98 protein-coding genes, 2 tRNA genes, 3 rRNA genes and 1 riboswitch (1 of these 104 only partly in view) are annotated in these 114,826 nt (G+C 70.9%); of the genes, 43 read left to right on the forward strand and 60 right to left on the reverse strand.

The genetic code is table 11. The features are described 5' to 3' along the window. On the forward strand, nt 1–63 hold the 3' portion of the coding sequence (locus tag OHA17_RS18375) for a DUF461 domain-containing protein (protein WP_406507516.1). Its footprint begins 591 nt before the window's first position; 63 of the gene's 654 nt are visible here — the last part of the coding sequence; its start codon lies beyond the left edge, outside the window; the stop codon is at nt 61–63. 109 nt (nt 64–172) lie between these two features. On the opposite strand, the gene OHA17_RS18380 is transcribed toward OHA17_RS18375, so the two are convergent. Then, on the reverse strand, nt 173–853 hold the full coding sequence (locus OHA17_RS18380; RefSeq protein WP_017242433.1) for a response regulator transcription factor: 681 nt from the start codon (nt 851–853) through the stop codon (nt 173–175). Next, nucleotides 850–2,130: a cell wall metabolism sensor histidine kinase WalK gene (locus OHA17_RS18385; RefSeq protein WP_053728183.1), complete on the reverse strand. Its 1,281-nt coding sequence runs from the start codon at nt 2,128–2,130 to the stop codon at nt 850–852. The genes OHA17_RS18380 and OHA17_RS18385 overlap by 4 nt, the downstream gene beginning before the upstream one ends. Nucleotides 2,131–2,329: 199 nt before the next feature. Here OHA17_RS18385 and phoU point away from each other — a divergent pair, with 199 nt between their 5' ends. After that, nucleotides 2,330–3,007, forward strand: a complete 678-nt coding sequence (gene phoU / locus OHA17_RS18390) for a phosphate signaling complex protein PhoU (RefSeq protein WP_406507517.1) — start codon at nt 2,330–2,332, stop codon at nt 3,005–3,007. Nucleotides 3,008–3,424: 417 nt separating this feature from the next. On the opposite strand, the gene OHA17_RS18395 is transcribed toward phoU, so the two are convergent. Together OHA17_RS18395 and OHA17_RS18400 are read right to left on the reverse strand one after the other, a co-directional pair. Next, the gene (locus OHA17_RS18395) at nt 3,425–3,844 is read right to left on the reverse strand and encodes a hypothetical protein (protein WP_406507518.1); all 420 of its coding nucleotides are present in this window, start codon (nt 3,842–3,844) and stop codon (nt 3,425–3,427) included. A gap of 320 nt (nt 3,845–4,164) precedes the next feature. Next, nucleotides 4,165–4,923, reverse strand: a complete 759-nt coding sequence (locus OHA17_RS18400; RefSeq protein ID WP_406507519.1) for a phosphoglyceromutase — start codon at nt 4,921–4,923, stop codon at nt 4,165–4,167. Between the two features lie 174 nt (nt 4,924–5,097). On the opposite strand from OHA17_RS18400, the gene OHA17_RS18405 reads away from it, so the two are divergent. Next, nucleotides 5,098–6,378 (forward strand): MDR family MFS transporter, encoded by a 1,281-nt coding sequence (locus tag OHA17_RS18405; protein ID WP_406507520.1) that lies wholly within the window; start codon nt 5,098–5,100, stop codon nt 6,376–6,378. Between the two features lie 537 nt (nt 6,379–6,915). On the opposite strand, the gene OHA17_RS18410 is transcribed toward OHA17_RS18405, so the two are convergent. Both OHA17_RS18410 and mshA read right to left on the reverse strand, forming a co-directional pair. Continuing rightward, entirely contained in the window at nt 6,916–7,404 is a 489-nt protein-coding gene (locus OHA17_RS18410) for a YbjN domain-containing protein (protein ID WP_398880367.1), read from the reverse strand. 95 nt (nt 7,405–7,499) lie between these two features. Beyond that, nucleotides 7,500–8,843, reverse strand: coding sequence for a D-inositol-3-phosphate glycosyltransferase (gene mshA / locus OHA17_RS18415; RefSeq protein ID WP_406507521.1), 1,344 nt, complete (start codon nt 8,841–8,843; stop codon nt 7,500–7,502). A gap of 325 nt (nt 8,844–9,168) precedes the next feature. Here mshA and OHA17_RS18420 point away from each other — a divergent pair, with 325 nt between their 5' ends. The 3 genes from OHA17_RS18420 to OHA17_RS18430 all read left to right on the forward strand — a co-directional run bounded on the left by OHA17_RS18420 (nt 9,169) and on the right by OHA17_RS18430 (nt 12,932). Continuing rightward, the gene (locus OHA17_RS18420; protein WP_406507522.1) at nt 9,169–9,963 is read left to right on the forward strand and encodes a class I SAM-dependent methyltransferase; all 795 of its coding nucleotides are present in this window, start codon (nt 9,169–9,171) and stop codon (nt 9,961–9,963) included. Nucleotides 9,964–10,288: 325 nt separating this feature from the next. Next, on the forward strand, nt 10,289–11,347 hold the full coding sequence (locus tag OHA17_RS18425) for an NlpC/P60 family protein (RefSeq protein WP_406507523.1): 1,059 nt from the start codon (nt 10,289–10,291) through the stop codon (nt 11,345–11,347). Between the two features lie 343 nt (nt 11,348–11,690). Next, a complete protein-coding gene (locus OHA17_RS18430; RefSeq protein WP_406507524.1) occupies nt 11,691–12,932 on the forward strand; it encodes a PP2C family protein-serine/threonine phosphatase in 1,242 nt (413 codons plus the stop codon). A gap of 20 nt (nt 12,933–12,952) precedes the next feature. Here the strand turns inward: OHA17_RS18430 and OHA17_RS18435 are convergent, their stop codons facing one another. The 4 genes from OHA17_RS18435 to OHA17_RS18450 all read right to left on the reverse strand — a co-directional run bounded on the left by OHA17_RS18435 (nt 12,953) and on the right by OHA17_RS18450 (nt 15,429). Next, a complete protein-coding gene (locus tag OHA17_RS18435; RefSeq protein WP_406507525.1) occupies nt 12,953–13,297 on the reverse strand; it encodes a DUF2516 family protein in 345 nt (114 codons plus the stop codon). A 131-nt stretch (nt 13,298–13,428) separates the two neighbouring features. Next, the gene (locus OHA17_RS18440; protein ID WP_406507526.1) at nt 13,429–14,046 is read right to left on the reverse strand and encodes a hypothetical protein; all 618 of its coding nucleotides are present in this window, start codon (nt 14,044–14,046) and stop codon (nt 13,429–13,431) included. A gap of 22 nt (nt 14,047–14,068) precedes the next feature. Continuing rightward, nucleotides 14,069–14,485 carry a helix-turn-helix domain-containing protein gene (locus OHA17_RS18445; RefSeq protein ID WP_053728991.1) on the reverse strand — a complete coding sequence of 139 codons (417 nt, stop codon included), beginning with the start codon at nt 14,483–14,485 and terminating at the stop codon, nt 14,069–14,071. A 26-nt stretch (nt 14,486–14,511) separates the two neighbouring features. Further along, complete coding sequence (locus tag OHA17_RS18450; RefSeq protein ID WP_406507527.1) at nt 14,512–15,429, reverse strand: GNAT family N-acetyltransferase; 918 nt, start codon at nt 15,427–15,429, stop codon at nt 14,512–14,514. A gap of 132 nt (nt 15,430–15,561) precedes the next feature. On the opposite strand from OHA17_RS18450, the gene OHA17_RS18455 reads away from it, so the two are divergent. Further along, a complete protein-coding gene (locus OHA17_RS18455) occupies nt 15,562–16,170 on the forward strand; it encodes a dihydrofolate reductase family protein (protein WP_406507528.1) in 609 nt (202 codons plus the stop codon). Between the two features lie 25 nt (nt 16,171–16,195). Here OHA17_RS18455 and OHA17_RS18460 read toward each other — a convergent pair whose 3' ends face one another. The 3 genes from OHA17_RS18460 to OHA17_RS18470 all read right to left on the reverse strand — a co-directional run bounded on the left by OHA17_RS18460 (nt 16,196) and on the right by OHA17_RS18470 (nt 18,121). Then, complete coding sequence (locus tag OHA17_RS18460) at nt 16,196–16,582, reverse strand: hypothetical protein (protein WP_406507529.1); 387 nt, start codon at nt 16,580–16,582, stop codon at nt 16,196–16,198. A 99-nt stretch (nt 16,583–16,681) separates the two neighbouring features. Then, nucleotides 16,682–17,365: a class I SAM-dependent DNA methyltransferase gene (locus OHA17_RS18465; RefSeq protein WP_406510755.1), complete on the reverse strand. Its 684-nt coding sequence runs from the start codon at nt 17,363–17,365 to the stop codon at nt 16,682–16,684. Nucleotides 17,366–17,503: 138 nt separating this feature from the next. After that, on the reverse strand, nt 17,504–18,121 hold the full coding sequence (locus OHA17_RS18470; protein WP_406507530.1) for a TetR/AcrR family transcriptional regulator: 618 nt from the start codon (nt 18,119–18,121) through the stop codon (nt 17,504–17,506). 186 nt (nt 18,122–18,307) lie between these two features. On the opposite strand from OHA17_RS18470, the gene OHA17_RS18475 reads away from it, so the two are divergent. Beyond that, on the forward strand, nt 18,308–19,282 hold the full coding sequence (locus OHA17_RS18475) for a zinc-binding dehydrogenase (protein WP_406507531.1): 975 nt from the start codon (nt 18,308–18,310) through the stop codon (nt 19,280–19,282). Nucleotides 19,283–19,389: 107 nt separating this feature from the next. Here the strand turns inward: OHA17_RS18475 and OHA17_RS18480 are convergent, their stop codons facing one another. The 3 genes from OHA17_RS18480 to OHA17_RS18490 form a co-directional block, all read right to left on the reverse strand. After that, nucleotides 19,390–20,649 carry a GNAT family N-acetyltransferase gene (locus OHA17_RS18480; RefSeq protein ID WP_406507532.1) on the reverse strand — a complete coding sequence of 420 codons (1,260 nt, stop codon included), beginning with the start codon at nt 20,647–20,649 and terminating at the stop codon, nt 19,390–19,392. Between the two features lie 25 nt (nt 20,650–20,674). Then, nucleotides 20,675–21,634 (reverse strand): asparaginase, encoded by a 960-nt coding sequence (locus OHA17_RS18485; RefSeq protein ID WP_398880343.1) that lies wholly within the window; start codon nt 21,632–21,634, stop codon nt 20,675–20,677. A 61-nt stretch (nt 21,635–21,695) separates the two neighbouring features. Continuing rightward, entirely contained in the window at nt 21,696–22,289 is a 594-nt protein-coding gene (locus OHA17_RS18490) for an ABC transporter substrate-binding protein (RefSeq protein ID WP_398880341.1), read from the reverse strand. Between the two features lie 168 nt (nt 22,290–22,457). On the opposite strand from OHA17_RS18490, the gene dtd reads away from it, so the two are divergent. After that, on the forward strand, nt 22,458–22,883 hold the full coding sequence (dtd, locus tag OHA17_RS18495; RefSeq protein WP_053729000.1) for a D-aminoacyl-tRNA deacylase: 426 nt from the start codon (nt 22,458–22,460) through the stop codon (nt 22,881–22,883). A gap of 47 nt (nt 22,884–22,930) precedes the next feature. On the opposite strand, the gene OHA17_RS18500 is transcribed toward dtd, so the two are convergent. From OHA17_RS18500 to OHA17_RS18525, 6 genes are all read right to left on the reverse strand, one after another. After that, nucleotides 22,931–23,896: a YgfZ/GcvT domain-containing protein gene (locus tag OHA17_RS18500; RefSeq protein WP_406507533.1), complete on the reverse strand. Its 966-nt coding sequence runs from the start codon at nt 23,894–23,896 to the stop codon at nt 22,931–22,933. Between the two features lie 10 nt (nt 23,897–23,906). Then, the gene (locus tag OHA17_RS18505; protein WP_398880337.1) at nt 23,907–24,344 is read right to left on the reverse strand and encodes a Fur family transcriptional regulator; all 438 of its coding nucleotides are present in this window, start codon (nt 24,342–24,344) and stop codon (nt 23,907–23,909) included. A gap of 49 nt (nt 24,345–24,393) precedes the next feature. Next, nucleotides 24,394–24,966, reverse strand: coding sequence for an FABP family protein (locus OHA17_RS18510; RefSeq protein ID WP_053729003.1), 573 nt, complete (start codon nt 24,964–24,966; stop codon nt 24,394–24,396). Between the two features lie 439 nt (nt 24,967–25,405). Then, the gene (locus tag OHA17_RS18515) at nt 25,406–26,278 is read right to left on the reverse strand and encodes a hypothetical protein (protein WP_406507534.1); all 873 of its coding nucleotides are present in this window, start codon (nt 26,276–26,278) and stop codon (nt 25,406–25,408) included. Next, nucleotides 26,275–27,018 (reverse strand): hypothetical protein, encoded by a 744-nt coding sequence (locus OHA17_RS18520; protein WP_406507535.1) that lies wholly within the window; start codon nt 27,016–27,018, stop codon nt 26,275–26,277. The genes OHA17_RS18515 and OHA17_RS18520 overlap by 4 nt, the downstream gene beginning before the upstream one ends. 146 nt (nt 27,019–27,164) lie before the next feature. Beyond that, entirely contained in the window at nt 27,165–27,920 is a 756-nt protein-coding gene (locus tag OHA17_RS18525) for a hypothetical protein (protein WP_406507536.1), read from the reverse strand. A 227-nt stretch (nt 27,921–28,147) separates the two neighbouring features. Here OHA17_RS18525 and OHA17_RS18530 point away from each other — a divergent pair, with 227 nt between their 5' ends. Then, nucleotides 28,148–28,516, forward strand: coding sequence for a DsrE family protein (locus OHA17_RS18530; protein WP_053729005.1), 369 nt, complete (start codon nt 28,148–28,150; stop codon nt 28,514–28,516). 75 nt (nt 28,517–28,591) lie between these two features. Here the strand turns inward: OHA17_RS18530 and OHA17_RS18535 are convergent, their stop codons facing one another. From OHA17_RS18535 to OHA17_RS18570, 8 genes are all read right to left on the reverse strand, one after another. Then, nucleotides 28,592–28,849 carry a DUF3099 domain-containing protein gene (locus OHA17_RS18535; protein WP_344372291.1) on the reverse strand — a complete coding sequence of 86 codons (258 nt, stop codon included), beginning with the start codon at nt 28,847–28,849 and terminating at the stop codon, nt 28,592–28,594. A gap of 155 nt (nt 28,850–29,004) precedes the next feature. Beyond that, nucleotides 29,005–29,292: a DUF1416 domain-containing protein gene (locus tag OHA17_RS18540; protein ID WP_030362227.1), complete on the reverse strand. Its 288-nt coding sequence runs from the start codon at nt 29,290–29,292 to the stop codon at nt 29,005–29,007. A 45-nt stretch (nt 29,293–29,337) separates the two neighbouring features. Continuing rightward, the gene (locus tag OHA17_RS18545; protein WP_053729007.1) at nt 29,338–30,183 is read right to left on the reverse strand and encodes a sulfurtransferase; all 846 of its coding nucleotides are present in this window, start codon (nt 30,181–30,183) and stop codon (nt 29,338–29,340) included. 148 nt (nt 30,184–30,331) lie between these two features. Next, entirely contained in the window at nt 30,332–30,412 is an 81-nt protein-coding gene (locus tag OHA17_RS18550; protein WP_350751515.1) for an Ms5788A family Cys-rich leader peptide, read from the reverse strand. Nucleotides 30,413–31,184: 772 nt separating this feature from the next. Further along, on the reverse strand, nt 31,185–31,934 hold the full coding sequence (locus tag OHA17_RS18555) for a DUF2993 domain-containing protein (protein ID WP_406507537.1): 750 nt from the start codon (nt 31,932–31,934) through the stop codon (nt 31,185–31,187). 127 nt (nt 31,935–32,061) lie between these two features. Continuing rightward, nucleotides 32,062–33,339, reverse strand: coding sequence for a hypothetical protein (locus OHA17_RS18560; RefSeq protein WP_406507538.1), 1,278 nt, complete (start codon nt 33,337–33,339; stop codon nt 32,062–32,064). A 10-nt stretch (nt 33,340–33,349) separates the two neighbouring features. Continuing rightward, the gene (locus OHA17_RS18565; RefSeq protein ID WP_053729010.1) at nt 33,350–33,604 is read right to left on the reverse strand and encodes a MoaD/ThiS family protein; all 255 of its coding nucleotides are present in this window, start codon (nt 33,602–33,604) and stop codon (nt 33,350–33,352) included. A 33-nt stretch (nt 33,605–33,637) separates the two neighbouring features. Beyond that, on the reverse strand, nt 33,638–34,456 hold the full coding sequence (locus OHA17_RS18570) for an alpha/beta hydrolase (protein WP_398880319.1): 819 nt from the start codon (nt 34,454–34,456) through the stop codon (nt 33,638–33,640). Between the two features lie 292 nt (nt 34,457–34,748). Here OHA17_RS18570 and OHA17_RS18575 point away from each other — a divergent pair, with 292 nt between their 5' ends. The 13 genes from OHA17_RS18575 to pstB all read left to right on the forward strand — a co-directional run bounded on the left by OHA17_RS18575 (nt 34,749) and on the right by pstB (nt 49,980). Further along, nucleotides 34,749–35,516: a response regulator transcription factor gene (locus OHA17_RS18575; protein ID WP_053729011.1), complete on the forward strand. Its 768-nt coding sequence runs from the start codon at nt 34,749–34,751 to the stop codon at nt 35,514–35,516. Between the two features lie 103 nt (nt 35,517–35,619). Further along, a complete protein-coding gene (locus OHA17_RS18580; protein WP_053729012.1) occupies nt 35,620–36,642 on the forward strand; it encodes a LacI family DNA-binding transcriptional regulator in 1,023 nt (340 codons plus the stop codon). Between the two features lie 111 nt (nt 36,643–36,753). Further along, a complete protein-coding gene (locus tag OHA17_RS18585; RefSeq protein ID WP_406507539.1) occupies nt 36,754–38,016 on the forward strand; it encodes a S1C family serine protease in 1,263 nt (420 codons plus the stop codon). A gap of 350 nt (nt 38,017–38,366) precedes the next feature. Continuing rightward, nucleotides 38,367–39,098 carry a response regulator transcription factor gene (locus tag OHA17_RS18590; RefSeq protein WP_406507540.1) on the forward strand — a complete coding sequence of 244 codons (732 nt, stop codon included), beginning with the start codon at nt 38,367–38,369 and terminating at the stop codon, nt 39,096–39,098. Between the two features lie 5 nt (nt 39,099–39,103). Next, nucleotides 39,104–40,504, forward strand: a complete 1,401-nt coding sequence (locus tag OHA17_RS18595) for a sensor histidine kinase (RefSeq protein WP_398880500.1) — start codon at nt 39,104–39,106, stop codon at nt 40,502–40,504. A gap of 77 nt (nt 40,505–40,581) precedes the next feature. Further along, complete coding sequence (gene mshD, locus OHA17_RS18600; protein ID WP_398880315.1) at nt 40,582–41,505, forward strand: mycothiol synthase; 924 nt, start codon at nt 40,582–40,584, stop codon at nt 41,503–41,505. Between the two features lie 268 nt (nt 41,506–41,773). Further along, entirely contained in the window at nt 41,774–43,999 is a 2,226-nt protein-coding gene (locus tag OHA17_RS18605) for an RNA degradosome polyphosphate kinase (protein WP_053729015.1), read from the forward strand. Further along, nucleotides 43,986–45,008 carry a CHAD domain-containing protein gene (locus tag OHA17_RS18610; RefSeq protein WP_406507541.1) on the forward strand — a complete coding sequence of 341 codons (1,023 nt, stop codon included), beginning with the start codon at nt 43,986–43,988 and terminating at the stop codon, nt 45,006–45,008. The genes OHA17_RS18605 and OHA17_RS18610 overlap by 14 nt, the downstream gene beginning before the upstream one ends. Further along, complete coding sequence (locus tag OHA17_RS18615; RefSeq protein ID WP_406507542.1) at nt 45,005–45,433, forward strand: NUDIX hydrolase; 429 nt, start codon at nt 45,005–45,007, stop codon at nt 45,431–45,433. Before OHA17_RS18610 ends, OHA17_RS18615 begins: the two co-directional genes overlap by 4 nt. Nucleotides 45,434–45,703: 270 nt before the next feature. Then, nucleotides 45,704–46,846: a phosphate ABC transporter substrate-binding protein PstS gene (gene pstS / locus OHA17_RS18620; RefSeq protein ID WP_406507543.1), complete on the forward strand. Its 1,143-nt coding sequence runs from the start codon at nt 45,704–45,706 to the stop codon at nt 46,844–46,846. Nucleotides 46,847–46,983: 137 nt separating this feature from the next. Next, nucleotides 46,984–47,982 (forward strand): phosphate ABC transporter permease subunit PstC, encoded by a 999-nt coding sequence (gene pstC / locus OHA17_RS18625; RefSeq protein ID WP_406507544.1) that lies wholly within the window; start codon nt 46,984–46,986, stop codon nt 47,980–47,982. A 94-nt stretch (nt 47,983–48,076) separates the two neighbouring features. Further along, complete coding sequence (gene pstA, locus OHA17_RS18630) at nt 48,077–49,150, forward strand: phosphate ABC transporter permease PstA (RefSeq protein WP_398880309.1); 1,074 nt, start codon at nt 48,077–48,079, stop codon at nt 49,148–49,150. Nucleotides 49,151–49,203: 53 nt separating this feature from the next. Continuing rightward, nucleotides 49,204–49,980: a phosphate ABC transporter ATP-binding protein PstB gene (pstB, locus tag OHA17_RS18635; protein WP_399053030.1), complete on the forward strand. Its 777-nt coding sequence runs from the start codon at nt 49,204–49,206 to the stop codon at nt 49,978–49,980. 354 nt (nt 49,981–50,334) lie between these two features. Here pstB and OHA17_RS18640 read toward each other — a convergent pair whose 3' ends face one another. Beyond that, nucleotides 50,335–51,333: an inorganic phosphate transporter gene (locus tag OHA17_RS18640; RefSeq protein WP_053729021.1), complete on the reverse strand. Its 999-nt coding sequence runs from the start codon at nt 51,331–51,333 to the stop codon at nt 50,335–50,337. 5 nt (nt 51,334–51,338) lie between these two features. Continuing rightward, nucleotides 51,339–51,959 carry a DUF47 domain-containing protein gene (locus OHA17_RS18645; protein WP_053729022.1) on the reverse strand — a complete coding sequence of 207 codons (621 nt, stop codon included), beginning with the start codon at nt 51,957–51,959 and terminating at the stop codon, nt 51,339–51,341. A gap of 221 nt (nt 51,960–52,180) precedes the next feature. Here OHA17_RS18645 and OHA17_RS18650 point away from each other — a divergent pair, with 221 nt between their 5' ends. Beyond that, nucleotides 52,181–52,525 (forward strand): metal-sensitive transcriptional regulator, encoded by a 345-nt coding sequence (locus OHA17_RS18650; RefSeq protein ID WP_053729023.1) that lies wholly within the window; start codon nt 52,181–52,183, stop codon nt 52,523–52,525. 124 nt (nt 52,526–52,649) lie between these two features. On the opposite strand, the gene OHA17_RS18655 is transcribed toward OHA17_RS18650, so the two are convergent. After that, nucleotides 52,650–52,847 (reverse strand): hypothetical protein, encoded by a 198-nt coding sequence (locus tag OHA17_RS18655; RefSeq protein ID WP_053729024.1) that lies wholly within the window; start codon nt 52,845–52,847, stop codon nt 52,650–52,652. A gap of 138 nt (nt 52,848–52,985) precedes the next feature. Next, nucleotides 52,986–53,777, reverse strand: coding sequence for a hypothetical protein (locus OHA17_RS18660; protein WP_406507545.1), 792 nt, complete (start codon nt 53,775–53,777; stop codon nt 52,986–52,988). An 89-nt stretch (nt 53,778–53,866) separates the two neighbouring features. On the opposite strand from OHA17_RS18660, the gene OHA17_RS18665 reads away from it, so the two are divergent. Together OHA17_RS18665 and OHA17_RS18670 are read left to right on the forward strand one after the other, a co-directional pair. Further along, nucleotides 53,867–54,019, forward strand: coding sequence for a hypothetical protein (locus tag OHA17_RS18665; protein WP_406507546.1), 153 nt, complete (start codon nt 53,867–53,869; stop codon nt 54,017–54,019). A gap of 431 nt (nt 54,020–54,450) precedes the next feature. Beyond that, the gene (locus OHA17_RS18670) at nt 54,451–56,001 is read left to right on the forward strand and encodes an FAD-binding oxidoreductase (RefSeq protein WP_406507547.1); all 1,551 of its coding nucleotides are present in this window, start codon (nt 54,451–54,453) and stop codon (nt 55,999–56,001) included. A gap of 12 nt (nt 56,002–56,013) precedes the next feature. Here the strand turns inward: OHA17_RS18670 and OHA17_RS18675 are convergent, their stop codons facing one another. The 3 genes from OHA17_RS18675 to OHA17_RS18685 all read right to left on the reverse strand — a co-directional run bounded on the left by OHA17_RS18675 (nt 56,014) and on the right by OHA17_RS18685 (nt 58,912). After that, complete coding sequence (locus OHA17_RS18675; RefSeq protein ID WP_053729026.1) at nt 56,014–56,718, reverse strand: phosphatase PAP2 family protein; 705 nt, start codon at nt 56,716–56,718, stop codon at nt 56,014–56,016. Nucleotides 56,719–56,920: 202 nt separating this feature from the next. Then, nucleotides 56,921–57,928 carry a bifunctional lytic transglycosylase/C40 family peptidase gene (locus OHA17_RS18680; protein ID WP_324610205.1) on the reverse strand — a complete coding sequence of 336 codons (1,008 nt, stop codon included), beginning with the start codon at nt 57,926–57,928 and terminating at the stop codon, nt 56,921–56,923. A gap of 84 nt (nt 57,929–58,012) precedes the next feature. Then, entirely contained in the window at nt 58,013–58,912 is a 900-nt protein-coding gene (locus OHA17_RS18685) for a trypsin-like serine peptidase (protein WP_406507548.1), read from the reverse strand. A gap of 440 nt (nt 58,913–59,352) precedes the next feature. Between OHA17_RS18685 and OHA17_RS18690 the strand changes: the two genes are divergently transcribed. From OHA17_RS18690 to OHA17_RS18715, 6 genes are all read left to right on the forward strand, one after another. Beyond that, entirely contained in the window at nt 59,353–59,661 is a 309-nt protein-coding gene (locus OHA17_RS18690) for a hypothetical protein (protein WP_053729027.1), read from the forward strand. Nucleotides 59,662–59,836: 175 nt separating this feature from the next. Beyond that, on the forward strand, nt 59,837–60,700 hold the full coding sequence (locus tag OHA17_RS18695) for a hypothetical protein (RefSeq protein ID WP_406507549.1): 864 nt from the start codon (nt 59,837–59,839) through the stop codon (nt 60,698–60,700). Continuing rightward, nucleotides 60,690–62,051 carry a hypothetical protein gene (locus OHA17_RS18700; RefSeq protein WP_406507550.1) on the forward strand — a complete coding sequence of 454 codons (1,362 nt, stop codon included), beginning with the start codon at nt 60,690–60,692 and terminating at the stop codon, nt 62,049–62,051. The genes OHA17_RS18695 and OHA17_RS18700 overlap by 11 nt, the downstream gene beginning before the upstream one ends. Beyond that, the gene (locus OHA17_RS18705; RefSeq protein WP_406507551.1) at nt 62,048–63,595 is read left to right on the forward strand and encodes an SCO6880 family protein; all 1,548 of its coding nucleotides are present in this window, start codon (nt 62,048–62,050) and stop codon (nt 63,593–63,595) included. Before OHA17_RS18700 ends, OHA17_RS18705 begins: the two co-directional genes overlap by 4 nt. Nucleotides 63,596–63,614: 19 nt before the next feature. Next, a complete protein-coding gene (locus OHA17_RS18710; RefSeq protein ID WP_406507552.1) occupies nt 63,615–65,042 on the forward strand; it encodes an ATP-binding protein in 1,428 nt (475 codons plus the stop codon). Between the two features lie 175 nt (nt 65,043–65,217). Next, nucleotides 65,218–66,690 (forward strand): type VI secretion protein, encoded by a 1,473-nt coding sequence (locus tag OHA17_RS18715; protein ID WP_406510756.1) that lies wholly within the window; start codon nt 65,218–65,220, stop codon nt 66,688–66,690. A 37-nt stretch (nt 66,691–66,727) separates the two neighbouring features. Here OHA17_RS18715 and OHA17_RS18720 read toward each other — a convergent pair whose 3' ends face one another. From OHA17_RS18720 to OHA17_RS18740, 5 genes are all read right to left on the reverse strand, one after another. Next, complete coding sequence (locus OHA17_RS18720; RefSeq protein WP_406507553.1) at nt 66,728–67,312, reverse strand: GNAT family N-acetyltransferase; 585 nt, start codon at nt 67,310–67,312, stop codon at nt 66,728–66,730. Nucleotides 67,313–67,358: 46 nt separating this feature from the next. After that, nucleotides 67,359–67,475 (reverse strand): 5S ribosomal RNA (gene rrf, locus OHA17_RS18725). Between the two features lie 85 nt (nt 67,476–67,560). After that, nucleotides 67,561–70,685: ribosomal RNA gene (locus OHA17_RS18730) — 23S ribosomal RNA — on the reverse strand. 304 nt (nt 70,686–70,989) lie between these two features. Further along, nucleotides 70,990–72,515: ribosomal RNA gene (locus tag OHA17_RS18735) — 16S ribosomal RNA — on the reverse strand. The 16S, 23S and 5S rRNA genes sit together here, the layout of an rRNA operon. A gap of 679 nt (nt 72,516–73,194) precedes the next feature. Further along, complete coding sequence (locus tag OHA17_RS18740) at nt 73,195–73,761, reverse strand: MarR family winged helix-turn-helix transcriptional regulator (protein ID WP_398873985.1); 567 nt, start codon at nt 73,759–73,761, stop codon at nt 73,195–73,197. 154 nt (nt 73,762–73,915) lie between these two features. On the opposite strand from OHA17_RS18740, the gene OHA17_RS18745 reads away from it, so the two are divergent. Continuing rightward, nucleotides 73,916–75,196 (forward strand): MFS transporter, encoded by a 1,281-nt coding sequence (locus tag OHA17_RS18745; protein ID WP_406510757.1) that lies wholly within the window; start codon nt 73,916–73,918, stop codon nt 75,194–75,196. Here the strand turns inward: OHA17_RS18745 and OHA17_RS18750 are convergent. Next, a complete protein-coding gene (locus OHA17_RS18750) occupies nt 75,193–76,836 on the reverse strand; it encodes a SpoIIE family protein phosphatase (protein ID WP_406507554.1) in 1,644 nt (547 codons plus the stop codon). The two genes, OHA17_RS18745 and OHA17_RS18750, sit on opposite strands and share 4 nt — an antisense overlap. 137 nt (nt 76,837–76,973) lie before the next feature. Further along, nucleotides 76,974–78,296, reverse strand: a complete 1,323-nt coding sequence (locus OHA17_RS18755; protein ID WP_406510758.1) for an NAD(P)/FAD-dependent oxidoreductase — start codon at nt 78,294–78,296, stop codon at nt 76,974–76,976. Nucleotides 78,297–78,671: 375 nt separating this feature from the next. On the opposite strand from OHA17_RS18755, the gene OHA17_RS18760 reads away from it, so the two are divergent. Beyond that, a complete protein-coding gene (locus OHA17_RS18760) occupies nt 78,672–79,481 on the forward strand; it encodes a TetR/AcrR family transcriptional regulator (protein WP_406507555.1) in 810 nt (269 codons plus the stop codon). Between the two features lie 270 nt (nt 79,482–79,751). After that, the gene (locus OHA17_RS18765; protein WP_406507556.1) at nt 79,752–81,749 is read left to right on the forward strand and encodes a sigma-70 family RNA polymerase sigma factor; all 1,998 of its coding nucleotides are present in this window, start codon (nt 79,752–79,754) and stop codon (nt 81,747–81,749) included. A 22-nt stretch (nt 81,750–81,771) separates the two neighbouring features. Here the strand turns inward: OHA17_RS18765 and OHA17_RS18770 are convergent, their stop codons facing one another. Both OHA17_RS18770 and OHA17_RS18775 read right to left on the reverse strand, forming a co-directional pair. Further along, nucleotides 81,772–85,062, reverse strand: a complete 3,291-nt coding sequence (locus OHA17_RS18770; protein ID WP_406507557.1) for an AfsR/SARP family transcriptional regulator — start codon at nt 85,060–85,062, stop codon at nt 81,772–81,774. 429 nt (nt 85,063–85,491) lie between these two features. After that, nucleotides 85,492–87,642: an asparagine synthase-related protein gene (locus tag OHA17_RS18775; RefSeq protein WP_406507558.1), complete on the reverse strand. Its 2,151-nt coding sequence runs from the start codon at nt 87,640–87,642 to the stop codon at nt 85,492–85,494. Nucleotides 87,643–88,457: 815 nt separating this feature from the next. On the opposite strand from OHA17_RS18775, the gene OHA17_RS18780 reads away from it, so the two are divergent. From OHA17_RS18780 to OHA17_RS18795, 4 genes are all read left to right on the forward strand, one after another. Beyond that, the gene (locus OHA17_RS18780; protein ID WP_053725971.1) at nt 88,458–89,873 is read left to right on the forward strand and encodes a hypothetical protein; all 1,416 of its coding nucleotides are present in this window, start codon (nt 88,458–88,460) and stop codon (nt 89,871–89,873) included. A gap of 110 nt (nt 89,874–89,983) precedes the next feature. Beyond that, nucleotides 89,984–91,189 (forward strand): L-2-hydroxyglutarate oxidase, encoded by a 1,206-nt coding sequence (gene lhgO, locus OHA17_RS18785; protein ID WP_406507559.1) that lies wholly within the window; start codon nt 89,984–89,986, stop codon nt 91,187–91,189. A gap of 411 nt (nt 91,190–91,600) precedes the next feature. Then, the gene (gene trmB / locus OHA17_RS18790; protein WP_406510759.1) at nt 91,601–92,407 is read left to right on the forward strand and encodes a tRNA (guanosine(46)-N7)-methyltransferase TrmB; all 807 of its coding nucleotides are present in this window, start codon (nt 91,601–91,603) and stop codon (nt 92,405–92,407) included. Between the two features lie 47 nt (nt 92,408–92,454). Beyond that, on the forward strand, nt 92,455–93,921 hold the full coding sequence (locus OHA17_RS18795) for a PrsW family intramembrane metalloprotease (protein WP_406507560.1): 1,467 nt from the start codon (nt 92,455–92,457) through the stop codon (nt 93,919–93,921). On the opposite strand, the gene OHA17_RS18800 is transcribed toward OHA17_RS18795, so the two are convergent. The 8 genes from OHA17_RS18800 to trpD all read right to left on the reverse strand — a co-directional run bounded on the left by OHA17_RS18800 (nt 93,913) and on the right by trpD (nt 101,676). Beyond that, the gene (locus tag OHA17_RS18800; RefSeq protein ID WP_406507561.1) at nt 93,913–94,857 is read right to left on the reverse strand and encodes an aldo/keto reductase; all 945 of its coding nucleotides are present in this window, start codon (nt 94,855–94,857) and stop codon (nt 93,913–93,915) included. The genes OHA17_RS18795 and OHA17_RS18800 overlap by 9 nt on opposite strands. Before the next feature lie 119 nt (nt 94,858–94,976). Continuing rightward, on the reverse strand, nt 94,977–96,047 hold the full coding sequence (locus OHA17_RS18805; RefSeq protein ID WP_398874006.1) for a M23 family metallopeptidase: 1,071 nt from the start codon (nt 96,045–96,047) through the stop codon (nt 94,977–94,979). Between the two features lie 11 nt (nt 96,048–96,058). Beyond that, nucleotides 96,059–96,198: riboswitch (cyclic di-AMP (ydaO/yuaA leader) on the reverse strand. A 261-nt stretch (nt 96,199–96,459) separates the two neighbouring features. Beyond that, the gene (locus OHA17_RS18810) at nt 96,460–97,581 is read right to left on the reverse strand and encodes a PP2C family protein-serine/threonine phosphatase (RefSeq protein WP_406507562.1); all 1,122 of its coding nucleotides are present in this window, start codon (nt 97,579–97,581) and stop codon (nt 96,460–96,462) included. 72 nt (nt 97,582–97,653) lie between these two features. Then, nucleotides 97,654–97,917 (reverse strand): hypothetical protein, encoded by a 264-nt coding sequence (locus OHA17_RS18815; protein ID WP_406507563.1) that lies wholly within the window; start codon nt 97,915–97,917, stop codon nt 97,654–97,656. Nucleotides 97,918–97,960: 43 nt separating this feature from the next. Continuing rightward, nucleotides 97,961–98,746 (reverse strand): MerR family transcriptional regulator, encoded by a 786-nt coding sequence (locus OHA17_RS18820; protein WP_406507564.1) that lies wholly within the window; start codon nt 98,744–98,746, stop codon nt 97,961–97,963. 112 nt (nt 98,747–98,858) lie between these two features. Continuing rightward, a tRNA-Met gene (locus OHA17_RS18825) sits at nt 98,859–98,932 on the reverse strand. A gap of 93 nt (nt 98,933–99,025) precedes the next feature. Continuing rightward, nucleotides 99,026–100,300 (reverse strand): hypothetical protein, encoded by a 1,275-nt coding sequence (locus OHA17_RS18830; protein WP_406507565.1) that lies wholly within the window; start codon nt 100,298–100,300, stop codon nt 99,026–99,028. Nucleotides 100,301–100,614: 314 nt separating this feature from the next. Further along, nucleotides 100,615–101,676 (reverse strand): anthranilate phosphoribosyltransferase, encoded by a 1,062-nt coding sequence (gene trpD, locus OHA17_RS18835; RefSeq protein WP_406507566.1) that lies wholly within the window; start codon nt 101,674–101,676, stop codon nt 100,615–100,617. Between the two features lie 135 nt (nt 101,677–101,811). Between trpD and OHA17_RS18840 the strand changes: the two genes are divergently transcribed. From OHA17_RS18840 to OHA17_RS18850, 3 genes are all read left to right on the forward strand, one after another. Then, complete coding sequence (locus tag OHA17_RS18840; protein WP_406507567.1) at nt 101,812–102,333, forward strand: hypothetical protein; 522 nt, start codon at nt 101,812–101,814, stop codon at nt 102,331–102,333. Nucleotides 102,334–102,833: 500 nt separating this feature from the next. Beyond that, entirely contained in the window at nt 102,834–103,571 is a 738-nt protein-coding gene (locus OHA17_RS18845) for an ANTAR domain-containing protein (RefSeq protein ID WP_406507568.1), read from the forward strand. Nucleotides 103,572–103,576: 5 nt separating this feature from the next. Next, entirely contained in the window at nt 103,577–104,311 is a 735-nt protein-coding gene (locus OHA17_RS18850) for an ANTAR domain-containing protein (protein WP_398874022.1), read from the forward strand. Nucleotides 104,312–104,471: 160 nt separating this feature from the next. Here OHA17_RS18850 and OHA17_RS18855 read toward each other — a convergent pair. From OHA17_RS18855 to OHA17_RS18880, 6 genes are all read right to left on the reverse strand, one after another. Then, a tRNA-Lys gene (locus OHA17_RS18855) sits at nt 104,472–104,544 on the reverse strand. 173 nt (nt 104,545–104,717) lie between these two features. Beyond that, nucleotides 104,718–106,238, reverse strand: coding sequence for an amino acid permease (locus tag OHA17_RS18860; protein ID WP_406507569.1), 1,521 nt, complete (start codon nt 106,236–106,238; stop codon nt 104,718–104,720). A gap of 91 nt (nt 106,239–106,329) precedes the next feature. Continuing rightward, nucleotides 106,330–109,377, reverse strand: coding sequence for an FG-GAP-like repeat-containing protein (locus OHA17_RS18865; RefSeq protein WP_406507570.1), 3,048 nt, complete (start codon nt 109,375–109,377; stop codon nt 106,330–106,332). A 258-nt stretch (nt 109,378–109,635) separates the two neighbouring features. Then, a complete protein-coding gene (locus tag OHA17_RS18870; protein ID WP_406507571.1) occupies nt 109,636–111,900 on the reverse strand; it encodes a DEAD/DEAH box helicase in 2,265 nt (754 codons plus the stop codon). A gap of 198 nt (nt 111,901–112,098) precedes the next feature. After that, nucleotides 112,099–112,644 carry a hypothetical protein gene (locus OHA17_RS18875; protein WP_406507572.1) on the reverse strand — a complete coding sequence of 182 codons (546 nt, stop codon included), beginning with the start codon at nt 112,642–112,644 and terminating at the stop codon, nt 112,099–112,101. Nucleotides 112,645–112,804: 160 nt separating this feature from the next. Continuing rightward, complete coding sequence (locus tag OHA17_RS18880) at nt 112,805–113,155, reverse strand: metallopeptidase family protein (RefSeq protein WP_053725918.1); 351 nt, start codon at nt 113,153–113,155, stop codon at nt 112,805–112,807. Between the two features lie 68 nt (nt 113,156–113,223). On the opposite strand from OHA17_RS18880, the gene OHA17_RS18885 reads away from it, so the two are divergent. Then, entirely contained in the window at nt 113,224–114,639 is a 1,416-nt protein-coding gene (locus OHA17_RS18885) for a metallophosphoesterase (RefSeq protein WP_406507573.1), read from the forward strand. Nucleotides 114,640–114,826: the final 187 nt, after the last annotated feature.

Below are 114,826 nucleotides of genomic sequence, written 5' to 3' on the forward strand. Positions count from 1 at the left end.
CCGGGCGGCAGCGGCAAGCCCGCGGGCTCCGGCTCGCCGTCGCACACGGCGGCGGGTCACTGACGTACCCGTGTAGGCCATGAGAAGTGGGCGGGCCCGGATCTGATCCGGGCCCGCCCACTTCTCATGCACCGGGCAGCGGCCTACGGCTCGCGATGCACCGGATATCGGCTTACGGCTCGAACTTGTAGCCCAGGCCGCGGACCGTCACCAGGTAGCGCGGCGCGCCCGGGTCCGGCTCGATCTTGGCGCGCAGGCGCTTGACGTGGACGTCCAGGGTCTTGGTGTCGCCGACGTAGTCCGCGCCCCAGACCCGGTCGATGAGCTGCATGCGGGTCAGGACGCGGCCCGCGTTGCGAAGGAGCATCTCCAGGAGGTCGAACTCCTTCAACGGGAGGTCGACCTTGCCGCCGGAGACGGTGACCACGTGGCGGTCGACGTCCATGCGGACCGGGCCCGCCTCCAGGGCGGCCGGGGTGACCTCCTCCGGCTCGCCGCGGCGGCGCAGGACGGCCCGGATACGGGCCACCAGCTCGCGCGAGGAGAACGGCTTGGTGACGTAGTCGTCGGCTCCTATTTCCAGGCCCACGACCTTGTCGATCTCGCTGTCCTTGGCGGTCACCATGATGACCGGGACGTTGGAGCGGCCGCGGAGCTGACGGCAGACCTCGGTGCCCGGCAGGCCGGGCAGCATCAGGTCCAGCAGGACCAGGTCGGCGCCGTTGCGCTCGAACTCGTCCAGGCCGTCGGGCCCGGTGGCCGCCACCGCGACCTCGAAGCCCTCCTTGCGGAGCATGTAGGACAGGGCGTCGCTGAAGGATTCCTCATCCTCGACGACGAGCACTCGGGTCACGGAAGGACCTCCGGGGCAGGAACTATGGCTTGTGATTCAGGCACAGCGGAACTGAAGGTCTCGTACGGGACGTCCTCGTCCTCGTCGACCGTGACAGGCCCGCGCCCGGCGGAGGCGCGGTCCCGAACGGCGCCGGCTTCCGGCAGCCGCAGGGTGAAGGTGGAGCCCTGTCCCTCGGAGCTCCACACCGTGACCTCCCCGCCGTGCGAGGCGGCCACGTGCTTGACGATGGCCAGGCCCAGGCCCGTGCCGCCAGTGGCACGGGAGCGGGCCGGGTCCACCCGGTAGAAGCGCTCGAAGACGCGCTCGCGGTCCTTCTCGGAGATGCCGATGCCCTGGTCGGTCACGGCGATCTCGATCAGGTCCCCGCCGGGCGCGGCGATGCGGCGCCCGGCGATGCCGACCCGGGTCCTGGCCGGCGAGTAGTTCACGGCGTTCTCGACCAGGTTGCCCAGGGCCGCGGCGAGCTGGCCGCGGTTGCCCCAGACGTACAGGTCGGCGGTGCCGCCCGCGGCCATGGTGATCTGCTTGGTGGACGCGGGGTGCCGGGAGCGGTCTATGGCCTCGGCGACGAGTTCGTCGACGCGGACCGGCTCGGCGTCCTCCAGCGGGTCGTCGTTCTGGACGCGGGAGAGGTCGATGAGTTCCTGGACCAGGTTGGTGAGCCGGGTCGCCTCGATTTGCATCCGGCCGGCGAAGCGGGTGACCGCCTCGGGGTCGTCCGAGGCGTCCATGACGGCCTCGGAGAGCAGGGAGAGCGCCCCGGTCGGGGTCTTGAGCTCATGGCTGACGTTGGCCACGAAGTCCCGCCGTACGGCCTCGATGCGGCGGGCCTCGGTGAGGTCCTCCACCAGGAGCAGGACGAGCCGGGAGCCGAGCGGGGCGACCCGGGCCGAGACCGCGAGGGCCTCGCCCCGGCCCGTGCCGCGCCGGGGCAGGTCGAGCTCGACCTGGCGTATCTCGCCGTCGCGGCGGGTGTCGCGGGCCATGTGCAGCATGGGCTCGACGGCCAGCTTGCCGCCCCTGACCAGGCCGAGCGCGTACGCCGCGGAGCTGGCCTTGACCACCGAGTCGCTCTCGTCGAGGACGACCGCGGAGGAGCGCAGTACGGAAAGGACCGTGTCCACGCCCGGGGGCAGTACGGCGTCGGTGTGCAGGGATGTCCGGGTGGGCCGCGCCTGGTCGCGCTCGCTCCAGCGGAACGCCAGCATGGCGATCACGCCGGTGCACACCCCGGCGATCGCTGCCAATGCGGCGACCGCCGCGTTCACGTCCATGCACCCAGGTTATGCGGCCCCACCGACACTGACCCAGCCAAATGGGTGGCCGCTCGAACGTTCGTCGCCCAGAGTTCACCGAGGTGATAGGGACGGTTCACTTCCTATGGCCGAATCGGACGCGTAACGGACGGAACGTGGGAGCGTGGGGTTCACAGGCACCCCCGGCCCCCCGGAGACGTTGTAGAGAGGGACACCCATGCGGGACGCGTACCACGAGGAACTTGACTCGATCGGCGAGGGCCTGGTCGAAATGGCCCGCCTTGTCGGGTCGGCGATCGGGCGCGCCACCACGGCCATGCTCGACGCCGATCTGAAGCTCGCCGAGAGCGTGATCGCGGCCGACCAGAAGGTCGACGATCTCCAGCACGACCTGGAGGCCCGGGCGATAGCCCTGCTGGCCCGCCAGCAGCCGGTCGCCACCGATCTGCGGATCGTCGTGACCTCCCTGCGCATGAGCGCCGACCTGGAGCGCTCGGGCGACCTCGCCCAGCACGTGGCCAAGCTGACCCGGCTTCGCTACCCGGAGCGCGCCGTTCCGCACGACCTGCACGCCACCATCCTGGAGATGGGCCAGCTCGCCCAGCGCCTGATGGCGAAGGCCGCCGAGGTCATCATCACCAAGGACGTCGACCTGGCCCTCCAGCTGGAGCAGGACGACGACGAGATGGACCTGCTGCACCGCACGCTGTTCCAGCACCTGATGGACGACCGCTGGAAGCACGGCATCGAGACCGCGGTGGACGTGACCCTGCTCGGCCGCTACTACGAGCGCTTCGCGGACCACGCGGTGTCGGTCGCCAAGCGCGTCGTCTACCTGGTCACCGGCGAACACGCCGACGAACTCCAGGCGGCCACGCCGATCGAGGGGGCCTGACACCCGGCAGGCACCGGCCCGGCCCCAACAGGCTTGCGCGCGTGCGCCGTTGACGCGCCCGCCGAAGTGGGCATGCAATGAGCGAAGGCTCCTTGCGTCTGCCTACCCCGGGAGGGACCCATGGCCGATTCACCCACGTCCGAACCACGCCAGGAAGCACCTGTCACCCCTGTCGAAGTGGTCCGGCTCCCACTGATCGGCGCGTGCGGCTGCGGCTCGGGCTGCGGCTGCGGCTGCCAGTCGGGCGCGCCCTGCCAGTGCGGCGGCTGATCCCGCCGACGGTGTCGTTCCCAGCATGAGTCCCAGCACGAGGAGGGGCCCCGCCCGGCTCGGGCGGGGCCCCTCCTTCATCGCCGCGGCCGGCTCATCGCCGGGGCCGGCTCACTGCACGGTGACGACTCACTTCACAGTGAGGGCTCACTTCACCGTGACGGTGACCGACGGCGAGGTGACCTCGTCGTACTTGATCCGCAGTTCCTGCTTGCCCTTGTCGTTGAGCTTGGCTTCAAGGGAGTAGCTGCTGCCCTGCTTGACCTGGGTGCTGGCCTGCAGGGTCGTCCACTTACTGCCCTTCTTGTGCTGGAGCACCAGCTTGCTGCCTATGGGCATGCCCGCGGTGCGGCCCGTGAACGTCACCTTGTCACCGGCCTTCACCGAGGCCGACGACGCCTTCACGGTGATGGACGCGGCCGACTTGGACGCGGAAGTGGACGGCTTCGGCTTGGGGCTCGCGGCGGCATGGGCGAAGGTGCCGACCGCGCCGGCGGCCAGCAGGGCAGCGGACAGCGCACCGGCCGCGAACGTCCGGACGCAGCGGCTGCGCAGGGTGGCTTTCACATTGGACTCCTGTCTTGACGGACTCCCCCAGGTGATGCGCGGTTCGCCGTACGAGGCGTCGTACTCGGCTCACCGTTCGGGTACTCGGCTAACCGTTCGGGCGAAATGCGCATTTTGAGGCTATCCACAGGGTGCCGGGTCGGCGACCGGAGCGAGAGCGGCCGACTACGGGGCGTAACGCAAAACCCCCTGCGCGGCGGCAAATCCGCAGGCAGGGGGGGTGGTTGCCTTGGTGCGTGTGGAGCTACAGGGGTTACCTGTTGGGCACTACAGGGAACCCCTGGGGTCCCTCTTGGGAACCACCGGGGTTACCTCTTGGGTTACTTCTTGCCCTGGTTCTTCACGGCCTCGATCGCGGCGGCGGCCGCGTCCGGGTCGAGGTAGGTGCCGCCCGGCTTGACGGGCTTGAAGTCGGCGTCGAGCTCGTACACGAGCGGGATGCCGGTCGGGATGTTCAGGCCCGCGATGTCGGCGTCGGAGATGCCGTCGAGGTGCTTGACCAGCGCGCGCAGCGAGTTGCCGTGGGCCGCGATCAGGACGGTCTTGCCGTCGAGCAGGTCCGGAACGATGCCGTCGTACCAGTACGGCAGCATGCGCGTCACGACGTCCTTGAGGCACTCGGTCTGCGGGCGCAGCTCCGGCGGGATCGTCGCGTAGCGGGCGTCGTCGCTCTGCGAGAACTCCGTGCCGTCCGCGAGCGCCGGCGGCGGGGTGTCGTACGAGCGGCGCCACAGCATGAACTGCTCCTCGCCGAACTCGGCGAGCGTCTGCGCCTTGTCCTTGCCCTGGAGGGCGCCGTAGTGGCGCTCGTTCAGGCGCCAGCTGCGGTGCACCGGGATCCAGTGGCGGTCCGCGGACTCCAGCGCGAGCTGGGCGGTGCGGATGGCGCGCTTCTGGAGGGAGGTGTGCAGCACGTCGGGGAGCAGGCCGGCGTCCTTGAGCAGCTCACCGCCGCGCGCCGCCTCCTTCTCGCCCTTCGGCGTGAGGTTGACGTCCACCCACCCGGTGAACAGGTTCTTCTCGTTCCACTCGCTCTCGCCGTGGCGGAGGAGGATCAGCTTGTACGGTGCGTCGGCCATGCGTCCGAGCCTAATCGACGCCACGGGCCCCTCGCGCGCGCAGGGACTTAGGTCCCGGGGCCGTCTCGATTGACGGACGCCGTCAATTCACTGGCCCCCGGGAACCAGCCACTTGTAACTTGCGGACATCAGCCGCACCACTTACGCGAGTGGCACAGTTCCGGGGGAAGCCGCATGTCCGTCGCCAGTCTGAGACGCGCCGCACGAGAAACCGTCTCGGGGCTGCCCCGGGAGTTCTGGTGGCTGTGGACCAGCACCCTGATCAACCGGCTCGGGGCCTTCGTCGCCACTTTCATGGCGCTCTACCTCACCCTGGACCGGGGCTATTCGGCCTCGTACGCGGGCCTTGTGGCCTCCCTGCACGGGCTCGGCGGGGTCGTCTCGTCGATCGGCGCGGGCATCATGACCGACCGCCTCGGCCGCCGCCCCACCCTGGTCATCGCCCAGACGTCGACGGCTCTGTCGGTCGCGCTGCTCGGCTTCATGACGGATCCGGTGGCGATCGCGGGGGTCGCGTTCCTCGTCGGCATGGCGAGCAACGCGTCACGGCCGGCGGTGCAGGCGATGATGGCGGACATCGTGAAGCCTCAGGACCGCGTGCGCGCGTTCTCCCTCAACTACTGGGCGATCAACCTGGGCTTCGCCATCTCGTCGATGACGGCGGGCTTCATCGCGCAGTACAGCTACCTGGCGGGCTTCCTGGGCGAGGCGACGCTGACGCTGGTCTGCGCGATCGTGGTGTTCCTCAAGCTGCCGGAGTCGCGCCCCGAGCGCACGGCGGTGGAGAAGGCGGCCGAACCGCAGATCGGCATAGGTACGGTGCTGAGGGACGGCCGTTTCATGGGCGTGGTGGGCCTGTCCTTCCTCATCTCCCTGATCTTCCAACAGGGTTACGTGGGCCTGCCGGTCGCGATGGGCACGGACGGCTTCTCCAGCGCCGACTTCGGCCTGGCGATCGCGGTGAACGGCATCCTGATCGTGGCGGTGCAGATCCCCGTCACCCGCTACATCCAGCACCGCGACCCGCGCCGCCTCCTGATCATCTCGGCGCTGCTCGCGGGCTACGGCTTCGGCCTGACGGCGTTCGCGGGTTCGGTCGCGGTGTACGCCCTGACGATCTGCGTCTGGACCCTGGCGGAAATCGTCAACGCCCCCACGCAGACGGGCCTGGTGGTCCGCCTCTCCCCCGTCCACGGCCGGGGCCGCTACCAGGGCATCTACACGATGTCCTGGTCGGTGGCAGCACTGATCGCTCCCCTGATGTCGGGCTACGTGATCGACCACTTCGGGGCGAAGTGGCTGTGGGGAGCATGTGCGGTACTGGGGACAGGGGCGGCTGTGGGGTACTGGGCGCTGATGCGGGGGTTGCCGGTGGAGGGGGTGCCGGGGGCATCGGCGGGGGCTGGGGATATGGAGGGGGCGCAAGTTGAGGTTCGGGAGGGGTCGGGGGTGTAAGGGGGGGCGCCCCGCCCTGATGGGGGTCCGGGGGCGGAGCGCTGCGGCGAGGGCCTGGGGGCGAAGCCCCGAAAGGGGTGCAGGGGACGAAGTCCCCGCAGGGGTCTGGGGCGCAGCCCCAGAGCTCAACCCTCTCCACCCCCTGCACGGGCGGAGGGTGGGCGAACTCCCCGGGGTCCGGGGCGGAGCCCCGAAAGGGGTGCAGGGGACGAAGTCCCCGCAGGGGTCTGGGGCGCAGCCCCGGAGCTCAACCCTCTCCACCCCCTGCACGGGCGGAGGGTGGGCGAACTCCCCGGGGTCCGGGGCGGAGCCCCGAAAGGGGTGCAGGGGACGAAGTCCCCGCAGGGGTCTGGGGCGCAGCCCCAGAAGCCGAACTATCCAACCCCCGTCACGGGCGGGCGGGTGGGCAAACCTCCGGGGTCCGGGGCGGAGCCCCGGCGGGGCTGGGGTGCAGCCCCAGGGCTCAGGCATTCCGCGCTGAGCAACGGGCGGGCGGGTGGGCAAACCCCCGCGTTCAGCCTCGCCGCCCCCGGAGGCTCAACCCGCCCCACCCGTCAGATGCGTAAACGCGTCGAGGTTCCGCGTGGACTCCCCCCGCGACACCCGCCACGCGTACTCCCGCCGGATCGCCGACGCGAACCCCAGCTCCAGCAGGGTGTTGAAGGCCCCGTCCGCCTCCTCCAGGACGACCCCGAGCAGCCGGTCGAGTTCCTCCGGCGTGACGGAGGCCAGCGGGACCTTGCCGGCCAGGTACACGTCCCCGAGCCGGTCGACCGCGTAACTCACCCCGTACAGGCGGAGGTTGCGTTCGAGGAGCCAGCGATGGACGGCCGGCTCGTTCTCGTCGGGGTGCCGCACGACGAACGCGTTCACGGAGAGGGCGTGGCGGCCGACCCGCAGCGAGCAGGTGGTGGAGAGCTTGCGCGTGCCCGGCAGGGTCACGACATACGTACCGGGCTCCGGGGACTCCCACGAGAGCTCCGCGTCCTTGAGGGCCGTTTCGATGACCTGCCGCACGTCAGCCATGCCGCGAGCCTACGCGAAGGCCCCGGACGCACCCCGGGTCGCGCGCGAACCCCGCATGGATGCGAGCCCCCGCACAGCTCCCGCCGAGCCGGACCTCACCCGTGGTGCGACCGAACCCGACGCCGGTGTTCAGCCATCGCCGCCGTGTACACGTCCGCCGTCGCCGACGCCGCCGTTCCCCAGCCGAAGGACTGCGCGTGCCGGGCGGCCGCCTCGCCCATCCGCCGCACCAGCGTGGGGTCCTGGACGAAGCGGCGCAGGGCGGTCGCGTAGTCCTCGGGGTCGTGGCCCTGCACCAGGAATCCCGTCGAGCCGTCCCGCACCGCCACCGGGAGCCCGCCGACCGACGCCGCGACCACCGGCGTGCCGGCCGCCTGCGCCTCTATGGCGACCAGGCCGAACGATTCGCTGTACGAGGGCATGACCAGGACGGACGCCGCCCGGAACCAGTCCGCGAGCCGGTCCTGGCCGACCGGCGGTCTGAACCGTACGACGTCGCTGATGCCGAGCTTGGCCGCCAGCTTCTGCAGGCCCTCCGGCTTGGCCAGGCCGCTCCCGGAAGGACCGCCCACGATCGGCACGATCATCCGCGAGCGCAGGGAGGGGTCGCGCTCCAGGAGGTCGGCCGTCGCGCGCAGCAGGATGTCCGGCGCCTTCAGCGGCTGGATGCGGCCCGCGAAGAGCGGGATGAACGCGTCCCGGGGCAGCCCGAGCCGGTCCCGCGCCGCGGTCCTGCCGTCCGCCGGGCGGAACCGGTCGAGGTTCACACCGGGGTGGACGACGGCGACCTTGCCAGGGTCGGCGTCGTAGAAGCGGACGAGTTCGTCGGCCTCCTCGGCGGTGTTGGCGATCAGCCGGTCCGCCGCGTTCACGATCTGGGTCTCGCCGATGACGCGTGCGGCGGGCTCGGGGGTGTCGCCCTCGGCGAGCGCCGCGTTCTTGACCTTGGCCATGGTGTGCATGGCGTGGACGAGGGGCACCCCCCAGCGTTCGGCGGCGAGCCAGCCGACGTGCCCGGAGAGCCAGTAATGGGAGTGGACCAGGTCGTAGTAGCCGGGCCGGTGGTGCGCCCAGGCCTGCATCACCCCGTGCGTGAAGGCACAGAGCTGGGCCGGCAGCTCCTCCTTGGCGAGACCCTCGTACGGTCCCGCGTCTATGTGCCGCACCAGCACCCCGGGCGCCATCTCGACGGTCGGCGCGAGCCCGCCCGTGGTGGCCCGGGTGAAGATCTCGACCTCGATGTTGATCGCGGCGAGGCGCTTGGCGAGCTCGACGATGTACACGTTCATGCCGCCCGCGTCGCCCGTCCCCGGCTGGTGCAGCGGGGAGGTGTGGACGCTGAGCACGGCGACCCGGCGCGGCTTGCGGTGGCCGCCGGGCAGCCGGAGCCGGGGCGGCCCCGCCAGGGTGCCGGCGAACCGGGACACGTACTGGCTCACGTCGAGGCCCTCCTCGGCTTCGGGGCACTGCCTTCGGACGCGGAGCGGGCATGCGGGCACGCCCCTCCAAAGCCCCGAACACCGGAATCCGCGCTTTCATTTCCACTTTGCCAAAATGTTGCCGGACCCGTCGGGGCGGAGCCCGGCGCAGGCCGGGAACCGTCGGCCGGGGCTTGCGAAACATCGGGGCGACCTGCGGAAACGTCCGGCCGGAACCGCCGAACCGCCCCGCCCGAACCCGCCGAGCCGTCCCGCCCGGAACCACCGAACCGTCCCACCCGAACCGCCGAACCTTCCGGGTCGAACCGCCGCCTACCCTCGTCCTATGGCTCCACCCCCGTCCGCGAAGCGCCCCGTCGGCACCGTCACCCGCGGCACCACCAACCCGAACCGGCTGCGTCGCATGGACCGCTGGATCGCCGACGCGCACGGGACCGCGCTGCGCCGCGCGTCCGCGCCGGTCGCCGTCGACCTCGGGTACGGGGCCGCCCCCTGGACCGCGGTGGAACTGCTCCAGCGGCTGCGCACCGCGGCCCCCGCCGTCTCGGTGGTCGGCATCGAGATCGAGCCGGCCCGGGTCGCCGCGGCCAAGCCGTACGAGCGCGAGGGCCTCACCTTCCGGCACGGCGGCTTCGAGGTGCCGCTGGCCGAGCCGCCGATGCTGATCCGGGCGGCGAACGTGCTGCGCCAGTACGACGAGGGCGAGGTGGCCGCCGTCTGGGCCCGGCTGTGCGCGCGGCTCGCGCCGGGCGGGCTGCTCGTCGAGGGCACCTGCGACGAGATCGGCCGCCGCCATGTGTGGGTCGCGCTCGACCGTTCCGGCCCGCGCACGGTGACCCTCGCGACCCGGCTCGGCTCCCTGGAGCGCCCTTCCGACCTGGCCGAACGGCTGCCGAAGGCGCTGATCCACCGCAATGTGCCGGGCGAGCCGGTGCACGCCTTCCTGCGTGACTTCGACCGGGCGTGGGCGGCGGCCGCCCCGTACGCCTCGCTGGGCGCGCGGCAGCGGTGGATCAAGTCCGTACGGGATCTGTCGGCCGACTGGCCGGTCGTGGACGGTGTGCGGCGCTGGCGGCAGGGCGAGGTGACGGTCAACTGGTCGGCGCTGGCGCCCAGTTGAGCCCTGGCGCCCTCTGATCCGACCCGGGTGCCAGCCGGGTACGACCCGGGTGTCGCCCAGACCAATTCGCGGCGTTGTTCGCGTCGTCGTACGAGTGAACTCCCGTGGCCGGTGGAACGCGTGGAGCTCGGTGTTCGTCACACGAGGGGGAACGCGCGGAAGAACGCGCAGGGGGATGTGCCCCGTTCGGTGCCCTTGTGCCTCTGTCGTTTTGGCGGAGGCCGTGGCAGCATCGCGGGCAGTGTGATGTTACTGACGGTAAATCACATATGAAGTATCCGGTGTTCCGGTGTGGGGCCGGGGCCGGCTGGAGGGGGAGTTCATAGTGCCGAAGCAGCGCCGTTTGGCGGCCGCGATCGCCTTGGTGTGCGCCTTGACCGCGTTGGCGGCGCCGGGCACGGCGTTCGCCGACCCGGCGCCGACGCCGTCGACCACGGCGCCGGCCCAGCCCAGGACGCTCGAAGAAGTGGGCAAGCAGATCGACGACCTGTACCGGCAGGCGGCCGTGGCCACCGACGCGTACAACCTCGCCGAGGAGCAGACCAAGCAGCAGTCCGCGCAGATCGTGCAGCTGGCCCAGGAGATCGTGAAGGGCCAGGACAAGATCAAGCGCCTGAAGGACCAGGCGGGCGCCACCGCGCGGATGCAGTATCGCAACGGCGGCCTTCCGCCCGGCGCCCAGCTGATGCTGAGCGGCGACCCGGAGACGTTCCTCGACGGCGCCGACGCGCTGCGCCAGGGCCAGCAGGCCGCCCAGGGCGTGCTCGGCGAACTGAACCGCACGCAGGCCGACTTGGCGGCGTACAGCAAGGACGCCACCGCGCAGTGGAAGAACCTGGAGGCCAACCGGGTCAAGAAGGAAGCCGCGAAGAAGGACATCACCGAGAAGATCGCGGCGGCCGAGAAGCTCCAGGACCAGCTCAAGGAGCAGGAGAAGCAGCGCCTGGCCGAGCTGGAGCGGAAGAAGGAGTTCGACTCCCAGACGGCCTGGCTGAGCACGGGCATACTGAAGGAGATCAACGGCAGCGCGAGCGAGCAGGGCAAGAAGGCCGTGAAGTTCGCCACCGACCAGATCGGCAAGCGGTACGTCTGGGGCGCCGCAGGGCCCGACACCTTCGACTGCTCGGGCCTGACCTCGCAGGCCTGGATCTCGGCCGGGCGCCCCATACCGCGCACCTCGCAGGAGCAGTGGGCCCAGCTGCCGCACGTCGCGATCAAGGACATGCGCCCCGGAGACCTCGTCATCTACTTCGCCGACGCCACCCATGTCGGGATGTACATCGGCGACGGCGCGATCGTGCACTCCCCCCGGCCCGGCAGGACCGTGACGATCACGGGGGCGGGCACCATGCCGATCCTGGGTGTCGTACGCCCCGACAAGTAGCGGGCCGCATAGCGGGACAAGCAGGGCGCGTACGGGCGAGGGCGGACGGGAGTACGGACCGCTCGCGGCGGGTCGATCGCCTCCGGCCGGACACCCCGCCACGTCCGGCCGGGCAGTTCCGGGGCGTCCGGGCGGGCAATCGCTTACCGGCGGTACGGGCAGTCCGCAACTTCCTGAGGCCCGGACAAATAAGGCATGCGGCATATGCCAACCGCTCCTTCGGCGATCAACCGCCGAACGCCATTCCGCCGCGCCCGTGGATGACGCTAGGGTCCCGGCTGGTGGGGCGCCGACCGGCGCACCCCCGCGCCCTCGGGGGGAGGGAAGGATTCCGGAACCGACGATGCCCGCATCCCAGCACGTACCCGTACCGCACCAGCGAGCCGCCCCGGAGCCCCAGACGGGCAGCGCCGCCGACGGCCCGCTCAACCTGCTGGTCATCGAGGACGACCCGGCGGGCACCTTCACCGTGCACGAGCTCCTCGACGCGGCGGGCACCCGGGTCCGGATCCGTACCGCCCGCAACCTCACCGAGGCCGAGCGGCTGCTCACCGACGACGTCCACTGCATACTCCTGGACCTGGCGCTGCCGGGCCGCGACCCGGACGACGAGCTCGCGGCCCTGCGCCATCTGCTCCGCCTGGCCCCGCGCCACGCCGTACTGGCCCTGACCCCGTCCACGCACGCGGAGCGGGCGGCGGAAGCGGTCCGGGTCGGCGCGCAGGACTACCTGTTCCGCGACGAGCTGGACGGCAGGCTGCTCAGCCGCGCCATCCGGTACGCGGTGGAGCGCAAGCGCGCGGACACCGCCCAGCACAAGCTGGCCAAGTCGCGGCTGCACGCCCAGGAGAACGCCCGCCTGGAGCGCGGGCTGCTCCCGACCCCGCTGCTCGACGGCTCCGACCTGCGCTTCGCGGCCCGCTACCGCCCCGGCCGCTCCCGGGCGCTGCTCGGCGGCGACTTCTACGACACGGTGCGTACGCCGGACGGAACCGTCCACGCGATGATCGGCGATGTCTGCGGCCACGGCCCCGACGAGGCGGCCCTCGGGGTCGAACTCCGCATCGCCTGGCGGGCGTTGACGCTGGCGGGCCTGTGCGGCGACGAGCTGCTCTCGACCCTTCAGGAAGTTCTGGAGCACGAGCGCGACAGCGAGGAGATCTTCGCGACGCTGTGCACCGTCGACATCGCGCCGGACGGCCGCAGCGCGGGCCTCTGCCTGGCCGGCCACCCCTCGCCGCTGATCGCGCTCGGCGGCCGGGCCCAGCTGCTCCCATACGAGAACGGCGGCCCGGCCCTCGGCCTGCTGCCGCGCGCCCGCTGGCCGCGCCGGCAGGTCGAACTCGGCCGGGAATGGGGCCTGTTGATGTACACCGACGGCCTCATCGAGGGCCGCACCGGCGAGGGCAGCCAGCGGCTCGGTCAGGACGGCATGCTGGAAATGATCAACAGCCAGCTGGCCTCCGGGCTGCGCGGCGAGGCACTGCTCGAAGCGGCGGTGACCCGGGCCCGCGAGCTCAACGGGGGCGAGCTGACGGACGACGTGGCGGTGGTCCTCCTGGAACGCAAGCGCGCGGAGGACTGACGCCGGGGGTTCCTTCGGGGCTACCGGCCGCCGTTGTAGGGCCCGTAAGGACCGTCGCTGCTGGAGCCGCCGCCGCGCCGGCCGCCCCGGCCACCGCCGGAGACCTGCCGGATCGCGGGCCGCACGTCCACCATGAACACGATCGAGGCGACGAGCCCCGCGAGCTGCAGGAACAGCACCGGCACGACCAGGTTCACCACGACCGTGATGCCCAGGACGATCAGCCAGAACGGCTTGGTCTGTTTGTCCGCCGCGCGGTACGCGTCCTCCCGCGCCACGACGGCGAAGCCCAGCGCCACCACGGCGATGACGAGCATCGCGAGAGAGAGCAGCGATGTGAGAAGGCTGAATCCCGTGAGCAACATGCCGTGCACCGCCTAGTGAGTCCTGATGAGTACTGCGTCCTGGTGAGCCTGGAGAGCGCCTCGCGGCCAAGGTACTAGTACAACGGGGCGGGCCCCTCGAAGGTGCCCGCCCCGCGAACCGCGTAAGCCGACTACTCGGCGGACTTGGCGGCGGTCTTCTTGGCCGTGGTCTTGCGCGGCGCGGCCTTCTTGGCGGCGGGCTTGTCGGCGGCGTCGGAGTCGGCCGCGGCGGAGTCGGACTCGGAGGCCTCGCCCTGAGCCGGAACCTCCGCCTTGTCCTCCCCCTTGTCCTCGCTCTTGGGCTCGACGGCCGTGGCGATCTCGACGATCTCGTCGGCGGCCTCGCCGCGCCACTGCTTGACGACGTCCTGGCCGTGCTCGGCGACCGAGTCGTAGCCCTCGCGAGCCTTGACGGCGTACTCGGCGATGACGCCGACGCCACGCAGCGCAAGGTCCTGGGCGTTCTCACCGAGCTTCTTGAGGTCGCCGTCGAGGGCGCCGAGGAAGTCATTGGCGCGGGTGGTGACCGCGGCCTGGACCTCCTTGACACGGGCGGCGGCCTTCTCCTGAACGGCCTTGGGATCGGTGCGGCGGACGGCCTCGATGCGCTCGGGGGCCTCGGCCTGGATCTTCTCGATCAGCGCCGGAACCTTCTTGGCCTGCTGCCCTGCGATGTCCGCCGTGCCGGCGAGGAAGTAGAGGGGGGTGGGGTCGGTGAGGGTCTTGCGCAGGTCATCGGTGATGGCCATGACTGTCCTCCCGGATCAGTGCTCAGTTGCTCGCTTGAGGGTTTTGGGGGTCTTGAGGGTGGTCGGCGGCGCTGTCGGTGTCCGTGTCGGCGTCGAGCCCGTTCTCCTTGCGGAAGGACTCGTAGATCTGGAGCAGAACCTGCTTCTGACGCTCGCTGAGCGAGGGGTCGGCGAGAATGACGCTCCGCGTCCCGGCGGCCTCGGGAGACCGCTCGTCGAGAATCCCGGCTTGCACGTACAGCGTCTCGGCGGAGATCCGCAGCGCCTTCGCGAGCTGCTGCAGAATGTCCGCGCTCGGCTTGCGCAGCCCGCGCTCGATCTGGCTCAGATACGGATTGGACACCCCGGCGGCATCAGCGAGCTGCCGCAGCGAGAGCTGCGCATTGCGCCGCTGCTCGCGCAGGTACTCCCCGAGATTGCCGACGTTGAGCGATGCCATACCCCGATGGTGCACCGCCCTGCTAACTATTGCAAGCAGACGCTTGCAAAAGTGTGCTGCGCCACGCCGGGCGCACCAGAAGTCGCGGAGAAGTCGTACGCGCCGAATTCGGCGACCGGCAGGTACCCGAGCCGCTGGTAGAGGCGGTTGCTGGTGGGGTTGGCCACGTCCGCGAACAGCACGACCTCCCGCGCGCCCGCGGCCAGCGCGGCCCGGGTCACCTCGGTCGACACGGCTCCGGCGTAGCCGCGGCCGCGCAGGTGGGCCGGGGTGTAGACGGGGTCCACCCGGACCTGGCCGGCGACCATCGAGGTGACGCCCGCCATGGAGACGGGCGTGCCGTCCGGGGTCTCCCAGAACGTATAGCCCTTGTCGGCGAAGCGGGTGCCGGCCCAGGAGGCGGCGCCCACCGGGACGGCTTCTCCGACAGCCGCGCAGAACTCGCCGCACCAGCGCACGACTTGCTCACGGTCCCGCCCGCCCGCGACCCGGCCCCGGCCCGCCGGAGACGGCTTCGGCGGGGTGAGCGTGCCGAGGCGGTACAGCCGGACCCGATGCTCGTAGGGCGTCGGGATCGCGCCTGTACGCCGCTGCCAGGCCTCCGCGAAAGCCGTGGCCGTGCGCTGCTCCGCGCCGACGCCGGGGAGCTGGTACCCGCGGTCGGCAAGACGGGCAGCGAGGGTGTCGGCGTGTTCGGGGTCGAGTGGGGTGAGGCTCAAGCGGCCGGGCGGCCTGCGGTAGAAGGCGGCCCGGACCCTGCCCGACCGCTCCAGCCAGCCGAAGAACGGGACTTCGCCACCGACCGCCTCCGCCCCGCGCGTGCGCAGCGATTCCGTCACCGTCAGCGGCATGGTGTGCAGGGCCGGGCGCGAGCGCAGAAAGCCTCCGGCCCGGGCGAGGAAGCCGTCCAGATCTCGGGTGAGGTGCCAGCCGTCCGAAGTCATGCTTCATCGTTCCCCGCGCCCCCGCTCCGAGGAACCCTCCCGTCACCGATGAGTCCCGAGCCCACGCGGGGTCTACGCCTTACGGCACCTGCCCGCAGCCCGGACAGAGACCGGGCAGAGAGGGGACCGATCATGTCCACCGCAAAGACCCCGCACGGTGTTCCGCAGGGTGTTCCACTGGGCGGCATGGAGCCCCAGGTTGCCGAAGGCAAGGTGCTCTGGCACTTCACGATGTCGCTCGACGGGTTCGTCGCGGGGCCGGGGCATTCCATGGACTGGATGGCGGGGGCCTCGTTCCGGCCCGGGCTCGTCGAGGAGTACGCCGCGACCACCGGCGCGGTCCTGGGAGGTCGCGACGGCTGGGACGCCCGCCCCGATCCCGGCGGCATCTACGGCGGCGCCTGGCAGGGGCCGTTGTTCGTGCTCACGCACCATCCCGAGGACGCGAAACCCGCCCGCGGCGTGACGTTCCTGAGCTGCGATGCGGCCGAGGCCGTCCGGATCGGGCTCGCGGCCGCCGCGGGCAAGAACCTGGAGGTCTTCTCCCCCACCATCGGCCGGCAGCTCCTCGGCATCGGGCTGATCGACGAGATCGATCTGCACATCGCGCCCGTACTCCTCGGCGACGGCATCCGGCTGTTCGCCGACCCCGGCGGCTCCCCCGTACGACTCGCGCTGGTCAACGGCGACGACCCCGGGGCCACTGTGAACGTGCGGTACCGGCCGCTCGCGACCGGGTGAGCGCGAGCGGCCGGAACGTTCCCGGTCAGTTCGTGATCGTCACGCAGGCCAGCCCCACGCTCTCCCCGTCGCGGAAGCCCTCCGCGCACAGGCGGGTGCCTCCGGGGAAGTGGCGCTGCGGGTAGGCCTGGTCGCGGTAGGTCCGGAACTTGGCCACGTCCTCCGCCTTCGTACGGGCGCTCCAGCCGTTCGTCGTCCACACCCGGGCGCTGATGCGGTGCGGCTGGTTCGTGTTGACCACCGACACCTCCACCCGGCCCAGGTAGTCGCCGCTGTCGTACGTCTCGATGCAGACCGAGTTGTTGCACCACTTGCCGTCCGCCGCCGCCGGCGGCCCCGCCACGATCACACAGCCCAGCGCCGCGGCCGCCACCCCGATCCCCGAGGCGAGTTCCTTGATGATTGCGTGCATGTGGCCTCATCCGTTTCATCCCGGCCCGCGGACAGAGGGCCTGATCCACGGGGGCCGGTCAGCAGCCCCCGTGGACCAACGCCGGGGATGATCAGCCAGTTACGCCGCCTCGCGCTCCTTGCGCGCGAAGAGGTAGGCCTGCGGCACGGCCTCCGCGGCCTCCGGCTCCCGGCGCGCCCGCGTCGTCACCGTGAAGCCCGCCTCCTTCAGGAGGGTCGCGATGTGGTCCGGACACAGGCGGTTGAAGTCCAGGGACACGTCCGTGCCGAACGGGTTCGCCACGCGCAGTGGTTCCTCGCCCACCTGGAAGCCGAGCAGCAGGTGGCCTCCGGGGGCCAGCACGCGGTGGAACTCCGCCATCACCTCCGGCAGCCGCTCCCTCGGGGTGTGGATGATCGAGTACCAGGCCACCACCGCCGCCAGCGTCCCGTCCGCCGCGTCCACGTCCGTCAGCGAGCCCACCTCGAAACGCACCCCGGCGTGGTCCGCACGGGCCATCTCCACCATCCGGGGCGACAGGTCGATCCCGGACACCGCGAGGCCGAGGCCGTGCAGATGCGCCGTCACCCGGCCCGGGCCGCTGCCCAGGTCGGCGACCGGTCCGCCACCCGCCGCGAGGACGAGCTCCGCGAACGCACCCAGGATCGCCCGGTCCAGCGGCCTGTCATCGAGCACGGTGCGGAAGCGCTCCGCGTACTCCGTCGCGATGGTGTCGTAGAAGGTGCGTGTCGTGTGCAGGTGGGGTGCCAACTCGCCCCCGGCGGCTGCCTCTTGCGTGGTCATGGGCGTCGGCGTGTGCGTGGTCATGGGCGTCGGCGTGGTCATGGGCGTCGAGCCTAGACCTCGTCACTGACACCGGGCCCGGCACCCGGCCGTCCTCAGAGCCCGCACCTGAACCCGGCCCGGATCCGGCGCAGGCCCTCAACTCCCGTACTCCCCCGCCCTAGCCGCCGCCCCCGCCGCCCCCGCCGCGCGGTCCGCCGCGCCCTCGTCCAGCTCGTCCCCGCTCACCAGGAAGCGGTAGTACAGCGGCGCCGAGACCGCTCGGATCACTTCCGCCGGGTCCGTGCCGGGCGGGACCTCGCCGCGTTCGGCGGCCCGCGTCACGCAGGGAGCCCACTCCTCGATGCGGGTCGCGTAGAAGCGGTGCAGGGCGCGGGCCGCGCGGGGGTCGCAGGTGGCCGCCGCGATCACCGCCTTGAACAGGGCGCCCTGCCGCGGATCGGTCAGCGTCCTGACGACCAGGCGCGCGTTCGCCAACAGGTCGCCGTCCAGCGAGCCGGTGTCCGCATGGGGTGAGGACTGCTCGGCCATGTCGTCCAGGAGGTCGGCGACCAGGCCCGTCGTCGTGGACCAGCGCCGGTAGACCGTGGTCTTGCCGACCTCCGCCCGGCGCGCGACATCGGCCAGGTCGAGTCCGTCGAAGCCGTGCTCCGCCAGCGCGTCCCCGGCCGCCTGGAGTACGGCCGCCCGCACCCGCGCCGTCCGCCCGCCCGGCCGCACCGTCCCCGGCTCCGACTCCGACTCCACGCCCTCCATCGCGACTCCCGTTCCTGGTCCAATGAAGACAACGAAGACAACGAAGACGGGCCCCACTTTAAGGGAATCCCAGCACCGTTAACACTCACCCGCCGGAACCTCCTTGACCTCAAGCCCTGTTGAGGTTGAAGACTCGCCGTACGAACCGCGCACCGGCGCGGACAACGGGCGGGAGCAGTGATCGTCATGCGTGTCGCACAGGTCAGGGAGTTCGGCGGGCCCGAGGTGCTGGTTCCCGCAGAGGCGCCGGATCCGGTCGCCGGGGCGGGCGAGGTGCTCGTGGCCGTCGACCACATCGACACCCTCTTCGTGCAGGCCCAGATTCGCGCCGGAGCCTTCGGGGAGTTCTTCGACGTCAAGCCCCCTTACGTGCCCGCCGGCGGCGCCTCCGGCACCGTCACCGCCACCGGCCCCGGCGTGGACCCGGCCTGGGTGGGCCGCCGGGTGGCCGTGGCCGGCCAGGCCGACAGCTACGCCGAGCTCATGGCGGTCCCCGCCGCCCACCTCTCCCCCGTCCCGGACGGCATCGGCCTGCGCGAGGCGGCCTCCCTCGTCCACGACGGGGTGACCGCCCTCGCCCTCCTCGACAACACCGCGCTCAAGCCGGACGAGACCGTGCTGATCACCGGCGCGTCCGGCGGCATGGGCACCCTGCTCGTCCAGTTCGCCCGCGCGCTCGGCGCCCGGGTGGTGGGCGTAGCCCGTGGACCCGAAAAGACCGCGCTGGTACGGGAGTTGGGGGCCGACCACGTCGTCGACGCGGCCGACTCCGGCTGGCCGGAAGGCGCCCGCGCCGCGCTGGGCGAGGGCGGCGCCGATCTCGTCCTGGACGGCGTCGGCGGCCAACTCGGCCTCGCCGCCTTCCCGTTGACCGCCGACGGCGGGCGCTTCTCCGCGCACGGCGCCCCCGCCGGCACCGGCTTCGCCGCCGTCGACCCGGACGAGGCCCGGGGGCGCGGCATCACCCTGCTCGGCATCGGCGACGTACAGCTGACGCCCGAGCGCCGCACCGCGCTCCTCGACCGGGTCCTCGAAGAGGCGGCGGCCGGACGGCTGCGGTCCGTGATCGGCGCGGTGTTCCCGCTGGAGCGCGCCGCCGACGCGCACAGGGCGATCGAGGAGCGGGGCCTGGTGGGGAAGGTGCTGCTCAGCGCCCGATAGGCCCCGCAGCCCACCCGGCACGGCACCCCGCATGCCACCGATCCCCCACGGGGGTGGAGGTCGGAGCATTCCGGGGCCGGAGCATTCCGGGCCGGCGCATACCGGGGTCAGAACATGTCGGGGCACCAGGGGCGGCGCGCCGTGCGGAACAGCTCGTCCGTGCGCGCCGCCGCCCCCGCCCGCTCCTCCACGACCCGGCCGAGCGCGAGCAGCCGCGTCGCCGACTCGTCACCCAGGTACAGGGACGCCAACTCCCTTACGTCCAGCGCCAGTTCGGCGGTGCGCGTGGTGGGCGTGCAGCGTGCGCCCGTCTCGCTCGCCTCAAGCAGGAAGCGGCCAGCCGCCAGGCCCGCGCTGTCCTCGACCTCCAGGACGAGGGCGCCCTCGGTGGCGTACGTGCGCGCCTCCAGAACCCGTACGACGTCGAGCAGCCGCAGCCACAGGTAGTCGGCGTGGGTCACGACCCCGGCCGCGCGCGGGTTCGGGAAGAGCAGGGGCAGCAGGTCGTCGGGGGCGCGGAAGCCGGTGCGCACCTTGCGGATCCAGTCGATCGAGCACAGGTAGTACCACAGGGCGCGGTCCGCGGCGGGGGTCAGGCCGATCAGGCTCTTCACCGTCGCCGTGTTCTCGGGCAGCTTGGCGTCGCTCCACTGCTCGTCGGCCGTGTACGCGGCGATGCCGGCCGGTTCGCCCCCGGCCGTGCGGTACACCGCGAAGAACGGCTCGGTCCAGGGGCCGTCGAGGCGGGCCGCGCCGGTGGTCAGGTCCCACCAGCGCCGGTCGCGGCTGACCGCGCCGGGCTGCGCCGCCCGGAACCGTTCGAAGATCTCGGGGCCGGCCTTGGCCGCCTCGGCCGGGTCCACCAGGTCGACGCGGCCGCCGTCGGCCGGGCCCGACCGGTTCGGGTCGAGGCCGGTGCGCGCCGTGTCGATCTCCCACGCGGTGAGCGAGGTGGCCGGGCCGAACCCGTACCGGCCGTAGATCGGGTACTCGGCGGCGATCAGCGTGGCGGCCACCTCGCCGCGCTCCCCGGCCGCCGACAGCTCGGCCGCCATCATCCGGGTGAGCAGCCCGCGCCTGCGGTGCGTGGGCGAGACGGTGACGCCGCTGACCGCGGTCACGGGCAGCGCGGCGCCGCCCACCGAGGTCAGCTCCTGCGCGAAGGACCGGAACGTCGCCACGCACCGGCCCGCTTCGAAGGCCCCCTGCACCCGGCTGAGATCGGTGTGGGCGAGCCGGTCCCGCGCCTCCTCGTCGCTCACGACGGGCGGGCGCAGGAAGCCCCGGCTGACCGCCTTGAGCCAGTCGGTGTACTCGGCTTCGGCGACGGTACGGACCTCGATGTCGGGCTTGGCCGGGGTGCTCATACCGGCCACGCTAGGCGGCTCCCGGTCAGAATGTCGCCCGAATTTCGCCGACCTCGGCTGCTCCGCCGAACAGCGGCGCGCGGCCGATCCGGTCCACCACCGGGCCGTCCACGCCCAGGAGTTGGAGCGCGCGGGCCAGGATCGGGCCGAGCGAGCGGATCGCGCCGTCGTCGACCTTGAAGGCGAGGGCGCGGCCGTCGGCCAGGGCCACCGCCTGCACCGCCTCGGCGCCCATCTTCGACAGCGTCCCCGGCACCTCGCGCATCAGCCAGGTGTCGGGCCGCCGCGTGCCGGCGACGTACTCGGGGTGGGCGCGCATGGCCTCGGCGACCCGGCCCTCGACCGTGTCCGCGTCCGCCGTCGCGAAGGTGCGGAAGGCCCGTGCGAGGCCGGTCAGGCTGATCGCCATCAGGGGTGCCCCGCAGCCGTCGGTGCCGACCGAGGCGACCCGCTCGCCCGCGGCCGCCTCGACGGAGTCGTGGACCAGCTGCTGGAGCGGATGCGCCGGGTCGAGATAGCTGCCCAGGTCCCAGCCGTTCTGCTTGCAGGCCGCGAGCATCGCCGCGTGCTTGCCCGAGCAGTTCATGGTGAGCCGCTCACGGACGCGGCCCGCCGCCAGGTACGTCTCGGCCTCGGCGGGGTCGAGCGGCAGGTCGGGCGGCGTCTGGAGGTCGTCCGGGGTCAGCCCGTGCTCGGCCAGCATCTTGCGCACGAGATCGAGGTGGAAGCCCTCGCCCGAGTGGCTGGCGGCGGCGATGGCCAGGCGCTCGCCCGAGAGCTCAAGGCCCGCCCGCAGCACGGCGGCGGCCTGCATCGGCTTGTTGGACGAGCGGGGGAAGACGGGCGCGGCCGGGTCGCCGAGCGCGAACTCGACACTGCCGTCGGCCGCCAGCACTACCAGCGAGCCCCGATGATGGCCCTCGACGAATCCGGAACGTACGACTTCGGCGAGGACCGGGGGTATCGGGGACGTCAGGGCGGTCATGGCGGTGCGGCCTTCCGGGCGGGTGACCTGCCCCGGAGGGGTCGCTTCCGGTACGGGCGGGTCAGGTGAGCAGATCGTCTACTTGTGCTTCACCATCACGGTACCTGCGGGCGATCTCCGCACTGCAATCGTCGGCGGTCCGCTGGAGCTGTTGGCGGCGCCGCGAGACCTGCTGCTCGTAGCGGATCAGGCGCCCGGTGGCGGTGTGCAGCTCCTCGTCCGTACGGGCGGCGAGGTCCGACAGCTCGACCTCGGCGTCCATCTCGGCGGCGAGGAGGCGGTACTCCTCGCTGCGCGGCGCGGACAGCGTGACGTGGCGGGCCGAGGCGCGGTGCGAGGACGGCGCGTCCGTGAGGATCTCGGCGAGCCGCTCCACCACCGGCGCCTGCGGCCCGGTGCGCCGGGCCAGCTCGGCCCGCAGGATGTCGATCCGGCCGTGCAGCAGCCGCCGTACGTAGCTGAGGTCGGCCTCGTCGCGCTGCGACTGGCGGCGCAGGGTGCGCAGCTCGGCGAGCCGGAGCGCGGCCAGGTCGTGGTCGCGCTGGGGCGGCAGCGTGCCGCCGGCCCGCTGCACGGGCGGTCGCACGGCGGTACGCGGGTTGGTCCGGGTCAGCGATACGGGACCGGGCGACTGCCCGGCGCCTGGTGTGCTCATGCGTCTTTCCGTCCCCTCGACCGGTGCATGGGGTCTCCCCGGGCCCGAAGGACCAAGGGGAAGCACCGCCTGTACGCATCGTGCCACTCCGGGTACGGCACGTGCAGGTGCACTGCACCCGTTCAGCCGCTCGGAAATCGGAGCGACCCGTGGCATAGGTTGGGGCGCATGCGAGCGGTGGTGCAGAGAGTCGACGGCGCGAAGGTCGTCGTGGCCGGTGAGACGGTCGGCGAGATCGCGGGCGAGGGCCTGTGTGTCCTGGTCGGAGTCACCCACGGAGACAATCCGGACAAGGCGGCGCAGCTCGCCCGCAAGCTGTGGTCGGTTCGCATCCTTGAGGGCGAGAAGTCCTGCTCGGACGTGAATGCGCCCTTGCTGGTGATTTCGCAGTTCACTCTCTACGGGGACGCGCGCAAGGGCCGCCGCCCCACGTGGAACGCGGCCGCCCCCGGCGACGTGGCCGAGCCTCTGGTCGACGAGGTGGTGGCGCAACTGCGGGCGTTGGGCGCGCACGTGGAGACGGGCCGCTTCGGCGCGGACATGCGGGTGTCCCTCACCAACCACGGCCCGTTCACGGTCCTGGTCGAGGTCTGAGACCTCCGGGTTCTCGAAGGCCCTGGCGAAGGGCCCGGGCGAAGGCCCTACGGCTCGACCACGACCTCCTGGGCCGCCGCCGTGTTCCCCGCGAGCAGCTCCGCGTCCACCGGGACGTTGCGCTTGATCAGGGCCAGCGCGATCGGGCCCAGCTCGTGGTGGCGGGCCGAGGTCGTGATGAAGCCGAGCTGGCGGCCCTCCGCGCCGTCGGCCGCGAGCCGCACCGGCGTGCCGGACCCGGGAAGCAGCACCTCGCTGCCGTCCAGGTGCAGGAAGACCAGGCGGCGCGGCGGCTTCCCCAGGTTGTGGACGCGGGCGACCGTCTCCTGCCCCCGGTAGCAGCCCTTCTGGAGGTGGACGGCCGAGCCGATCCAGCCCACCTCGTGCGGGATCGTCCGGTGGTCGGTCTCGAAGCCGAGCCGGGGCCGGTGCGCCTCCACGCGGAGCGCCTCGTACGCCAGGATCCCGACGAGCGGGCCCGCCTCGTCGGCGTACTTCTCCAGGTCGGCGCGCGGCAGGAACACATCGCGGCCGTACGCCGTCTCGCGTACGACCACGCCGTCCGGCACCTCGGCGATGGACCCGGCCGGCAGGTGGACGACCGCGAACTCCTCGGTGCGGTCGGCGACTTCGACCCGGTAGAAGAACTTCATCGACTCCAGGTACGCGATCAGCTCGCCCACGGTGCCGGGCTCTACGTGGATCCACACCGTCGTGCCGTCGTCGACGAGGTACAGGGCGTGCTCGACGTGCCCGTTCGCGGAGAGGATGAGCGCCTCGGTGGCCTGCCCGACGGGCAGCTCGCTGACGTGCTGGGTGAGCAGCAGGTGCAGCCAGTTCAGCCGGTCGTCGCCGGTGACGGTGACGACGCCGCGGTGCGAGAGATCGACGAGACCGGTGCCGCCGGCGAGCGCGCGCTGCTCGCGGAACAGGTCACCGTAGTGCGCCGCGACTCCTTCGTCGCGCCCTTCGGCGGGGACGGCGCCGGCCTTGGACAGCAGGGGGCTCTTCATACGGGCAAGCCTACGACCCGTCGCTTGAAGCCTTCTTTGCACAGTCCGTACAGCGCCCGAAGATGGCGAAATGCTTCATGTCCGTCTCGAAGCCGAAGGTGTCCCTGAGCTTCGCGGTGAAGTCCGCGGCCACGTCCACATCGGCCTCGATCACCTTGGTGCAGTCGCGGCACACCAGGTGGATGTGGTGGTGGCGGTCGGCCAGGTGGTACGTCGGGGCGCCGTGGCCGAGGTGGGCGTGCGAGACCAGACCCAGCTCCTCCAGGAGCTCAAGGGTCCGGTACACGGTGGAGATGTTCACGCCGCCCGCCGTCTTCCGCACCTGGGTGAGGATGTCGTCGGGCGTCGCGTGTTCGAGTACGTCGACGGCCTCCAGGACGAGCTGTCGCTGGGGGGTCAGCCGGTACCCGCGCCTGCGGAGGTCGCTCTGCCAGTCGGTGGTCACCACGCTCCCAGTGTAGGAGCGAACCCGGTGACACCCACTGGCTGCGGGCGGCCTACTTGAAGAAGGCGATGCCGTCGTCCGGGAGGTCTCCCAGGCCCCGGGCCATCTCCGCGACCTGCTCCGGCGTGACGACCTTCTTCAGGTGCGCCGACATGTAGGGGCGGAGCTCGACCTCGGGGGTCGCCTTCTCGCCGACCCACATCAGGTCGCTCTTGACGTAGCCGTACAGGCGCTTGCCGCCGGTGTGCGCGGTGGCGCCCGGGGTGCGGGCGACGGCGTCGGTGACCAGGTCGATCTGCGGCTTCTGGTGGGCGAGCTCGCCGTACCAGATCTCGGCGATGCCCTGGTCGCGGACCATGACGACCTCGACCTTGCGGTCCTTGTCGATGCGCCAGTAGCCCGACTCGGACTCCAGCGGCTTCACCTTGTTGCCCTCGGCGTCCAGGATCCAGGAGTGCGAGACGTACTCCAGGAAGTCACGGCCGTCGTGGGAGAAGGTCACGGACTGCCCGAAGTTCGCCTTCTCGGCGCCGGGGAAGTCGGTGACGCCGACGCCCTCCCACGTGCCGAGGAGGAAGACCAGGGGGACCAGGTCGGGGTGGAGGTCGGACGGAATCTCGATCATGAGGCTGCGATCTCTTCGTTGCGGTCGGGGTGGGGTGCCCGGCGGATCTGGTCGGGTCCCGGTGCGGACCACTGATCAGTGCGGCCGAGCGGGGTCTGGTGCGTGCAGCTGCAAGGCGGAGGATTGAGGCGACGCGGAGCGTCGGTGATTGACGACAACGCGGCAGATGTGCGTGCCAGGGCCCGCGTGCCCCGACAAGATCCGCCGGGTACTCCCTAGCGCTGACCCTGGTACAGCTTCTTCACGGTCAGCCCGGCGAAGGCGAGGACGCCGACGCAGACCAGGACAAGGAGGGTGGAGAAAACAGCCTCAAGCACGGGGGGCTCCTCGCATGAGCGGGTGTAGGGGCGGTCAGGGCCGGCCCCCAGCCTAATGGGTGGGGGAGCCGGCCCTCTCTGTGAGGTAGGCCGCCGGTGGCGCGCCCGCGCGATCCGGGGGATCAGCCCAGGAGCTGCTCCTGGAGGACGGTCGTCTGGTGGAAGGGGACCGCGGCGGCCGTGCCCTTCCACGACTGGACGACCAGGGCGACGATGTCACCGGCCGCGATGTAGGCGTGCCGGACCTGGACGGGCCCGGTCGGCGCCGACTCCACGTACACGTCGTGCCGCACGTGCGGGATGCCGTTGCCGGAGAGGTAGCCGTCGTCGAGCGCGGACTCTCCCTCGATGTCCTTCAGGACCCTCGGGGCGCTGCCCGTGTTGGAGAAGTACAGCGTGGTGAACGCGTTCTGGTACCCCGAGGTGTGGAAGCGCACCAGGTAGATACGGGTGGCGGTGCCGTCCGGCATGGTCCAGCCGCGGGCCGCGATCTGGCGCAGCCCGCCCTGGACCAGGTCCTGGCGCATGTTCGGTACGCGGTTGTCGCCGGCGAACTCCTGGAGGAACCGGTCGGTGGTGATCCGGCTCTTGTCGCCCTTGAGCGTCGGGTCGGGGGTCGATCCCGCCGGGGCGGGCAGCAGGAGCTGCTCCAGGTCGGCGTAGTGGATCATCCCGGGGTTGTCGGCGGCGTACGGCAGCGCGGCCCCGGCGGGCAGCGCCGGCTTCACGAGCTTCGGGTAGGCCCAGCGCCCGTCGCTCTTGGTGGAGAGCCCGGGCACGTCGGTGCGCTCCTGCGCGGTGATCCCGTACGCGATGCCGGTGCCGAGCACGCCGAAGACGGCGACGGCGGCGGTCCAGCGCAGCGCGGCACGCAGGACGCGGCGGCCCTTGGGCGCAGCGGGCGGGGTCGGCGGGACCTCCGCGAGCGGGGGCTCCGTGGGCTGCGGCGGGGCCTCGGCCGCGTTCTGGCCGGTCAGGTCGGTCAGGTCGCTCACACGGACTCCCCGGGGGACTTGATGAGGTCGAGCTGCTTGCGCAGCAGCCCGGCCGCGGCGCCGGTGTCCAGCGGGGCGGCCGCGTAGGTGTACGTACTGACCATGACGTCGCCCTCGTACGCGTTGCAGAACATCGCGTCGAGCTTGAGCTTGTCGTCCTTGGGCAGCAGGAAGCACACCGCGTTGGAGTGCCCGTCGATCTTCGGGCCCGCGCGGAACGCCTTGAGGGCGTGTGCGAACTCGCTCTGGAAGGCGTTCAGGTCCTTGATCGCCGCGGTGTTCCGCATCTGCGAGAGCCGCATCTCGGTGACGAAGTGGCTGTCGGTGTAGCTCCGCAGGGCGACGCCCTGGACCTTCAGCGTGTCGACGGCCTTGTCGTTCCTCTCCCGCTCACCGGCCGGCAGACCGCGGCCGCCCTCCTTCAGCATGGCGACGGCCTGCGCGGCCCCGAGGACCGAGTCGTTGCCGAACTCGCCTATGTCCGGGCCGAGTTGATAGCCGGGCGGCAGGGGAAGCAGCCTTCCGCCGAGCCCGGCGCGGGGCGCGGCCCCGGCCTTGGGCGTGGCCGTCGCGGCGCCGCTCGGCTCCGCCCAGACGACGGTCGGGGCAGTACGGGGCGCGTCCCCCAGCACTCCCACGGCCCAGACGGCACCCCCGGCCACGACGAGGAGCGCGACGGCGCCGGCTATGAGGGGGACGAGGCGGCGGGGGCGGCGGGCGGGGACGGGGTCAGCCGTCATGCCGGGCTGGGCGGACTGGGCGGGCTCGGCGGGGTCGGCGAGCCCATGCGGCTCATGTGGCTTACGCGGCTCACGCGGCTCATCATGCTCGTTCGGCACATCGCGCTCATCGTGGCCATGCGACTCATCGTGCTCGTTCGTCATCATCACAGGCGCTCCAACTGCTGCTTGGCCAGGGCCTGGAGAGCCGATTCCGAGACGGGGCCCGAGTTGTTGTTGTACTGGATGTCCATGAAGACGCCGTTGCGCCAGGCGTAGGCCCGGCCCTCGTACAGCGGCTCGTAGCCGGCCTTGGTGTGCGGCTTGTCGAAGACGTAGGTGTGCCCGTTGTCGCTGCCCGGGATCGGCTTGCCGTAGTTACCGGCGTAGTCGTCCTCCGGCATGTACTCCTGCTGCTGCCGGGCGTAGTCCTTGGACACGACCGCGGTGTCGTCGCGGAACTGGGTCAGCAGGACGGTGACGTACACCTTGCCGTCGAGGGACCAGGACGTCGTCGCGCTGCGCCGGAATCCGTCGCGCAGGAACTGCCGGAACGCCCCGTCGGGGTGCTCGTAGTCCGCCGAGGAGAGCAGCAGGTCCTGCCAGGCGGGCTGCTCCTCGGACTTCGCGGCATCCGGCTTCGCGACGAGGAGGCGGCGCAGGTCGCCGTCGGACTTCTCGTCCCAGCGGTTGGCGGAGACGGTGCGGACCGTCGTGTCCTTGTCCGCCGGCGCGGTCTTCGAATCCGCGAGGCCCTGCTGCGCGAGCGGGCCCAGCGGGGTGGGCTGGCGCTGGTACTGGACGGCGTACCCGGTGGCGGTCCCCGCGAGGACCCCGAGCGCGGCCGCGCCCGCGACGATCAGCGCGGTACGGCCCCGGGGGCGGCGGGGGCGTACGGGCCCGGACATTACGGGCTCGGACATACCGGGTGGCTCTTCGGTTGAACTCATGTGTCCCCCCACAGGACTTGCTCAGAACTTGCTCGGGACTTACTGGCAAAACTTGCACAGGACATGACAGGCCATGACAAGCCATAACGGGCTCTTTGCTGCCGTTACAGCCCTCGAAGCGCAGATTCCGTTCCCTGCGGCACACAGCAGACCCACAACCGCGGGGAGAGGTTGTGGCGCCGCGGATTACAGTTCGGCATATGCCGAACAACAAGCTCGTGATCAAGGTGACCGCCGGCGCAGAGGCGCCCGAGCGGTGTTCGCAGGCCTTCACCGTCGCGGCGGTGGCAGCGGCCAGCGGGGTGGAGGTCTCGCTGTGGCTGACGGGTGAATCGTCCTGGTTCGCCCTGCCGGGCCGGGCCGCGGAGTTCTCGCTCCCCCACGCCGCGCCGCTGCCCGACCTGATCGAGTCGATCCAGGGCGCGGGCGGGCGGATCACGCTGTGCACGCAGTGCGCGACGCGGCGGGACATCACGGAGAAGGACGTCCTGGAGGGCGTACGGATCGCGGGCGCGCAGGTCTTCGTGCAGGAGATCATGGGGGACGGCGTGCAGGCGCTCGTGTACTAGCCGCTACTGGCCGCTAGTAGCCTGCCGCTACTGGCGCTAGTAGCCGCTACTGGCCGCAGCGCCCGGCGGGATGTGTCACCGGCGCTTCTTGCCGTCCAGCTCGTCCCACCACTCGTCCGACTTCGGGTCGCCGGAGGGGTCGTCCCACCAGCGGTCGTCGGGGCCGCGCCGGTTGGCGACCATCGCGGCGATGGGCGGAATCACCATGGCGACCACGCACATACCCACCGCCACCGGGACCGACCACAGGCGCACGAAACCCCAGGCGGACACGAAGAGCAGGATGCAGCCGCCCATCATCCAGAAATAGCCGCGCCGGCGCCGGGCCAACATGAATCCAGCGTACGACCGCGGAGCCGGACTCGAAACGGCACGGGCCGACCGCGCTCTCAGGCAGACGGCCGGACGGCACGGAGGGCCGCACCCCATTCCAAGGCGTCCAACCCCCGGGGTGCGGCCCTCCGGCCGGTACTGCGGTGTGCCGTCGGTCAGACGGCGATGGCGACCTCGGCGAGGCCACCGGTCTGGGCGACGACCGTACGGTCCGCGCTGCCGCCCGGCACCAGGGCGCGCACGGTCCACGTGCCCTCGGCCGCGTAGAAGCGGAACTGTCCGGTGGCCGAGGTCGGGACCTCGGCGGTGAACTCGCCGGTCGAGTCGAGCAGGCGCACGTAACCGGTGACGGGCTCGCCGTCGCGGGTCACCTGACCCTGGATGGTGGTCTCACCGGGCTTGATCGTCGAGGCATCGGGCCCGCCGGCCTTCGCTCCACACATGTGGGTCTCCTGAGGGGTTTTACGGATGGGAGGGAGGTCCGGGGGTTACTTGTTGGCGCCGAGCTCGATCGGCACGCCGACGAGGGAGCCGTACTCGGTCCACGAGCCGTCGTAGTTCTTGACGTTGGTCTGGCCGAGCAGCTCGTGCAGCACGAACCAGGTCAGAGCCGAGCGCTCGCCGATGCGGCAGTACGCGATGGTGTCCTTCGCGAGGTCGACCTGCTCGTCCTCGTACAGGGCCTTGAGCTCGTCGTCCGACTTGAAGGTCCCGTCGTCGTTGGCGTTCTTCGACCACGGGATGTTGCGGGCGGACGGAACGTGGCCCGGGCGCTGCGACTGCTCCTGCGGGAGGTGGGCCGGGGCGAGCAGCTTGCCGGAGAACTCGTCGGGCGAGCGCACGTCGACGAGGTTCTTGGTGCCGATCGCGTTCACGACGTCGTCGCGGAAGGCGCGGATCGAGGCGTCCTGCGGCTTGGCCTTGTACTGCGTGGCCGGGCGGCTGGGGACCTGGTCGCCGTCCACGAGGTCGCGGGAGTCGAGCTCCCACTTCTTGCGGCCGCCGTCGAGGAGCTTGACGTCCTGGTGGCCGTAGAGCTTGAAGTACCAGAAGGCGTACGAGGCGAACCAGTTGTTGTTGCCGCCGTAGAGGACGACGGTGGTGTCGTTCCCGATGCCCTTGGCGGAGAGGAGGGCCTCGAACCCTTCCTGGTCGATGAAGTCGCGGCGGACCGGGTCCTGGAGGTCCTTGGTCCAGTCGATCCGGATCGCGTTCTTGATGTGGTTCTTCTCGTACGCCGAGGTGTCCTCGTCGACCTCGACGATGGCGACCTTCGGGTCCTCGATGTGGGCCTCGACCCAGTCGGCGTCTACCAGGACGTCGCTGCGGCTCATGTTGTTTCTCCTCCGGGGCAGTCTGCGGGGGCGGTGCAGGTGTGCGGGTACGCGGCTGCGGCGCGCGTACGGCGGCACGGGGTGGCCCTGTTCTTGTTTGACTCTTACGGTCAAAGGGCCCGGGGAATGCGGGAGTTGAGCGTCCCGCTCAGAAGGGGCGACAGAGCATGGCGGCGACGCGGCACAGGTCTACTGCCCGCCGCTTCGTGAGGTCCGCCTGTCGCTTCATGCGTCCGATCGTAGGGAGGCAAACCGGGGCGTGTCACCGGTGTGTCGCATACTGAGACTCGATCATCCGCATACTGATACGCGATGCAGCGCGGGGCCACCCCGGTCCCCTCCGGGACGATGGATCCCGGGGGCGTTTTCTGCCCTGCGGACGGGGGCGTCTCACGATGCGGGCGGGGGCGGAGGGGGGCGCAAGGGGCGTACGGGGTGCGCAGGCTTGTACGGGGTTGCGCCCCGGCCCCCCTGGGGGTTTTCCCACCCGCCCGCCCGTCACTCAGGGCTGGTTGGGCGAGGCCCTGGGGCTGCGCCCCAGACCCCCTCGCGGGGGCTCCGCCCCCTGCACCCCTTTGGGGCTCCGCCCCGAAACCCGGCGCCGCCCGACTGACCGCGGGCCGTCCGTGGCACTCGCGCAGTTCCTCGCGCCCCTAACACCCCGCCCGGCCTCGGACCGTGCGTGGTACTTGCGCAGTTCCCCGCGCCCCTGAATCTGTATATCCAGCCTGTTCGGCGATCGAGGACGCCAGCCTGTATCAAGCCCGTACGGCGTTTGAGGACGAGCGCCGTTCAGGCACGAACGGGGATCCGGGGGCGGAGCCCCCGAAAAGGGGTGCAGGGGACGAAGTCCCCGCAAGGGGGCTGGGGGCGCAGCCCCCAGAGGCTGAACCATCCAACGCCCTGCACGGGTGGGCGGGTGGGCAGACCCTCTGGGGTCTGGGGCGGAGCCCCAGGCAGGGGGCACGCGCACTCGCCCCGCGTTGGAACCTGGGCCGGGGTCAGCCCGCCAGGCGGACGTTCGTGCCCTCGCCCGAGAAGCGAAGCCCCGCCTCGGTGGCCGTCACCTTGTTCAGCTTGATGCTCGACGGCATCCCATCGATCTTCAGGTCGTAGTCGACCGCCTTGCGCAGCCGCTGGTCGAACCCCGGCACCGGCAGCTTCGGCAGCGACTCCGCCCGCAGCTGCACCGACCCCGACCCGTTCAGGCTCACCGTGCTGTACGCCGACACCGTCCGCCCCTGGAGCAGCGCCTTGACCGTGGCCGGCAGCACAACGCCCTGGCCCTCCAGGAGGTCGGTGAGCGGCCCGGTCACCTTGACCTGGCCCTTCGCCGCCCGCTCCGCCCCCGCGTAGCCGACCGTCGCCCCCTTGGGCGCGGCCTTCGACAGGTCGGCGTACGAGATCTGCGCCGCCCCGTCGGCCCGCCCCGCCACCGCCGACGAGAACGAGCTGTCGATCTTCACCGCGTACAGCTCGGCGGTGACCTCGGTGACGTTGACCGAGTGGCCGCCCGCCGTCGCGGTGACCCCGGACAGCGAGACGTCGACCTCGTCCAGTTCCTTTCCGAGGACCTGGGTCAGGAAGGGAAAGCCCTTGATGTCGACGTCGGGGGTCGAGCTGAGCCGCTGGCTGCTCTTGATCTTGTCGGCCGTCTTGGACTCGGCGATGTTCACCGCGATGCGGTCCGCGGCGACGAAGATGCCGCCCAGAACAATCGCGATGATCAAAAGTATTCGCAGTGCGCGCATTGCCTACGTCCCCCACCAGTCGGCCACCAGTCGGCCATCGACCCTTTGATCAGAAACTCCGGTTGATCGATCCTCCTGTTCGTGATCAATCCTCCGGAATGACGATCGCGAGCCTAGTCGCGGTTCCCTACGCCACGGCCCGCCCGATGAGATACAGCACAGGAACGGCCGCGGTGAGCGGCAGGGCGACGCCCGCCGTCATGTGGACGAACCGGGACGGGTAGTCGTACGAGGCGACCCGCAGGCCGATCAGCGCGCAGCCGCCGGCCGCGAGGCCGAGCAGCGCGCCGTCCGCGCCGATGCCGGTCAGACCGCCCGCCGCGATGCCCACGCCCGCCGCCGCGAGCAGCGCGACCACCACGGAGGCGGCCGACGGCAGCGGCAGCGCCCGCGCGAGGGCGGCGACGGCCACGGCCGCCGCGCCGACGGACACCGCGTGCGGCGGGGCCGCGAGGTACCCGCCGGCCAGGATCGCGAGCGCCGCCGAGGCGACCGTCGCCATCAGGCCGTACATCCGCTCGTCGGGGTCGGCGTGCGAGCGCAGCTGGAGCACGAGCGTGAGCAGCACCCACACCCCGAGCGTGCCCAGGATCGCGGCGGGCGCGTGCTCACGGCCGAGCGCCAGCAGGGCGACGTCGGCTACGAGCCCGCCCGCGAAGGCGAGCGCGATGCCCTGCCGGGCCGGCCACATCCCGTTCAGCCGGAACCAGCCTGCCGCCGTCACCGCCTGGAGGGCGATGAGCGGTACGGCCAGGGCGTACGGGCCCACGGGGGCCGCCACCGCGAGGAGCAGGCCCAGTACGGCGGTGAGCGCGGCGGGCTGCATCCCGGGCGCGATGACCGGCGAACGGCCCTCCGCGCGGGCCCGCTGGGCGTCGGTGATCCGCGCGTTGCCGACGGTGGTGGGCGAGCCGTACGCCGGGCCCTCGCCGGAGGCGGAAGCGGAAGGGTGAACGGGGCCCGGAACCGGGACGGAGACGTGCGTCGGGGCCGCGGCCCGCTCGTACACCGGCGCCGGGGCGGGCCCGGACGGCATCGGCATCTCCGGAGGCAGCGGCACGGACGTCGTCCCCGCACCGTTCTGCGCCGCGTTCTGCGCCATGTTCTGCGGCGGCAGGTACGCCGTGTCCGCCGCGTAGGGCGCCTCCGGCGCGCTCTCCTGCCAGGGCTGCCCGGGCGCGGGCTGGGCATGGCGCCCCCGGCGCGGCGCGGGCTCCACCGGCTGCTGCGCGGTCCCGGGCGGGATCGTGGGCTGGTACTGGGTGTCCCAGGTCTGCCCCTCCCAGGTCTGCGTGTACGGCTGCTGGTCCTGGTACGGCTCGTACGGGAACGGCGGCTGGGGCTGTACGGGCTGCCCGTACTGGTCGTACTGGGGCTGCTGCTGATACGGGTACTGCTCGCTCATGACGTGGGGGTCACCCTCCTGCGAACGGCGGGAGCACCTCGACCGTGCCGCCCTCGGCAAGGCGTACGGTCTCATGGTTCCGCTTCCCGACGGGGTCACCGTCGACCAGGAAGGAACACCGCTGGAGTACGCGCGTGAGCTCTCCGGGGTGCCGTTCGCGCACCGCGTCGAGGGCTTCGGCCAGCGTCCCGGCGGCGTACGGCTCCTCGCCGACACCGGCGGCGGACTTGGCCGCGGCCCAGAAGCGGATGGTTCCCGCTGCCATGGTGAGGCTCCTTTCGTCGCCCTCCATGATGGGCTACGCGGCGGGCCGCGCGGCGGTCAGCCAGCCCGCGATCCGCCCGAGCAGCTCCTCGCCGGCCGCGTTCTCGGCGTGCCCCATGCCCTGCTCCAGCCACAACTGCGCAGGTCCGGCGGCCGCCAGCATGCGCGGGTGGTCGACCGGGAAGTACGGGTCGCGGTCGCCGTGCACGATGAGCAGCGGGGTCGGCGCGATCAGCGGGACGGCCTCGACGGGCGAGAGCGGCACCGGGTCCCAGTCCTGTGCGTGGATGCGGGTCGCCAAGCCGAAGCGGCCCACGAGCCGCCCGGCGGGCCGGGTGATCAGCCAGTGCACCCGCCGCATCGGGGCCGTGCCCCGGTAGTACCAGCGGGCGGGTGCGCTGACCGCCGCCACTGCTTCCGTGCGCCCCCGCGCGCTCCCCCGGTGCGTCGCCGCGTGCCGCAGCACCACGGAGCCGCCCATCGAGAAGCCGACCGTCACCACCCGTTCGTACCCGAGTGATCTCGCCCACTCGACGGCCGCCGCCAGATCGAGCACCTCGCGGTCGCCGACGGTCGAGCGGCCGCCGGACTTTCCGTGCCCGCGGAACGAGAAAGTGATCACGGCCGCGTACTGCGCGAACACGCCCGCGGCCCTTCGTACTGCGGGCCGGTCGGCCGATCCCGTGAACCCGTGCGCGACCACGATCGCGGTGTCGCAGGCGCCCTTCACCCAGGGCTCGTAAACCGCCTCGATCCGGACACCGTCGGACGTACGCAGGGTTGCGCGCCGAGGTCCGGGAGTGATCGAGGAAACAGCGGAAGTGTGAAATCGACCCTCTGCCCCGGCATTCATGTGGGCTATTCTCCTTGGCAGAGGATCCGGGCAACGCAGCCCCCGGGTCCTTTTGTGTTTCCCGGTCGTTGTTACGGACGGGTGAACAAACGCTCACGCAAGGGGCCTGCGGGTAGGCCCTGAAAGCGCGAAGCAATGCACGAAGCAGTACAAGTACGAAGCAGTGCCGCAACGCCCCCGAGCTCCTGAGGAGCAGGGGGGACCCCCTCCGCAGGGACCGAGGAGGAACCGACGTTATGGGCGAGCGAACCGTGCACGATACGAAGCGGACCATCCGGGTAGGAGGAGCGCGATGAGCTCTCTGCTGCTCCTGACCAATGCCCTTCAGCCGTCGACGGAGGTGCTCCCCGCTCTCGGCCTGCTTCTGCACAGTGTGCGGGTGGCCCCCGCCGAGGGCCCGGCCCTCGTCGACACCCCTGGTGCCGACGTCATCCTGATCGACGGCCGCCGCGACCTGCCGCACGTGCGGTCGCTGTGCCAGCTCCTCCGCTCGACGGGCCCCGGCTGTCCGCTGATCCTGGTCGTGACCGAGGGGGGCCTGGCCGCCGTCACCGCCGACTGGGGCATCGACGACGTCCTGCTCGACACCGCCGGTCCCGCCGAGGTCGAGGCCCGGCTGCGGCTCGCCACCGGCCGGGCGCAGGCCACCTCGGACGACTCCCCCATGGAGATCCGCAACGGCGACCTCTCGGTGGACGAGGCGACGTACAGCGCGAAGCTGAAGGGGCGGGTCCTGGACCTCACCTTCAAGGAGTTCGAGCTGCTCAAGTACCTCGCCCAGCACCCGGGCCGGGTGTTCACGCGCGCCCAGCTGCTCCAGGAGGTCTGGGGCTACGACTACTTCGGCGGCACCCGCACGGTCGACGTCCACGTACGGCGGCTGCGGGCCAAGCTCGGTCCCGAGCACGAGTCGCTGATCGGCACCGTCCGCAATGTCGGCTACCGCTTCGTGACGCCAGAGAAGCCCGAGCGCACCTCCGAGGACGCCAAGGCGAAGGCGGTCGTGGACGCGGCCACCGGCGCGACCAAGGAAGCCGCGGCCCGCTCCCAGAAGCGGTAGCTCGCGTTCCTCGGCGGGGTAACCCGAACGGCAGATCACACATGGGGTACGACCTGCGATACGGCCTGCCCAGAGGCGGGTCACCCCGCGTAGACTGCCGCGCGTGGCCAAGGTGACGCGGGACGACGTGGCACGACTTGCGGGTACTTCGACCGCCGTCGTCAGTTACGTCATCAACAACGGACCCCGGCCGGTCGCCCCGGCCACGCGCGAGCGTGTCCTCGCCGCGATCAAGGAGCTGGGGTACCGGCCGGACCGGGTCGCCCAGGCGATGGCGTCGCGGCGTACCGACCTCATAGGAATGATCGTCCCGGACGCGCGCCAGCCGTTCTTCGCGGAGATGGCGCACGCCGTCGAGCAGGCCGCCTCCGAGCGCGGAAAAATGGTCCTGGTCGGCAACTCCGACTACATCGACGACCGCGAGGTGCACTACCTGCGGGCCTTCCTCGGCATGCGGGTCGCGGGGCTCATCCTGGTCAGCCAGGGCCCCAGCGAGCGGGCCGCCGCCGAGATCGACGCCTGGGACGCCCGGGTGGTGCTGCTGCACGAGCGGCCCGAGGCGATCGACGACGTCGCGGTCGTCACGGACGACATCGGCGGCGCCCAGCTCGCCACCCGCCACCTGCTCGAACACGGTCATGAGTACGTCGCCTGCCTCGGCGGGATCGAGTCGACCCCGGCCGTCGGCGACCCGGTGGCCGACCACGTCGAGGGCTGGCGCCGGGCCATGCTGGAGTCCGGCCGCTCCCTCGAAGGCCGCCTCTTCCAGGCCCCGTACAACCGGTACGACGCCTACAAGGTGGCCCTGGAGATCCTCGCCGGGCCCCAGCGGCCGCCGGCCATCTTCTGCGCGACCGACGACCAGGCGATCGGCGTGCTGCGGGCCGCCCGCGAGCTGCGCATCGACGTGCCGGGCGAGCTCGCCGTGGCGGGCTTCGACGACGTCAAGGAAGCGGCTCTCACCGATCCGCCGCTGACCACGATCGCCTCCGACCGGCCCGCGATGGCGCGGGCCGCCGTCGACCTGGTCCTGGACGACGGGCTGCGGGTGGCGGGCTCGCGCCGGGAGCGCCTCAAGCAGTTCCCCTCACGGCTCGTCGTACGCCGCTCCTGCGGTTGCGGGTAACCCGCCAACTGCCGGGCGCCGGGGCGCCTTTATTTCGGGCAAACACGGTTCTGCCGGGCTTCTTACGCGGTCCTCAGACTGCTCTCATGAACGCGCCCGAAGGTCATAGACATGACCGAGAGCCCCCGCCACAGCGGCGAGTACCCCGAGCAGCAGCCGAACCACTCTGACGAGTCCTGGCAGCGAGCCAAGGACGACGCCCGGCGAGAGGCCGAGGCCTACGCGGCCGCCTATCCCCCGCCGCCCCCGTACCAGCCGGCCACCCCGGTGACCACCGGCCCCGGCACCACGGTGTGGCCGGGCAGCGCGGCCGCCCACCCCGAGCCCGGCCTCGCCGGGTTCCACGGCGGCGGCAACAACGGCGGGACCGCGCACCTCGCCGGTGGCGAGGCGGGCGCCCCCAAGCCGCGCCGCGCCAAGCGTTCGGTCGGGCTCCTCGCGGCCGTGGCCATCATCGCGGCGGCCATAGGCGGCGGCACCGCGAGCCTCGTCGAGCACTACGTCGGCAACGACAGCTCCACCGTCAGCTCCGGGGTCAGCGGCACCAACGCCTCCAACAGCACCAACGGCACGGTCTCCGGCGTCGCCAAGGCCGTCATGCCGAGCATCGTCGAGATCAACGCGACGTCCGGCTCGGGGGAGTCGACCGGCGCGGGCGTGATCGTCACCGCCAACGGCGAGATCATCACCAACAACCACGTCATCTCGGGCTCGACCTCGATCAAGGTGAAGCTCAGCAACGGCAAGAGCTACACCGCGAAGGTCGTCGGCACCGACCCCGACAAGGACCTCGCACTGATCAAGCTGGACGGGGCGAGCGGCCTCAAGCCCGCCAGCCTCGGCGACTCCAGCAAGATCGCGGTCGGCGACCAGGTCGTCGCCATCGGCTCCCCCGAGGGCCTCACCGGCACCGTCACCTCCGGCATCGTCTCCGCCCTCGACCGCGACGTCACCGTCGCCAAGGAGCAGGGCAACCAGGGCCAAGGACAGGGCCAGGGCCAGGGCCAGGGGCGCGGGAACGGCGGCTGGCCGTTCGAGTTCGGCGGGCAGCAGTTCAACGGCGACACCGGCTCCTCGAAGACCACGTACAAGGCGCTCCAGACCGACGCCTCGCTCAACCCGGGCAACTCCGGCGGCGCGCTCATCGACATGAACGGCAACATCATCGGCATCAACTCCGCGATGTACTCGCCGAGTTCGAGCAGCCAGAGCGGTTCGTCGGCCGGCAGCGTCGGGCTCGGCTTCGCCATCCCGATCAACACCGTCAAGTCCGACCTCGCCAGCCTGCGCGGCGGCGGCAGCGGCGGCGCCGACACCGGCGGCACCAACAACCAGGGCAGCGGCAGCTCCGGCGGCTTCGGCGGCAGCTACTGATCCGCGCGGGGCAGTCAGGGTCTGTCCGGCGGATCTTGTCTGGAACGCGGGGGCCTGGCACGCCCTCCCCCAAGGCCTAAAGGGCCAGGGGGGACCCCCACCGCGTTGTCGTCGGTTGCCGACTCCCCCTAGTTCTCGGCTGCGCTCGAACAGGGGGGACCCCCACCACGTCGCCGCCCTCCTCCGCCTTGCAGCTGCACGCACCAGGCCCCCGCTCACCAGCGCCACAAGGCCGAGGCACCTCGCGGGCGACCAGATCCGCCGGACAGACCCGAGCCGCCCCGCGCCCCGCCGTCCGCATGCGAGGCTGATGTCACCGAGCCGCAAGACGCAGAAGAAGGAACCCGCTCATGAGCCCCGCCGAGGACGACCCGCAGCGCATCCTGATCGTCGACGACGAGCCCGCCGTCCGCGAGGCGCTGCAGCGCAGTCTCGCCTTCGAGGGATACGGCACCGAGGTCGCCGTCGACGGCCTCGACGCCCTCGCGAAGGCGGAGGCGTACCGGCCCGAGCTGATCGTCCTCGACATCCAGATGCCGAGGATGGACGGGCTCACCGCGGCCCGCCGGCTTCGCGCGGCCGGCTCCACCACGCCCATCCTCATGCTGACCGCGCGCGACACGGTCGGCGACCGCGTCACCGGGCTCGACGCGGGCGCCGACGACTACCTGGTCAAGCCCTTCGAACTCGACGAACTCTTCGCCCGCATCCGGGCGTTGCTCCGCCGCAGCTCGTACGCGGTCGACGCGGGGGCGGCCGGGCAGGACACCGGGAACGTCCTCACCTTCGCGGACCTGAGGATGGACCTGTCGACCCGCGAGGTCACCCGCGGCAACCGGGTGGTGGAGCTGACCCGCACCGAGTTCACCCTCCTGGAGATGTTCCTCGCCCACCCCCGCCAGGTGCTGACCCGCGAGCAGATCCTCAAGGCGGTCTGGGGCTTCGACTTCGAGCCGTCGTCCAACTCCCTCGACGTGTACGTCATGTACCTGCGCCGCAAGACGGAGGCGGGCGGCGAGCCGCGCCTCGTGCACACGGTGCGGGGCGTGGGGTACGCGCTCCGGCCGGGCGGCGCGGAGTGAACCGTCTGCTCCACCGGTACCGCGCGATGCCGCTGCGCTCCCGGCTCGCGATGCTGGTCGCCACGGCGGTGGCGGTGGCGGTGGCGGCGGTCGCGGTCACCTGCTGGCTGCTGACCCGGGCCCAGTTGCGCGCCGAGCTCGACACCACGCTGCGCAACACCAGCGCGCCCGCCAGCCTGGTGCTGACCGCGCTCCAGACCTGCAACTCGCAGGGCAGCCTGCCCCCTGGGCAGAAGCCGTTCGCCTACATCCAGGTGGTCCTTCCGGACGGCACCCGCTGCGTGGCCCCGGACTCCCCGCCCGTACGGGTCAGGCCCCAGGACATCGCGGTGGCCCGCGCCCGCAACCTCAAGGCCGAGACCCTGCACAGCAGTACCACCGAAGGCGGCATGGACGTACGGGTCCACACCCAGTTCCAGGAGTTCGACGGCAGGTGGGTCACCGTCTCGCTGTCCCGCCCGCTCACCGAGGTCGACTCCGCCCTCAACCGGCTGGCCCTGCTGCTGACCGGCCTCGCCGGCATCGGCGTGATCGCGGCCGGCGCCGCGGGCCTCTGGGTCGCGCGGACCGGGCTGAAGCCCGTGGACAAGCTGACCGGGGCGGTCGAGCACGTGGCGCGGACCGAGGATCTGACGGTCCGCATCCCGGTCGAGGGCGAGGACGAGATCGCGCGCCTGTCCCGCTCGTTCAACGCGATGACCGCCGCGCTCGCCTCGTCCCGGGACCGGCAGGCGCAGCTCATCGCGGACGCCGGGCACGAGCTGCGCACGCCGCTCACCTCGCTGCGTACGAACATCGAACTGCTCGCCCGGAGCGAGGAGACGGGGCGGGCCATCCCGCCCGCCGACCGCAAGGCGCTGATGGCGTCGGTGACGGCGCAGATGTCCGAACTCGCCTCGCTCATCGGGGACTTGCAGGAGCTGTCGCGTCCGGACGCGGTCCGGGAGGGCCCGCTGGAGGTCGTCGGCCTGCACGACATCACCCGGATCGCGCTGGACCGGGCGCGGCTGCGCGGCCCCGAGCTGACGATCACGGCCCAGCTGGCGCCCTGGTACGTACGGGCCGAGCCGGCGGCGTTGCAGCGGGCGGTGGTGAACGTGCTCGACAACGCGGTGAAGTTCAGCCCGCCGCGCGGGACGATCACCGTCGCCCTGGACCGGGGTGTCCTGACCGTCCGCGACCAGGGTCCCGGCATCCCCGCCGAGGATCTCCCGCACGTCTTCGAACGTTTCTGGCGCTCGCCGTCGGCGCGGGCCCTGCCCGGGTCCGGCCTGGGCCTGTCCATCGTGGCCCGTACGGTGCAACACGCGGGCGGCGAGGTCACTCTGGCCGCGGCCCCGTCCGGCGGCACCCTGGCCACGATCACCCTGCCGGGCGCGCCGACCCCGCCGCCGGAGACCCCGTAGCCAAGGCTGCGACCCGACCGGGCCAGGTCCCCGCACCCGGCCCCGTCCGGGAGGCTCCCCGCCGTACCCTCGTAGGCATGACAGACGCAGCCGTCCCCACCCCGTCCTCCCGCGAGATCCAGACGCTCGACGAGCTCAGTCACCCGCAGGCGCAGGCCGTCCTCGACCTCATCGCCGACGCCGCCCGCGCCGACGGGCAGCAGGCCGTTTCCGAGCAGGGGCGGCTCCAGTTGCGCGGGGGCCGGCGCGAGGGCGTGCGGCATTTTCTGCTGACCGTGGGCGACGTGCTCGCCGGGTACGCCCAGCTGGAGGACACCGACCCGGTCGAGGCGCCCGCCGCCGAGCTCGTCGTGCACCCCGCGTACCGCGGCCACGGGCACGGCCGGGCGCTGGGCAGCGCGCTGCTCGGCGCGACCGGCAAGCGGCTGCGGGTGTGGGCGCACGGCGGCCACTCGGCGGCCCGCCACCTCGCGCAGGTCCTGGGCCTGACCCTGTTCCGCGAACTGCGCCAGCTGCGGCGCCCGTTGAGCCCCCTCGACATCGCCGAGCCGGTCTGGCCCGCGGGCGTCACCGTGCGCACCTTCACGCCGGGCGAGGACGACGCGGCCTGGCTCGCGGTGAACGCGGCCGCCTTCGCGCACCACCCCGAGCAGGGCTCCCTCACCCAGCGCGACCTCGACGACCGCAAGGCCGAGCCGTGGTTCGACCCCAAGGGCTTCTTCCTCGCGGAGCGCGCCGGCGAACTCGTCGGCTTCCACTGGACCAAGGTGCACGCCGAGGAGCAGCTCGGCGAGGTGTACGTCGTCGGGATCCGGCCGGACGCCCAGGGCGGCGGCCTCGGCAAGGCGCTGACGGCGGCGGGTCTGCGCCACCTGGCGGCCGAGGGCCTGCCGACCGCGATGCTGTACGTCGACGCCGACAACACCGCGGCCGTCACCGTGTACGAGCGCCTCGGCTTCACCACGCACGAGGTGGACCTGATGTACCGCGCGGAGTCCTGAGCCCGCCCTCTTGCCGCCGCCGGGCCGCCGCCGCATCCTGTGGGGCCGGGCGGCGGGCCCCGCGGCGACGTCTGCGGGCCGGGGTCAGCTTGCCCGCACGTCATGTCCTCGTAACCAGCTATTCAGACACGCTTGCGACGCTCGCGTAATGAAGCCGCCGGCGCCCGCCACCCGGAACGGAACAGTTCCCCCCACGAGATCCCCCCGGGCACTCACTCCCGCCCTCTCCGACGCGCTGGACACCCCCGGCGCGCGGAACAATGGGGACATGAGCCAGCAGCCCAGCGCCGAGGTCCCGCTCCAGCCCGCCCAGCCGTCCGTCGGCTCCATAGCCGCGCACCGGCCGCACACGCTCGCGGCCGCCGTCTCCGACCTGGAGCCGGACATCGACGCGGACCTGGACGCCTACGAGGACGAGAGCGAGGGCGACGAACTCCCCTCGGGCCGCTTCCTGGACCGCGAACGCAGCTGGCTCGCTTTCAACGAGCGCGTCCTGGAGCTCGCCGAGGACCCGGCGACCCCGCTCCTCGAACGGGCGAACTTCCTGGCGATCTTCGCCTCGAACCTGGACGAGTTCTTCATGGTCCGGGTGGCCGGACTCAAGCGCCGCATCGCCACCGGCGTCGCCACCCGCTCCGCCTCCGGACTCCAGCCGCGCGAGGTCCTGGACCTGATCTGGACCCGCTCGCGCGAGCTCATGGCCCGGCACGCCGCCTGCTACCAGCAGGACGTGGCCCCGGCGCTGGCCGACGAGGGCATCCACCTGATCCGCTGGCCGGAGCTCACCGAGAAGGAGCAGGCCCGCCTCTTCACCCTGTTCCGCCAGCAGATCTTCCCGGTCCTGACCCCGCTGGCCGTGGACCCCGCGCACCCCTTCCCGTACATCTCGGGGCTCTCGCTCAACCTCGCCGTGGTGGTGCGCAACCCGGTCTCCGGGCACCGCCACTTCGCGCGCGTGAAGGTGCCGCCGCTGCTCTCCCGCTTCCTGGAGGCCTCGCCACAGCGCTACGTACCGCTTGAGGACGTCATCGCGGCGCACCTGGAGGAGCTGTTCCCCGGCATGGAGGTGCTCGCGCACCACATGTTCCGGGTGACGCGCAACGAGGACCTCGAAGTCGAGGAGGACGACGCAGAGAACCTGCTCCAGGCCCTGGAGAAGGAGCTCATGCGGCGCCGCTTCGGGCCGCCGGTGCGCCTGGAGGTCGAGGAATCCATCGACCCGTACGTACTCGACCTCCTGGTACGGGAGTTGAAGATCTCGGACGCCGAGGTCTACCCGCTGCCGGGCCCGCTCGACCTGACCGGCCTGTTCGGGATCTCCGCGCTCGACCGGCCGGAGCTGAAGTTCCCCAAGTTCGTGGCGGGCACCCACCGCGACCTCGCCGAGGTCGAATCCGCCTCGGCACCCGACATCTTCGCCGCCCTGCGCGAACGCGACGTGCTCCTGCACCACCCCTACGACTCGTTCTCCACCTCGGTGCAGGCCTTCCTGGAACAGGCCGCCTCCGACCCGGACGTGCTCGCCATCAAGCAGACCCTGTACCGGACTTCGGGCGACTCGCCGATCGTGGACGCCCTGATAGACGCGGCCGAGTCGGGCAAGCAGGTGCTGGTCCTCGTCGAGATCAAGGCGCGCTTCGACGAGCAGGCCAACATCAAGTGGGCCCGCAAGCTGGAGGAGTCCGGCTGCCACGTCGTGTACGGGCTCGTCGGCCTCAAGACGCACTGCAAGCTGTCCCTCGTGGTGCGCCAGGAGGGCGACACGCTGCGCCGCTACAGCCACGTCGGGACCGGCAACTACCACCCCAAGACGGCCCGCCTGTACGAGGACCTGGGGCTGCTCACCGCCGACCCGCAGGTCGGCGCGGACCTCTCGGACCTCTTCAACCGGCTGTCCGGATATTCGCGCCGCGAGACCTACCGGCGTCTGCTCGTCGCCCCCAAGTCCCTTCGGGACGGCCTGGTTTCGCGGATCAACAAGGAGATCGCCCACCAGCACGCCGGGCGGCCCGCCTACGTCCGCATCAAGGTCAACTCGATGGTCGACGAGGCCGTCATCGACGCCTGCTACCGGGCATCGCAGGCCGGCGTGCCCGTGGACATCTGGGTGCGCGGCATCTGCGCGATACGGCCGGGCGTGACCGGGCTCTCGGAGAACATCCGGGTCCGCTCGATCCTCGGCCGCTTCCTTGAGCACTCGCGGGTCTTCGCGTTCGGGAACGGCGGCGAGCCCGAAGTCTGGTTCGGCAGCGCCGACATGATGCACCGCAACCTCGACCGACGCATCGAGGCACTGGTCCGGGTCGCCGACCCGGCCCACCGCGCGGCCCTGAGCCGGCTCCTGGAGACCGGGATGTCGGACACCACGTCGTCCTGGCACCTGGGCGCCGACGGGAACTGGAACCGGCACTCGACCGATGCCGAGGGACAGCCGCTGCGGAACGTACAGGAGATGCTGATAGACGCCCGGAGGCGCCGGCGTGCAACGCCCTGAGAACATCGCCGGACAGGAGCTGGCGGGCGAGATCCTCGCCCCCTACCTCCACGCGCAGGCGGGGGAATTCCTGCGCGGCCTCCGCCTCCACCGTGAGGCGGGGCCCGACAACCACTCCACCGAGGAGGCCGCCCTCGCCCTGCGCGCGGCCGCCCGCCGCATCAGCGGCACCCTGCACACCTTCCGCCCGCTGCTCGACCCGGCGTGGGCCGACCAGCTGCGGGCCGAACTCGCCTGGCTTTCCGGCACGTTGGCGGGCGAGCACTCCTGCTCGGCCCGGCTCACCCGGCTCCTGGACGCCCTGCACCGGCTCTCCGGCCCCGGGGTGCCGCCGCCGCGCGGTGACGCGGGCACCCTCACCGTGGGCGCCGCCCGCGCCGGCGCGCTGCTCGACCGCCAGCTGACCCTGGCCCGCACCCGGGCCCACTCGGCGGCGCTCCAGGCGCTCGGCTCGTCCCGCTTCCACGCCGTGGCGGACGCGGTCGCGCTGCTCGCGAGCGAGGTGCCGCTGGCGTCGACGGCCGCCGCCCACGCCTGCGAGGTGCTCGCGCCCGCGGCCCTGGACGCCGAGGACCGCCTTGACCGGGCGGTGGCCGCGCTGCCGCTGGCCCGCGCAGCCCATCCGTACAACGCGGAGGCCCTGGTCCAGGAGAGCGAGTCCCAGGACAGCCCCTGGCACCAGGTGCGGCTGCTGCTCCGGCTGCACCGGTACGCCCAGGAAGTGCTGCACCACGGGCTCGGAGAGCCGGATCCCGCCGAGCGGCTCCTTGCCGCGGGGCGGGCGCTCGACCGGCACCGGGACGCGGCCGAGGCAGCGGCGGCGGCGTCCGCCGCGGCCCGCACGCCCCGGATCGCGCCGACCACCGCGTACGCGCTCGGCGTGCTCCACGCCGACCAGCGGCACGACGTGGAGGCGGCCCGCTTCGCCTTCCAGCGGATCTGGCAGCCTGTGGCGGTGACTTCAGCACCTTCGGCTTCAGCACCCACGGCGACCACGGCCGCACCATGAGCACCGCACCCGACGGAACCGTCCTCGCCGCGGGGTGCGTGCTGTGGCGCCGCTCCCCGTGGGGGGACGAGGGGATAGAGGTCTGCCTCGTCCACCGCCCGAAGTACGACGACTGGTCGCACCCCAAGGGCAAGCTGAAGCGGGGCGAGGCGGCGCTGGCGGGGGCGCTGCGCGAGGTCCTGGAGGAGACGGGACACCAGTGCACGCCCGGCGCGGCGCTGCCCACCGTCCACTACACGGACGGCCAGGGCCGGCCCAAGCGGGTCGAGTACTGGGCCGCCGAGGCGGGCGAGGGCCGGTTCACCGCGAACTCCGAGGTCGACCGGCTGCTCTGGCTGCCCCCGGCGGCCGCCCACCACCGCCTCACCCAGCCCCGCGACCGCCAGCTGGTCCTGGCGCTCCTCGATGCGCTGCACTCCGCCTGATCCGGAATTCCGCCCGAAACGCGCCCTGAACAGGGGCGCACCCCGGCAGCGGAATCGGTTCCGTATCCCTGCTGAACACGAACCGGTAACGGTCGGCACCGCACTGCCCGCCACGGTTCACCTTCCGTTAACTCTCCCCCGTCGACCGCTTCACCTGTTCTGCCTAATTTCGGCCTTACACGGTGCACGGCATCCCGCCCTCACCGCACCACCACGCACGCCGCCGTACAACGAACGGAAACCGGCGGCTCCCGGAAGGAACACCCGAAAGTGAAGCTTCAGCGCAAGAACCGGCTCCGCGCCACCGCCCTCGGCGTCATCGCCGTGTCCAGCGCCCTGGCCCTCACGGCGTGCGGCAGCGACAACAACAGCGGCGGCGGGACCACGGACGGTACGGGTGGCACGGCCTCCGGCGCTGCGTCGAACGTGAAGTGTGACGGAGCCAAGGGCCAGCTCCTGGCCTCCGGCTCCTCCGCGCAGAAGAACGCCATGGACCTCTGGGTCAAGAACTACATGGCGGCCTGCAAGGACGCGCAGATCAACTACAAGTCCTCCTCCTCCGGTGAGGGCATCGTCGCCTTCACCCAGGGCACGGTCGCCTTCGCCGGCTCCGACTCGCCGCTCAACGCCCAGCAGGTCGAGGACTCCAAGAAGGTCTGCACCGGCGGCCAGGGCATCAACCTCCCGATGGTCGGCGGCCCGATCGCGATCGGCTTCCACGTCGAGGGCGTCGACAGCCTCGTCCTGGACGCCTCGTCCCTCGCCAAGATCTTCAGCGGCAAGATCACCAAGTGGAACGACGAGGCCATCGCCAAGCTGAACCCGGGTGCCAAGCTCCCGGACCTGGCGATCCAGGCCTTCCACCGCTCCGAGGACTCCGGCACCACCGAGAACCTCACCAAGTACCTCAGCGCCACGGCGAAGGCCGACTGGACGTACGCGCCCGCCAAGAAGTGGGCCGCCCCCGGTGGCCAGGCCGCCTCCGGCTCCGCCGGCGTCGCCGCGCAGGTCAAGCAGACCAACGGCGCCATCGGCTACTTCGAGCTCTCCTACGCCTCCTCCCAGTCGATCAAGACCGTCGACATCAACACCGGCGCCTCCGCCCCGGTCAAGGCCAGCTCCGCGAACGCCTCCACCGCCATCGCCGCCGCGAAGATCGCCGGTACCGGCAAGGACCTGGCGCTGAAGCTGGACTACGCGACCAAGGCCGACAACGCCTACCCGATCGTCCTCGTGACGTACGAGGTCGCCTGCGACAAGGGCAACAAGGCCGCCACCCTCCCCGCGGTCAAGTCCTTCCTCTCCTACGCGGCCGGCGCCGACGGGCAGAAGCTGCTCACCGACGCCAGCTACGCGCCGATCCCGTCCGAGATCAACGCCAAGGTCATCGAGACCATCAACTCCCTCTCGTAGCGCGACAGTTGAGCCGCCGGGCCGAAGACCCGGCGGCTCGCGTGGGGCGGGGGCCCCGATCCGGCCCCCGCCGCACACCATCCGGTGCACCGCCGCCAGGGGACCCCGTCGGTCCCCGCCCACAGACCGGAAAGACCATGGCTTCTTCCATAGCAACGGACACACCTCCGCCACCCGCTCCCGCCCCGGCAGCACGCCGCAAGCAGTCCACCGGCCGCGCGGGCGACAAGATCTTCCTCGGGCTCTCCCGGGGCTCGGGCATCTTCCTGCTCGTCGTCATGGCGGCCATCGCCATCTTCCTGAGCATCCGGGCCGGCATCGCGATCTCGAAGGACCAGGGCAACTTCCTGACCACCTTCGACTGGAACCCGGCCGGCAGCCCGCCGGCGTTCGGCATCGCGGTCCTGCTCTTCGGCACCGTCGTCAGCTCCGTCATCGCGATGGCCATCGCGGTCCCGGTCGCCGTCGGCATCGCCCTGTTCATCTCGCACTACGCGCCGCGCAAGCTGGCCGCACCCCTCGCGTACGTCGTCGATCTGCTCGCCGCCGTGCCGTCGATCGTCTACGGCATCTGGGGCGCCCTGTTCCTGGTGCCCTACCTCGGCGGCCTCAACGACTGGCTCGACACGTACCTGGGCTGGACCGTCGTCTTCGAGAAGACCCAGGTCGGCGTCGCCCGCTCCATCTTCACCGTCGGCATCCTGCTCGCGATCATGATCCTGCCGATCGTGACCAGCGTCAGCCGCGAGGTCTTCCTCCAGGTCCCGCGCATGAACGAAGAGGCCGCCCTGGCCCTCGGCGCGACCCGCTGGGAAGTCATCCGCCTCTCGGTGCTGCCGTTCGGCCGCTCGGGCGTGATCTCCGCCTCGATGCTGGGCCTGGGCCGCGCGCTCGGCGAGACGATGGCCGTCGCCACGGTCCTCTCCCCGAGCTACGTCCTGTCGCCGCACGTCCTCGACCCCGGCGGCGGCACCTTCGCGCAGAACATCGCCGCGAAGTTCGACGAGGCCAACCAGCTCGGCCGCGACGCCCTGATCGCCTCCGGCCTGGTCCTCTTCGTCCTCACCCTGCTGGTCAACGGCGGCGCCCGCATGATCATCGCCCGCCGCAAGGAGTACTCGGGGGCCAACGCATGAGCCCGGTGTCTTCCCGGGGGACAACCCCCGGACCCCCGGCCGCAGCCCACCGGGGCCGGCCCCGCCGAGACCTCCGCCCCGAAGGGAGCCCCGCATGAGCCACGTAGCCGTTCAGGAAGCCCCGGCCACCCCGGCCCCCGGCAAGGGCAGCCTCAGCCACCGCTCCCTGCCCCGCTGGGCCGGCGCCGGCTTCGCGGTCGCCGCGATCGCGCTCGCCGTGGGCATCGGCCTCGCCTTCGACCTGCAAAGCAAGGTCCAGTGGGGCATGCTGGCGGCCCTGCTCTTCATCCTCATCTCGTACGTGGTCACCACGGCCGTCGAGAACAAGCGGCAGGCCAAGGACCGGGTGGCGACCTCCCTGGTCTGGGTCTGCTTCGTCCTCGCCGTGATCCCGCTGTTCTCCCTCCTGTGGACGACGATCAGCCGCGGCACCAAGGTCCTCAACGGATACTTCCTGACCCACTCGATGGCCGGCGTCCCCGCCTTCGAGCAGGGCGGCGGCATCTACCACGCGCTGATCGGCACCCTGGAGCAGATCGGCATCGCCACCCTGATCTCCGCGCCGCTCGGCCTGCTGACCGCGGTCTACCTGGTGGAGTACGGCAAGGGCGCACTCGCCAAGGCCGTCACCTTCTTCGTCGACGTCATGACGGGCATCCCGTCCATCGTCGCGGGCCTGTTCATCCTGACCCTGATGCTGATGTTCGACCTGCAGCCCTCGGGCTTCATGGGCTCGCTCGCCCTCTCGATCCTGATGATGCCGGTCGTGGTCCGCTCCACCGAGGAGATGCTCAAGCTCGTCCCGAACGAGCTGCGCGAGGCCTCGCTCGCCCTCGGCGTGCCCAAGTGGCGCACCATCCTGAAGGTGGTCATCCCGACCGCGATCGGCGGCATCACCACGGGCTTCATGCTCGCGGTCGCCCGCATCGCCGGCGAGACCGCCCCGATCATGCTGCTCGTCTTCGGCAACCAGCTGATCAACACGAACCCCTTCGAGGGTGCTCAGTCCTCGCTCCCCTTCTACATCTGGGAGCAGTACCGGGTCGGCAGCGACGCGTCGTACGACCGCGCGTGGGCGGCCGCCCTGGTCCTGATCGCCTTCGTCATGATCCTCAACCTGGTGGCCCGCGGCATCGCCCGCTGGAAGGCCCCGAAGACCGGTCGCTGACGGCGGCCACCTCAGCGACCCTCTTCGCACGCTCGAAAGAAGCAGTGATTGTTATGGCCAAGCGAATCGACGTATCGGGCCTCTCCGCCTACTACGGCGCCCACAAGGCGATCGACGACATCTCGATGACGGTCGAGCCGCGCTCGGTGACGGCCTTCATCGGCCCGTCCGGCTGCGGCAAGTCCACGTTCCTGCGCACCCTGAACCGCATGCACGAGGTGACCCCCGGCGGCCGCGTCGAGGGCAAGGTCCTCCTGGACGACGAGAACCTGTACGGCTCCGCGGTCGACCCGGTGGCGGTGCGCCGCACGGTCGGCATGGTGTTCCAGCGCCCGAACCCGTTCCCGACGATGTCGATCTTCGACAACGTGGCGGCGGGGCTGCGCCTGAACGGCAAGTTCAAGAAGAGCGAACTGGCGGACGTCGTCGAGAAGTCCCTCAAGGGCGCGAACCTCTGGAACGAGGTCAAGGACCGCCTGAACAAGCCCGGTTCGGGGCTCTCCGGCGGCCAGCAGCAGCGCCTGTGCATCGCGCGCGCCATCGCGGTGGAGCCGGACGTCCTCCTGATGGACGAGCCCTGCTCGGCCCTCGACCCGATCTCCACCCTCGCCATCGAGGACCTGATCGGGGAGCTGAAGGAACGCTTCACGATCGTGATCGTGACGCACAACATGCAGCAGGCGGCGCGGGTCTCGGACCGTACGGCGTTCTTCAACCTCGCGGCGGTCGGTCAGCCGGGCAAGCTGATCGAGATCGACGAGACGGAGCGGATCTTCTCCAACCCGTCCGTGCAGGCCACGGAGGACTACATCTCGGGCCGCTTCGGCTAGGCCCGCCCCAGAACGTCTGCGGTGCTGCATGGCGGTGCCACCGCAAGACGAAGGGCCCGCCCCGGTACACCCGGGGCGGGCCCATTTACGTGCACCCCGCGTCCCTGGGGCTCCGCCCCAGACCCCGTTCGCGCCTTAAGGGCGCTCGTCCTCAAACGCCGGACGGGCTGAAATGCCCCGGTGCGGGCCAGCACCACCCTGCTAGGGGCGCGGGACTGTGTCATTGTGCGGCTCCGCCGCGTGGGCGCGACCAGCCACCCACGGTCCGCAGCGGAAAGCCGTGCGCACGCATAGCCCCTCCGGCGCTTGAGGAGCGGGGGTCCGGGGGCGGAGCCCCCAGGAGGGGTGCGGGGCCTACCCGAAGAAGAGCCGCACCACCAGATAGCTCAGCGCAGCGACCCCCGCCGCGGCCGGCATCGTAATGAACCACCCCAGGATGATGTTCTTCGCGACCCCCCACCGCACCGCGTTGACCCGCTTCGTCGCCCCCACACCCATGATCGCCGAGGTGATCACGTGCGTCGTGGAGATGGGCGCCTGGAACAGGAAGGAGGACCCGAACATGATCGAGGCACCCGTCGCCTCCGCGGCGAACCCCTGCGGCGGATCGAGCTCGATGATCTTCCGCCCCAGCGTCCGCATGATCCGCCAGCCACCCGCGTACGTACCGAGCGACAGCATCGCCGCGCACGCGATCTTGACCCAGATCGGGATCTCGTCACCCGCGGACTGAACGTTGGCGATGGTCAGCGCCATCACCACGATGCCCATGGTCTTCTGCGCGTCCTGGAGGCCGTGGCCGAGCGCCATGCCGGCCGCCGAGACGGTCTGCGCGATGCGGAACCCGCGCTTGGCCTTGTGCGGATTGGCCTTGCGGAACATCCACAGGATCGCGCACATCACGAGGTAGCCGACGATCAGACCGACCACCGGCGAGACGAACATCGGGATGACGATCTTGTCGAGCACCCCGGACCAGTACACCGTGATGCCGCCCGCGAGCGCCGCCCCGACCATGCCGCCGAACAGCGCGTGCGAGGAGGACGAGGGCAGCCCGAAGTACCAGGTGACCAGGTTCCAGATGATCGCGCCGACCAGCGCCGCGAACAGGATCCCCATCCCCTTGTTGCCCTCGGGCGTGGAGATGAGCCCCTCGCTGACGGTCTTGGCGACGCCGCTGCCGAGGAAGGCGCCGGCGAGGTTCATGACGGCGGCCATGGCGAGCGCGGCCCGCGGCGTCAGTGCCCGCGTGGACACCGACGTGGCGATGGCGTTCGCCGAGTCGTGAAAGCCGTTCGTATACGTGAATCCGAGCGCGACCCCGATGGTCACGATCAACGCAAAGGTGTCCACGGAGGTCAGGACTCCTTGACGGCGATGGTCTCCACCGTGTTCGCCACGTGCTCGAACGCGTCCGCCGCCTCTTCGAGTACGTCCACGATCTGCTTGAGCTTCAGCACCTCGATGGCGTCGTACTTGCCGTTGAAGAGGTGGGCGAGCAGCTTGCGGTGGATCTGGTCGGCCTGGTTCTCCAGACGGTTGACCTCGATCCAGTACTCGGTCAGATTGGACATCGTCCGCAGGTTCGGCATCGCCTCGGCGGTCAGCACGGCCGCCCGGTTGAGCACCTCGATCTGCTGCTCGACGCCCTTGGGCAGTTCCTCCACGTTGTAGAGGACGACCAGGTCGACGGCCTCCTCCATGAAGTCCATGATGTCGTCGAGGCACGAGGCGAGGTTGTAGATGTCCTCGCGGTCGAACGGCGTGATGAAGGAGGAGTTCAGCTGGTGGAAGATCGCGTGGGTGGCATCGTCCCCCGCGTGCTCCGCTGCCCGCATGCGCTCCGCGATCTCGGCCCGGGACGCGGAATCCGCTCCGAGCAGTTCCATGAGGAGCTTCGAGCCCGTGACGATGTTGTCCGCGGATGCGGAGAACATGTCGTAGAAGCTCGTCTCCCTGGGGGTCAGACGAAAGCGCACGTGGGGTCCTCGGAGTGCTTGGGATTCGGTCAGGCTGATGCTAGGCGCATCATCCGGCCACGGCTAACCGGCGTTCTTCAGTGTCGCCCATCAGGCACAGTGATCAGCACGGGCCCCCGCCGGGGATCCGGAAATTCGTTACCATATACCCATGAGGGGTATCGAACCCCTTGCCGCACACGGCAGGCCACCAGGCACATGGCAGACAACGGGAGGACGCGATGACGACCACCGAGGCAGCCGGCCCCCCGGTCGAGACCCCTGTGACCGATCACGACCACGGCGTGCACGGCTACCACAAGCAGAAGGACGAGCACCTCAAGCGGCTGCGCCGGATCGAGGGCCAGATCCGCGGTCTGCAGCGGATGGTCGACGAGGACGTCTACTGCATCGACATACTCACCCAGGTCTCCGCGTCCACCAAGGCCCTGCAGTCCTTCGCCCTCCAGCTCCTGGAGGAACACCTGCGGCACTGCGTGGCGGACGCGGCGGTGAAGGGCGGCGACGAGATCGACGCCAAGGTCGAGGAAGCCACCAAGGCCATCGCCCGCATGATGCGCACGTGACGCGCGGACGCGGCCGCACGTGAAGCAAGCAGGCACCCGTATGAACGGGGCGCGGCGGGCTCGGACCGGCCGCGCCCTCTGCCGCCTCAGCAGGGACCGGCACCCCAGTAGGGACCGATAGGACCTAGCCCCGAGAGTTACGTTCCGGCGGCTGCCCGGCCGGTCCGGGCTGCCCCACGTTCAGCACCTCGTCGATGAGGTCCGGGCTGAGCCGGTCCCCCTCCGCGGCGGACGCCGCGATCATCAGTTCACCGCACAGCTCGATCTCGACGAGGGCCACGTGGTCCTGGACGGTCGCACCGCGAAGCGAAGCCACGCACATCACCTCTTCCTCGACCTCTTCCCGCTCTTCTCGCCATCGTCGGCTTCCTAGCGTAGGGAGAGGGACACGGACCGCGCATGGCACGGACGGACCATTTCCGCCACCACAGGCCCACCTGAGGGGGCCATTTCTGGCTGATTACGGCTGGATCTTCCCGTCGAAGATGTCTCGCGCGTCGGGCAGCCGTACGCTCACGGCCGCCCCGAACGCGTACAGCAGCGTCGTCGAGGCGACCGCGACGGGCCGGCCCCGGTTGACGTAACTGAACTGCTGGCGCACCTTGCACAGCCGCCCCGCCTCGTCGAGGTACGCGTCGAACGGCACCGCCCCCTTGGAGAACCCTTTCGCCACACTCGCGGGCAGTACGGCGCTCCCCCGGTAGTGCCGCACCTTCACCCCGGCCAGTTCCTCTTCGCCGACGTACGTCACGCCCTGCGCGCCGCGCAGCAGCTCGGCGGCCGTGTACGGGTCGGTGACGCCGCCCGTGACGAGGTTGCCGTCGGCGAGCGCGGCGGTGTCGACCCGCACCCACTTGTTCGCGGGCACCCCGGCCCCCCGGTTCTTCATGTAGAGCGCGCCGGGCGCGAGGAGCTCGGTGATCGGCTGGTGGTCGACCTCCCCCGCGGCGTCGTTGGGCAGCACCACCGTCAACTGCCCGGTCCTGCGCCGGAAGTCGTACGTTCCCTGGCCCCGGATCGCGACCCGGGTGCCGCCGGTGGCCATCTCCATGGAGGTGGTGGCCTTCGAACTCCCCGCCGCCACAAGGCGGTCGGCGGCGCCGCGCACCAGCGCCGCCGGGTCGGCGGTGCCCCCGCTCGTGACTTCCGTGCTGCTCGCGCCGCACCCGGCGGCGCTCGCGATCACCCCGCCCACCAGCGCGGCGACCGCGATCGCACCCGCTCGCCCGGCTCCGTGCCGTTGCACCACCATCGTCGCCAAACCCCCAACGCCCACTGGCCTAGCCCGTACTCCTAACGACTCCGGTACGGCCCCCGTCACGCCCGCAGTACGGTGGTGAGGTGCCCCACCAGACCACCATCACGGAACGCGGCAGCTTCGCGATCGCCCGCTGCTCCTGCGGCTGGACAGGCCCGGCCCGCCGAAGCCGCGACAGAGCCCGGACGGACGCCCAGACCCACAACCCGCCCCTCGCCGTCCCGTCCGGCATCTGACCAGCCCCCTCCCTGCGAACGCGCGCTCCCCCCACCGCGGGCCGCCATCGCTTGTTGCGCAGTTCCCCAGGCCCCCAACCCCCGTTCGACCTCGGACCGTGCGTGGCTGGTCGCGCCCACGCGGCGGAGCCGCACATGTCACAGCCCCGCGCCCCTGGCAGCACTGACTTTGGCCAGCACCGGCATCTCCAGCCCGTCCGGCGAACACGGGCATCAGCCCACTCCAGCCCGTCATGGGGGTCCCCCCTGGCCCTTAAGGCCTTGGGGGAGTTTGAGGACGAGCGCCCTCAAGGCGCGAACGGGGTCTGGGGCGGAGCCCCAGGAACGACCACCGGGCCGCAGCCAGAACGATTCACCCCCGGAGGGTCTAGGGAAGGGGCGGGGTGGGGAATGAGCAAGCGCAGTGCCCCACACGCCCCCGGGAGCCCCGAATGCGCCGCCGCACCCTCCTGACCGCCGCCGCGGCCACCCCGACCGCCCTCACCGCAGCAGCCTGCACCACCGGCACCGGCGCCGGCACGCACAAACCGCCCCCGCCCAGCACCACCCCCTCCGCGTCCGCGCCCGCAAACTGGACCGCCCTCGCCCACTCCCTGCAGGGCAAACTCGTCCGCCCCGACGACGCCGATTACGCGACGGCCCGCCAGCTCTACAACACCCGCTACGACGACCAGAAGCCCGACGCGGTCGCCTACGTCGCCCACGAGGCGGACGTACAGGAATGCCTCGCCTACGCCCGAGCCCACCGCACCCCGATCTCCGTCCGCAGCGGGGGCCACGACTACGCCGGGTGGTCATCGGGCACGGGCCGCCTCGTCATCGACGTATCGCGGCTGAGCGGCGTCGCGGCCGACGGCACCATCGGCGCGGGCGCGCGGCTGATCGACGTCTACACCGACCTCGCCGAGAGCGGCCGCACGATCCCCGGCGGCTCGTGCCCCACCGTCGCCGTCTCGGGCCTCACCCTCGGCGGCGGCCACGGCGTCACGGCCCGCGCGTACGGGCTGACCTGCGACAACGTGACCTCCGTCAGCCTCATCACCGCCGATGGCCGAAAACTGACGGCGAGCGCTAAGCAGAACCCGGATCTGTTCTGGGCGCTGCGCGGCGCGGGCAACGGCAACTTCGGGGTGGTCACCGGATTCACCTTCCGTACGCACCCGTCCCCGCAGGGTGTGACCGCCTTTCTGACCTGGCCCTGGCGGCAGGCGCAGGGCCTGATCGAGGCCTGGCAGGAGTGGGGCCCGGCCCAGGCCGACGAGATCTGGTCCGCCGCGCACCTGGCGAGCGCGGCCGGCGGCGGCAACCCGACCATCAACATCGCCGCGTTCTCGATCGGTTCGTACGGCGACTTCCAGAACGCGCTCGACCGCCTCGCCGACCGCGCGGGCGCCCCCGCCGCCTCGGTGTCCCTGCACCGCACCGGCTTCCAGGACGCGATGCTGCTGTACGCGGGCTGCTCCACGTTCAGCCAGGCCCAGTGCCACATGCCCGGCAAGACCCCGGGCCGCAACCCCCAGGGTGTGCTCCAGCGCGAGACCTACGCCGCGAAGTCCGACTTCTACACCAAGGCGCTCCCACCGGCGGGAGTACGTCAACTCCTCACCGGATCCGAGGAGTTCACCCGCATCGCGGCCGCGGACGGCGGGGGCGCCGGCACCATCGTGCTCACCGCGCTCGGCGGCGCCATCAACCGGGTCGCCCCGGACGCCACCGCCTTCGTGCACCGCACCTCGCGGGTGCTCGCCCAGTACATCGCCTCATGGCAGGCGGGCACTCCGGGTGCCACCCAGCAGTCCTGGCTGACCCGCACCCACGGCGCGATGCGCCCGTACGCATCGGGCGCGGCCTACCAGAACTATCCGGACCCGGCGCTCACCGACTGGCGCACCGCCTACTACGGCTCGGCCGCGCCGCGCCTGGCCCAGCTGAAGAAGCAGTACGACCCGACCAGGCTGTTCGACTTCCCCCAAGCGCTCTGACGAAGCGTCAGGTCAGGCGGCGAGGTCGCGCTCCTCTGACCCGGGGTACTCGACCGTGCCGCCGGCCGCCGCCGGAACCACCGTCAGCGCTTTGCGCGAGTGCACCAGGCGGCCGAGCCGCGGCGAGCGGGCGACGGCCGCGACGACCGGGGTGAGCAGCAGCTGGGCGAGCGGGGCGAGCAGCAGCGCGACGGCGGTGCCGAGCGCGAAGCCGCCCACGACGTCGGTCGGGTAGTGCACGCCCATGTAGACCCGGCAGAACCCTTCGAGCAGGGCGAGACCGAGCGCGACGAGGCCGAACTTCCGGTTGGCGACGAAGAGCCCGGCCGCGAGCGCCATGGCGAGGGTGGCGTGGTCGGAGACGAACGAGAAGTCGGTCTTGCCGTCGGCGAGGACTTCGAGGCCCTTGTGGTCGAGGAAGGGCCTCGGCCGTTCCACGAAGCCGCGAATGGGGATGTTGACCAGGACGGCGATCCCGGCGGCCAGCGGCGCCCACACGATCCCGGCCACGGACGCGACCGCCGACTGCCGGTCCTCCCCGCGCCGCACGCTCCACCAGCACCACAGCACGACGAGCACGAGGCCGAGCAGGATCCCGTACTCCCCGACGAACGCCATCGCGCGATCGAGCCAGGACGGGGCGTCCTTGGCGAGTCCGTTGATGTCGTAGAGCAGGCTGACATCGGGATTCGCGCCGTCGAATGCGAGTCCAGCCATGCTGCGGCCCCTTGCCTTGTTCCGTCCTGCTACCAACCCCCGTGGTCAGTACGTACATCAGTCACTGTCCAGGGAACGCCCTCAGCGCCCATCACGTTCCACTCTCCACTGAATGATCACGTCGACGTTATCGAAGAGTGACTCATCGTCGCAGCTCAGGGCCTTGGCTTCACGGAGAGTTCCAGCCATCGGGGGAGCTTGTTCAAGCCCCCGGTTTGAAGCTGGGCAGTGCGGCCGCACCGTCCTTGGTGACCCGGGTCGCGCCGAAGTAGTCGGGCGCGTCGATCTTGTCGAAGCGGATGACGGCGCCGGTGTAAGGGGCGTTGATCATGTACCCGCCGCCCACGTAAAGACCCACGTGGTGGATGGCCCGCGAATTGCTGAGGTCGGTCGAGAAGAACACCAGGTCCCCGGGGAGCAGTTCGTTCCGGGCGGGGTGCGGGCCGGCGTTGTACTGGTCGTTGGCGACGCGCGGCAGCGTGATCCCGACGCTCTCGTACGCGGCCTGCGTGAGCCCCGAGCAGTCGAACCGCCCCCCTTGCTCGGGCGTCCCCTCCCCGCCCCAGAGGTAGGGCGTCCCGAGCTTCTGCTGCGCGTAGTAAATGGCCCCGGCCGCCTGCTGCGAGGGCTGCACCCGCCCGACGGGGGCGGCGAAGCTCTTCTCCAGGGAGCGGATCGTCTTCACGTAGCCCTGGGTTTCGCTGTACGGCGGAACGCCCCCGTACTTGATGACCGCGTACGCGCCGGCGTTGTAGGCGGCGAGCATGTTGCTGCTCTGATCGCCCGGCACGCTCTTGACGTCCTTGGACAGTTCACAGTCGTACGAGGCTGCCGAGGGGATGGCGTCGGCCGGGTCCCAGATGTCGGCCTTCCCGTCCCCGTTCGCGTCGATGCCGTGCGTGGCCCAGGTGCCGGGGATGAACTGCGCGATCCCCAAGGCATTGGCCGGGCTCTTGGCGTTGGGGTCCCAGCCGCTCTCCTGGTAGAGCTGGGCGGCGAGCATCGCGGGGTTGAGGGCGGGGCAGAGATTGCCCCACTTCTGCACGAGCGGCGAATACATGGCCGGAACAGCCCCTTTGGCCAGCCCGACCGCCCCGGCCCCGCTCGAAGCAAGCCCTGCGGCCGCCGAGTACGTGCCCACGACGAGCAGCGCAAGAAAGCTCAGGCACACCCCGAACCCGATCCCACCGACCACCCAGACTTTGCGCACCCCCCAACCCTCCCCCATAGGTGGCGCGTTCACCGCCCATTTCGCGCGGAATCCCGAACAGACGAAGCCGGCGCGGTCCGTGGATCAGGGAAGTATGCAGGCGCACGTGATGGGCTGGTTCGCCGCCTGAGGCGCCGTCAACGGCTCGCTGGCAGCGGCTGGTTGGGGGTTGATGGCCGTCGAGGCCGGCGCCGCGGGCTTGGGGTCGCCCGCCGCCTCCGCGAGCTTGTACAGCGACTTGGTGTGCTGCCCGAAGACGATGCTGTACGAGACGTCGGGGTCGTCCCCGCCGAACTCGTACCCGCCGATCACCCCCGCTACCGCCCCGCCCTCGACGACCCACGGGCTGCCGCTGGTGCCGCCGGGGAAGGCGGGGCAGTCGATGCGCTGCTGAGTGTCGCCGTAGGCGACGGACGTGTTCGTGCAGACCTGCGGGACCTCGGTGTCGCCGGGGTATCCGGTGATGGTCACGGCCTGCCCGGTCGCGCGGCCGGCGAACAGCGGGGCGGCGCCCACCGCGTCCTCGACCTTCTTGCCGCCGTCGGAGCCGGGCCCGAGCACCGCGAAGGCGACGTCGCTGTCCTGGTCGCCGTCCTCGTTCCAGCTGTCGTCGGCGTACACCGACTGCACCGGCCAAGTCCCGTACGGCGCCGAGCCGTCCCGATAGGCCGGCACGAACACCGCCTTGCCGCCCTCCGACTGGTCCGCGGGCAGGCAGTGCGCGGCGGTGACGATGAGGTCGCGGCCCGAGCTGTGCACGACCGAGGCGGTGCAGTAGTGGCCCCCGTCGAGGTCCCCGTTGAACAGGGCGCCCACCCGGGCGTCGGCCGCCGTGGCCGGCGCCGCCGAGGTCAGGTTCTTCGCCCCGGCGTCATGGTCCCCGTACATCGGTATGACCAGGAGCACCGCCACGGCCGACAGCGCGCCGAACCTTCCGCGCGTGGTGGTCGCGAACTTCATCCCGGAGATGCCAGTGCGCTTCATACGGTGCGTCTCCTGGTGGTCGGCGGGCCTGCTTGCGGACTGCGAACACTGTGACTCTCTCGGACCCGGCTGAGAACGACCATGAAGCTTTTCTGAGAAGTTTCTATGAACCGGCCCGTCGCCCGCGTACCTGCGCCGACGCCCACCTGACGCCCGTCTGACGCCCGTCTGACGCCCGCCGACAGGACAAGCGGCCCAAGGGTGCAACAACGACGACAATTGCCCGGAGTCACGCCGCGTGATACACAGAGTGACCATACGCGTTTTCGCATACACCCGGTTCACCGCAGGTCAGGGCGGTGCGACCGGCACTGCCGTGCAGGGTCGCGCAAAGAGAGGCGCCAAGGCGTCCTACTCCGGCGGTTTCATCAGCGAAGATAGAACCTGACCCATGCCGTGGGGCAGGGGCTTCGAACTACCCGACAGGGGCGGTGAGTTACATGTACCTGGCAGCCGGAAAAGGCGACATCACCACCATCATCGGCGGAATCGCCCCCAACTGGGGGCCGTTCGGGACGCTCGGCAACGAGGCCCGCATCATGGTGGAGGTGGTGATGGCGGTCGCCATCCTCCTCTGCCTCGGCATCGCGGTATGGGGCGCGGCCAAACAGAGGATCGGAGCGACGGCGCTGCGCGACACCTTCAGCGCCGAACAGGGCAAGGGCCTGATCGTGGCCGGCCTGACCGGAGTCTTCATCATCGGCTCACTGGGCACGCTCTTCACCATCGTGTACGGGATGGCCGTCTGACCCCGCGTCAGCCACCTCGCTCCCTCCTCCGTCCCCCCTCACACCATCCGTCCGTCGTGCCCACCGGCAGAGGTTGCGTCTCCCTGATGTCGAGTCACCACACCGCGCCCGCGCGGGAACCAGCACGGCTACCGTCGTACTACGCGGAACCGCACACGGTCGAGGGGGCGCAGGCATGAGTTTCGACGACGAGCCGGGCCACGGCGGAGGCGATCCCGGCCCCGCCGGCGACCGCTTCAGCACGCTCGGCGGCACCCGCCAGACCCGCACCCGCCTGCCCGAAGGCACCGGCGACATCTACGGAGGCGCCCGCCGCCCCCCGCGCAACACCCGGTCGCTGGTGATGGTGGTGGGCGTAGTGGTCCTGCTGGTGGCCGCGATCGCCTTCGCGAACCGGGGCGGCGATTCCGGCTCGACCTCGGACACCCAGAACGCGAAGAAGCCGGAAGCGCAGTCGACGGCGGCAACGGGCACGAAGCCGGTGGCCGGCAAGCAGGCCGGGATTGCCTCCGGCTTTCCACAGACCGAGCAGGGGGCACAGTCGGCTGCGGCCAACTATGCGGTGGCGCTGGTTTCGGCGGACATCCTCAAGCCCGACCGCCGCTCCGAGATCGTGCGCCAGGTCTTCACCGCGGACAAGGTGCCCGCGCTGGAGGCCAACTTCGACAAGGCGTACGGCAAGGACCTCCTCAGCAAAGTGGGCCTGGACGCCAACGGTAACGCGGCCCAGGGCATGACGTACGTCTCGCGCACCGCCCCGGTCGGCACCAAGACAGCTGCCTACTCTGCTACTTCCGCGACCATTGAGGTCTGGTGCACCGGCGTCTACGGCATGGCGGGGGTCGGCTCCACCAACCCGGTGACCAACGACTGGTTCACGTTGACCCTCCAGCTCCAGTGGGTGAACGGCGACTGGAAAGCCACGAGCTTCTCCAACAAGGAAGGCCCGGCCCCGGTGAACGCCGACCGCAAGGCCTCCACCGCCGACGAGATGGCCAAGGCAGTGCAAGAGTACGGAGGGTTCACGTATGCCCGGTAGCCCCCGCCGCGCGCTCAAACTGACCGCTGTGCTCACGGCCGTGCAGACGAGCCTCGTGCTGCTGGCGACCCGCGTGTACGCCGCTCCCTCGCCGACGCCCGCCCCGTCAGGGGCGCCCTCCCCCTCGCCCTCGCCATCCGGCAAGAGCAACTGCGACCTGATCGTCGGCCCCGCCAGGGACTACTGCGAATCCGGCTCCAGCAAGGGCAGCGCGCCCGTAACCGACCCCAACCAAGCCGCCGACCCCCTCACCTCCCTGGCCAAGGGCTGTGCCGACGCGGCCGCCTGGATCGTGGGCAAGCTCTCCGACGCGGTGAAGTCCACCGCAACCGTGGACTTCACCAACGACAGCTTCCGCACCCAGTACGCCGTCGTCTTCGCCGCCGCCACCTTCCTCACCCTCGTCCTGTGGCTCCTGGCCGTGGCCAAGCGCGCGATCCGTGGGGTGCCGCTGTCGACGGCGATCTCGGAAGCCGTCGGCTTCCTGTGGCTGACCGTGCTCGCCTCCGCCTTCACCCCGCTGATCCTCTACACCGTCGTATCGGCGACGGACGCCGTGACCGAGGCCATCGCGAACGCGACCGGCAACCAGTCGGACGTGTTCTTCGGGTCGTTCTCGGCCGCGCTCAAGAAGGGCACGGACATCGGCGGCGGCCCGATCATGCTGATCGTCGTCGCCCTGGTCTCGATCCTCGCCGCGGGCGTGCTGTTCCTCGAACTGGTCATCCGTGCCGCCCTGTTGTACGTCGGGGCCCTGCTCGGCACCGTCGTGTACGCGGGGCTGGTCGACAAGAACATGTGGGGCCACGTGCGCCGCTGGGCGGGCATCATGATCGCCGTGATCATGGTGAAACCGGTCATCGTGATCGTGCTCGGCCTGGCCGGAGCGCTCTCCTCCGGCAAGGGCCCCGACTCGTTCTCGGCCGTCGTCTCGGGCCTGGCGATCATCCTGCTCGCGATCTTCGCCTCGGCGATGATCTACCGCTTCGTGCCCGGCTTCGGCGACGAGATCGCCTCGGCCCGTACGAACCGCAAACAGGCCACCGACGGCTCCCAGGCCGCCGCCCTCATCTCCTCGCCCGCCGCACTGGTCTCGCAGGGCATCAAGACCCACAGCGGCCGGGGCAACCAGGGGGGCGGCGCCGCCCAGGCCCGCCCCGCCAACCCCATGTCCGGTGGCGTGGCCGCCCACAGCAGCCGGGGCTCCGGCGGCGGGATCGGCGGCGGAACTGTCCCCTCCGCCGCACCTCCGCCGCGCAGCGGCTCCGCGCCGACATCCGGCACACCACACTCTCACCGCCACAACACCGGCGGCACAGGTAACAAGAACACTGGAGGTGGAGGGCGTTGACGACCCAGTCCCAACCGGTCACGCCCCGCCGTACGTATCTGATCGGCCGCGCCCGGCCGTCGGCCGTCGTCGGCAAGAACCGCGAGACCGGCGAGATCGTGCTGATCATCGGCGGCGCGTTCCTCGGCATGATGTGCGGACTGCTGGTCCCCGTCCTGTCCCTGCGGATCGTGCTCCTGATGGGCTTCCCGTTCCTGGCGCTCGCCGCGGTGTACCTCCCGTACAAGCACCGCACGTTCTACAAATGGTTTGAAATCAACCGCAGTTACAAGCGCTCGCTCCGGCGCGGCACCACCTACCGTTCGGGCTCGGCCGAGGCGGGGGTGGGCCTCGACGGGCGCGAGGTCGAGGTCGGGCCGCCGCCCGGCATCGGCCACATCAGCTGGCTCGCCGCCCCCTTCGGCCCCGACGAGATCGCGGTCCTGCTGCACGCGGACCGGCGTACGGTCACCGCCGCGATCGAGATCGAGGGCCCGGGCGTCGGGCTGCGCGACAGCGAGGACCAGGAGGCCCTGGTCGACCGGTTCGGCACCCTCCTGAAGCATGTCGCCAACGGCGACGGCTTTGTGACGAGGCTTCAGATACTGGCCCGCACACTGCCCGCCGACCCCGACGCGCACGCCAAGGACGTAGCCCAGCGCGGCGACACGAAGTCCCCGGACTGGCTGAAGGAGTCGTACGAGCAGCTCCAGTCGATGGTGTCCACCTCCAGCGAGCAGCACCGCGCCTACCTCGTGGCCTGCATGCAGTACAGCCGCGAGCTCGCCGCCGAGGCCCACGCGATGGCCCGCGCCGCCAACCCGCACGGCCGCAAGCTCGACCGGGACGCGGGGCTCGCGGTCGTCATGGCGCGTGAACTGACCGACATCTGCGCCCGGTTGGCGGAGGCCGACATCCGGGTGCGCCAGCCGCTCGGCCAGAGCCGGCTCGCCTCGCTCGTGCACTCCATGTACGACCCGGACCACCCCATCGACCACATCCAGGCCATGACCAAGCGCAATGCCTGGCCGGCCGAGCTGGACGCCGTGGAGCCGACGTACCTCCAGGCCAAGACCCGCGAGTCCTCGACCCGGGCGCCCTGGTGCCACGCCACCGCGTGGGTGAAGGAGTGGCCGATGACCCCGGTCGGCGTCAACTTCCTGGCCCCGCTGCTCGTCCACACCCCGGACGTGATCCGTACGGTTGCCGTCTGCATGGACCTCGAACCGACCGAAGTTGCGATTGAGCGAATGCTCACGGAAAAGACCAACGACGAGGCGGAGGCGTCCCGCGCGGCCAAGATGAACCGCACCGTCGACCCCCGCGACATCGCCGCCCACGGCCGCCTCGACCAGCGCGGCGAGGACCTCGCGAGCGGCGCCGCGGGCGTCAACCTGGTCGGCTACATCACGGTGTCCTCGCGTTCACCGGAGGCGCTGGCCCGTGACAAGCGGACCATCAGAGCCTCGGCCGGCAAGTCGTACCTGAAGCTGGAGTGGTGCGACCGCGAGCACCACCGGGCCTTCGTCAACACCTTGCCGTTCGCGACCGGCATCCGCCGCTAGTTGAGAGGCAGTACCCGCCATGCGAGATCCGCTGTCTCTCGTCTCCGACGCCTTCACCGCCCTCCTTTTCGGCAAGGTGGAGACCACCCGGCTGCCCGTCCGCACCTCCACGGGCCAGGCCCAGGCCGTCTACCTGCCGACGGCGGCCCCCGGCCTCGGCGACTCGGGCGTGATCATCGGGCGCGAGGTGTACAGCGGCAAGGGCTACATCTACGACCCCTTCCAGCTGTACGGACAGCAGCTCCCGGCCCCGCACTGGCTGGTCCTCGGCGAGTCCGGCAACGGCAAGTCGGCGCTTGAAAAGACGTACGTACTCAGGCAGTTGAGGTTCCGCGACCGGCAGGTCGTCGTGCTCGACGCGCAGGGCGAGGACGGCGTCGGCGAGTGGAACCTCATCGCGCGCGAGCTGGGGATAACTCCCATCCGGCTCGACCCGATGACCGCGATGGACGGCGGCATCCGGCTCAACCCCCTGGACCCGGCGATCACGACGACGGGCCAGCTCGCGCTCCTTCGAACGATCATCGAAGTTGCGATGGGACACGGCCTGGACGAACGATCGGGTTTCGCTCTCAAGGTGGCGCACGCGTACGTCAACACCACGATCACGGACCGCCAACCGGTCCTGACCGACATCGTCGAGCAACTCCGCCACCCCGAGCCCGAGTCGGCCGAGGCGATGAACGTCGACATAGACGACGTACGAGCCTGGGGCCTGGACGTCGCGCTGGTGTTGGACCGCCTGGTGGACGGCGACCTGCGCGGCATGTTCGACGGCCCGACGACGGTGGGGATCGACCTGGACGCCCCGCTGATCGTCTTCGACTTGTCCCACATCGATCGAAATTCGATCGCGATGCCGATCCTGATGGCGATCGTCGGCGTCTGGCTGGAGCACACCTGGATCCGCCCGGACCGGAAGAAGCGCATCTTCCTGGTCGAGGAGGCCTGGCACATCATCAACAGCCCGTTCGTGGCCCAGCTCTTCCAGCGCCTGCTGAAGTTCGGCCGGCGCCTGGGCCTGTCGTTCGTGGCGGTGGTCCACCACCTGAGCGACGTGGTGGACGGAGCGGCGGCGAGGGAGGCGGCAGCGATCCTGAAGATGGCCTCGACCCGCACCATCTACGCGCAGAAGGCGGACGAGGCAAGGGCGACGGGCAGGGTGCTCGGCCTGCCCCGCTGGGCCGTGGAGATCATCCCCACCCTCACCCCAGGCATCGCGGTATGGGACGTGAACGGCAACGTCCAAGTCGTGAAACACCTGATCACAGAGCGCGAACGCCCCCTGGTCTTCACGGACCGGGCCATGACGGAATCGGCCGCAACCGACGACATCCTGGCCTCGGAGCTGGACTCCCAACTCGAATCGGAAACAGAACGCCGAGCAGCGCTGGTGGAACAGCAAATGTCCTCGGCAGCAGACTCGCCCGAGTCCACGGTGGCCTGAAGTGAGCGGAACCGGCACCCCGAGAGGCGACCAGCGCGGCATCCCGGACGGACTCCTGGTGGGCCTGCTGGCCTTCCTCCTGGGCCTGACGGTCCTGGTATGGACGGCCACCGGCCTGGGGGGCCTCTTCACCCACGGAGCCTGGCCCCCCGCCGTATCGTTCACTCACAGCCCGATGGCCCTGCGTTCCCTGGTAACGGCCCCCCACGACCTGCCATCGGCCTGGCCGGACACTCCCCCGAACTCCCTCTCGGGCTACGGCCTGTTCTGGGGCCTGCTGATCGGCGAGCTGCTGATCCTGCTCGTCCTGACGATCTTCGCACTGGGGACGTTCACGCGGTGGCGATCGGTACGGGCGAGAGCTAGGGCGGCGTCCGGGGGCGCAGCCCCCGCTGTGGGCTCAGCACCACAGCCCCCCTTCCCCCAAGCTGTGGGCAATCGTTCCGCCACCCCACCCCCTCCCGTTGTGGGCAGTCGTTCCGCAGGGCGATTGGGGTCTCCCCTGGTCGAGCGGAGCCGAGACCTTGGGGAAGGGTGGGCACAACGAACCCCGCCAGCCGGAACCCCGGTCACCGCCCCCAACCCCGCACAGCCCCTGGCCCCCGACCCCGAGCAGCCGCTCACCGCCTCTCAGGCACAACACCCCCAACAACCCGCCCCCGCAAGGGAACCCGCCCCCACGCCAGTGGAGCAATTCCCAGCCCCCCGGGCAGAACAGCAAACCCCCCGCCTACTCTTCGGCCCCCCCGAAGCAAGAAGACCCAGAGCCCTACAGGCAATCCAGGACGCCGAGGGCGCAGCCCTGATCGTCACCTCGGACCCCACCCTGTGGGCAGAAACAAAAGACGCCAGAGCCAAGCTCGGCCCCGTACACGTCTACGACCCAACCCACCGCTGCGACACCCCCGCCAGACTCCACTGGTCCCCCACAGCCGGCTGCGAAGACCCGGATGTCGCCGCCGCAAGGGCAACGGCACTGCTCGCCCCCGTCCGCCCTCAGGCCCGCATGGACGCCGCCATGGCAGACACCGCGGAAACCCTCCTACGCTGCTGGCTGCACGCCGCCGCTCTGGAAAGCCGCGACGGCAAGGCCACGAAGCAGCTGCACCGCTGGGCCCAGGGAACAGCGGTCCAGGACGCCGTACGCATCCTCCGTACGCACCCCAAGGCGCAGAGCGGCGGCGCGGGACTCCTGGAGTCCGCCCTCACCGCGTACCCCGAACGCCGGGAAATCGCCCAGCAGTTGACGGCCCGAGCCCTCGCCTGCCTCTCTTCGATCCACATCCGCGACGCCTGCACACCAAATCGAGCAGATTCGCTCGCCCTGGAATCATTTGTGAACGAGGGGGGCACCCTTTATGTGGTGGGTGAAGCGATCGAGAACCCCCGGTCCCATCCCGCCGCGATGCCCCTGCTCACGGCACTCGCCTCAGACGTGGTCGAGCGCGGCCGCCGCATGGCCGAACGGTCATCTGACGGTCGCCTCGACCCACCAATGACGCTCGTCCTGGACGACGTCGCGGCCGTGGCTCCGCTTCCCCGGCTTCCGGAGCTGCTGTCGACCGGTCAGGACCAGGGCATGCCGCCCCTGGTCCTGCTCCGCTCCCCGGAACAGGCGCGAGCCCGCTGGACCGAAGCACTGACGTAATCGCAGAGCCGCAAGGGATGCAGGAGTACGACTGCGGCTACGGCCGCACAACCTCCATCTCAAGATCGTGGCAACCGTCACCGGACAGCAGTGCGGTGACCCCGGTCGGTACGAAGCCGATCTTCCGGTAGAAGCCCTGGGCGCGCGGGTTGTTCTCGTGCACGAAGAGCCGAACCCGGTTCACCCGCGGCTCCTCCAGCGACCAGGCCCATTCCATCGCGGCAGCGAAAAGCCGCTCGGTCAGCCCGACCCCGCGGTACTCGGGCCGTACGAACACGCCCACGAGCTGCGCCTGCGGCGAGGCAATCCGGTTCCCGAAGACATCGTCGCTGCCCTCGGCCTCGACCAGCACCACAACGCCGCCGGCCCATTCGCCGCCGGGCCCCTCGGCGATGAAGTGCCGGGCGGAATTACCCTGCGAGGCCCCCTGCGCCCGCTCCTGCCAGTGCGAATCGGGCCGCGTGGACGCGTTCTCCAGCGTGTCCAGGAAGGCCACAGGGGCAGCGGGATCGGCCAGCGAAGCCAGCCGCAGTTCCTTGGACTTGCGCCATTCGTCGGCGCGGATGGGGCGTATGACATGTTCCATGAACCGATACTGCCACAACGCGAGAAAGCCCCGCACCGTGACCGTATTCCTACGGTCTGGTGCGGGGCTTTCCCCACAATTTGTTCGGCGGCGTCCTACTCTCCCACAGGGTCCCCCCTGCAGTACCATCGGCGCTGAAAGGCTTAGCTTCCGGGTTCGGAATGTAACCGGGCGTTTCCCTAACGCTATGACCACCGAAACACTATGAAGTTGAACACCGGAACCGGAAACGGTTCTGACGGCTGTTCATTGCTTCAGAACAAACACAGTGGACGCGAGCAACTGAGGACAAGCCCTCGGCCTATTAGTACCAGTCAGCTCCACCCGTTACCGGGCTTCCACATCTGGCCTATCAACCCAGTCGTCTACTGGGAGCCTTACCCTCTCAAGGAGGTGGGAACACTCATCTCGAAGCAGGCTTCCCGCTTAGATGCTTTCAGCGGTTATCCTTTCCGAACGTAGCCAACCAGCCATGCCCTTGGCAGGACAACTGGCACACCAGAGGTTCGTCCGTCCCGGTCCTCTCGTACTAGGGACAGCCCTTCTCAATGTTCCTGCGCGCGCAGCGGATAGGGACCGAACTGTCTCACGACGTTCTAAACCCAGCTCGCGTACCGCTTTAATGGGCGAACAGCCCAACCCTTGGGACCGACTCCAGCCCCAGGATGCGACGAGCCGACATCGAGGTGCCAAACCATCCCGTCGATATGGACTCTTGGGGAAGATCAGCCTGTTATCCCCGGGGTACCTTTTATCCGTTGAGCGACGGCGCTTCCACAAGCCACCGCCGGATCACTAGTCCCGACTTTCGTCCCTGCTCGACCCGTCGGTCTCACAGTCAAGCTCCCTTGTGCACTTACACTCAACACCTGATTGCCAACCAGGCTGAGGGAACCTTTGGGCGCCTCCGTTACTCTTTAGGAGGCAACCGCCCCAGTTAAACTACCCATCAGACACTGTCCCTGATCCGGATCACGGACCGAGGTTAGACATCCAGCACGACCAGAGTGGTATTTCAACGACGACTCCACAACCACTGGCGTGGCCGCTTCAAAGTCTCCCACCTATCCTACACAAGCCGAACCGAACACCAATATCAAACTGTAGTAAAGGTCCCGGGGTCTTTCCGTCCTGCTGCGCGAAACGAGCATCTTTACTCGTAGTGCAATTTCACCGGGCCTATGGTTGAGACAGTCGAGAAGTCGTTACGCCATTCGTGCAGGTCGGAACTTACCCGACAAGGAATTTCGCTACCTTAGGATGGTTATAGTTACCACCGCCGTTTACTGGCGCTTAAGTTCTCAGCTTCGCCACACCGAAATGTGACTAACCGGTCCCCTTAACGTTCCAGCACCGGGCAGGCGTCAGTCCGTATACATCGCCTTACGGCTTCGCACGGACCTGTGTTTTTAGTAAACAGTCGCTTCTCGCTGGTCTCTGCGGCCACCCCCAGCTCAGAGTGCAAGACTCATCACCGGACGTGGCCCCCCTTCTCCCGAAGTTACGGGGGCATTTTGCCGAGTTCCTTAACCATAGTTCACCCGAACGCCTCGGTATTCTCTACCTGACCACCTGAGTCGGTTTAGGGTACGGGCCGCCATGAAACTCGCTAGAGGCTTTTCTCGACAGCATAGGATCATCCACTTCACCACAATCGGCTCGGCATCAGGTCTCACCCTTATATGTCATCCGGATTTGCCTAGATGACGGGCTACACCCTTACCCCGGGACAACCACCGCCCGGGCTGGACTACCTTCCTGCGTCACCCCATCGCTTACCTACTACCACCTTGGGCCGGCGGCTCCACCACTTTCCATTCCCCGAAGGGTCCGGAACGGCTTCACGGCCTTAGCATTAATGGGCTCGATACTGGGCGTTTCAAAGCGGGTACCGGAATATCAACCGGTTGTCCATCGACTACGCCTGTCGGCCTCGCCTTAGGTCCCGACTTACCCTGGGCAGATCAGCTTGACCCAGGAACCCTTAGTCAATCGGCGCACACGTTTCTCACGTGTGTATCGCTACTCATGCCTGCATTCTCACTCGTGAACCGTCCACCACTAGCTTCCGCTGCAGCTTCACCCGGCACACGACGCTCCCCTACCCATCCCAGCAGGCGTTGGCCCTATATGCTGGAATGACACGACTTCGGCGGTACGCTTGAGCCCCGCTACATTGTCGGCGCGGAATCACTTGACCAGTGAGCTATTACGCACTCTTTCAAGGGTGGCTGCTTCTAAGCCAACCTCCTGGTTGTCTCTGCGACTCCACATCCTTTCCCACTTAGCGTACGCTTAGGGGCCTTAGTCGATGCTCTGGGCTGTTTCCCTCTCGACCATGGAGCTTATCCCCCACAGTCTCACTGCCGCGCTCTCACTTACCGGCATTCGGAGTTTGGCTAAGGTCAGTAACCCGGTAGGGCCCATCGCCTATCCAGTGCTCTACCTCCGGCAAGAAACACACGACGCTGCACCTAAATGCATTTCGGGGAGAACCAGCTATCACGGAGTTTGATTGGCCTTTCACCCCTAACCACAGGTCATCCCCCAGGTTTTCAACCCTGGTGGGTTCGGTCCTCCACGACCTCTTACAGCCGCTTCAACCTGCCCATGGCTAGATCACTCCGCTTCGGGTCTAGAGCGTGCAACTCAATCGCCCTGTTCGGACTCGCTTTCGCTACGGCTTCCCCACACGGGTTAACCTCGCTACACACCGCTAACTCGCAGGCTCATTCTTCAAAAGGCACGCAGTCACGACTGACAGCACAAGTGCTGCCAGCGACGCTCCCACGGCTTGTAGGCACACGGTTTCAGGTACTATTTCACTCCGCTCCCGCGGTACTTTTCACCATTCCCTCACGGTACTATCCGCTATCGGTCACCAGGGAATATTTAGGCTTAGCGGGTGGTCCCGCCAGATTCACACGGGATTTCTCGGGCCCCGTGCTACTTGGGTGTCTCTCAAACGAGCCGTTGATGTTTCAGCTACGGGGGTCTTACCCTCTACGCCGGACCTTTCGCATGTCCTTCGCCTACACCAACGGTTTCTGACTCGTCCTGTCGCCGGCAGACGACAGAAGAGAGATCCCACAACCCCGCATGCGCAACCCCTGCCGGGTATCACACGCATACGGTTTGGCCTCATCCGGTTTCGCTCGCCACTACTCCCGGAATCACGGTTGTTTTCTCTTCCTGAGGGTACTGAGATGTTTCACTTCCCCTCGTTCCCTCCACATACCCTATGTGTTCAGGTATGGGTGACAGCCCATGACGACTGCCGGGTTTCCCCATTCGGAAACCCCCGGATCAAAGCCTGGTTGACGGCTCCCCGGGGACTATCGTGGCCTCCCACGTCCTTCATCGGTTCCTGGTGCCAAGGCATCCACCGTGCGCCCTTAAAAACTTGGCCACAGATGCTCGCGTCCACTGTGCAGTTCTCAAACAACGACCAGCCACCCATCACCCCACCAACATCGTGGTGGAGTTCACTGGGGCCGGCATCAGAAGGACAGACCTCACGGTCCGTACCCTCAGACACCCAACAGCGTGCCCGACCCGATCCTCCCTGGTTCACGTTCCACGCCGAAGCAGTACTGGTGACCCTGAAGCATCGTGCCGAATAGTCAACGTTCCACCCATGAGCTGACCACCGTCGGACGTTTGCCGACGAAATGGCCTCTGACCAGGCGAACCTGGTGAGAAGTGCTCCTTAGAAAGGAGGTGATCCAGCCGCACCTTCCGGTACGGCTACCTTGTTACGACTTCGTCCCAATCGCCAGTCCCACCTTCGACAGCTCCCTCCCACAAGGGGTTGGGCCACCGGCTTCGGGTGTTACCGACTTTCGTGACGTGACGGGCGGTGTGTACAAGGCCCGGGAACGTATTCACCGCAGCAATGCTGATCTGCGATTACTAGCAACTCCGACTTCATGGGGTCGAGTTGCAGACCCCAATCCGAACTGAGACCGGCTTTTTGAGATTCGCTCCGCCTCGCGGCATCGCAGCTCTTTGTACCGGCCATTGTAGCACGTGTGCAGCCCAAGACATAAGGGGCATGATGACTTGACGTCGTCCCCACCTTCCTCCGAGTTGACCCCGGCAGTCTCCTGTGAGTCCCCATCACCCCGAAGGGCATGCTGGCAACACAGAACAAGGGTTGCGCTCGTTGCGGGACTTAACCCAACATCTCACGACACGAGCTGACGACAGCCATGCACCACCTGTATACCGACCACAAGGGGGCGACCATCTCTGGCCGTTTCCGGTATATGTCAAGCCTTGGTAAGGTTCTTCGCGTTGCGTCGAATTAAGCCACATGCTCCGCTGCTTGTGCGGGCCCCCGTCAATTCCTTTGAGTTTTAGCCTTGCGGCCGTACTCCCCAGGCGGGGAACTTAATGCGTTAGCTGCGGCACCGACGACGTGGAATGTCGCCAACACCTAGTTCCCAACGTTTACGGCGTGGACTACCAGGGTATCTAATCCTGTTCGCTCCCCACGCTTTCGCTCCTCAGCGTCAGTAATGGCCCAGAGATCCGCCTTCGCCACCGGTGTTCCTCCTGATATCTGCGCATTTCACCGCTACACCAGGAATTCCGATCTCCCCTACCACACTCTAGCTAGCCCGTATCGAATGCAGACCCGGGGTTAAGCCCCGGGCTTTCACATCCGACGTGACAAGCCGCCTACGAGCTCTTTACGCCCAATAATTCCGGACAACGCTTGCGCCCTACGTATTACCGCGGCTGCTGGCACGTAGTTAGCCGGCGCTTCTTCTGCAGGTACCGTCACTTTCGCTTCTTCCCTGCTGAAAGAGGTTTACAACCCGAAGGCCGTCATCCCTCACGCGGCGTCGCTGCATCAGGCTTTCGCCCATTGTGCAATATTCCCCACTGCTGCCTCCCGTAGGAGTCTGGGCCGTGTCTCAGTCCCAGTGTGGCCGGTCGCCCTCTCAGGCCGGCTACCCGTCGTCGCCTTGGTAGGCCATCACCCCACCAACAAGCTGATAGGCCGCGGGCTCATCCTTCACCGCCGGAGCTTTTAACCCCCCACCATGCGGCAGGAAGTGTTATCCGGTATTAGACCCCGTTTCCAGGGCTTGTCCCAGAGTGAAGGGCAGATTGCCCACGTGTTACTCACCCGTTCGCCACTAATCCACCCCGAAGGGCTTCATCGTTCGACTTGCATGTGTTAAGCACGCCGCCAGCGTTCGTCCTGAGCCAGGATCAAACTCTCCATGAATGTTTACCCGTAATCGGGTGCACACATCACGTAAGAGCGGGACGACCAAGCCGGAATGAGGCCGGTCGTCCACAGCGTCCTCGCTGTGTAATCGCCACCCACACCCCAAAGGGGCGAGTGGACTTTTCAAAGGAACCTCGATCCGCCGAAGCGGATACGGGGTTGTCAATCTGGCGTTGACTTTTGGCACGCTGTTGAGTTCTCAAGGAACGGACGCTTCCTTCGTACTCACCCTCTCGGGCTTTCCTCCGGGCGCTTCCCTTCGGTATTTCGTGTCCCGACTCTATCAGACTCTTTCGTGTCCGATTTCCTCGGCGCCTTTCCGGTTCCCCCTCTCGGGTTTCCCTTTCCGGCGGTTCCGACTCTATCAGATCCTTTCGGGCCTGATTTCCGGTCTCCCGGTCCAAGTCGGCTTGTCTTCCCGGCTGTTGGGCCGTTCCGACTCCCGAACTCTAGCGGATTTTCCCGGCAACCCGTAATCGGGGCTTCCGGTCCGATCGAAATGAATTCGGCATGCCGAAAACACTCCCGGTCGGGAGATCGTGCTGAGTTGGGTGGCCGCAGAATCTGCGGCGGATGGCTGTTGCAGAACCGTATCGGCTCCGCGACAACTCGAAGAACCTTACGGATCAGGGAGATCCGTGTCAACCCCGGCCCTGGCTCCTGTCCACTGGTTTTTTCAGTCGAGGTCGGTGAGGCGGCCGCCCGCGTCCGGCTGGGCGTGCTCCACCCTGCGGAGCAGGCGGATCAGCATCTCGCCGAGGAGGCCGCGCTCCTCGGCGGACAGGTCCTGGAGGAGGTCCTCCTCGAAGTCGCTGGCCATGCGCATGGCCTCCAGCCACTTCGTACGGCCCTCATCCGTCAGCTCGACGATGACGCGCACCCGATTGTTCTCGTCGCGGTCCCGCGTGACCAGGCCTTCGCCGGCCATGCGGTCGATGCGGTGCGTCATCGCGGCCGGTGTGAGGCCGAGGCGCTTGGCGAGTTCGCCGGGGCCCAGGCGATAGGGCTCGCCCGCCAGGAGCAGGGTCTTGAGGACCTCCCACTCCGCGTTGCTGATGCCGAGGGTGGCGACCTGGCGGCCGTACGCCACGTTCATCCGGCGGTTCAGGCGGCCCAGGGCCGAGACGACCTTTTCCACCTGGGGGTCGAGGTCGCGGTACTCCCGCTGGTACGCGGCGATCTGCTCGTCGAGGGTCGGCTCCTGGGGGCCGTCGGGCTCGGCGGGCTCGGTGGTCTCAGCCATGTCGCGAGTATGGCACGGGGTCCGTTGGCATCTAAGTCCTTGAGTGTGTATTGTTAAGGATCTAATTTTAGTGTTGAAGTCTTCAGAGCTGAGCCCTTCAGGTTCAAGTCCTCCAAGCTTCCAGACCCCAAGGTGGTGAAGTGTGACCAAGGCGATGGGTGCAGCGATGCGCCGGATCCAGGCAGGTAACGCGCTGAGCGCGTTTGGACTCGGGTTCACCGTTCCGTACCTCTATGTGTACGTGGCTCAGGTGCGGGATCTGGGCGCGACCACGGCCGGTGTCGTGCTCGCCGTCTTCGCCATGGCCGCGCTTGTCGTGCTGCCGTTCACCGGCCGCGTCATCGACCGGCGCGGGCCGCTGCCGGTGCTGGTCGGCGCCGCGGTGCTCGCCTCGGCCGGCGCGCTGAGCATGGGCTTCGCCTCCAGCGTGCCCGCCGCTGTCGCTTCGGCCGCGCTGCTCGGTGCGGGCACCGCCGTCATGCAGCCCGCGCTCGCGACGATGATCGTCTGGTGCTCCGGCCCCGCGACCCGCACCCGCGCCTTCGCCATGCAGTTCTTCCTGCAGAACCTCGGGCTCGGCATCGGCGGGCTCATCGGCGGCCAGATCGTCGACGAGAGCCACCCCTCCAGCTTCACCCTGCTCTTCTCCATCGAAGCGGTGATGTTCCTGGTGCTCGCCGGGATCGCCGGCTCCGTGAAGATGCCGCACTCGGCCGTCCTCTCGGACGCGCGTCCCAAGGGTGAGCAGGGCGCCGGCGGCGGGATCCGCACGATCCTCGGGCACCGGGCGATGGTGCAGCTGTGCGTCCTTGGCTTCGTCTTGTTCTTCGCCTGCTACGGGCAGTTCGAGTCCGGTCTTGCCGCGTACGGCACCGAGGCCGCCGGGATCCAGCCCTCGACGCTCGGGATCGCGCTGGCCGCCAACACGGCCGTCATCGTGGTCGCGCAGTTCCTGGTGCTGAAGTTCGTCGAGCGCCGGCGTCGCAGCCGCGTCATCGCGTCCGTCGGTCTGATCTGGGCCGTCGCGTGGATCGCGGCCGGATACGCCGGGCTCGGGCACGGCAGTCAGGCGATGGCGACCGCCGCCTTCATCTCGACGTACGCGCTCTTCGGGCTCGGTGAGGCGATGCTGTCGCCGACCGTGGCGCCGCTGGTCGCCGATCTGGCCCCGGAGTCGATGGTCGGCCAGTACAACTCGGCGTTCGCCCTGGTCAAGCAGCTCGCGCTGGCCGTCGGTCCGGCGGTGGGCGGGCCCATGGGCGCCGCGCTGCACGGCCCGTACATCGTGACGTTCGTGGTCTTCTCGCTCGGGATCACCTTCCTCGCGCTGCGGCTCGGCAAGAAGCTGACGCTCGCGCAGGACCATCCGATGCTCGCGGCCACCTCGCGCGTGGTCGCGGTGCACAAGCCCGAGCAGGCGCCCGCCAACGCCTAACCGGGCAGCGCGAACTCGCACCACACCGCTTTGCCGCCGCCCGGCGTGCGGCGCGAACCCCAGGACGAGGCGATCGTCGCGACGATCGAGATGCCTCGTCCTGCTTCGTCTCCGGGGTCGGCGCGGCGGCGGCGCGGCAGGTGATCGTCGCCGTCGGTCACCTCGATGATCAGGCGGCGGTCGGTGCGGCGGAGCCTGAGGCGCATCGGCGGGGTGCCGTGCTGCAGCGAGTTGGCCACCAGCTCGCTCGCCGCGAGGACGCCCAGGTCGCGCAGCTCCACCGGGAAGCGCCAGGAGGCGAGGACGCCGGACGCGAACGCCCGGGCGCGCGGGGCCGCTTCGATGCCGCCGAGCAGGTCGAGCGCCGCGTTGTGGAAGAGCTCGGCGGCGGGTCCCGTACGGGCCGGGTGCTGGCAGACCAGGACCGCGACGTCGTCGTCGTGTTCGGCGGTGACCCCGAGCGAGCGGATCAGACGGTCGCACACCACCTGAGGGGTGCCGACCGCGCCGGACAGCGCCCGCTCAAGGGCGGCCACGCCCTCGTCGATGTCCTCTCCCCTGCGCTCGACCAGGCCGTCCGTATAGAGGACGGCGGTCGCGCCGGGCGGCAGGTCGATCGTGCCCGAGGTGTGCAGCCAGCCGCCGGTGCCGAGCGGGGGCCCGGTCGGGTCCGCGGCGCGGTGGACGGTGCCGTCCTCGTGGCGTACGAGAACGGGCAGGTGGCCCGCCGACGCGTACACCAGGCGGCCCTCGTTGGGGTCGTGCACGGCGTAGACGCAGGTGGCGATCTGGCTGGCGTCGATCTCGGCGGCCAGGCCGTCCAGGAGCTGGAGCACCTCGTGCGGGGGCAGGTCGAGGCGCGCGTACGCCCTGACCGCGGTGCGGAGCTGGCCCATCACTGCAGCGGCGCGGACCCCGCGGCCCATCACGTCGCCGATGACCAGGGCGGTGCGGCCCGCGCCAAGGGTGATCACGTCGTACCAGTCGCCGCCGACCGCCGCGTCCTTGCCGCCGGGCTGGTAGGTGGCGGCCACCCGCAGGTCGTCGGGCTGTTCCAGCTCCTGCGGGAGCAGGGATCGCTGGAGGGTGACGGCGGTCTCGCGGTGGCGGCGCTCGCTCGCGCGCAACCGCTCGGCGGCCTCCGCGTGGTCGGTGACGTCGGCGGCGAAGACGAGCACGCCGCCCTCGTCGTGGCCGGCGATCTCCACCGGGCTGCACGTCACCGTGTACGAACCGGCGGCCTGGGTCTTGCGGGACTTGACCGTACGGGACGTGCCGCTGCGCAGCACCTGATCCATCAGCGGGAGCAGGCCGAGCTCGTCGAGCTCGGGCAGCGCCTTGGCGGCCGGGGCGCCCAGCGGGCGGGTCCCGAAGGCCGCGGCGTAGGCGTCGTTGACGTACGCGATGCGGTGCTCGGGGCCGTGCAGGAGCGCGACCAGGGCGGGGAGCTGGCCGAGGATGTCGCGCACGGAGAGGTCGTCCAGGGGCGGGGGCTCGGCCGCATCGTCCGGCCAGGACTGCGGCTGCGGCCCGGATTCACCGCGGGCCGCGGGCACGGAGCCCCGGTCTGCGCGGTCGGTCCGTGCTGCGGCGCGGCGCGGCGTACCGGGGAGCCGGGCGCTCCAACGCGTGAAGTTCACGGTGTTCCAAGCCTCGTGTGTTGCTGCGGGTGCTGTGCTGCCGGTCCTTGTGCGGTGCTGGGTCGCGGGATCACTCTGTGCAGGTGTGGGCCCACCTATGGTCACACGTCCAGTGTGACGGACCGCACTGACAACCGTCAGTTCTCCTGCGGGGCGGGGCCCTTGGCGGGCGGGCCGCTGCCGGCCGCGATCTCGAACTCGGCGCGCGGGTGTTCCAGCGAGCCGAGCGAGACGATCTCGCGTTTGAAGAGCCCGGCGAGCGTCCATTCGGCGAGGACGCGGGCCTTGCGGTTGAAGGTCGGGACGCGGCTCAGGTGGTAGGCGCGGTGCATGAACCAGGCCGGGTAGCCCTTGAGTTTGCGGCCGTAGATGTGGGCGACGCCCTTGTGCAGGCCGAGGGATGCGACCGAGCCGGCGTACTTGTGCCGGTACTCCTTGAGTTCTCCGCCCCGTACGGCCGAGGCGATGTTCTCGGCGAGGACCTTCGCCTGGCGGACGGCGTGCTGGGCGTTGGGCGCGCACTCCTTGCCCTTCTCTTCCGAGGTGAGGTCGGGTACGGCGGCCGCGTCGCCCGCAGCCCAGGCGTGCTCGGTGCCCGCGACGCGCAGCTCCGCCGTGCATGCGAGGCGGCCGCGCTCGTTGAGGGGCAGGTCGGTGGCGGCGAGGATCGGGGCGGGCTTGACACCGGCGGTCCACACGACGGTACGGGTGGGGAAGCGGGCGCCGTCGCTGAGGACGGCGACCCGGTGCTCGCAGCTGTCGAGCCGGGTCTCAAGGCGTACGTCGATGTTGCGGGCGCGCAGCTCGCGGATCGCGTACCGGCCCATCTCCTCGCCGACCTCGGGCAGGATCCGGTCGCTGGCCTCGACGAGGATCCACTTCAGGTCCTCGGCGCGGATGTTGTGGTAGTACCGCGCCGTGTAGCGGGCCATGTCCTCCAGTTCGGCGAGCGCCTCGACGCCCGCGTAGCCGCCGCCGACGAAGACGAAGGTCAGGGCGGCGTCGCGGATCGCGGGGTCGCGCGTCGAGGAGGCGATGTCCATCTGCTCGATGACGTGGTTGCGCAGGCCGATGGCCTCCTCGACGGTCTTGAAGCCGATGGCGTAGTCGGCGAGGCCGGGGACGGGCAGCGTGCGCGAGATCGAACCGGGCGCGATGACGAGTTCGTCGTACGTCAGCTGGATGGCGCCGGTGCCGTCCTCGGGAGAGGCGAGGGTGGTGACGGTGGCGGTGCGCCCGGTGTGGTCGATGCGGTCGGCCTCGCCGATGACGATGTGGCACTTGTCCAGGACCCGGCGCAGCGGAACCACGACATGGCGCGGCGAGATGTTTCCGGCCGCCGCCTCGGGCAGGAACGGCTGGTACGTCATGTAGGGGTCGGGGGTGACCACGGTGATCCGGACGGCGCCGCTCTTCAGCTCTGCCTTGAGCTTCCGTTGCAGGCGCAGCGCCGTGTACATCCCGACGTATCCGCCGCCGACCACGAGAATGCGCACAGGTTCTGTCACCACCCCATGACGCAACGGGCCCCGGGCTTTGTCCACAGGCCCGGCAAATTGTGTGACTGGAGGGAACTGCTGTGGCGGGTGGCTCATTCTTCGCGCCGCGAGGAGAGATGCGCAGGTCAGAGCGGGAGTGACACGTGATGGGCCGGGTCCGATTCGGTCAGGTTTCGGTCCTTGGTCCGATCGGGGGGCACACCGTGCGGAAGAACCCCTTCTGAATTGACTCCGGCTCAACTATGTTCGTATCCCGTCGGGGTGTCGGGTTAGGGACCGGTCCCCGGCTGTCAGGGCGGGGAGTCTCCGGGGGGAGACGTTATTACCGGGGGATAAATGCACATTCAGGACTCTCATTGGCAGACTGCCGTCGCGGCTTCCGACGGAAACGGTCGCGTGGGTACGGGTCCGAGCGCGGGCGGATCGCGTTCCGCACCGCTGCGGGTGGATGCCCAGCGCAATCTTGAGCACGTGCTGCGCGCGGCACGCGAAGTGTTCGGCGAGCTCGGCTACGGGGCGCCGATGGAGGACGTGGCGCGCCGGGCCAGGGTCGGCGTGGGCACCGTCTACCGGCGGTTCCCGAGCAAGGACGTGCTGGTGCGCCGGATAGCCGAGGAGGAGACCTCGCGGCTGACCGACCAGGCCCGCACGGCCCTTGGCCAGGAGGAGGAGCCCTGGTCGGCGCTCTCCCGCTTCCTGCGCACCTCGGTCGCCTCCGGCGCCGGGCGGCTGCTTCCGCCGCAGGTGCTGCGGGTCGGCGTCGACGCCGAGGAGACCGACGGCGTACGTCCCGAGGGCCTTCGGTCCGACGGCGTGCGGGACGGGCTCGACCAGGCGCGGGTTCCGCAGCAGCGTCAGGTGGGCCTCGCCGAGCAGGGCTCCGGCTGGGGCCGGGTCATCGAGCAGCGGACGGCGCCCGAGGCGGAGCTGGACGACGCGGGCGCGGCCGAGCTGCTCGACGTGGTCGGGCAGTTGGTGGACCGGGCGAGGGCGGCCGGTGAGCTGCGCGGTGATGTGACCGTCGCCGACGTGCTCCTGGTGATAGCCACCGCGGCGCCCTCACTGCCGGACGCCACGCAGCAGGCCGCGGCCTCGTCGCGGCTGCTCGACATCCTGCTTGAGGGGCTCCGTTCGCGGCCGTCCTGAGGCTCAACTCCCTTGCACGGAGCGCTGGTTGGCGGTGGTGACGACCGCTCCCGGGCATGCGGGCCTTCCCCGAAAGGGTGAGGGCCCGTGCCCGGGTGCGGTGAGAGCCCGGGGCTGAACTCCGTCCGGATCGGAGCGCGGCGGGGTTCAGACACAGGCGCTAAGTCTCCCCGGATGAGTGGTTGCCGGTCCTGGGACTCGGCTCCGCTTGTGCTCTGTGGCACGCTTGCCCGGTGGTCGGGTCTGAGCGTGCTTACGGGAGCTTCCGCGATGGGCGTTGAAGAGCGGGACGAGTCGCGCTCAGGCGGCGGCGGTCCGGAATCCGGTGGCCCTGACGGCGGTCTTCCGCCGCGCCAGGTGCCGAGCCAGGGCGGTCCCGGCGGCGGTTCGCCGGGCGGGCCCGCACCCGTTCCGGGGCAGCCCGGCGGGGATTCCGGTTCGGAGTTCGGCGAGCTCGGCGCGACCGTGCTGCCCGGGCCCTGGGGGCCGATGGACGGCGTCGGGGAGCCGGGCTCGACGGTGCCGCCGCAGCGCGAGGGCGGGTTGCGCGAGGGCGCGGCCCTCGGGATCGCGGAGGCCGGGCAGTCCGACGCCGACCTCATCCACGCCATGCGGACCGGCGACGACAGCGCGTACGAAGAGCTCTTCAGGCGCCACGCGGAGGCGGTGCGGCGCTACGCCCGCAGCTGCTGCCGCGACGCGCACACCGCCGACGACCTGACGGCGGAGGTCTTCGCGCGGACGCTTCAGGCGGTACGCGGCGGGGCCGGGCCCGAACACGCCGTGCGCGCCTACCTGATGACCACCGTGCGGCGGGTCGCGGCCTCCTGGACGCGGACCGCCAAGCGGGAGCAGCTCGTCGACGACTTCGCGGTCTTCGCCCAGCAGTCCGCGCGCTCCGCCGAGGTGTCCGACGACGACACCATCGATCTCGGCGCCGACGTGCGGGCCATGCACGAGGCCGAGCAGACGCTGGCCATGCAGGCGTTCCGCTCGCTGCCCGAGCGCTGGCAGGCGGTGCTCTGGCACACCACCGTCGAGGAGGAGTCGCCCAGCGAGATCGCGCCGCTGTTCGGGCTGACCGCCAACGCCACGGCGGTGCTCGCCAGCCGGGCCAGGGAGGGCCTCAAGCAGGCCTACCTCCAGGCCCACGTCTCCAGCGCGCTGACCTCCGGCGGGGACTGCGCGCGCTATGCCGACCGGCTCGGCGCGTACGCGCGGGGCGGGCTGCGGATCCGGGCCGAGCGCGGGCTCAGCAAGCATCTGGAGGAGTGCGCGAACTGCCGGGTCGCGGTCGTCGAGCTCAAGGACGTCAACGCCGGGATTCCCGCGCTGCTTCCGGTCGCGGTCATCGGCTGGTTCGCCGCCGGGTTCTCGCTCAAGGCCGCCGGAGTCGTGGCGGGCGGCGCCGCCGGGGCCGCCGGCGCGGGTGCCGCGGCCGCGGCGACGGGCGGCAGTTCGTCCGGCGGTACGGCGGGAGGTGCCGCGGCCTCCGAGGGGCTTGGCGCCCCGGCCAAGGCCGGGATCGCCGCGGCGGTGGCCGTCGCGGTGGCGGCGGGCGTCGTGTTCGCGCTGACCGGCCACGATGCGCCGCCGGCCAAACCCGACGCGAAGCCGCCCGCGGTGGCGCCCGTCGTACCGCAAAAGCAGCCGCCCTCGCCGCCCGCGGCCCCCACGCCGAAGCCCGCACCTCCGGCGCCGCCCGCGCCGAAGAAGCCGGCGGCCCGGCCGACGCCGCCCAAGCCGACGCATCCCCGGCCCACGCCGCCCCGGCCGGTGCCGCCGCCCAAGCCGACCCCGCCGAAGCCGACGCCTCCCCCGCCGCCGCCCGCGCCGACCGTGTTCCAGGTGAACCGCCTGCAGTACGGCGTGCTCGGCGACGGCACCAGGCCCGAGGTGCGGCTCGGCGAATCCAGCTGGCTGTGGCAGCGCTCGGGCATGCGGATCGGCGAGCAGCGGTATCCGCACGGGGTGACCGTGCACGGCCGGTCCTCGGTGACCATCGACCTCAACCGCCAGTGCCGTACGTACGACGCGTACGCGGGCCTGGACGACCTGACGATGGGGCTCGGGGCGGTGCGGTTCTCGCTGTACGGGGACGGGGCGAGGCTCTGGCAGTCCCCGGTGGTGCACGGCGGCGACCCGGCGGTGCCGGTGCACGCCGACATCTCGGGCCGCGGGACGATCCGCCTCGTCGTCGAACCGGCGGGCCCGTTCGGCGGCGCGACGCTGGCGGACTGGGCACAGTCGCAGATCAGCTGCGAATAGCTCCGGTGGCACCCCGGATCGGCTAGCGGGCGACCGCATCCAGGACCAGCACGACCTCGGCGGGGGTCAGCGCCGCTCCGGCGGCCCGTTCCGCCTCGTACCGCTCGGGCGTGAGCGCGCGCCGGGCCCGTGCCGTGACGGATTCCTCGGTCTCATGCTCCGGTACGGAACGCGGGATTCCGGCGCGCCAGGCGGTGGCTGCCGCCAGGACCCGCACCGCGCGGGCGTGCTCGCCGAGGTCGCCGAGGAACTGGGCCGCACGCCCGCCGAGATGGGCCAGGACGATCTCGGTGCACTCGGCGCCGGCCGCCGTGCGCAGGGCGTCCGCCATGGCCCGCAGGCCCGGGAGCGGGCCCGACTCGGCGGCGATGATCCGGGCGCCCAGCGCGTCGAGCAGCGCGGCGAAGTGCGGGGGCAGCGGGCCCGTCATGGCGAGTTCGACGGCCTGCTCGCGCAGGGTGCGGGCGGCGGCGGGCTCGCCCCGGTCGAGGGCGATGGTGGCGAGCAGCGAGTGGATGTACGGAGTGGCGTCGCCGACCCGGTAGCGGTCCGCCTCCTCGGAGGCCTCGGCCAGGGACTTCTCGGCGGAGTCCAGGTCTCCGCTGCGGTAGGCGAGTTCGGCGACCCGGGCCATGAGGAACGGCGCCTCGTGGTGGGCGCCCACCTCGCGGGCCAGTTGCAGCGCCTCCTCGTAGGCGGGCTTGGCCTGCTCGGGGAGGCCGCGCACCATCGCGGCCTCGGCGGCGGCGCTGGCCACCTGGGCGCGCATCCAGCGGTCGCCCACCCGGCGGCCGAGCTCGCGCAGTTCGGCGAGGTCGCCGTCGATGCCCGCGAAGCCGCCGGGCGTGTCGATGGCCATGTGCGTACGGAACATCAGGGCCACTCCGGTCGCCCATTCGTCGCCGTGGCGGCGGCAGTTGACGACGACGGCGTCGATCGACTCGCGCACCAGGCCCGGGGTGTCGGTGAAGAACGTGGTGAACGGCCAGAGCAGCCCCGGAAAGCGGGCCGCCTCGGGGCCGCCGACCTCGAAGGCCTGCCGGAGCTGGACGAGGCGGTCCTGCACGACGGGGCTGTCGAGGCCCTCGCGGGGGTTGGCGTCGGAGAGCAGGAAGAACCGGAGCAGGTCGAGGTGGAGCCGTGGCCAGTGGCGCGGGTCGCTCTCGCCGGCGGGCGTCGGCGAGAGCTCGGCGACGGCCCGGCCCCAGGCGGCGCCTTCGGTCCGGTAGTTGCGCAGCCACCAGAACCAGCCCATGGACAGGGCGAGTTCGGTGGCGGCCACCTCGTCGGCGGTGGGCGGGGTCGTCGTGCGGCGCAGGACGGCCCGGATGTTGTCGAGCTCGGCCTCCAGGCGGCCGATCCAGGGGAGCTGCTCGCCCGAGCGGATTCTGGGTTCGGCCCGGCGGGCCAGGTCGCGGTAGTACGCGGTGTGGGCGTCGGCGGCCTCGCGCAGCGCCTCGGGGGTCTCGGCGGCGCGCTCGGCGGCGTACTCGTGGATGGTCTCCAGCATGCGGTAGCGCATGCCGGCGCCGTCGGGCGCGGGGACCGCGATGACCAGGGACTTGTCGACGAGGGCGGCGAGGACGTCGGTGGGGTCGGCGGCGCCCTGGGCACCTTCCGTGGCTGCGCCGCCTTCAGCGACTCCGGCGGGGTGCGTGGTGGCGCACACCGCCTGGGCGGCGGCGAGGTCCCAGCCGCCGGCGAAGACGGAGGCGCGGCGCAGGACGGCGCGTTCGGGTTCGTCGAGCAGGTCCCAGGACCAGTCGACGACGGCCCGCAGGGTCTGCTGTCTCGGCAGTACGGTGCGGCTGCCGCTGGTGAGCAGGCGGAAGCGGTCGTCGAGCCGGTCGGCGATCTGACGAGGCGTCAGTACGCGTAGTCGCGCCGCGGCCAGTTCGATGGCGAGCGGGAGCCCGTCCAGGCGACGGCAGATTTCGGCGACGGCCTCGGGGTCGGCGTCCGGGTCGAAGTCGGGGCGTACGGCGCGGGCGCGTTCGGCGAACAGGCGGTGGGCCGGGACGGGCGGCAGCGGCTCGACCGGGCGGACCGCCTCGCCGGGTACGCCCAGCGGCTCGCGGCTGGTGGCGAGGATGCGGAGCCGGGGGCAGCGGGTGAGGAGCGCCTCGGCGAGGTGGGCCGCGGCGTCGATGACGTGCTCGCAGTTGTCGAGGACGAGCAGGGTGTCCGGGCGGCGGGAGAGGTCCTCGACCAGGCGGGCGGTCGGGTCGTCGTGGCCGGGCGCCGGGCCGGCCTGTGGCAGCAGGATCGTCTCGCGCAGGCCGAGCGCGGAGACCACGGCGCCGGGGACGGCCTCGGGGTGGTCGAGCGGGGCGAGCTCGACGAGCCAGGCGGCCGCGTCCGACCCCGCTGCCGCCTGTTCCGCGAGCCGGGTCTTGCCGGTGCCGCCGGGGCCGGTGAGGGTGACGAGCCGCGATGCGGCCAAGTCGGCCCGGATCAAGGCCAGTTCGGGCTCGCGGCCGACGAAGGAGGTCAGACGGGGGCGGAGGTTGCCTTCCATGGCGCGCGGGGCTTCTGGCGGCTCGGCGGGGCCGGGGCCTTCGGTGGAGGGCCGGGCGTCCTCGGCGGGGTGCGTGGGGGCGGCCTCCAGCAACTCCGCGTACAGGGAGGCCAGTTCGGGGCCCGGGTCCGCGCCCAGCGACTCCGCCAGGGTGCGGCGGGCCTTCTCGTAGGCGGCCAGGGCGTCCGCCCTTCGGCCCTCGTTCCTCAGCGTACGGATCAGCTGGGCGTGCAGCGTCTCGTCGTACGGGTGCGAGGTGAGCAGCTCCGTCAGTTCGGGGAGCAGCGCGCTCGTGGCGCCTCGCCTCAGGTCGGCCTCGATGCGGCTGCGCTGCGCGGCGAGGCGCTGGGCTTCGGGGCGTACGGCGGCGTCCCGTTCCGGGAGGTCCGCGAGGGCGTCGCCGCGCCACAGGGCGAGCGCCGCGCGCAGGGTGCGGGCGGCGGACTCCGGATCGCCCCCGGCCAGTTGGGCCGCGCCCGCTGCCGCGCGGTCCTCGAACTCGTACAGGTCGATCGCGTCGCGCGGGGCGGTAAGCCGGTATCCGGCGGGGCCCGACTCCACGGCCTCTCTGCCGAGGATGCGGCGGAGCCTTCCCACCAGGGCCTGGAGGGCGGCGGGGGCGTCCTGTGGTGGATCACCCGCCCATACGTCGTCGATCAGGGTGGTTACGGGTACGGCGCGGGGGGTGCGCAGCGCCAGCGCGGTCAGCAGGGTGCGCAGCCTGGGCCCGCCGAGGGGTATGGCGGTGCCGTTGTCGTCGTGCGCCTCTGTGGCGCCCAGGATCAGGTACCGCACGGTTGCCATTGTGGCGGGGTTTGCCCGTGCGGGGGGAATCGTTTTCCTCGGCGCGGCGGTTTTGGGGGCTGGGGGGACTTTCCCACCCGCCCGCCCGTTCCGCCCGCTGTCCAGGCGGGGCCACCTGTGCGTGGTGCCGCGCCGTCGGCGCCCGCCGCCCGGTGGAACAGAGCCCGCCTGCGGCGGGCGGCCTTTCCCACCCGCCCGCCCGTAACGGAGATGGAAATGGCTGGGCCACCAGTGGGGGCGCCTCGCCATCGGCAGCCGCCCCGCCTTGGGACGGCGCCCGCCTGCGGCGGGCGGATATCTCCCACCCGACCGACCGCGACGCGGATCGAAAAGGCCGGACCGCCAGCGGCGCCACCTCACCACCGGTGGCCAACCACCGGTGGCCAACCACCGGTGGGACGACCCGGTGGGGCAGCCCCCTCAAGACCGCAACGTAGGCCGCCGAGGCGGAGCCACCCCTCCCGCCACCGCCCGCTGCCTCGGCGCTGCCGTGCCCGTCCAGCAGGTGCCCCGGCGGGACAGCAGGCGCCGTAGCCACAGTTCCGTCGAGATCAGGTCCGCCAGGCCGTCCAGCGGGAGAGGTTCGCCTTCGGCCGCCGCTCGCAGCGCCTTGCGGATCGTGCGGGCTTCGATCAAGCCCGCGTCCGCGAGCAGCGGGGCTTCGAAGAGGGAGATCAGCGGGTCGGTCGACTGGCGCAGGCCCGCCCTGGCGGCGGCCGTCGAGGGGGCGTGGGACGGGGTGCCCCAGCCCGGGGGCAGGTCGCGGACCCCGGATGCCGAAAGCACCGTGCGCAGGATCGTCGCGCGGGCGCCCGGCTGGACCCGCAGGGATTCCGGCAGGGCCCGGCACGCCCGTACCACCTGGTTGTCCAGGAACGGGGCGTGCAGGCGCTGGCTGCGCACCTCCGCGGCCTGTTCCAGGATGCGGTGGTCCGCCGCGTAACGGGCGAGCGCCGCCGACGCGCGGGCCTCCCCCGGGCGCTGCGACGGGGCCGGGCGGGTCGCCGAGGCCATCAGGCGAACCGATACTTCGGCGAGTGCTTCCCCGGTCAGCCAGCGGGCCGCCGGGCCGGGACGCGTCCATGACAGTGCCGCCAACGAGATCGACAGCGGGCTCGCCGCGTCGTCCGGGCGGGGCGAGCCCAGGCCGTCCGCCGCCGACGAGCGCAGCGCGTCCGCCGCCGATTCGATGCCGGTCCGGTACGGGGTCCGGGCCAGGCGGCGGGCCGCTCTGTAGACCGTCAGGGGGACGAAGAGAGAGTTCGCTGTCGGGCCGCCCGCCTTCGCCAGTGCCGTTGCCGGGCGGAGCAGGTGGCGGCGCTGACGGTCCATCAAAAGGTCGGCCAGGCGCGCCGGATGGGCGTCCAGGACCTGGCGGGCGCCGCTTCCCGTGAAGTGGTCCGCGCTGCCCGCGAGGAGGCGCCGGCGGTGGCGGGGGGCCGCGATCAGGGACGGGCCCGGCTCGTCGGTCAGAGGGCCTTCGAGGTCCGCGTACGGCAGGTACTCCTCGTCTCCCGTCACCACCACGTGGTGCAGGCGGGGGTTGGCGGCCATCGCCCCGGCCCGTTCCAGCTCGGCCTGGCGGCCCGCTCCCGGCACCGTGAGGTCGTTGAAGGTGACGGCAAGGAGGCGTTCGCCCGCGCCCGTGCCGTGGCCGAGCACCGTGCCCGGCACTCCGGGCAGCCCCGCCGCGAGCAGCGCGAGGGTCGCGGAGGCGGGGCCTCCGGAGAGGTCGGCCCCTATGCCGGGGGCCGGGCCCCCGCGGGCGGCGCGCCGCTCGGCCGGGCCCATGCCGGGGACCGGGCCGGGGTCCGGCGGCAGGGTCTCGGGGGCGTGCCGGGGTGCGGTGAGCCTGGCCCGCACCGCCGACACGAGGGCGTCGCGGACGCCCTCCACCGCGGCGGCGGGCGCCAGTTGGGGCGCGGCCACCGCGAGCGAGGCGACCGGCTCGTACCCGGTGATCTCGCGCGAGCCCTCGCGCAGGACCAGCGCGTGGCCGGGCGGGATGCGGCGCACGCCCGCGTACGGGGTGGAGTCGCCGAGCGCCTCGGGCACGTCGGGGCAGGCGAGCAGGGCGGCGAGGTGGCCGATGTCGAGCTGGGCCTCGATGAGGTCGGCGAGCGGAAGTGCCGCCGTTCCATAGGCCGTTCCGCCCGCCCAGGGGGTGTAGAAGACGGGCCGGGCGCCGGCCAGGTCGCCGACGACCGTGACGCGGCGGGCCACTTGGGCGACGGCCGTGTAGCTGCCGGGCCAGGCGGAGAGGTGGCGCAGCGCTCCCCCGCGCGCGGCGAACAGGCCGACCCTGAGCTCCTCGTCGGTGGCGGCGCAGCAGCCCAGTACGGCCAGGCGGGTGTCGGCGCCGACGCTCACGATGCGGATCTCGTCGGGCCGCCAGTCGCCCACCGCCCACAGCGGATCCGGGTCGCCCCACAGGAGTTGGGCCCCGACGGGGTGGACCGTGCGCCCCTCCTCGGGCTCGCCGACGGAGCCGGCCGTGCCGTATCCGCCCGTGCCGTAACCGCCCGCGCGGAAGCTTGCGGCGACGCTGCTCCACCCCACCAACCACCGCATCGCGCCTCCACAGGCTGTGGACAACTAGTGGACAACCCCGGGCCGACCCTCGATGTGACGATCCGTCAGGTGCTCGGTGCCGGGCCCATTACTGGACTCAGCACCGGGCCCGGTACTGGGCTCGGTACGGGCCGAAGGAGGCCGGGACCCCATGCTGCCACGACAACGGCGCCCCGGAGGGGCTACGGGTAGCGGGCGCAAAAAGTGAATTCGCCTCGGCAGGTGGCCGATTGGTGTCGCTCCCCGGGCGTACGGAACCCGCCACCGGTGATCGACAACCGGCTCCGGGGCCCTCGACCGAGGGGCGATATCCAGCCAATCTCGGGGTGCGGCGGGCTCGTCACACCCGCCTCCAGGGGCCCTCAACACACAGTCCGGGAGGCGCTGTTCGCCTCCCGGACCGGTCCGCCGCCCGCGGGGATTGAGGCGGCGGTGTCCCCCAGCCCGCTGGATCCATGCAGCGGGCCGACCCACGCACCACACATGGAAGCGCTCCCCTGGGGGACCCGCGAGAGCGCACGGCCGGGCGCACGGCCACACGGCAGGAGCGCGGCGGCGGCCGGTCCCGCCTCACCCCCGGCGCAACGGTCCGCCGATCGCGCCGCGCCCGCGGGTGTCAGCAACTGTTCGTACGGAAAACAATCTCGCCATACGGAAGACCGCCTCTTAACGGTCGGGATGCGGCGAACTACGCTGTGTTTACTGCTGTTCCCCACGGGTGGCATATTCCCGAGGGCTCGGCCACATGCTTTTGCGGCCGACGATCCGGACACCACACCGCCCGGGGGAACGCCGTCTGTGTCGAGGGGTGGCGCATGTCCAGGGAGCAACGCGGGCCGAACGAGAAGCTCGGCACCGTTCTCGCCCTCGCGGGAATAAGCAACGCGGGCCTGGCGCGACGGGTCAACGACCTCGGCGCGCAGCGGGGCCTGACCCTTCGCTACGACAAGACCTCCGTGGCCCGGTGGGTCTCCAAGGGCATGGTGCCCCAGGGCGCCGCGCCCCATCTCATAGCGGCGGCGATCGGCGCCAAGCTGGGCCGGCCCGTCCCGCTGCACGAAATCGGCCTCGCGGACGCGGATCCGGCCCCCGAGGTCGGGCTCGCCTTCCCGCGCGACGTGTCGGAGGCGGTGCGCTCGGCGACCGATCTGTACCGGCTGGATCTGGCCGGGCGGCGGGCCGGCGGCGGCATCTGGCAGTCCCTCGCGGGCTCGTTCGCGGTCAGCGCGTACGCGACGCCCGCGTCCCGCTGGCTCATAACGCCCGCCGACTCCTCGGTCGCCCGCAGCGTCGAGCTGACCGACCTGCCACCGCTGAAGGTCGGCCACAGCGATGTCGCCAAGCTGCGCGAGGCGGCCGAGGACGCCCGCCGGTGGGACTCCAAGTACGGCGGCGGCGACTGGCGTTCGTCGATGGTGCCCGAGTGCTTACGGGTCGACGCGGCCCCGCTGCTGCTCGGCTCGTACAGCGACGAGGTGGGCCGCGCGCTGTTCGGCGCGACCGCCGAACTGACCAGGCTCGCCGGGTGGATGGCCTTCGACACCGGCCAGCAGGAGGCCGCCCAGCGCTACTACATCCAGGCGCTGCGGCTCGCGCGCGCCGCGGCCGACGTACCGCTCGGCGGCTATGTGCTCGCGTCGATGTCGCTCCAGGCCACCTACCGCGGCTTCGCCGACGAGGGCGTCGACCTCGCGCAGGCCGCCGTCGAGCGCAACCGCGGGCTCGCCACCGCCCGCACCATGTCCTTCTTCCGCCTCGTGGAGGCGCGCGCCCACGCCAAGGCCGGCGACGGGCACCCCGCCGAGGCCGCCCTGAAGGCCGCCGAGGCCTGGCTGGAGCGCTCGCGCGACGGCGACTGCGACCCGTCCTGGCTCGGCTTCTACTCCTACGACCGCTTCGCGGCGGACGCGGCGGAGTGCTACCGCGACCTGAAGGCGCCCCGCCAGGTGCGCCGCTTCACCGAACACGCGCTGTCGCGGCCCACCGAGGAATTCGTCCGCTCGCACGGGCTGCGGCTCGTGGTGAGCGCGGTGGCCGAGCTGGAGTCGGGCAACCTGGACGCGGCGTGCGCGGCGGGCACCCGGGCGGTCGAGGTCGCGGGCCGGATCTCCTCGGCCCGTACGACCGAGTACGTCCGTGATCTGCTGCACCGCCTGGAGCCGTACGGGGACGAGCCGAGGGTCGCCGAGCTGCGCGAGCGCGCCAGGCCGCTCCTGGTGACCCCGGCGTAGACCCCTCCACCGGACGTTTACCGGGATTGTCAGTGGGTCAGTGCAGTATGTGGTGAGGGGGTCCGGGGCCGTCCTCCGGGAAAGACGCGACCGGGGTGGGAGGTGTGTGGGTGACGACGACGTACGACTGCGATGTGCTGGTGGTCGGCGGCGGGATCGTGGGTCTGTCGACGGCGTACGCCCTCACGCAGGCCTCGCCCGGGACACGCGTGGTGGTCCTGGAGAAGGAGAGCGGCCCCGCCCGGCACCAGACGGGGCGCAACAGCGGGGTCATCCACAGCGGCATCTACTACAAGCCGGGCTCGCTCAAGGCGCGCTTCGCGGTGCGGGGCGCGGCCGAGATGGTCGAGTTCTGCGCACGGCACGGCATCGCGCACGAGGTCACCGGCAAGCTCATCGTGGCCACCGAGCGCTCCGAGCTGCCCCGGCTGCACGCGCTGGTCCAGCGCGGCCGGGAGAACGGCATCCCGGTGCGCGAGCTGGGCCCGGCCCAGATAGCGGCGTACGAGCCGGAGGTCCGCGGCCTGGCCGCGATCCACGTCGGCACGACGGGGGTGTGCGACTACGGGGCGGTGGCGGCCCGCCTCGCCGAGCTGTCCGGCGCCGATGTGCGGTACGGCGCGGAGGTCGTCCGCATCGACCGGCGCCCCTCGTTGGGCGTCGCCGTGCGCACCGCCGACGGTACGGTGCTGCGCGCCCGGGCCCTGGTGAACTGCGCGGGCCTGCACTGCGACCGGGTGGCGCGGCTCGCGGGCGACGATCCGGGGGTGCGGATCGTGCCGTTCCGCGGCGAGTACTACGAGCTGGCCCGGCCCGGCCTGGTCAAGGGCCTGGTCTACCCGGTGCCCGACCCCGCGTTCCCTTTCCTCGGCGTCCACCTCACCCGGGGTGTCGACGGCTCGGTCCACGTCGGCCCCAACGCGGTGCCGGCCGCGGCCCGCGAGGGCTACGACTGGCGCACGGTCCGCCCCGCCGAGCTGGCCGGCACCCTCGGCTGGCCCGGCACCTGGCGGATAGCCCGTCGCCACTGGCGCTACGGCGCGGGCGAGCTGCACCGCTCCTGGTCGAAGCGGGCCTTCACGGAAGCGGTCCGCCGGCTGCTCCCCGGGGTGGCGGAATCGGACCTGCGCACGGCCCCGGCGGGAGTCCGAGCCCAGGCCGTCCTGAGGGACGGCACCCTGGTGGACGACTTCCTGATCCGGGAAACCCCGAGAGTGGTCCACGTGCTCAACGCCCCGAGCCCGGCGGCGACGGCGTCGTTGCCGATCGGCAGAGAGGTGGCGGCCCGGGCCCTGGCAACCCTGCCCCGCCCCTAGCCCGGCCGTCCGTTCGCGCAGTTCCCCGCGCCCCTAAAAACCCGTCTCCGTCCGCAGGCCATGGTCGCTACTCGCGCAGTTCCCCGCGCCCCTGGGGGTTTCAGGAGGCCGGGGTTGATGGGGGGGCTCGCCAGGTGCCGCTCAGGGGCGCGGGGCTGTGACAATTTGCGGCTCCGCCGCGTGAGCGAGCCCAGCCAGCACGCCCTAAGGGGCGCGGGGAACTGCGCGACCAGCCACCGACGGCCCGCACTCGCCCACAAAGACGCGGAAGCACCCCCGCCCCACCGGGGCAAGCCGTGGCAGCCCGGGGCCGTGGGGCCGAGCCCCGCTCGACGGCAGCACCCCCGCCACCACCAGCACCGCGAAGCGAAGCCGCACCCCCGCCACCACCAGGGTCGTAGAATTGGCCGCATTGTGTCTGAGCACCCCCACACCCCAGAAGCCCCGGCCGCGGCGGCGACCGAAAAGGTCCTGCCCAGGAACAAGGCACCCCGATTCCCGGGCGGCCCGGCGGCCGACCCCGCCGGCTCGCACCACGAACGCCGCATCCGCAGCTTCCAGCCCCGCCGCAGCCGCGTCACCACCGGCCAGGGCGAGTACCTGGAGCGGCTGTGGCCGGTGTGGGGCTTCGACATCGACGGGCTGCGCAAGGTCGACCTGGCCGGGATGTTCGACGGGCTGCCCGTCGTCCTGGAGATCGGGTTCGGCATGGGCGAGGCCACCGCGCAGATGGCCGCGGACGACCCCGCCACCGGCATCCTCGCCGTGGACGTGCACACCCCCGGCCAGGGCAACCTCCTCGGCCTCGCCGAGCGCGGCGGCATGAGCAACATCCGCGTCGCCAACGGTGACGCGATCATCCTGCTGCGCGAAATGCTGGAGCCGGACGCCCTGGACGGCCTGCGCGTGTACTTCCCGGACCCGTGGCCCAAGAAGCGGCACCACAAGCGCCGCCTGATCCAGCCCGAGTTCCTCTCGCTCGCCGCGACGCGGATGAAGCCCGGCGCCGTACTGCACTGTGCGACGGACTGGGAGGACTACGCCGAGCAGATGCTGGAAGTCCTCAGCGCGCACCCCGACTTCGAGAACACGGCGGAGGGCGGCGGCTACGCGCCCCGGCCCGCGTTCCGGCCGCTGACGCGGTTCGAGGGGCAGGGTCTCGACAAGGGCCACGTGGTGCACGACCTGCTGTTCCGACGGGTCGGGCACAGCGGGTAGTGCAGGCACCGTCGCGGATTGTCAGTGACCCTCGTTAGGGTCGTCTGGTGTCTTTCGAGTCGCTTCCGCATCGCCCGCATCCCGGGCAGGCGCCCCAGCAGGCCGGGCCGGCCATTGCGGCCCAGCCGGTTCCGGCGTGCGCGGACGAGCCCCGGTTCGACGCGGTCCCGCCGGACCGGTCGAAGTGGCGCTACCGGCCGCGCCGCGACTTCTGGCGTTCCAAGGCCGTCCGCGCGGGCGCGCTGATCACCCTGCTCGCCCTGTGCGGCCTGGTCATCCTCGCGCTCGTACGGGAACAGACGGGCACCGAGGGGTTCCTGGTGGGGCTCGGGCTCGCGGTGCTTCCGGTGCCGCTGCTCGGCGCCGCGTTCCGCTGGCTGGACCGGGTCGATCCCGGGCCGTGGCGCAACCTCCTGTTCGCCCTGGCGTGGGGCGCCTGCGCCGCCGCGCTGGTGGCGATCATCGCCAACTCGTTCGCGACGCGCTGGATAGCCACGGCCACCGCCGACCCCTCCTCGGCCGACCATCTGGGCGCCAGCGTCATAGCCCCGATAGTCGAGGAGAGCGCGAAGGCGGCGGCCGTCCTGCTGCTTTTCCTCTTCAGGAGACGCGACTTCAAGGGGATCGTCGACGGCGTGGTCTTCGCCGGTTTCACCGCGACCGGCTTCGCCTTCACCGAGAACATCCTCTACCTGGGCAACGCGTTCGGCGAGGACCAGGCCAGCCACAGCGGAGGCTCGACGACGGCGGCGACCTTCTTCGTACGGGTCGTCATGTCGCCGTTCGCGCACCCGCTGTTCACGGTGCTCACCGGCATCGGGTTCGGCGCGGCCGCGCTCGCGCCGCCCGGCAAGCGGCTGCGCCGGGTCGTGTTCCCGCTGGGCGGCCTGGTGTGCGCGATGGGCATGCACGCCCTGTGGAACAGCTCGACGCTGTTCGGGGTGTACGGCTTCTACATCGTGTACGGGGCGTTCATGGTGCCGGTGTTCGGGCTGCTCACCTGGCTCGCGATCTGGAGCCGGCAGCGCGAGCTGCGCACGGTCGCCGCCGAGCTGCCCGCCTACGCCGCGGCCGGCTGGCTCGGGCCCGCGGAGCCGCTCGCGCTGTCCTCGATGCGGGCCCGCGCGGCGGCCCGCGACTTCGCGCACCGCACGTTCGGGGGGAAGCCGGCGGCACGGGCGGTCGCCGAGTACGAGGCGTTCGCGACCGCGCTCGCCTTCCTGCGGCACCGCGCCTACCGCAGCGCGGGCGCCGTCGGCCCCGGACCCGACTTCGCGGCCCGCGAGCAGGAGCTGCTCCACCATCTGTGGGAGCGCAAGCCGGTCGCAGGCCCGGCGCTGCTGTACGCGGCGGGGGCCACGGGCCGGATCTGGCTGCCCCCGCAGCCGGGCCCGCCGCACCCCTACACCCAGCACGCGCAGTACGCGCCGTACGCTCCCTACGTTCCGCAGGTTCCCTACGGGCAGCCGGGCCCGGCCGGGGGCCCGGGGCAGTACAACCCGTACCTACGCTGAGGCGGCCGTCAGCTCGGAGAGCTGTGCGTCGGTCAGCTCCAGGTCGGCGACCGCGAGCAGCGCCGGGAGCTGCTCGACGGTACGGGCCGAGGCGATGGGCGCGGCGACGGTCGGCCGGGCGGCCAGCCAGGCCAGCGCCACCGTGGCGATCTCCGCGCCGGTCTCCTGGGCGATCCGGTCGAGCGCGGCGAGCACCTTGCGGCCCCGCTCGGTCTCCAGGTGCTGGCCCGCGCCCTCGGCCCGCTGGCTGTTCACCGACTGGCCCGGACGGTACTTGCCAGTGAGGAAGCCGGAGGCGAGCGCGAAGTAGGGGACGGCGGCCAGGCCGGCGCGGGACGCGGTCTCCTGGAGGGCGCCCTCGTAGGTGCCGCGCGAGACCAGGTTGTAGTGCGGCTGAAGCACCGCGTACTTGGCGAGGCCCTCGCGGTCGGAGAAGTCCAGGGACTCCTGGAGCCGCTCCGGGCTGATGTTGGAGGCGCCGAGCGCGCGGACCTTGCCGTCCCGCACCAGCTGGTCGAGGGCGGTGACGATCTCCTCGACGGGGACGGAGGGGTCGTCGAAGTGCGTGTAGTACAGGTCGATGTAGTCGGTGCCGAGGCGGCGCAGCGACTCCTCCACGGCGGCCTTGATGTTGGTCGGGGCCAGGCCCTTGTACCCGGGCAGGGCGCCGACCTTGGTGGCCACGACCACGTCGTCCCGGTTGCCGCGGGCGGCCAGCCACTTCCCGATGATCGTCTCGGACTCGCCGCCGGAGTTGCCCTCCGCCCAGGCCGAGTACAGGTCGGCGGTGTCGACGAAGTTGCCGCCGCCGTGGGTGTAGGCGTCCAGGACGGCGAAGGACTGGTCCTGGTCGGCCGTCCAGCCGAAGACGTTGCCGCCGAGGGAGAGGGGGAAGACGGAGAGGTCGGAGCTGCCGAGCGTACGGAGAGAGGTCATGGGGTGATCAACTCCCATACGGGGACGGCTATTCCGGGGCACCCCGCCCAAGGACAACCCTGCTCGGGGCGCGGGGAACTGCGCGAGCAACCACGCACGGCCCGAGGGCGAAAGCGGGGTTAGGGGTTCAGCCCCTTCGACTGGAGCCACGTCATCGGGTCGATGCCCGTGCCGGAAGGCGTGTGCACCTCAAGGTGGAGGTGCGGGCCCGTCACGTTGCCGGTCGCACCGACGCGGCCGATGACATCCCCCGTGGACACCTTCTGCCCCACACTCACCGCCAGCGACGACTGGTGGCAGTACCAGAGCTCACTGCCGTCATCCAGCGTGATCACCGTGCGGTAGCCGTACGCACCGGCCCAGCCCGCCGACTTGATCGTGCCGGAGTGGATCGCCTTGAGCGGCGTGCCCGTGGGGGCCGCGAAGTCGAGGCCGGTGTGGTGGCCGGAGGACCACATCGAGCCGGCCTCGCCGAAGGTGGAGGTGATCGTGTACGAGCCGACCGGCAGCGAGTAGCTCGCGGCCAGCTTGGCCAGCCGCTCCTCCTCCGCCTTCTTGGCCGCTGCCTCCTCGGCCGCCTTCTTCTCGGCGGCGGCCTTGGCGGCGGCCGCGTCCTGCTTGGCCTTGGCGTCGGCGGCCGCCTTCTCCGCCGCGGCCTTCTGCGCGGCGGCCTTCGCCTCGGCGATCGCACCGGCCTTCTGCTGCTCGGCCTGCTGGAGGATGCGGGCGCGCAGCGCCTCACCCGCGTCAGTGGCGCCCTGCTCGGCCTCGCTCGTGGAAAGACCGGTCATGGTCAGCGGCGCGGCGGCGATCTTCTGATCGGCCCTGGCGGCGGCGGTCTTCGGGGCGTCCGGGCTGTCGTGCGAGACCAGCTCGCCGACGCCGGGCAGCGACCCGAGGTCGGGCAGGCTCTCGGATATGGAGTCCGGCAGCGATATGGAGACCGGCGGCTTGGTCTGCGCGGTGGCCATGCCGCCCGCGCCGACCGCGGCGATGACGCCGACGCCCAGCACGGTGGAGCTGCGGGCGAGCCCGCCGCGCTGCTTGGCCACCCGGTGCCGGCCGCGGACCGGGCGCACGGACTCCTCGGTCGGGTCCCACTCCTCCCAGCTCTCGTTCTCGCCGGGTACGTCCCCGTACAGCGAAACCGGAGATGTGGGGGTGTCGAGGGCAGGCTCGTTGGACGCCACGAGGGCGCGCTCCTTTCCTTCCTTCTCGCCTACCGGGTTAGCTGACGGGTTCGGAGCAGGAAGGTCTCCTACGAGTGCCCATGACGGACGCCCGATTCACCCCACGTTGGTGGTTCCCCGGTTCCCTCGCGGGATTCGGCGCATGCGCACGGTGCCGCCTTTGCGGCGGCTGGGACGACCGCGCTGCGTTATCGAACGTTAATAGACGGCGGGGGTGGAATCCAAGCCGTTCCCACTGATCGTTAACGGTCCTGGCCAGGACTTAGTACCCCATAGCCGGTTTAAACCGGGCGAGTTGACAACCTCTCAGGGCCACCCTCGTCACACCCAATTCCTGACGGTGTGTCAATTGTTATGCGCAGGGAGACCCTTCGGGCACACACCGTGACGCCCTCATGTCGCGGTGACCGAGCTACTTCACGATCCTCACCGTGCGGCGCCGCTCCGGCTGGCCCTCGGCCGGGCGGGCCACCGCGAGCAGCGCCATGTCGTCGCTGGCGCCGCCGCCCGTGTACCGGCGTACGTCGTCGACGAGCGCGTCCAGGACCTCGTCCGGGCCGGGGAAGATCGCGCCGCGCAGCCGGGCGCCGGGGTCGTAGAAGACGCCCGAGCCGTCGCGCGCCTCGGACAGGCCGTCGGTGTAGAGCAGCAGCGTCGCGCCCGCCGGGAAGGGGTGCACGTCCGCCCGGTCCGGCCACACCCCGAGGTCGGCCATGCCGAGCGGCAGCGCGGGCTCGGCCGGCACGAGCGTGTCGAGGGAGCCGTCCGCGTGCAGCATGAACGGCTCGGGGTGCCCCCGGTTCACCAGGCGTACGGTGCCGTCGCCGCGCGGGATCTCGGCGAGCAGCGCCGTGGTGAACCCCTCGACCGCATCCAGCCGGTCGCGCCGGGTGCCCTCGCGGGCCAGCGCCCGCTCCAGGCGCTGGGTGACCGCCTCCAGGGAGGACTCCTGCTCGGCGGCCTCCCGGAACGCGCCGATCACCACGGCGACGGCCTCCACCGCCTGGAGACCCTTGCCGCGCACGTCGCCGACGATGAGCCGGACCCCGTACGGGGTGTCCTGCACGGCGAACAGGTCGCCGCCGATGAAGGCGTCCGCCTGCGCCGCCTCGTACCGCGCGGCGACGTTGAGCCCGCCGATGCGGGCCGCGGGCGTGGGCAGCACGGCGCGCTGGGCGGTCTCCGCGATGACGCGCTGGGAGGCGAGCTGTTCGCCGCTGCGGCGCAGGATGCGGTTGATGACGAGGGCGAGCGCGCCCACCGTGAGCACGGTGAAAAGCTCGCTGGACCCTTCGCCCAGGTTGGGCAGATCGTGTATGAACCAGAGCGCCACGACGGCGGCCACCGAGCCCAGGCCCACCAGAGCGGTGCCGCGGCCCGAGTAGAAAGGGGCGGCGGCGACCGGCGCGCCCGCGAACAGCGCGGCGGCGGTGAGGTCGGGCGGGGTCGAGGCGTCGAAGATGAAGCCCACGACGACCAGCAGTACGGGTAGCGCCCGTACCAGGCGCCTTTCGCCCTCTGCTCGCTGCCGCACCCGTCCAGCCTGACGCCTTCCGGCTCCCCGGGCGACCCGGGCGCACCCGAGCGGGTGGTCGGACACCGGCTCTCAGAGCCTGCGGCAGCGGTGGGGCCCCGGGCGCCCCCGGGAGCAGCTTCCCCTGGTGTGGCGATGGTTGGCGCCGTGGTCGGGCACGCACGGCAGCTCGACCCAGCCGCCGCGGTTCAGACGGCAGCCGTGCGCGGGGGCCGCGGTCGCGGCGGCCGGCACCCCCTTGACGGGGACGGGCTCCCCCAGGTCCTCGCAGCCGCTGAGGGCGAAAGCGCCCACGGCGAGCAGCAGCACGACAGGCACCTTCCGCCGTGTCCCCACCCGTGTCCTCCTACTCGCACGCTCACTCATGGCGCACGCGAGACTACTCCCCGCACGCGCCCCGGGCCGCAGGACCATCCGTGAGGTGCCGCTCCGCGTACGCCTTCAGGGCGTCCCGGACGAAGGCCGCCGTGCCCTCGCCGTGCTGGTCGTAGTTGACGCCGAAGCGCGGGTCGTCGACGTACATCTGGCCGAGCCCGATGACGTACGACTTGCCGACGCTCGCCGTGGTGGACAGCCAGGCGACATGGCGCCGCGCGATGTCCTGGGCCTCGTCGCCGTCGGCGGCGAGACCGGCCTCATGCGCCCGGCCCCAGTCCCGGGCGATGTCCTCGTGCTCCTTCAGGAACCCGTTGCGCTGTTCCTCGGTGAGCGAGCACCACCAGCGGTCGCCCTTCTCGTAGGCGTCCCGCCCCCAGCGCCGGCTCACCTCCTCCTCGTACCGCGTGTGGTCGAAGCCGTCGAACACTTCCTCGGCCATGAGCTCCTCTCCCTTCTCGGTCTTGTGCAGGGTGGTCCGCACGGACGCGATCTGCCGCGTGATGCGCTCACGCTCCTGTTCGAGGAGGTGCAGATGGGTCCGCAGGGCGGCCGCCGGATCGCGCTCGCCCTCCAGGAGCTCGCCGATCACCGGCAGCGAAAGGCCCAGCTCGCGCAGGAGCAGGATCCGCTGGAGCCGGACCAGGGCGTCCTGGTCGTAATAGCGGTATCCGTTGCTTCCGATCCGGCTCGGGGCGAGCAGGCCGAGGTCTCCGTAGTGGCGGAGGGTGCGGCTCGTCGTCCCGGCCTTCTTGGCGATCTCCTGGATCGACCACTCCTTGCCGTTCACATCGACCAAGCTAGATCTTGACGTTGCGTAAAGGTCAAGGCGCGGAAGCCGACAACGGGGGAACGCGAAGAGGCCCGGCACTTGATGACAAGTGCCGGGCCTCTTCGTTCAGTAGCGGGGACAGGATTTGAACCTGCGACCTCTGGGTTATGAGCCCAGCGAGCTACCGAGCTGCTCCACCCCGCGTCGGTAAACACAACTGTACGCCATTCGGAGGGGTGCTCCGAACCATTTACCCCGCGCCCCTGAGGGGCGCGGGGCCACACCCGGTCGCAGGGGTCACATGGACGAGGCACGACGGCGGCGGGCGCCCAGCCAGGCGACCGCTGCGCCGAGGGTGACCAGGGCGGCGGCGATGCCCGCGTACAGGCCCGTGTGGGAGTCGGCGCCGGTGTGGGCGAGGCTGCCGGTGGCGGAGGTGGTGGTGAGGTTGGCGTTGCCGGCCGCCGACACCGGGACGGCGTTGCCGGACCCGGACGTGCCGGGCTTCGCGGAGGGCGTGCCGGTGGGCTTCGTGGACGGCTTGGTGGTGGGGGCGGTCCCCTCGTCGATCGGGCCGAGCGCGAACTGCGCCGTGGCTCCGTCGAACGGGTAGGTGTTGCCCGAGGCCAGCGAGACGCGGACCTCCGCGGTGATCGGGGTGACCTTCTTGATCTGGGTCTTGACGCCCAGGTTGATCCGCAGCGGCAGGGTGCGCACGCCGGAGGCCGAGCCGAAGCCCTTCGGGACGGCGGGCAGGACGACGCTGTCGTAGTCGACCTTCAGGTCCTGCCAGCGGCCGTCGATCAGGCCCTGCACGAAGAAGGCCGGGGTCTTCACCTGGGGGCCGGCGTACGAGAGCTGGAGCCGGGTGGTGAGCGCGCTGCTGAACACGCCGTCGCCGGTGGCCTGGTAGTGCAGGTCCAGGTACTGGCGGCCGTTCGGGGCGTCCATGGTCGAGCCGGGCTTCTTCTCGAACCAGGTCTTCAGGTGGCCCGCCTTGATCTCCGGGTCGGCCTTGAAGGTGTGCGAGGCCTGGTGGTTCTGCGCGACCTCGCCGTTGAGGCTGGTGGCGGTGAGCTTGAAGTCCCCGTCGTTGGTCGGGTAGTTGGCGCCGAGCCCGATGGTGACCTTCCAGGTCAGCTTGCCGTTCGCCGGGACGTCGAAGCCGGCCGAGGCGTTCTTGCCCGCCGGGTGGAAGTAGCCCTGCCAGCCGCCGTCCTGGTGCCCGACGTTGTACGTGGTCGCGGGCGCGCTCACGGGCTCGACCTTGAAGGTGACGTCGTTCGTCTGCAGGGGGCTCGCGCCAATCGCGTCGCCGAGCATCCACGGGTGGAAGGCCTGCGCCTGCTGCGTCGGGTTGCTCACCGTCAGCTCGAACGTCTCGGCGGCCCCGCCCCGGGTCAGCGGCCCGTTGGGCGCCGGGGTCCCCATTTCCATCACCAGCGGACGCTGGGCGTCGTCGGACGTGGCGGCCTGCGCCGACATCGGCAGCAGTACGGTGCCGGCGACGGCGGCGACGACAACGGCGGTGGCGGCGGGACGGAAGAGGCGGTGGGCGATGCGAGCGGACATGGTGGACTCCCCCCAAGGAGACACAAGGGCGTTCTGCGCGGCGGCAGTCGGCGAAGAAGACGGAGAAGACAGAAGAGAAGATAGAGAGGTTCAGCGAAGAATCGAGCGAAAGATCGGCCGTCTGCGGCAGAGCGCCGGATCGACGGGATGATCTGGGTGATGCGAGGTGTGGTGCAAAGGGTGATGCGAAGGTTTGTCGCCGCTTCGCCGGTCTTGCTTTCCCCCCGGCCGCTGCGATGTGCTCATCTTCTGCCAGAACCTGACCCGGAACAATCTCCACTCTGTCACCGGTGGGCAACAGAGGTTCGGCCTCGTCAGCGGGGGGTCGGGGCCAGGGAACGGGCCAGGTCCAGCCAACGAGTGAGGGTCCGTGCGGCCGCCCCGGAATCGATCGAGTGCCGGGCCTCGCGCAGCCCGCCCTCGAAGGCGTCGTCCAGGCTCTTCTCCTCCAGCCCCCGGTACGCGGCGAGCGCCCCCGCGGCGTTGGCGAGGACGGCATCGCGGACCGGCCCGGTCTCGCCGTCCATGACGCGCCGGACGGCGAGCGCGTTGTAGGCGGCGTCGCCCCCGCGCAGCGCGTCGGGCGTACACCGGGAAAGCCCGAACTCGGCGGTATCCAGGCGTAGTTGACGTACAGACTTCCCCGCGGCGACCCACACCCGGGTCGGGGCGGCGGTGGTGATCTCGTCGAGCCCGTCGTCCCCGCGCACGACCAGCGCACTGGTCTCGCGGGCCGCCAGCACGTCCGCGAGGACGGGGGCCAGGGCGGTATTGGAGCAGCCGACGACGGCGGTACGGGGCCGGGCCGGGTTGGTCAGCGGGGCGAGGTAGTTGATGACGGTGGGCACGCCGAGGGACTTGCGGACCGGCCCCGCGTGGCGCAGCCCGTGGTGGAAGCGGGGCGCGAAGGTGAAGCCGATGCCGGCCTCGCGGACGCAGCGGGCGACGGCATCCGGGGTGAGGTCGAGCGGCAGCCCGAGCGCTTCCAGTACGTCGGCGGCCCCGGCCTTGCTGGAGACGGACCGCCCACCGTGCTTGACGACCGGCACCCCGGCGCCGGCCACGACGACGGCGGCCATGGTGGACACGTTGACGGTGTGCGCCCCGTCGCCCCCGGTCCCGACGATGTCGACGACGTCGGCCCCGTCCACGGCCAGCGGAACCACCCTCTCCATCAGCGCGTCGAGCAGCCCGTGGATCTCCTCGGCACTCTCGCCCTTGGCGCGCAGCGCCACCAGGAACCCGGCGAGCTGAGCCGGCTCGGCGGCGTCGTCCATGACCTGCCGCATGGCCCAGCGGGCATCGTCCGCGCCGAGGTCCTCGCCCCGCAGAAGGACGGCCAGCAGGTGCCGCCAGGAGCGGTCGGGCTCGGTCACGGTTTCCCCTCGATGCGGGCACGGCGGGGCCGCGCGGTGTTCCCGCCCACGTTATCGGCCACCCCGGCCCCTGCTCGGTACGGGGCAAGCCGCTCTGCCGCACCGCGCCCTGCGTCGAGCCACTAACGTGCGGCCGTGACCAGTTCCGCAGATCGTCCGCTGCTCTTCCTCGATGTCGACGGACCGCTCATCCCGTTCGGGCGCCCGGGCGGGTATCCGACGTACGACGTGGAGTGCGAACCTCGGGGAGCCGCCTCCAACCCTCTTCTGGCCAGGCTGAATCCCGCGTACGGGCCGCGGCTGTCGGCGCTTCCCTGCGATCTGGTGTGGGCCACGACGTGGATGGCCGATGCGAACGAATGCATCGCACCCCGGCTCGGCCTGCCGGAACTGCCGGTGGTGAGCTGGCCGGAGGCATACGACGACGAGCGGGGCGGGCTGCACTGGAAGACCCGAGCCCTCGTCGCCTACGCGGCCGGGCGCCCCTTCGCCTGGGTCGATGACGAGATCACCGACATCGACCGGGCCTGGGCGACCGCACACGCCCAAGGACCGGTCCTGCTCCACCGCGTCGACCCTGGGCAGGGGCTCACGGAAGCGGATTTCGCAGCGCTTGAAGGGTGGTTGCGCGCCGCCGGCCGGGGTCTGTCGGCCTGACACCGGACGGGGAAGGCAGCACGCCCGGCCGTCGCCACCGTCCCTTGCGCACACCTCACCCTGCGGACGCCCTCACGTACGCGTCCGGAATTCGCGGTCCGCTCCAGCACAATGTGCCCTAGCGTGAAGGTGACGGCAGCCGCGCCCGAGCATCGGGCGCCTCGCCGTCCTGGCCCCCTGCCCCTGGGTCGTGTCTTGACCGACCGAGAGCAGGCTGGAGCCGTATCTCACCGACAACGCAGCTCCAGCCGATGTCCTCGCCGATGCCGCGCCGGGGGTGAATCCCGCCGCCCCCAGGCGCCCGGAGAGGACGATCAGTGCGAGGACGCCGCTCAGCGAACCCGGGGGGAACTGCGCGGTGTCCTCGCACTCAAGCCCGTTCCTGACGGACCCGGCGGCGCCCGCGCCCGCCGTACCGGTTCGTACGATCTGTGTAGGCCGGCAGGGGCTGCAGCTCACCTCGGACAGCCCCTCTGCGCAGGTCCGGAAGCGGTGACATCGTGAGCACGAACGCGATCATGGCCCGCATCCTGCGCGACCTCTCCACCGGGAACGGGACCGGCGCCGGTCTCCTCGGCGGCGACCCGGCACGGTGCGCACGGGCGATCGGCGTGGACGGGATCGCGGTGTCGCTGGGTACCAACGGCTCCCTGACCGAGCTGGTGTGGTCCACCCCGGGCCGCAGCTCCGCCCTGGAAGACGCGCAGTTCACCCTCGGCGAGGGGCCGGGGCTCGACTCCTACGTCCATGGCGCGTTGATCGCCGTCTCCGATCTGGAGACGGCCGACCCTCATCGGTGGCCCGCCTTCCTGCCCGAGGCGGCACAGCTCGGCGTGCGGGCGCTGTTCTGCTTCCCCCTGCGCCTGGGAGCGGTCTCCCTCGGCGTCCTCACCGCGCAGCGCGCCACCGCTGCTCCCCTGGACGCCGCCCAGACCGACGAGGCGCTCGTGCTGGCCGCCGCGATCACCGCCGCGCTACTGGCGGGCGGCGGGCGGCGGGCGGCATTCGCGCAGGCGGAACCGCACACGGCGCTGCACCGCGCCGCCGTCCACCAGGCCACGGGCATCATCAGCGTCCAGGCCGGGGTCTCCCTGGTCGAGGCCATCGCCATCCTGCGTGCTTACGCATACCGCACCGAGGCACCCGTACTCAGGACCGCCGAAGACGTGGTGGCCCGCCGATTGCATTTCCGGGACAATCACGACGGGACGGCCGCACCGTCCGGAAATAGGGACTGATGACGATGACAAGTCAGCAACGCGTGCTCGACATCCTGGTGGAGGCCGTGGACACGCTCACGGAAGACTTCGATCTCATCGAGTTCCTGCACCGGCTCTGCGCCCGCAGCATCGAGCTCCTGGACGTGGACGCGGTCGGCGTGATGATCGTCGACCAGCACGGCGAACTCCAGCTCATCGCCGCGTCCGACGAGAACACCCGGCTCCTGGAACTCTTCGCCCTCCAGCACGAAGAGGGCCCCTGCGTCCGCTGCTACCGAACCGGCCAGGCCCAGTTGAACATCGACCTCACCTCGGCCCCCGTCACCCTCGGCTTCGGCCCGTTCGCCGCCCGGGCCCGCGACGCCGGCTTCGTCTCCACGCACGCCCTGCCGATGAAGCTGCGCCAACAGGTCGTCGGCGCCGTCAACCTCTTCCACTCCCGGCCCAGCCGGCTCAGCGAATCCGACGTCCAGATCGGCCAGACACTCGCCGACGTGGCGACCATCTCCATCCTCCAGCAGCGCAGCATCGAGCAGAGCTACGTCGAGAAGGCACAGCTCCAGGCCGCCCTGACCAGCCGCGTCACCATCGAACAGGCCAAGGGCATCCTCTCCGAACGCCACCACCTCAGCCTCGACAGCACCTTCGACGCCATGCGCGCGTACGCCCGCCCCCGCCACCTGCGCCTCACCGAGCTCGCCCAACAGGTCATCGACAACACCTTCGACGGCGACCTCGGCGACACCACCACCCCATGAGCCCGTTCGCCGACCGGAGACTTCGCCATCGGGCACCCGGCCGAAACGCAGGAACACGGGGACACGGGGACACAGGGACACAGAAACGCCCCAGCCGATGATCCCCGGCTGGGGCGTTCCTTCGCAGTTCGGAGGGGCCAATCCCTCCCAACGCGACCGGTAGGCCATGTCGGACTCGAACCGACAACCAACGGATTAAAAGTCCGCTGCTCTGCCAATTGAGCTAATGGCCCTTGGCGAGTCACCCCCGAGCATAGCCGGACGGCGCCCGGCAGCCGATCGGGTATCGGCTGTCGGGCCCGTCGCGGGTCGAACACCCGGGCCGCAATGCCCCTCCGGCCCCGGGCACAGCGGGTCGAATCACCCGAAGCCGGCGGAACCGCAGGGCGTCGCGGCACCCGGCACTTCATTCCCGCGACTCCCCCGCATCCACCGGCCGCAGGAACCAGTGCCGGGCCGACGCCAGCCACCACACCGTCGCGAAGCCCAGGACCGCCAGGACCGCGAGCGGGGCGTAGTTGAAGGTTTCCCAGGTCACCGGGGAGACCTGCGGCAGCATGAACAGGACTGTGATGACCGCCACCCAGGCCACCGCCACGATGCCGATCGGGCGGGACCAGCGGCCCAGGTGCCAGGGGCCCCGCGCGAAGGCGTCGCCGCGGAACAGGCGCAGCAGGGTCGGGATCACGTACGCGATGTACAGGCCGATCACCGCGATCGAGGTCACCGCCGCGTACGCCGTCACGTTGATGAGGTAGGGCAGGCCCAGGACGAGGGCCGCGCCGGCCGCCAGCCATACCGCTGCCACCGGCGTGCGGGTGCGCGGGCTCACCGTGTGCCACAGGCGCGAGAACGGCAGCGCGCCGTCGCGCGAAAAGGCGTAGATCATGCGGGAGTTGGCGGTCACCGAGGCCATTCCGCAGAAGAGCTGGGCGCCGATCACCACCAGGAGCAGGAGCTTGCCGCCGGTCGCTCCCAGCGAGTCCAGGAGGATCTGGGCGGGGGGCGCGCCCGTGTCCGAGTTCAGCTGCGTGTCGTACGACCCGATCGCGTACGTGAAGCCGAGGAGGAGGACGAAGCCCGCTATCCAGGACGTCCAGATCGAGCGGACGATGCCGCGCGGGCCGGCCGTCGAGGCGTCGTGGGTCTCCTCCGTCATGTGCGCGGAGGCGTCGTACCCGGTGAAGGTGTACTGGGCCATCAGCAGGCCGATCAGGACCACGTACACGCTGTTCGTGAAGCCCGTCTCGTTCACGAATCGGGTGAAGACGAAGGACGTGGACTGGTGCTTGTCGGGGACGAGGGCCAGCGCGGCCACGATCGCCGCGACCCCGAACACGTGCCACCACACGCTCACGCTGTTCAGGACGGCGACGATGCGGACGCCGAACGTGTTCAGGAGGCCGTGCAGGAGCAGGATCGCCGCGAAGAGGAGGATCGTGCGGGCCGGGGTGACCTCGAAGCCGAACTGGAGGTTCAGGTACGCCCCGAGGAACGACGCCGCGCCGAAGTCGACGCCCGCCGTCACCGCGATCTGGCCGAGGACGTTGAACCAGCCCGTGAACCACGCCCACGCGGCGGCCTGGCGCGGCGGGGCCAGGCGGTGGGCCCAGAAGTAGAGGCCCGCCGAGGTGGGGTAGGCGGAGCAGATCTCGGCCATCGCGAGGCCGACGACCAGCGTCATCAGGCCCACCGCGACCCAGCTCCACGTGATGAGGGCGGGGCCGCCTGTCTTCATGCCGTACGCGTACATCGTCAGGCAGCCGGAGAGCACCGAGATGATCGTGAACGAGACGGCGTAGTTGGAGAAGGCCGACATGCGGCGGGCGAGGACCTGCTTGTAGCCCAGCTGCGCCAGGCGTTCCTCGTCCGACCCCGGCGCTCCCTCGGGCGCGCCCTCGCTGGTGGTGCCGACGTCACTTGTCATGCCCCCGGTGATGCCCGCACCGGGGGCCCGACATGCCGTCGGCCGGCCATGGATCGACCGGATCCGGACGGCCGAGGGATCAACGTGTCTGTTAATACAGCGACTTGTACATGTTCCAGCCACCGCCGAGCAGCTTCCGCTCGCCGAACGCGCCGTTGCCCGCGCCCGGGTACAGCCAGAGCGTGCCGCTCTTCTCGCGGGCCAGCAGATCGGGCCTGCCGTCGCCGTCGAGGTCGCCCGCGCCCACCAGGGCGTCGAAGCCGCCCCAGCCGGCGCCGAGCCGGATCCGGTCGGCGAAGCCGCCCTTGCCGTTGCCGGGGTACGTCCACAGAACGCCGGCCGAGTCCCGGGCCAGCAGGTCGCCCTTGCCGTCGCCGGTCAGATCGCCGGCGCCGACGACCAGCAGCCCGCCCCAGCCCCAACCCGCCTTGACCGGGTCCTTGAAGCCGAGGGCGCCGTTGTCGGAGTAGACGTACAGGTCACCGCCGGGCGTGCGGGCCACCAGGTCCGCGCGGCCGTCGCCGTCCACATCGCCGGGCGAGACGAGGGTGTCGTACGCGTTCCAGCCCTTGCCCAGGCTCTTGTAAGCCGTCGTGGGCGTCAGCGCGGCGCCGCAGCCCGGGGTATACGCCCGCAGCTCGCCGCTCGCCATCCGCACCAGGACGTCGTTGCACCGGTCGCCGTTCACGTCGCGGTACGGGATCGCGGCGGTCAGCGCGTTCGCCCCGGTCCAGCCCTCGCCCTGGGCCTGCGCCTCGCCCGCGACGCCGGGTCCGGTCCGCAGGTCGAAGCGGCCGGACGGGGTCAGCGCGAGGAGATCGGCGCGGCCGTCGGGGCCGCCCGCACCGACGAAGTCCCGCGCGACGGGGGCGCCGCCGGTCAGGCCGACCGTCCCGGTCCGGGTCAGCGCCGCGCCCTGCCCGTCGGCCGGGGTCACGGTGAGCGTCCAGGCGTAGGCGCCGTTGGCGGCGTACTGCCCGCCGTCCGCCTTGCCGTCCCACGCGGGCCGCACCAGACCGCGCGCCTCACCGCCGGTGAGGGTGCGAACTGTGGCGCCCGCGCTGTTCTTGAGCGTGAGCTGCCAGGAGGCGGCGGGCTTGTTGAGCCACCAACGGGGCGTCCAGGAGCCGGAGTTGGCGTTCACGCGAGCGGGCGCGTCCGTGTCGAGCACGCTCAGCGCGGAGGTGGGGATGCCGGTGGGCACGATGTGAACGGCGTCATCCGCGTCCGTGTAGGCGACCGGCCCGCCGAACCGGTCCACGGCCCAGCCCTTGCCCGGCTCGCCCCGCTTGGGCGTGCCCAGCGCGCGCGTGCCCGAGGCGCCGCGCACATCGGTGACGCTGAGCACGCCGCCCTGCTGCCACGCCACGTACCCGTCGCCGAGCCGGGCGCTCTGGTGCGCGGGCAGCGCGACGTTCCGCTTGGCGGCGGTGTCGTACACCCCAGAGGCCGAACTCCCGCACTCCCAAAGGAGGTTGGCGCCGTTGGCCTGGAGGGAGGTGATGTCGCAGTCGCTCACCTTGGCGGTGGCGAGGGTCTTCCCGGAGCGCACGTCGAGGGCCTCGGCGGAGCCGGTCGTGGTCTCCGCCCAGAGGGTGGAGCCGTTCAAGGCGTAGGCGTCGTTGGAGCTGTGACCGCTGTAGACCGTCGTGCCGGTGTCGAGGTCGAGCACCCGCAGGGCGAGGTTGCCGATCGTGGCCGTGTACCGCCCCGAGACCTCGAGCGGGCCCAGCGAGCCGAACCAGCTCCGGTCGGCCACGGTCCTGCCGGGCAGCGACGCGCCCTCGTCGAGGACCCGCAGGCCGTCGTCCGCCCGGTACACGAGGCGTCCGTCGCCCGTGGGCTTGATCGCGGGCCAGCTGTCGTCGGCGCAGTCCTTCGCGAAGGTCTTCGCGTCCGTGCCGCGTTCGACGCGCTCGCCTGCCTTCGGCGTGCCGGAGACCGTGAGGTCGGTTCCGCGCAGCCGGATGGGGCGTCCGTCGTCGGCCGGCACGTGGTCGAGGGTGCTCAGCCGGCCCTGCGCGAGGGACATTCCCCGGGTGGCGGTCCGCACCAGCGGCGCGGGCGCGACCTCGGTCACCGCGAACGTGCCGTCGGCGCCCGGCGCCCCGACCGCCACGACGGCCTGCCTGCCGTCCGCGACCCGGGCGATCAGCATCGTCCCGTCCGTCTTGAACTGGGGCATCGCCGTGGACCTGGCGAAGATCTCCCGCTCCGGCCCGCCGCCGAACGGCACCGCGACGAGGCGGTAGTTGAGCGAGGAGTACGTCGTGCCGCCGTCCGCCGCGATCCGGCGGGCCAGCACGACGTTGTCGCCGACCGTGCCGAGCACCCGGGCTCCGTCCGTGCGCGGGACCTTGAAGTCGAACGCCGGCTTGAGGCCCGGGTCGCCCGCCTGGGCCAACTTGTTGATGTCCGCCTTGTTCCAGACGGTCATCCGGCCGTCGTCGTGCCACTGGGCGATGTGCGACCCGCTCAGCACCGTGCCGTACGGGACGTCGTCGAGGTGGGTGCTGCCTCCGAAGCCGCTCGCGGGCGCCCACTCCACCCAGCCGAAGTCGCCGTACTTGACGGTGAAGAGCAGGCCGTCCTGGTCGGAGTCGAGCGGCAGGACGTCCTCGGACTGGGTTCCGCCGACGTACTCGTCCCGGACCGTCCCGTCGCGAAAGGACAGCCGGTGCACGGAATGGCCGGACATGCCGATCTGCTCGGTCATGACGGTCTCGCCGACGACAGCCAGGAAGTTCTGGTCCGGCGAGATGGTCAGGTTCCGCGAAGCGCCGTTCTTCATGTTCCGCTGGACCACGGTGCGCCCGTCGTCACCGGTGAAGGCGACCCAGTCGGAGCCGGTGCCGTACGCCACCGTCATGCCGTACGGCATGGCGAGCGGCTTGGTGACGCCGTCGGCGTACGTCGTCCAGTTGAAGCCGTCCTGCTTCCAGCCGGACAGATAGCCGGTCTCGCCCGCGCCGTTCAGGACCGCCGCGTTGTGTTCCGGCCGCTGCTCGGCGGGGATCGTCACCCCGGGCGGGGTGTCGGCGGCGAAGGCCGCCCCGGCGGTCATCGGCGTGATGGCCGAGGCGAGGCCTATCGTGACGGCCGCTGCGACAGCAGCGCGGAACAAGGTCTGACGTCTCACGTCGGTACTCCCCAGAACCCTTGATGCAGGGGAGAACGCTGCGTGCGTCCGGCACCCTCGGTGCGCGGAGAAAAGCCCCCCGGCTTCCCAAACCCCCCAGAACACCTCGACCCTAACAGCAGCCTCACAGAAACCAGCAGCCGGTTTCGAACCCGTTCAACCACCCCCGAGCCGCTCGCGGCGGGACGTACGCAAACAGGGCCCGTACAACACCGAGAAGGTGTCGTACGGGCCCTGAGGAGCCGTCAGGCAGCGGGACTAGCCGTTGCGCTTCCAGCGGGGCTTGTCGTCGCGGCGGCCGAAGGAACCGGTGTTGGTGCCGGTACCACGGTGGTCGTCACGGCGGCCCTGCGGACGGTCGTGGCCGCCGGAGCGGAAGCCGCCGCCCGAGGGGCGGTCGTCACGACGGTCGCGGTTGAACGGACGGTCGCTGCCGCCGCGGTTGAAGCCGCCACGGTCGCCACCGCGGTCGTCACGGTTGAAGCCACCCGACGGACGGTCGTCGCGGCGGAAACCACCGGACGGACGGTCGTCACGGCGCTGGAAGCCGCCACGGTCACCACCGCGGTCTCCACGGTTGAAGCCACCCGACGGACGGTCGTCGCGACGGAAACCACCGGACGGACGGTCGTCACGGCGCTGGAAGCCGCCACGGTCGCCACCGCGGTCGTCACGGTTGAAGCCACCCGACGGACGGTCGTCACGACGGAAACCACCGGACGGACGGTCGTCGCGACGGAAGCCGCCGGAGGGGCGGTCGTCGCGGCGCTGGAAACCACCCGAGGGGCGGTCGTCGCGGCGGAAGCCACCGGACGGACGGTCGTCACGGCGCTGGAAGCCGCCACGGTCACCACCGCGGTCTCCACCGCGGTCTCCACCACGGTTGTCACGGCGGTCGAAGTTGCCCCGGTCGTCACGGCGCTGGAAGCCACCGCGGTCCTCGCGGGACTCCTGCTGCACCGGCACGGCAGCGGCGGCGGCAGCAGCCGCGACCTCGGCCTCGGCCTCGGCTGCGACCTCGGCGACCGCGGCCTCCGGGTCCTCGCCGCGCTCGCGGGCGGCACGGGCCACCAGGCGGTCGGCCTCCTCGCGGAGCTCACCGGCCCGGCGCGTCAGGCGCTCCAGCTGCTTGGTGAGGTCGGCGACCTCGCGCTCGGCCTGCTTGGCCGAGTTGTTCGCGGAGTCGGCCTGGACCTCGGTCAGCGAACGGGCGCCGGTGATCTCGGCGACCTCCGGGTCGAACGCGCCGGCGCTCTGGATGATGTGGCGCGAGGCGTCGACGCCCGCGTCCTCCATCAGCCGGAAGATCTGGCGACGCTGGTGCGGCAGCGAGAGCGACACGACGACACCGGACTTGCCGGCGCGGGCGGTACGGCCCGAGCGGTGCAGGTAGTCCTTGTGGTCACCGGCCGGGTCCACGTTGAGGACCAGGTCGATGCCGTCGACGTGGATGCCGCGCGCGGCGACGTCGGTGGCGACGAGCGCGTTGACGTAGCCCTTCTTGAAGTCCTCAAGAACGCGGGTACGGGCGCCCTGGGTCATGCCGCCGTGCAGCGCGTCGGCCTTCACGCCCGACTCGCAGAGCTGCTCGGCGATGCGGTCCGCGCCCAGCTGGGTGCGGACGAAGATGATCGTGCGGCCCTTGCGGGCGGCGATGGCGGCCGTGACCGGCGCCTTGTCCTTCGGCTTCACGACCAGGACGTGGTGGGTCATCGTCGAGACGTTGCCCTGCGCGCTGTCGACCTCGTGCGTGACGGGGTTCGTCAGGTAGCGCTTGACCAGCGTGCTGATCTCGTTCTCCATGGTGGCGGAGAAGAGCATGCGCTGGCCGCCGCCGGGGATCTGGTCGAGCAGCTCGGTGACCTCGGGCAGGAAGCCCAGGTCGGACATCTGGTCGGCCTCGTCGAGGACGGCGACCTGGACGTTGGCGAGCGAGCAGGCGCCGCGGTTGATGAGGTCGCGCAGACGGCCCGGGGTGGCGACGAGGACGTCGACGCCGCGCTCCAGGGCGTAGATCTGGTTGCTCATCGACGTACCGCCGCAGACGACCTTCATCTTCAGGCCGAGCACGTCGCCGTACGGCTGGAGCGCGTCCGCGACCTGCATCGCGAGCTCACGCGTCGGCGTGAGGATGATCGCGCGGGGCTTCTTCTTCTCGGTGTGCCCGCCGGCCAGCGCGGCCAGGGTGGGCAGACCGAAGGAGAGGGTCTTGCCGGAGCCGGTACGGCCACGGCCGAGGATGTCCTTGCCGGCCAGGGCGTCCGGGATGGTCGCGGCCTGGATCGGGAAGGGGGTGGTCACCCCGTTCTGGGCGAGCTTGCGCACGACGCCCTCGGGCAGACCGAGGTCCGCGAAGGTGACGGTGGGCTCGGTGTTCTCGTCCGCCTCGGACTCGACGATCTCTACGACCTCGATGACGTCGGTGGCCGCTACGGCCTCGACGACGTCGTCCTCGCGGATCGCGAGGGAGTCGTTGTTCTCGTTCTCGGGCAGGACGGAGTGATCAGTGCTGGAAATGGACATGCGAAATGCGAAACCTTCCGGAGTCTCGGCACGCGCCCGTCAACTCCGTGAATTCGCAATTCGACCGCCTCAATGCGGTCAGCCACGGCTAGGGAGAGTACGCGCCACACGGCGCTCTTCTGTGTCGGCGCCGGGCAATGGGATCAAACGATCTACTACCATACGCACCCTCACCCCCCTAAGGCAAACCGAGTCCCCCTAAACCGGTCCCACCTGCGGTGATGCCGTCGGCTCCTGGTCGATCGGAGCCTGGTAGGCACGCAGCGCGCTGGTATGCGTGTCGGCCCCCGGAGTCGTCGACGGCGAGGCCGGCGGGCTCGGGATCACCGGGCTCGGCGACGGCGAGGCGGGCGGGGTCGGAGGCACCGGGTGGCTCGGCGACGGCGACGGCCGCGCGGGCCCGCCCTGCGGAGGCTTGGCCGGGCCTGGACCGCCGCCCGGCTTCGGGGCGCCCGGCGAGGGCGTGGCCGCCGCACCCGGCGCCCCGGGCGACCCGCTGGCGCTCGGCGACTCGGAAGGACTGCCCGGCGCCTTCGGGTCGTGCCTGCCGGTACGCCCCCTGCCCTCGCCCTGGCCGCCCTTGCCCTCCTCGGCCCTGGCCGCGTCCCCGTGCCGCCCGGCGGACGCCGACGGCTTCGGCCCGCCCTGGTTGTCGCTCACGCTCATGCAGCCGGCCGACGCCGTGAGCACCAGGACGGTCACCGCCAGCTCGGCCAGGCGGACAGGGGTGGTCAACTGGCGCACAGGGGCACCTCCGGAACACGGGATCGGTGGGGACGTAGGTTCCAACTCCCCGCCCCCCGCCGGGGACACGCCCGGGCCGCACCCGGCTTGCGCCCGACATCCGTCCGAGCGGAATCAGGGGGCCGGGCGGGCGCACAGGGACCCACCGGCCATCAGAGGCTCACCCGTAGCCGAGCGCGTGCAGCCGTTCGTCGTCGATGCCGAAGTGGTGGGCGATCTCATGAACCACCGTCACCTCCGTCTCGGCGACGACCTCCTCGCGCGTCGCGCACATCCGCAGCGTGGGGCCCCGGTAGATGGTGATCCGGTCCGGGAGCACCCCGGCGTACCACTCGCCGCGGTCGGTGAGCGGGGTTCCCTCGTAGAGGCCGAGCAGCTCGGGGTCGTCGGCGGCCGGCTCGTCCTCGACGAACACCGCGACGTTGTCCATCAGCCGCGTCAGCTCCGGCGGGATCCGGTCCAGCGCCTCGCCGACCAGTTCCTCGAACTCCTCGCGCGTCATCTCCAGCACCCGGCCATTGTCGGTCACGCATCGGCATACCGACCCGCCCGCGGGGGCATATGGCCCCAATGCGACACATGTCCGCGACTCGCCAGGCCCTGGCACAGGCGGCGGGCCTGTGCTGCGTCGTACTGATCGGCGCCTGGCTCGGGCTCCTGATCGTCGGCAACGTACGCACCCCCGTGGGCCCCATGGACACCACCATGACCCTGCGGCCCTCCCTGACCGGCGGCACCAAGATCAACGTGTCGCCGCTCGGCGCCCTGGAACTGCGCTCGCACCTCGCGCCGCTCCGCCTGGACGTCGACGTCGACCGGCTCGACCCCGAACGCGCCCAGGCCCTGGTCAGCCACCCCGAGCGGATCTCCGGCCTCCAGCAGGAGATCGCCCGCGACGTCGGCCACGGCACCCGGGACGTGGCCTGGCGCTCCTGCGTCGCGGTCGTCTCCGGCGCGATGGCGCTCGGCCTCGCCGTCTACCGCCGCCCCCGCCGCGCGCTCGCCGCGGGCGGCCTCTCCCTCGCCCTGCTCGCCGCCTGCGGCCTCTCCGCGTACGCGACCTGGAACCCGGAGTCGGTGATGGAGCCGAAGTACTCCGGGCTGCTCACCTCGGCCCCGCAGGTCGTCGGCAACGCGCGCTCCATCGTGACCGAATTCGGCGTCTACCAGCAGGAGTTGGCGAAGCTCGTCACCAACGTCACCAAGCTGTACGACGCCGCCTCCACCCTCCCCGCCTACCAGCCGGACCCGGCCACCCTGCGCGTCCTGCACGTCTCCGACATCCATCTGAACCCGGCCGCGTGGCACATCATCGCCTCGCTCGTCACCCAGTACCGGATCGGCGTGATCATCGATTCGGGCGACACCATGGACCACGGCAGCACCGCCGAGAACCGGTTCCTGGACGCGATCCCCGACCTCGGCGCCCCGTACGTCTGGGTGCGCGGCAACCACGACTCGGCGGAGACCCAGCGCTACGTCGCCGGCCTGAAGAACACGCACGTCCTGGACGACGGGCAGGCCGTCACGATCGCGGGCGTACGCATCGCGGGGATGGGCGACCCCGAGTTCACCCCGGACCGCTCGACGGGGGACACCGACCCCGACGGCGCCGAACGCGCGGCCGGGGGCCGGCTCGCCGCCGCCCTGCGCACCCAGGCCCGCGCGGGCACCCCGGCCGACATCGCCGTCACCCACGAACCGGCCGCCGCGCGCGAGACCGACGGCACGGTCCCGCTGGTCCTCGCCGGGCACCTCCACCGCCGCGAGACGGAGGTCATGAAGCGGGGCACGCGCCTGAAGGTCGAGGGCTCGACGGGCGGCGGCGGCCTGCGCGCCCTGCAGAACAAGGAACCGGAGCAGGTCCGCGCCTCGGTCCTCTACCTCGACAGCAACACCCACCACCTCCAGGCCTGGGACGAGGTGACCCTGGGCGGCCTGGGCCTGACCACGGCCGAGGTCAGCCGCCATCTGCCCCAGGGGAACCGACCTTGAACCGCCGCAGCTATTCGGTTTGGCCCACGTCCGAGTGGCGTAGTACAGTCACGTCGTGCCCAAGAGCACCGGTCAGGGCTTGACCGTCCGCCCCTCAGGCAATGAGGGAAAGAGAAGCGGAACCCTTCGGGGGAATGCGGAGTCACATGCTTCTCACGTCCTCTGGGACGCACAGACGAAGCAGAGC

The sequence above is a fragment of the Streptomyces sp. NBC_00212 genome (assembly GCF_045206365.1).
GTDB lineage: Bacteria > Actinomycetota > Actinomycetes > Streptomycetales > Streptomycetaceae > Streptomyces.

Bases quoted from the DNA above. Each gene is read 5' to 3' on its own strand.
- OHA17_RS18510 (WP_053729003.1), bottom strand. From the start codon at position 24,966: ATGATCGAGATTCCGTCCGACCTCCACCCCGACCTGGTCCCCCTGGTC.
- OHA17_RS18585 (WP_406507539.1), top strand. From the start codon at position 36,754: ATGACCGAGAGCCCCCGCCACAGCGGCGAGTACCCCGAGCAGCAGCCG.
- OHA17_RS18655 (WP_053729024.1), bottom strand. From the start codon at position 52,847: ATGTGCGTGGCTTCGCTTCGCGGTGCGACCGTCCAGGACCACGTGGCC.
- OHA17_RS18430 (WP_406507524.1), top strand. From the start codon at position 11,691: ATGCCCGCATCCCAGCACGTACCCGTACCGCACCAGCGAGCCGCCCCG.
- OHA17_RS18745 (WP_406510757.1), top strand. From the start codon at position 73,916: ATGGGTGCAGCGATGCGCCGGATCCAGGCAGGTAACGCGCTGAGCGCG.
- OHA17_RS18710 (WP_406507552.1), top strand. From the start codon at position 63,615: ATGCGAGATCCGCTGTCTCTCGTCTCCGACGCCTTCACCGCCCTCCTT.
- OHA17_RS18485 (WP_398880343.1), bottom strand. From the start codon at position 21,634: ATGACCGCCCTGACGTCCCCGATACCCCCGGTCCTCGCCGAAGTCGTA.
- OHA17_RS18870 (WP_406507571.1), bottom strand. From the start codon at position 111,900: ATGTCCATTTCCAGCACTGATCACTCCGTCCTGCCCGAGAACGAGAAC.
- OHA17_RS18490 (WP_398880341.1), bottom strand. From the start codon at position 22,289: ATGAGCACACCAGGCGCCGGGCAGTCGCCCGGTCCCGTATCGCTGACC.
- OHA17_RS18740 (WP_398873985.1), bottom strand. From the start codon at position 73,761: ATGGCTGAGACCACCGAGCCCGCCGAGCCCGACGGCCCCCAGGAGCCG.
- OHA17_RS18410 (WP_398880367.1), bottom strand. From the start codon at position 7,404: ATGGCTGACGTGCGGCAGGTCATCGAAACGGCCCTCAAGGACGCGGAG.
- OHA17_RS18525 (WP_406507536.1), bottom strand. From the start codon at position 27,920: ATGTCCGAGCCCGTAATGTCCGGGCCCGTACGCCCCCGCCGCCCCCGG.
- pstC (WP_406507544.1), top strand. From the start codon at position 46,984: ATGGCTTCTTCCATAGCAACGGACACACCTCCGCCACCCGCTCCCGCC.
- OHA17_RS18675 (WP_053729026.1), bottom strand. From the start codon at position 56,718: ATGGCTGGACTCGCATTCGACGGCGCGAATCCCGATGTCAGCCTGCTC.
- pstB (WP_399053030.1), top strand. From the start codon at position 49,204: ATGGCCAAGCGAATCGACGTATCGGGCCTCTCCGCCTACTACGGCGCC.
- OHA17_RS18570 (WP_398880319.1), bottom strand. From the start codon at position 34,456: ATGAATGCCGGGGCAGAGGGTCGATTTCACACTTCCGCTGTTTCCTCG.
- OHA17_RS18670 (WP_406507547.1), top strand. From the start codon at position 54,451: ATGCGCCGCCGCACCCTCCTGACCGCCGCCGCGGCCACCCCGACCGCC.
- OHA17_RS18400 (WP_406507519.1), bottom strand. From the start codon at position 4,923: ATGGCCGACGCACCGTACAAGCTGATCCTCCTCCGCCACGGCGAGAGC.
- OHA17_RS18405 (WP_406507520.1), top strand. From the start codon at position 5,098: ATGTCCGTCGCCAGTCTGAGACGCGCCGCACGAGAAACCGTCTCGGGG.
- OHA17_RS18545 (WP_053729007.1), bottom strand. From the start codon at position 30,183: ATGAGCCGCAGCGACGTCCTGGTAGACGCCGACTGGGTCGAGGCCCAC.
- OHA17_RS18480 (WP_406507532.1), bottom strand. From the start codon at position 20,649: ATGAGCACCCCGGCCAAGCCCGACATCGAGGTCCGTACCGTCGCCGAA.
- OHA17_RS18540 (WP_030362227.1), bottom strand. From the start codon at position 29,292: ATGTGTGGAGCGAAGGCCGGCGGGCCCGATGCCTCGACGATCAAGCCC.
- OHA17_RS18700 (WP_406507550.1), top strand. From the start codon at position 60,690: ATGCCCGGTAGCCCCCGCCGCGCGCTCAAACTGACCGCTGTGCTCACG.
- OHA17_RS18455 (WP_406507528.1), top strand. From the start codon at position 15,562: ATGTCCACCGCAAAGACCCCGCACGGTGTTCCGCAGGGTGTTCCACTG.
- OHA17_RS18860 (WP_406507569.1), bottom strand. From the start codon at position 106,238: ATGACAAGTGACGTCGGCACCACCAGCGAGGGCGCGCCCGAGGGAGCG.
- OHA17_RS18605 (WP_053729015.1), top strand. From the start codon at position 41,774: ATGAGCCAGCAGCCCAGCGCCGAGGTCCCGCTCCAGCCCGCCCAGCCG.
- OHA17_RS18775 (WP_406507558.1), bottom strand. From the start codon at position 87,642: ATGCGGTGGTTGGTGGGGTGGAGCAGCGTCGCCGCAAGCTTCCGCGCG.
- OHA17_RS18650 (WP_053729023.1), top strand. From the start codon at position 52,181: ATGACGACCACCGAGGCAGCCGGCCCCCCGGTCGAGACCCCTGTGACC.
- OHA17_RS18550 (WP_350751515.1), bottom strand. From the start codon at position 30,412: ATGAAGCGACAGGCGGACCTCACGAAGCGGCGGGCAGTAGACCTGTGC.
- OHA17_RS18765 (WP_406507556.1), top strand. From the start codon at position 79,752: ATGGGCGTTGAAGAGCGGGACGAGTCGCGCTCAGGCGGCGGCGGTCCG.
- OHA17_RS18440 (WP_406507526.1), bottom strand. From the start codon at position 14,046: ATGGCCATCACCGATGACCTGCGCAAGACCCTCACCGACCCCACCCCC.
- OHA17_RS18385 (WP_053728183.1), bottom strand. From the start codon at position 2,130: ATGGACGTGAACGCGGCGGTCGCCGCATTGGCAGCGATCGCCGGGGTG.
- OHA17_RS18465 (WP_406510755.1), bottom strand. From the start codon at position 17,365: ATGACCACGCAAGAGGCAGCCGCCGGGGGCGAGTTGGCACCCCACCTG.
- OHA17_RS18565 (WP_053729010.1), bottom strand. From the start codon at position 33,604: ATGGCAGCGGGAACCATCCGCTTCTGGGCCGCGGCCAAGTCCGCCGCC.
- OHA17_RS18755 (WP_406510758.1), bottom strand. From the start codon at position 78,296: ATGTACACGGCGCTGCGCCTGCAACGGAAGCTCAAGGCAGAGCTGAAG.
- OHA17_RS18885 (WP_406507573.1), top strand. From the start codon at position 113,224: ATGTCCGCGACTCGCCAGGCCCTGGCACAGGCGGCGGGCCTGTGCTGC.
- phoU (WP_406507517.1), top strand. From the start codon at position 2,330: ATGCGGGACGCGTACCACGAGGAACTTGACTCGATCGGCGAGGGCCTG.
- OHA17_RS18435 (WP_406507525.1), bottom strand. From the start codon at position 13,297: ATGTTGCTCACGGGATTCAGCCTTCTCACATCGCTGCTCTCTCTCGCG.
- OHA17_RS18530 (WP_053729005.1), top strand. From the start codon at position 28,148: ATGCCGAACAACAAGCTCGTGATCAAGGTGACCGCCGGCGCAGAGGCG.
- OHA17_RS18690 (WP_053729027.1), top strand. From the start codon at position 59,353: ATGTACCTGGCAGCCGGAAAAGGCGACATCACCACCATCATCGGCGGA.
- pstA (WP_398880309.1), top strand. From the start codon at position 48,077: ATGAGCCACGTAGCCGTTCAGGAAGCCCCGGCCACCCCGGCCCCCGGC.
- dtd (WP_053729000.1), top strand. From the start codon at position 22,458: ATGCGAGCGGTGGTGCAGAGAGTCGACGGCGCGAAGGTCGTCGTGGCC.
- OHA17_RS18575 (WP_053729011.1), top strand. From the start codon at position 34,749: ATGAGCTCTCTGCTGCTCCTGACCAATGCCCTTCAGCCGTCGACGGAG.
- OHA17_RS18520 (WP_406507535.1), bottom strand. From the start codon at position 27,018: ATGACGGCTGACCCCGTCCCCGCCCGCCGCCCCCGCCGCCTCGTCCCC.
- OHA17_RS18450 (WP_406507527.1), bottom strand. From the start codon at position 15,429: ATGACTTCGGACGGCTGGCACCTCACCCGAGATCTGGACGGCTTCCTC.
- OHA17_RS18460 (WP_406507529.1), bottom strand. From the start codon at position 16,582: ATGCACGCAATCATCAAGGAACTCGCCTCGGGGATCGGGGTGGCGGCC.
- OHA17_RS18555 (WP_406507537.1), bottom strand. From the start codon at position 31,934: ATGCGCGCACTGCGAATACTTTTGATCATCGCGATTGTTCTGGGCGGC.
- OHA17_RS18830 (WP_406507565.1), bottom strand. From the start codon at position 100,300: ATGTCCGCTCGCATCGCCCACCGCCTCTTCCGTCCCGCCGCCACCGCC.
- OHA17_RS18695 (WP_406507549.1), top strand. From the start codon at position 59,837: ATGAGTTTCGACGACGAGCCGGGCCACGGCGGAGGCGATCCCGGCCCC.
- OHA17_RS18685 (WP_406507548.1), bottom strand. From the start codon at position 58,912: ATGAAGCGCACTGGCATCTCCGGGATGAAGTTCGCGACCACCACGCGC.
- OHA17_RS18715 (WP_406510756.1), top strand. From the start codon at position 65,218: ATGGCCCTGCGTTCCCTGGTAACGGCCCCCCACGACCTGCCATCGGCC.
- OHA17_RS18850 (WP_398874022.1), top strand. From the start codon at position 103,577: ATGACAAGTCAGCAACGCGTGCTCGACATCCTGGTGGAGGCCGTGGAC.
- OHA17_RS18615 (WP_406507542.1), top strand. From the start codon at position 45,005: ATGAGCACCGCACCCGACGGAACCGTCCTCGCCGCGGGGTGCGTGCTG.
- OHA17_RS18590 (WP_406507540.1), top strand. From the start codon at position 38,367: ATGAGCCCCGCCGAGGACGACCCGCAGCGCATCCTGATCGTCGACGAC.
- OHA17_RS18780 (WP_053725971.1), top strand. From the start codon at position 88,458: ATGTCCAGGGAGCAACGCGGGCCGAACGAGAAGCTCGGCACCGTTCTC.
- OHA17_RS18800 (WP_406507561.1), bottom strand. From the start codon at position 94,857: ATGACCTCTCTCCGTACGCTCGGCAGCTCCGACCTCTCCGTCTTCCCC.
- OHA17_RS18760 (WP_406507555.1), top strand. From the start codon at position 78,672: ATGCACATTCAGGACTCTCATTGGCAGACTGCCGTCGCGGCTTCCGAC.
- OHA17_RS18475 (WP_406507531.1), top strand. From the start codon at position 18,308: ATGCGTGTCGCACAGGTCAGGGAGTTCGGCGGGCCCGAGGTGCTGGTT.
- OHA17_RS18535 (WP_344372291.1), bottom strand. From the start codon at position 28,849: ATGTTGGCCCGGCGCCGGCGCGGCTATTTCTGGATGATGGGCGGCTGC.
- mshD (WP_398880315.1), top strand. From the start codon at position 40,582: ATGACAGACGCAGCCGTCCCCACCCCGTCCTCCCGCGAGATCCAGACG.
- OHA17_RS18470 (WP_406507530.1), bottom strand. From the start codon at position 18,121: ATGGAGGGCGTGGAGTCGGAGTCGGAGCCGGGGACGGTGCGGCCGGGC.
- OHA17_RS18660 (WP_406507545.1), bottom strand. From the start codon at position 53,777: ATGGTGGTGCAACGGCACGGAGCCGGGCGAGCGGGTGCGATCGCGGTC.
- OHA17_RS18560 (WP_406507538.1), bottom strand. From the start codon at position 33,339: ATGAGCGAGCAGTACCCGTATCAGCAGCAGCCCCAGTACGACCAGTAC.
- OHA17_RS18500 (WP_406507533.1), bottom strand. From the start codon at position 23,896: ATGAAGAGCCCCCTGCTGTCCAAGGCCGGCGCCGTCCCCGCCGAAGGG.
- OHA17_RS18445 (WP_053728991.1), bottom strand. From the start codon at position 14,485: ATGGCATCGCTCAACGTCGGCAATCTCGGGGAGTACCTGCGCGAGCAG.
- OHA17_RS18420 (WP_406507522.1), top strand. From the start codon at position 9,169: ATGGCTCCACCCCCGTCCGCGAAGCGCCCCGTCGGCACCGTCACCCGC.